This is a genomic window from Gemmatimonadota bacterium, from assembly GCA_016714015.1.
In the GTDB taxonomy this organism is placed as follows: Bacteria; Gemmatimonadota; Gemmatimonadetes; order Gemmatimonadales; family Gemmatimonadaceae; genus Pseudogemmatithrix.
In genome coordinates this window covers 1-115343 of record JADJNZ010000006.1, presented here as the reverse complement: position 1 = coordinate 115343, position 115343 = coordinate 1, and the positions used below count along the sequence as shown (strand labels likewise).

Below are 115343 nucleotides of genomic sequence, written 5' to 3'. Positions count from 1 at the left end.
GGACGTGAAGACGGTGCGCAACCTGCCGGGCCGGCGGTACGAGTCGTGGGAGCAGAACATGGCCGGCGGCATGGGGCTCGTGGCGATCGAGGTCACGAGCGCGAATCCCGGCGTGAGCATGACGACGAACATCATCACGACCTCGGAGGAAGGGAACGCCGACCAGCAGTGGGGCGGCACCTGGACCTACCGGATCTCGAACACCGCCTCGGGCACGCGCGTGCAGATCAAGGAGGAGGGCTGGGTGGACTCGCCGTTCTTCCGCATCGTGATGAAGCTGCGCGGCCGCTACCGGACGGTGGACAGCTACCTGTCATCGCTCGCGGCGCATTTCGGCGAGGTCGCCTCGCCGCGTCACGCCGGGAACTGAGATGACGGCCGCTGCCGTCGGGGCCGCCGACGCTGCGATCGGCGAGTTCCTCACGCACCTCGAGAAGGAACGGGACGTCTCGCCCCGGACGATCGAGGCGTACACGTACGACCTCGAGGGATTCGAGTCGTTCCTCCGGCAGCATCTGGGGGTGGAGGCAGTCGCGTGGGACAAGGTCGACCGCCTCATGATGCGGTCGTGGCTCGCGCATCTCGCCAAGCGCGGGCTCTCGCGGCGGTCGAGCGCGCGCGCGCTCTCGGCGGTCCGGAGCTTCTTCCGGTTCCTGCTGCGGGCCGATCGTGTCGAGACCAATCCGGCGCGCGCGGTGGGCGCGCCCAAGTTCGAGAAGCATCTCCCGGGGCACCTCGACCGCGCGCAGGTGGAGACATTGCTCACCGCCGCCGGGACGCGCGCCCTGTCGGGGTCATTCAACGACGTGCGCGACGCAGCGATCCTCGAGCTCTTCTACTCGGCCGGGCTCCGCTTCTCCGAGTTGCGCGGGATCAACCGCAGCGACCTCGACCTCCTCGGCGGGTCGGTGAAGGTGCGCGGCAAGGGGCGCAAGGAGCGCATCGTGCCCGTGGGCGGCCCGGCGCAGCGCGCCCTCCGTGAGTACGAGCGCGTGCGCGACGCGCGCATCGCGCAGGTGGGGGCCAAGGCGGACCGGGTGGCCTTCTTCCTGAGCCTGCGCGGGGCGCGCATGAGCGCGAGGACGTTGCACGTCGCGGTGGTCACGCGGCTGCGCGAGGTGGACGAGGGCGCGGGGCTCAGCGCTCACTCGCTGCGGCACACCTTCGCGACGCACCTGCTGGATCAGGGGGCGGACCTGCGCGCGGTGCAGGAGCTGCTGGGGCACGCGAGCATCAGTACGACGCAGATCTACACGCACACCAGCGTGGAGCGGCTCAAGCAGGTCCATCGCGCGGCGCACCCGCGCGCCTGAGGTCGGCCGGCCGCCCCGCGGTCCGGTCGGCGCGTCAGCGGGACCAGGTGAGCGGCACCCACCAGGTGGCGGGGAGTCGCGTGCCCATCTCGCGCGGCGCGCCGAGGGTCGCACCGGCGCGGCTCACCGGCTCCAGCGCGGCCCCGGTGCCCTCGCGCAGGAGGATCGCCGCTGGGGCGTGCGTGGCGTCGCAGTCGCCGAGATCGAGCACGGTGAGCGGCAACTCGAGACGCAACGCGTGGTAGCGGAGCGGGAGCGCCACGAACGACTCGGCGGTGCAGATGGTCCGCGGGCCTCCGGCGACGATCGCGCGCGCGACGTGCGACCATGCCGTCTTCCGCGGACGCGTGCGCTCGGCGTGGATGCCCGCGAGGCCTGCCCAGGTCAGCATCGCGGCGAGCGCCATCTCCTTCGATGCCCCGGGCGCGCGATCGACCAGGCGCGCGAGCAGGAGCCACCATCCGGGCAACGACACGATCAGGTAGCGCGCGACCCAGAGTTCCTTTCCGCTGATCGCGCCGGCCGCGGCGGCAAGGAGCAGCGGGAGGACCGCGAGTGACACCGCGAACGGCACCGCGCCGGGGATGCCGTCCGGACGGGCGGGCGCCGGCGCGACCGCGGACACGAATGCCCACGCGAGCACGGCGGTGACGAGGACCGCACCGAGCGTGGTGCCGAACGTGCCGACGACCTGCGACGCGAACGATGGCACGTCGTGCCAGGAGAAGGCGTCGATCCAGGCGGCATTGCCACCGACGTCCTCGGGGCCTGCGGCGGCCAGGACGAGCAGGATCCAGGCACCGAGAACGAGCGCGGCCGGAAGTCCGAGCCGCAGCGCCCCTCGGAGACGCTGCGACCATGGCGCGTCCGGCGCGTCGAGGAGGCGCGCCGCCGCGAGGGCCGCGACGACGAAGGCCCCGAAGTAGTGGAGCAGGACGAGGCCGACGCCGGCGACGGCCGCGATGCGATCTCGGCGCGTGAGCGTGAGCGCGAGGGCGAGCGTCGTGAGGAGGGCGAGCGGCGCGTAGGCCCGCAGCTCACTGCTCATCGCGAGCAGGAGCGGGCTCACGGCGGCGAGACTCGCCGCGACGAGCGCACCGGTCCAGCTCAGGCGGGCGGCGCGCGCCGCGAGGGCCATCGCGGGGACCGTGAGGGTGCCCGCCAGTGCGGGCAACAGGCGCATCCACGAGAGCTCGAAGCCGCCCAGGCGGGTCCAGCCCCAGAGCAGCAGATAGAACCCGGGCGGACTGGTCTGGTCGGCGACGGCCCGTCGCCACAGTTCCGGCAGTTCTTGTGACGCGAGGACGACGGAGAAGACCTCATCGAACCACGGCTCCTCGGCCGTCAGTCCCGGGAGGCGCAGCGCGGCCGCCGCCACGGTGATGGCGACGAGGGCCCAGCGCGCCCAGGCGGGGCTGGTGGATGGCTCTCGGGGGGTCTCCACGGCCCTTATATTACGCAAATGACGCTCCCGACCTTCCACGCCACCACCATCCTCTGCGTCCGCAAGGACGGCCGCGTCGCCATCGGCGGCGACGGACAGGTCTCGGTCGGCGACACCGTGATGAAATCCGGTGCCGTGAAGGTGCGGGCGCTCAAGGGGGGGAAGGTGCTCGCCGGGTTCGCAGGGGCGGCGGCCGATGCCCTGACCCTGTTCGAGAAGTTCGAGGAGAAGCTCGAGCGGCATCCGGGGAACCTCGCGCGGGCGGCGGTGGAGCTGGCGAAGGAGTGGCGCTCCGACCGGGCACTGCGTCGGCTCGAGGCGCTGCTGATCGTCGCCGACCGGGACAACGGGTTCATGGTCTCGGGGAACGGCGAGCTCATCGAGCCGGATGACGGCATCCTCGCGATCGGGTCGGGTGGCTCGTACGCGCTCGCGGCGGCACGCGCACTCTCGCGGTCGACGCCGCTCTCGGCGAAGGAGATCGTGCAGCAGGCGATGACCATCGCGGGCGAGATCTGCATCTACACGAACACGCAGATCACCGTCGTCGAGCCCTCGGCCTGATGGCATCCCCTCGCACGGAACAGGCGCTCGCGCGCCTCGCCGACCTGTCGCCGCGGAAGATCGTCGCGGAACTCGACCGGTACATCGTCGGGCAGGCGGAGGCGAAGAAGGCGGTGGCGATCGCGCTCCGGAACCGGTGGCGCCGCCAGCGCGCCCCCGAGGGGATCCGCGACGAGATCGCGCCGAACAACATCATCCTCATCGGCCCGACGGGCGTGGGGAAGACGGAGATCGCGCGGCGGCTCGCGAAGCTCACCGGGGCCCCGTTCATCAAGGTGGAGGCGTCGAAGTTCACCGAGGTGGGCTACGTGGGGCGCGACGTCGAGGGGATGGTGCGCGACCTGGTGGAGAGCGCGATCGACATGATGCGGTCGGAGCGCGAGCAGGAGGTGGAGGACCTCGCGAACGACCGCGTGGACGAGCGGCTGCTCGACCTGCTGCTCCCGGCCCCGGCGGAATCGCCGGCGCCGGCGCCGAACGATCCGCAGCGGGTGTTCGTCGCCGGCCCCGAGGGGCAGGTGACGCAGGAGCAGGAACTCGCGAAGGAGCGCCACAAGCGCACGCGCGAGAAGCTCAAGCAGCTCCTTCGCGACGGGCAGCTCGAGCAGCGCGAGGTGGAGGTGGAGGTCGCGCAGCAGTCGCCGATGATGGACGCGATGGGCCAACAGGGCGCGCCGGAGGGGATGAGCAACTTCGCCGAGATGCTGTCGGACCTCATGCCCAAGAAGACGAAGAAGCGCACCGTGCCGGTGAGCGAGGCGCGTCGCATCCTGCTTGACCAGGAGTTCGACAAGCTGATCAACCTCGATGACGTGGTGGCCGACGCGCTCGAGCGCGTGGAGTCGCTGGGGATCATCTTCCTCGACGAGATCGACAAGATCGCGGGAGGGAAGGGGGAGATGGGCGGTCCCGACGTCTCGCGCGAAGGGGTGCAGCGCGACCTGCTGCCGATCGTCGAGGGGTCGAACGTCCAGACGAAGTACGGGATGGTGAAGACCGACCACGTGCTCTTCGTGGCGGCCGGCGCGTTCCATGTGAGCAAGCCGAGCGACCTGATCCCCGAGCTGCAGGGGCGGTTCCCGATCCGCGTGGAGCTCAAGCCGCTCACCGAGGCGGACTTCGTGCGCATCATGACGGAGCCGGAGAACGCGCTCACCAAGCAGTATGCGGCGCTGGTGGCGGCCGAGGGGGCGGAGCTCAAGTTCACCGACGACGGGATCGCCGAGGTGGCGAAGATCGCCGCGCGGGTGAACTCGCGGATGGAGAACATCGGCGCGCGGCGGCTCCACACCGTGATGACGACGTTGCTCGAGGAGCTGCTCTACGAGCTCCCCGAGCGTGGGACGGCCCCGGAGACGGTCGACGCGACGATGGTGCGCGCGCGGCTGAGTGCGATCTCCGAGGACGAGGACCTCCGGAAGTACATCCTCTAGGCAGAGGGCGGATCGCATGGTGGTCGGGCGAGAGCGGGTGCATGGCGGCGGATGGTGGGGATGGCGGCGATCGCGTCGATCCTGTCTCTGCCTGCTGGCCGCAGGATCGCTGGCCTGCGGCGACCGTCGCGATGCGGCGGACCTCGCGGTGGGAGTGCAGCCTTTCGAGCAGCTGCGCGGGATGAACGTCACCCCGCTGCGCTCGGGGATGGTGCGCGCGATGCGCGCGAGCGCGACGCCGGCCCCGCTCGAAGGATTGCGGGAGTCGATCGGCACGTTCGACGTCTTGTACGGCCTCACTGGGTACGACGGCACCGACGGGGCATGGCCCGACGAGGAGGCGCTGGTCCTCTTCATCGAAGGCACGCGCGAGTGGCCGTCCGACTCGGCCGCCGCCGGCGCTTGGCGCAGCGCGATGCGCGAGATCCAGGCAGGCATGGGGACCGCGCCGACTTGCCTCGTCGTGCGTGGTCCGGGCTTCGCGATCCGCGTCGCGGAGTGGACGCACCGCGATGGCTGGGCGGTGACGACGACCTTCGCGGCGGGCGACAGCGCCGCCGTCCCCGCGCAGACGCCCCGGCACAGCATCGCCATCCGGCGGCAGGCGTTCACGGCCACGTTGCCGGGCGCCGACGCCGAGGATCCGGCCGCGCTCCCCACCTGGGAGCGCACCTCCTGCACCCCCGCCGATACGGCCACCGATGCGTCCGCCGAGGGCGCCGCACCGAAATCGACCTCCCGGACCACGCCATGAGCGGTGAACGCGACTTCCTCGCCATCCCGGATCTCTCCGAGGGTGAGCTGCACGGCCTGTTCCGCCTCGCCGATCGCATGCGGCGGGGCGAGTACGCGGCGCGTCCGTTGGCCGGGAAGGCGTTCGCGATGTTGTTCATGAAGTCGTCGACGCGCACGCGCGTGTCGTTCGAAGTGGGGGCGTGGCAACTCGGGGCGCACCCGCTCTTCCTCACGCCGCGCGATGTGCAGCTCGGACGCGGCGAGGCCGTGATGGACACGGCGCGCGTGCTCGACCGCATGGTGGACGGCATGATGATCCGCACCTTCGCGCACGCCGACGTCGAGGAGTTCGCGCGCTACTCGGCCGTGCCGGTGATCAACGGCCTCACCGACCTGCAGCATCCCTGCCAGATCCTCGCCGACCTGCTCACGGTGCAGCAGCATCTCGGCACGTTCGCCGGGAAGACGATTGCCTGGATCGGCGACGGGAACAACATGGCGAACAGCTGGTGCGACGCGGCCTTCCGCCTTGGCTTCGAACTCCGGCTCGCCTGTCCGGCGGGCTACGATCCGGATCCGGCCATCCTCGCGCGCGCGCAGGCGTCGGGGAAGGTCACGCTGGTGCGCGACCCGCAGGTGGCGGTGGAGGGGGCGCACGTGGTGACGACCGATGTCTGGGCATCGATGGGCCAGGAGGAGGAGCAGGCCGTGCGCGAGGTGGCGTTCAAGGACTTCCAGGTGAATGCGGCGCTCATGGCACGCGCGCAGCGGGACGCGATCTTCCTCCATTGCCTGCCGGCGCACCGCGGCGAGGAGGTCACGGCCGAGGTGATCGACGGCGCGCAGAGCCGCGTGTGGGACGAGGCGGAGAACCGCCTCCACGTGCAGAAGGCCATCATGGCCGCGCTGATCGGCGGCGAGCCGCTGGCCTGATGCGATGATCGCCGTGATCGGCGCGGGACCCATGGGACTCGCGGCGGCGCGGACGCTGCAGAAGCACGGGCTCGCCTTCACCGGCTTCGAGTCGCACACCGATGTCGGCGGGCTCTGGGACATCGCGAACCCCCAGAGCACGGTGTACGAGAGCGCGCACCTGATCTCGTCCAAGCGGATGACGGAGTTCGCCGAGTTCCCGATGCGGGACGAGGTGGCGCCGTACCCGCGTCACGACGCCCTCAAGCGCTACTTCGGCGACTTCGCCGACCACTTCGGCCTGCGCCGTCACTTCGAGTTCGCGACCCGCGTGATGCGGGTGGCGCGCGCCCCCGCGGGCGAGGCGGGGTGGGACGTGACCACCGAGTGCGGGGGCGTCGCGCGCACGCGGCGCTTCGCGGCGGTGCTCATCGCGACGGGGACGCTGCACCATCCGCACCAGCCGGCGCTGCCCGGCGCATTCGACGGTCGCGTGATGCACTCGGGCGAGTACAAGTCGGCGGCGGTGTTCGCGGGTCAGCGTGTGCTCGTCGTGGGCTGCGGCAACTCGGGTGCGGACATCGCGGTCGACGCGGTGAAGCAGGCGGCCTCGGTCGACATCTCGCTGCGGCGCGGCTACTACTTCCTGCCCAAGTTCGTGCGCGGCAGGCCCATCGACGCGATCGGCGGCGTGGTGAAGCTGCCGCGGCGCCTCAAGCAGCTCGTCGACGCGACGATCGTGCGGATGGTGATCGGGCGGCCCAGCGACTACGGGTTGCCGGACCCGGACTACCGGATGTACGAGTCGCATCCGGTGATGAACTCGCTCATCCTGCATCACCTCGGGCACGGGGACATCCGCGCGCGGCGCGACGTGGCGGCGGTGGCGGGTCGCACGGTGCGCTTCGCCGACGGTGAGGAGGGGGAGTACGACCTGATCCTCCAGGCGACCGGATACGCGCTCCACTACCCGTTCATCGACCGGGCGGCGCTCGCCTGGCCCGCGGGGGCCGCGGCGCCGCGGCTCTGGCTGAACGCGATGCATCCGGAGGACGACTCGCTCTTCCTGCTCGGCATGGTCGAGGCGAGCGGGCTGGGATGGCAGGGGCGCTACGAACAGGCGGAACTCGTGGCCCTCTACCTCAAGCGGCTCGCCGAGCGGCATCCGGCGGCGCTCGCGCTGCAGCGCGAGAAGCGCGCGTGGGACGGCGCGCGCGTGGACGGCGGGTACGCGTACCTCGCGCTCGATCGCATGGCGTACTACGTGCACAAGGACTCGTACCTCGCGGCGCTGCGCCGCCACACCGGCGCCCTGCGCGGATGAACGACGCGCTGCCGCTGCGGTTCGATCCGTCGGGGCTCGTGGTGCTCAACGCGATCATCGCGTTCATGGTCTTCGGCGCGTCGCTCGACCTGCGCCTCGACGACCTCCGTCGCGTGGTGGCGAAGCCGGCCGGCGTCCTCGCGGGGCTCTCGGCGCAGGCGGTGCTGACGCCGGCGCTGACCTGCCTCATGACGGTCGTGCTGCGGGTCGACCCGGCCCTCGCGCTCGGCATGATGCTGGTGGCGGCCTGTCCGAGCGGGGCGCTGTCGAACGTACTGACGTGGCGCGCGCGCGGGAACGTCGCGCTCTCGGTGGGGTTGACCACCGTATCCAGTCTCGCGGCGACCGTGCTCACACCGTTCAACTTCGCACTGTACGGCTGGCTCAATCCCCGCACGCGAGAACTGCTGCAGGCGGTGGAGTTGCCGGTGGCGGGGATCCTGGGGCAGGTGGCCCTCGTGCTCGCGCTGCCGGTGCTCGCGGGGATGTTCATCGGGACGCGATTCCCGGCGCAGGCGAAGCGCGCGGAAGGACCGCTCCGCACGATCTCGCTCCTCGTCCTGCTCGCCTTCATCGCCGGCGCCTTCTGGGAGAACCGGGCGCTGTTCGTCGACCGGTTCGGCAGCTTCTTCTGGCTCGTGGTGGGGCAGAACGCGCTCGCGCTGGGCATCGGGCGGTTCGTCGGGCGCGTGGCGCGGCTGGGCGAGGCGGATCTCCGCGCCGTCACGATCGAGGTGGGGATCCACAACTCCGCGCTTGGCCTCGTGATCCTCTTCACCTTCTTCCCGCAGGCGGGCTCGATGATGCTCATCACCGCGTTCTGGGGCGTCTGGCACCTCGTGTCGGGTCTCGCGCTCTCGGCATGGTGGTCGCGGCGGCCCCTCGCGACCATGCCCGCATGAGCGGCGATCATCGCGTCCTCATCACGGGCGGCTCGGGGTACGTCGGCGGCCTGCTGGGCGCGCGGCTCGCGGCGGCCGGGATGTTCGTCGTCGGCACCGACCTGCGTGCGCGCACCGATGCGGGGTTCCCGGTCCGGACGCTCGATGTGCGCGATCGCGCACTCGAGGCCTTGCTGCACGAGCACCGTATCACGCACGTGGTGCATCTCGCGGCCGTGCTCGAGGGAGGGCGGGACCGTGCACGCGACTACGACATCGACGTCAACGGCACGCGCAACGTCGTCGAGTGCGCGCTGGCGGCGGGCGTGCGGCACCTCACCGTCTCGAGCTCCGGCGCGGCGTACGGGTACCATGCGGACAATCCCGAATGGATCGACGAGCGTGACCCGCTGCGCGCCAGCGACCGGTTCGCGTACGCGCACCACAAGCGCGCGGTGGAGGAGTTGCTCGCGGGCTATCGCGCTTCGCATCCGCGCCTCGGGCAGCTCGTGCTGCGCATCGGGACGGTGCTCGGCGCGACGACGGCCAACCAGATCACCGCGCTGTTCGCGCGCTCCCGCCTGCTGGCGGTGCGCGGCAGCGACTCCCCGTTCGCGTTCATCTGGGACGAGGACGTGGTGGGCGCGATCCAGCATGGCGTCCTGGGCGACCGCACGGGGATCTACAACGTTGCCGGGGACGGGAAGCTGACGATCCACGAGCTGGCGGCGATCCTCGGGAAGCCGGTGCTCATGATCCCCGCCGCGGTGCTCGAGGGTGCGCTGACCGTGGCACGGGCGTTCGGCGTCGGGCGTTATGGTCCGGAGCAGGTCGACTTCCTCCGTTTCCGTCCGGTGCTCTCGAACCGCCGGCTCAAGGAGGAGTTCGGCTACGTCCCGGCGAAGACCAGCGCCGAGGCATTCCGGTTCTATGTCGAACGCGCGCGGGCGCGGAGGGCGGTGTGAAGGTGGGAAGCAAGGCGCCGGGGTTCCGGCTGCAGGACACGACGGGCGCATGGGTCTCGCTCGATGACCTCCGGGGCCGGCGGGTGGTGCTCTTCTTCTTCCAGAAGGCGAGCACGCCGGGGTGCACGGTGGAAGCGTGCGAGTTCCGCGACGCGATGCCGCGGTTCAGCGAGAAGGACGTGACGGTGATCGGGATCTCGCCGGACACCTGGCGGCGCCACGCGAAGTTCCAGGCGGCGGAACGCCTCCCGTACGCGCTCCTCGCCGACAAGGACGCCGTGGCGTGCCAGGCGTACGCCGTCTGGCACCGCAAGCTCTTCTGGGGGCGCTACTACATGGGCGTGGTCCGGTCGACGTTCGTCATCGGGCCGGACGGCCGGCTGGAGCAGGCGTGGCGCGACGTGCACCATGAGGGGCACGCCGCCGAGGTGAGCGCCTGGTTGCACGGGGCGCCCGCGGCGCCGGCGCGGCGTCCTGCGGCCCGGAAGAAATAGGAGTAGCTTCTCCCCGATGGAACAGGACCTGATCACGCGGCTGCAGGCGGCGATCGGCGACGCTTACCAGATCGAGCGCGAGTTCGCATCAGGGGGCCAGAGCCGGCTCTTCCTCGCCAACGATGCGACCGCCACGCGGAAGGTCGTGATCAAGTTGCTGCCGCCGGAGATGGGCGGCGTCGTGGAAGCCGAGCGATTCAAGCGGGAGATCCGTGTCCTCGGGTCGCTGCAGCATCCCAACATCGTGCCGCTCCTGGGGACCGGGCATGCCGACGGCCTCCTCTGGTACGTGATGCCGTTCATTCGCGGCGACTCGCTCGCGGGGCGGCTGAAGGGGGGCGCGCTCGAGATCCCCGACGCGATGCGCACGCTCTGGGAGGTGGCCGACGCGCTCGCGCATGCGCACGAAGCGAGCGTCGTGCATCGCGACCTCAAGCCGGAGAACGTGCTCTTCCAGGCCGAACACGCGTTGCTGGCCGACTTCGGCGTGGCGCACGCGCGTTTGGAGGGGATCCGGCGCTCGAGCGGTGTGGGGTTGGGCGAGATGCGTCGCAGCATCGCGATGAGTGCCGGACGCCTCACGCAGCACGGCTTCGCGGTGGGGACGCCGGCGTACATGGCGCCGGAACAGTTCATCGGTGACGATCCGGCGGATGCGCGCGCCGACGTCTATTCACTGGCGATGCTCGGCTACGAGATGCTCACGGGCAAGGCGCCGTTCTCGGAGTACAAGGGGGCGCGGCTGATGGTCGCGCACTTCACCGAGCACGCCCCGCTCGCGAGCCACGTGCGCGGGGAGGTGCCGGTCGGGGTCGCGCAGGTGCTCGAGCAGGGAATGGCGAAGGAGCCGCCCGACCGCTATGCCAATGCGGCGGCCTTCCGCGACGCGCTCGGGCCCCGTTGGTGACGCAGCGAACGTCGCCGTTCGTGCGGGGCTCGTGGATCAGCTGACGTCGGCGGACGGATGCTGAGCCACGAGCGCACACCACTCGTCGGACGGATGCACGAACTGCACGCGCTGACCGACGCCCTCGACGCGGCGAAGCGCGGATCGGGGAGCATCCGGATCGTCGCCGGCGAGGGAGGCGTGGGAAAGACGCGGCTCGTGGAGGCGGTGCGCGAGCGCGCGGTCGAGCGAGGCTTCACCGTGCTGGTCGGTCGGGCATTCCCCGTCGAGACGGGGATCCCCTACGCGATCTTCGGCGACGGCTTCGTGCCGTACCTGCGCGAACTCGGGATGCCGGCGCTGCAGACGCTCTCGCGCGGGGCGGGCACGGAGCTCGCGCTGCTCTTCCCACTGCTCCGGACCGACCGCACCGCGGCTCGTGCGGGGGACCCCGCCGAGCTCAAGCCGCGGTTGTTCGACGCGTTCGGGCAGCTGCTCTTCGCGCTCGCCAAGAAGGCGCCGGTGCTCGTGGTGCTCGAGAACCTGCACTGGGCCGACCCGTCGTCGATGGATCTCCTCCACTTCGTCGCGCGCAGCGCATCCGCGCATCCGCTCCTGCTGCTCGCGACGTACAATGACGCGCACCGGGAGTCGCAGCGTGCGCTCCGTCTCCTCGAGCAGTCGCTGACGTCCCTCGGGGTCCTCTCCCGAACCGTCCTGCCGCCGCTCACCCGGGACGAGACGGCGCAGTTCATCGCGAAGGGGTTCGGTGAGCAGGCGGCGATCCTTGGCGACTTCCCCGATCGCGTCCATGCGCGGACGCGCGGGAACCCGTTCTTCATCGAGGAGACGCTCAAGGCGCTCGTCACGGCCGGGCGGTTGCGTCGCGAGGGCGATCGGTGGGTGGGGTGGGCGACCGAGCAACTCTCGCTCCCCGACTCCATCCGCGACGCGCTGCAGTTGCGGTACGACCGGCTCTCGGCGCCGGCGCAGGACGTGGTGCACCTGGCGGCGGTGGTCGGCGCGCAGGTGCCGCACGCGCTGCTCGAGCGCCTGACCGAGCTCGACGAGGCGACACTGCTCGCCGCGGTCGACGAGCTGCGGCGGGCGCGCATATTCGACGAGATCGACGGCGCGGTCGGTCCGGCCTACGTCTTCACGCACCCGCTGCTGCAGGAGATGCTGTACGCCGAGCTGGGCCGGGTGCGCGTGCGCGCGCTCCACGGCCGCATCGCCGACGCGCTCGAGCGCGCGTACGGGCCCGCGGCGCTCCAGCATGCGGAGGAGATCGCGATCCACTTCCGCCGCGCGGAGGCGCCGGCGCAATCGGCGCGGGCGGTCACCTACCTGATCGCGGCCGGGGAGATCGCCGTCGCGCGAGGGTCGCACCGCGAGGCGGCGGAGTCGCTCACCGTCGCGTTGCGGCTCGTGGAGGCGAGCGGCGACGCCACGGCGCTCGAGACGGTGCTCGAGTCGCTCGGGCGCGCGAAGCATCGGCTGGGGGACTACGCCGCGGCCACGTCGCTCTTCAAGCGCGCCGTGACGCTGGCCGAGGCGCGCGGCGATGATCGACGCGTGGCGGCGCTCGAGCGGCGCGCGGGACTGTCATGGCTGCGGCGCGGGGAGTTCCGCCTCGCGCTGTCGCACCACGATCGCGGACTGGCGGCGGCGTTGCGCGCCGGCGACCGGGCGGCGGAGGCGACGTTCCACCTCGCCCGCAGCGCGGGGATGATGGAGGTGGGGGATGGCGCGGCGGCGGAGGAGGCGGGGCGGTTGGCCCTGGCGATCGCCGAACCGTTGGGGGACGCGCGGTTGCTCGGGCGCGTGCATCAGGCGCTGCAGGCGTTGAACGTCTGGCGCGGCCCGAGCGCCGCGGCCGTGCTCCACGGGACCAAGGCGATCGAGCACGCGCGACGCGCGGACGACCTGCGCACGGCCTGGCAGGCCGAGTGGGTGTTCAGCGTGCACGCGGGACTCACGGGCGATTCCGCGGCCACGCTCCGCCACGTCACGCAGGCGTCGCAACTCGCCGACCAGCTCCGCTCGCCGGTGCTGCGTCTCTGGTCCGCCGAAGTGGCGATCGAGTACCGGTCGGGCATCGGCGAGTGGGACGAGGCGCTCGCGCTCGCCGATCGGACGATCGAGGAGGCGCGCGCATTCGGCCAGCACAACCTGCTGCCGCGATTGCTCGTCTGGTCGGGGCTGATGCTCTGCGGGCGCGGCGATCTCACGCGTGCGAAGGAGCGGCTGGACGAGGCCTGGGCGCGCTCCGGCGCGGACCGCGCGGATGAGGGTCTCCCGCTCAACGTGCATCAGGTCGTGCCGGCGCACGTCGGGATCGGCTATTACCACCTGTATCGACGGGACCATCGCACGGCGTTGGAGGTGGCGGAGCGCGGCCTCGCGATCGCCGACCGGACCGGCTACACGGTCTGGGCCGTCCATCGCCTGCTCCCGCTGGCGGCGGAGGCATCCCTCTGGCTCCGCGAATGGGAGAGTGCGGACGCGTATGGGCGTCGACTGCGGGCGGCGGCGGAGCAACTGGGACACCCGCTCGCGCATGCGTGGGCCGACGCGTGCGTGGCGCTGCAGCGGATGCTGCAGGGTGATCATGCGGGCGCGATCGCCCAGCTGCGGCAGGCCGCCGATGCGCTCGAGGCGATCCCCTTCGTGGAGCATGCGGCACGCCTGCGGCGCAAGCTCGCCGAGGCGCTGATCACCGCGGGGGACCTGCCGGCCGCCCGGGCGGAGCTCGAACGGTGCCATGAGGTCTTCCGCCGGATCGGGGCGGAGCTCGCACTCGACGAGGTGCGCGAACAGATGCGCGAGCACGGGTGGCGGCCGCGGCAGACGCGGCTGCCGCATCACGGTCGCTTGACCGCGACGGAGATGAAGGTGGCGAGTCTCGCCGCGCGCGGGATGACGAACCCGGAGATCGGCGAGGCGCTCCGGATCTCGCCGCGCACGGCCAGCACGCACATCTCCAACATCTTCCAGAAGCTCGAGGTGAAGTCCCGCCACGAGCTCACCGAGTACCTGCGCGAGCACGGGCTCGGCTGAGGGACTGGGCGCCGCGACGGCGCCTGGCGGCTGCCGCGCCTTACGCGGCGGCGACGTCCCGCGTGGTCTCGTCCGGCATCGCGGCGTCGGGCAGGGTGTCGTCCACGAGTCCGCGCACGACCGTCTCGATCGACCGGCGACGCCCGCCACCGAGGCCGAGATCGCGCAGTACGCCCCGTGGGTCGCCGGCGCCGGCGTGGTCGAGTGCCGCGAGGAGGGCGATCGCCTCCTCGGCCACGAGGGGGGCGGCGAAGAGGAAGCCCTGCACGGCGCAGCAGCCGAGCGCGCGCAACTGGGCGAGTTGCGCCTCCTGCTCCACGCCTTCGGCGACGACCTCCATGCCCAGGCTGCGCGCGAGCGTGATGATGGACCGCACGATCTCGAGACACTCGGGGCTCACGTCCATCCGTCCCACGAAGTAGCGGTCGATCTTGATCGTCCCGATCGGGAGCCGGTGGAGGTAGCTGAGCGAGGCATGCCCGGTCCCGAAGTCGTCCATGAGACTCTGGACGCCGCGCGCACGGAGCGTCTCGAGCATCTGGCGCGCGCCCTGCTCGTCGTGCAGGATCACGTTCTCCGTCACCTCGAGCTTGAGCCGTGACGCCTCGAGTCCGGTGGCGTGGAGGACGTTGTCGACGAGGCCGACGAGGTCGCGGTCCGCGAGTTGCCGCGCGGCGAGATTGACGCTCACCCACGGGGCGTGCGGCCCGTTCGGTGCGATGTCGGCGAGTTCGCGGCAGGCGCGATGCATCGCCCACGAGCCGAGTGCGACGATGAGGTCGCTCTCCTCGGCGATCGGCACGAAGTCGCCCGCACCGAGGAGGCCGCGACGCGGGTGCTGCCAGCGGAGCAGCGCTTCGAACCCGAGGAGCCGCTCGTGCCCGTCCGCGACGCTCCAGATGGGCTGATAGAGCATCGTGAACTCGTCGCGGTCGACGGCGCCGCGCAGGTCCTGCTCCACCGACACGCGACGGCGGACGCCGTCCCGCATGTCGGCGTTGAAGCAGATGTGGCGTGCGCGGCCGGCGCGCTTGGCCTCGTGCATCGCGAGCTCGGCGTCCCGAAGGTAGTCGGTCGGCTGGTCGATCTCCGGATCGTGCAGCACGATGCCGATGCTCGCCGAGACGGTGAGCGTGTGCGTGATGGCCGTGAGCGGCTCGGCGAGCACGAACTTCACGCGATCCGCCACGCTCTCCGCGTCGCCGAAATCGCTGATCTGGTCGAGCAGCAGTACGAACTCGTCGCCTCCGAGGCGGGCGATCACGTCGCCGGGTCGGACGGCGGTCGCGAGTCGCTGCGCGACCCCCTTGAGGAGCTCGTCACCCGCGCCGTGGCCGAGCGAGTCGTTGAGGAGGTTGAAGCGGTCGAGGTCGACGAGGAGGACCGCGAAGCGTCGCTCGCCCTGCCGGCGCGTCCGGTGGATCGCGCGGCGGAGCAGGTCGATCGTGAGCGCGCGGTTCGGCAAGCCGGTGAGCGCATCGTAGAGCGAGTCGCGCCGCTGCCGCTCTTCGGCGAGCCGGACCTGCGTGACGTCGCGCACCGACCCGGCCGCGCGCAGCGCGCGTCCGCCGGCGTCACGTTCGATCAAGCCGGACCACTGCAGATGGAGCCAGCGCCCGTCCTCGTGCCGCACCCGATGCTCGACGCTCAGCCGCGACGCCGATCCCGCGAGCTGCGCGGTGATGTCGACATGCAGCTGGGTCCGGTCCGACGGGTGCGCACGTCCCCACCACTCGTCGGTGGACCGCTCGACCGGCTCCGCGGGCAGACCGATCATCTCACGCCAGCGTGACGAGAGGCGCAGCGCATCGGTCCGGCAGTCCCAGTCCCAGAGACCGTCGATCGATGCGCTGGCCGCACGTGTCAGCCAGTCCTCGGGGGCCGGCGCCGGCGGCGCATCCACCCGCGGAGCGACGGGGCTCGTCCGGGCACGCCGGTCGCCCGTCGCGCGCGCGCGCCACATCGCCGCGACGGCGAGAGTCGCGGTGCAGGCACCACCGATCGCGAGGAGCGTGCTGGGCATCTCAGTCGTGCAGGGAGGGGGCTGTCACGGCGTCCGATGCAAGGACGCTCACCCCCTGGATGGCGTTTCGACGCTCATCTATAGACAAATCGAGAGGCGAAAAGGAACGCGACACCGTCGCAGGACGGAGCGCTCAGCCCCCGATGCGTCGGGTCATCCGGACCATCCGTAGCGCGACCCCGTCGGGGAGTGGCGCGGCCACGCGCTCGATCGCGGCGAACCCCATCGCGAGATACAGCGGCTCACCGGGCAGCGTGGCCATGAGTTCGAGCGCGGTGAACCCGTGCCGCGCGGCCTCGCCAGTGCAGTGCGCGAGGAGCGCGCGGCCGAGCCCGCGGCGCGCGTAACGCGGATCGACGAAGAAGGCGCGGATCCGCGCGGGCTGCACCGCCGGGTCGAGCAGAGGATCGTCGCCGCGCTTCGCTTGATCGCCCCCGTACAGCGTGTCGCGCCGACTCCAGCCTCCGGCAGCCGCGAGCGTCCCACGGTCGTCGAACACGAAGTACGTGCCGTCGGCGATGAGCCGCGTGTCGGGACCGAAGACGTGACGCAACCCGCTCTCGATCTCGGCGGCGGTGTAGACGTCGCGGCTGAGCTCGCGGACCGATGCATCGATCAGGCGGTGGAGCGCCGGCAGGTCGGCCGCCGTGGCGCACCGGAGCAGCGGGAGGGAGCGGGAACCGTGCATGGACTTCAATAGTACGCCCGTCCGGCGCTGGCGGAGACCCCGCGCCGCCGTCCAACTTTGGAGCATCCCGTTGGAGGGTACATGGACTTCGAGATCCTCGGATTGAACTTCGGCTACGCCATCATGGGCGTGGTCCTCATGTGGGCGAGCTATCGCATCTTCGACCACCTCACGCCGCAGGTGAACTTCCCCGAGGAGCTCAAGAAGGGGAACATCGCGGTGGCGATCTTCATCGGGTCGCTCTTCATCGCGATCGCGCTGGTCGTGGGGAACGCGCTGAACTGATGCGCACGCGGGGGTGGCTCCTCGCGGTGCCGCTGCTCCTCGCGGGGCAGGGGGACACCGCGCGCCGGCCCGCCACCCCGCCCGCCCCGGCGCCCACGACGACGCCCGCGTCGGCCACCCCGGTCAGCGCACTCGCGCGCACGCAGCAGCGGCGCGAGGCCGCCAAGGCCGACCATAAGTACGACGACACCTTCCGGCGGTACTCCAAGCGCTGGTTCGGCGCGGCGTTCGACTGGCGCTGGTTCAAGGCGCAGGGAATGGCCGAGAGCAACCTCGACTCGGCGGCGACGAGTTGGGTGGGCGCGCGCGGGGTGATGCAGTTGATGCCGGCGACCTACCGCGCGATCCAGAGCCGACGGCCCGAGTTCGGCGCGATCGACGACCCCGAGTGGAACATCGCCGCCGGGATCATGCACGACCGCTATCTCTGGCGGCTCTGGGACGGGAAGGTGAGCCAGGAGGAGCGCTTCGCGTTCATGTTCGCGAGCTACAACGCAGGTGAGGGCACCATCGGCCGCGCGGCGGACTCGGCGCGGGTCGTCGCCGGTGGCCCGCCGGCCTGGCTGCACGTGGAGCAGATCGCACCGAAGGTCCCGCGATGGCGTTATCGCGAGACCCTCGGCTACGTGCGGAAGATCGATACCAACTACACCAGGCTGAGACGGCAGCGCTGAGCGCCGCCGTTCACCGGATCCGTCAAGCGATCGTTCACATCGTCGAGTTGGCCCGCGCGAACTTCGCCTGCGCCTCCTGCAGTTCCTTGCGCAGCTGCACCAGGCGCTGCTTGGCGTCGTTGCCCACCGCCTGGTCCGCCCGCATCATCGCGCCGTAGAGGTACTGCACGTGCGCGGCGAGTCCCGGACGCCCGTAGCGCCACGGTTCCGAGTTGATCTGGTCCCGCACCTCGCCGATCCGCGCCTTCTTCTCGCCGGTCGCCGCCCGGTAGGCCTGCTCCACCTCGGCCGTGAACCGGTTCATGTCGCTCACGATCTCGCGCACGGACAGGTTGTGGTCGAGCTGCGCCTGCAGGACCGCGGTCGTCACGCCGTCCCGCTCGACGCGCGGGTCGGGCTTGATGCGCAGCGGCTTCGTTGCCGTCCAGGTGCCGCTCGTCAGGCGCACCGTGTAGCTCCCCGGCGGGACCATCGGGCCATTGCGGCCGCTGCGCCCCGGGTTCGGGTCCCAGGGACCGGCGAGGGTGTAGTCCCAGGTGAAACGGTTGTGCCCGGCGGCGGCCGGGAGCCGCGGCGTTCCGATCCGCTCCCACATCGGGCCGCGCATCGAGGGCTCGCTCGGCGCCACGCGCTGCTCACCGGCGGCGAGGCTCGAGAAGCGCCGGATCACCGCCCCCTTCGCGTCGAGGATCTCGAGCGTCACCTCGCCCGATGGCGCGCTCGCGAACCAGTAGTCCACCACGGCGCCCGCCGCAGGATACTCGGGATCGGCGTCGCTGTCGCGCGCGCTCTCGAGCCCGCCGAAGCCGGCGCGATAGCGCATGCGCACCGCGTCGCGCGGCGTGTAGAGATGCACCGTCTCGTTCGCCATCGCGTCGCTCACCTCGTGCAGCGGCGTGATGTTGTGCATGATCCAGAACGCGCGCCCCTGCGTCGAGATCACGATGTCCTGCTGGTGCACCTTCATGTCGGTGATCGGCGTGTTCGGCAGGTTGAGCTGCAGCGACTGCCAGACCTTGCCGTCATTGAACGAGACGTACGCGCCGAACTCGGTGCCGGCGTAGAGCAGCCCGGGCCGGCTGGGGTCCTCGCGCACCACGCGAACGGGCTCGTCGGCAGGGATGCCGTTGGTGCCGTCGGTGAGCAGCGCCCACGTCTTCCCGTAATCGTCGGTCTTGTAGATGTACGGCTTGTGGTCGCCGAGGAGGTAGCGGAGCACCGTGTAGTACGCCGAACCGCGGCGATGCGGCGACGGCTCGATGTTCTGCACGCGGCCGCCGAGCTCGAGCCCCGGGGGCGTGATCTTCTGCCAGGTGCGGCCGTTATCGCGGGTCACGTGGAACGGCCCGTCGTTCGCGCCGACCCAGATCACGCCGCGTTCGAGGGGCGACTCGCGGATGGCGTAGACGACCGAGTAGAACTCCTCGCCCGTGTTGTCGACCGTGATCGGGCCGCCCGAGTAGCTCGCCTGCGTGTGCGGCGGGTTCCACGTGAGGTCAGGGGAGATCACCTCCCACGTCACGCCCTCGTCGCGCGTGCGGTGCACGAACTGCGAGCCGTAGTACAGCGTGCCGTTGTCGTGCGGCGAGTACTCCATCGGCGAGACGCGCTGGAAGCGGAAGATCATGTCCTTCATCGCGTTGCCGTAGAGCGACTGCGCGCCGATCCAGTAGTGCTTCTCCTGCCCGGTGCGCATCGACATGCGCGAGTACTGCCCCTTGCACGAGCCGTAGACCGTATCGGGGTTGGTAGGATGCGGGAGGATCGGGCCGGTCTCGCAGCCGGGGCCCGTCTGCCACCCCTGGACGGGGTCGTCGAGGCCGCCGGACGTCACGGGAAGCGACGGCAGGATCAGCGTCGAGTTGTCCTGCTGCGCGCCGTAGATGCGGTACGGGACCTGGTTGTCCACGTACACCTGGTAGATCTCGGCCGTCGGCTGGTTGTACTGCGAGCTCCAGGTGCGGCCGCCGTTGAGCGAGACGTTGGCGCCGCCGTCATTGGACTGGATGAGGATCTGCCCGTTCGTGGGGTTCACCCACATGTCGTGGTTGTCGCCGTGCGGGGTGCGCATCCCGGCGAAGGTGCGGCCCCCGTCGGTGCTCTTGAAGTAGCCCTCGGCGCCGGCGTAGACCACATCGGCGTTGGTCGGGTCGGCGGTGATCGTCGTGTAGTAGAAGGAGCGCGTGCTGAGCTGCGGGTTGTTGCTCGCCAGCGCGAACGAGGTGCCGCCGTCGTCGGAGCGGTAGAGGCCCATGCCGGGCTTCGCTTCGATGAGCACGTACACGCGCTGCGGGTTCGCGCGCGAGACCGCGATGTTCGCCTTGCCGACCAGCCCGTTGGGGAGGCCATTCATGAGGCGCGCCCAGGTGGCGCCGCCATCCGTGCTCTTGTAGATGCCGCCTTCCATCGCGCCCGAGATGATCGTCCACGGCTTGCGCTCGGCGCGCCACATCGCGGCGTAGAGCACCGTCGGGTCGCCCGCGTTGAACTCGACGTCCACCGCGCCGGTCGAGTCGCTCACGTAGAGGGTGCGCTGCCAGGTCGCGCCGCCGTCGGTCGTGCGATAGATACCGCGCGCGTTCGTCGGGCGGAACGGGTCGCCGATCGCCGCGACGATCGCGACGTTCGGGTTCGTGGGGTGCACGCGCACCGCGCCGATGTTGCCGACGTCCTTGAGCCCGACGTGCTTCCACGTCTTCCCCGCATCGACCGACTTCCAGACGCCCTTGCCGATCGAGACGTTGGAGCGGAGCCCGTCCGACCCGGTGCCCGCGTAGATCACGTTGGGGTCGGAGTTGGCGACGTCGATGTCCCCCATCGACCCGACGGTGATCTGCCCGTCGGTGATGTTGCTCCAGTTCGCGCCGGCGTCGGTCGTCTTCCAGATGCCGCCACCGGTGGAGCCGAAGTAGAAGGTGTGCGGCTCCTGATCCACGCCGGTGACCGTCGTGACGCGGCCGCCGCGCGCCGGGCCGACCATGCGCCAGCGGAGCTGCGAGAAGGCGCTGGTCGCGGCGGTCGTCGCGACCGGCGGCGCCGGCGCCGGGCGGGCCGCGGCCGGTCGGGCCGGGGCGGCAGAACGCGTGGTCGCCTGCGCGAACAGGGCGGCAGACGGCACCGCACCCATCGCCGCGAGGGCGACGAGCGCGGGAACGAGCGCAGGGACGAGCGCGAGCGAACGACGGGTCGGACGCATGGGGCAGGGCTCCGGGTGGGGACGGGCGGCGCGCGGGGTACTCGCGCAATTGACCGTCCGGATACGCGCGGGTCCAGTCCCGCGTTCGCGAGACTGGACCCGTTCGCCCTGCGGCGCAGCGCGATCAGCGCACGACGATGCGACCGCTCATGCTCGATCCGTGGATCGCGCAGTCGTACAGATAGGTCCCGGTCGAACCGAACGTGAAGGTGTACGTCCCGCTGAGCCCGAACGTCCCGCTCGAGGGGAAGCTCGGTGCCCCCTGGGACTGCACCGTGTGCGATCCTCCGGTTCCCTCCCAGGTCACCGATCCCCCCACCGCGACCGTATCGATCGCTTCGTTCTGCGTGGAGTTGCGCTGACTGCGGAAGAAGAAGTTGCCCACCAGCACCGTCGCCGTCAGCGGCGCCACCGACTGCCCGCTCACCGTCAGCTGCGCCGAGTCGCTGCGCGTTCCGGCGGACATCACGATGAAGGTGGTGCCGTTCCCGGCGCCGGTCGCGGTCACCTGCGCGCCGGTCGTCGCGCTGACGCCGGCGATGGCACCACTCCGAGTCGCCCACGTGATGGGAAGGTTGGTGTTGATCGAGTCCTGCGCCGTGCCGAGGAAGATGACGGTCCCGAGCGCCGTGGTGATGGTGCCGCTCGGCGGCGTCAGCCCGAACGTCGAGGCGTACCGGCGCACGACGAGCGTCCGCTGCCCCGTGACGCTTCCGGCGGAGGCGATGATGTCCGCACTGCCATCGGCCACCGCGGTCGCGAGTCCGGTGCCGGCCCCCACCGTCGCGACGGCCGGCGCGCTGCTCGACCAGGTGAGGCTCGCACCCGCGATCGGATTGCCGAGCGAGTCGGCGGCGGCGGCGCTGTACTGCTTGCTGCGCGTCGTCGTGCGGAGCGTGTCCGCGGGCGTCGGGCTCACTGAGATCGACGCGATCACCTGCGTCACCGAGATCGGGATCCGGGCGGTCCGGCCGCCGGCCGTGGCCACCGCCGTGTCGGTCGCGCCGGCGGCGATCGCGGTCGCGAGGCCTCCCGCGCTCACGCTGGCCGTCGTGCCGGTGCCCTCGCGCGTCCACGTCACCGCTGGCGCCCCGGCGACGGGCGCGCCGGACGAATCGACGAGGGCGGCGGCGAGCTGCCGCGTGGAGCCGATCGCGCCGAAGGCGACCGAGGCCGGCGTGGGGGTCACGTTCGCGACGACCTGCGCCACGGTGACCGTGACGGCCGTCGAGGTCACGCCACTCGCGCTCGCAGTGATCTGCGTGCTGCCGTTGGCCACGGCGGTCACGAGGCCGGTCCCGCTGACCGTCGCGGCCGCCGGGTTGGACGAAAGCCAGCTGATGGTCGCACCCGCGACCGTGGCCGACGACGCGTCGCGCGCCACGGCGGAGAACTGCGCCGTGCGGGTCAGGGTCTGGAACGCCTGCGGGCCGGCCGGTGCCGTGATCGCGACCGAGGCCACGGTCTGGACGCCGGTCCCCCCGCCATCATCGCCGCCACCTCCGCCGCAACCGACCACGAGGAGCAGGGCGAATAACGAACGCATCGGTCCGGGGGTGCGAGCACTCAGGGACATGGCGGCCTCTCAACGGGTGGGGGTGGGATTCGTATGCACGAAATCCCGAAATGCTTTACCCGTTGAGCATGCAGGCTGTCACACCGTCCGTCCAGTCACTATCCGTCGTTCGCGGCGGGGTCACTCCCGAGGGGCGGCGTACCGCATCTTCTCGAGGATCCCGGGTGCACGGCGTCCCGCCACCGCGCCGTTCGGGCTCCATCGGATCGGGCTCGGCAGCACCGCGGCCAGCCGCGCCGCCTCCTCGCGCGACAGCGACTTGGCCGACTTCCGGAAGTGCGTCCGCGCCGCCATCTCCGCCCCGAAGACCCCGTCCCCCCACTCGGCCAGGTTCAGGTAGAGGTCGAGGATCCGGTCCTTCGGCAGGCAGATCTCGAGCACGAGCGTGAGGTACGCCTCGTAACCCTTCCGGACGTACGACCGGCCTTCCCAGAGGAAGAGGTTCTTCGCGACCTGCTGGGTGATGGTCGAGGCGCCGCGAAGCCGTCGCCCGCGCTTCGCGCGCTCGAGCGCGTTCTGGATCTCCTCGAGGTCGAACCCCCAATGGAGGTAGAAGCGGTCGTCCTCCGACGCGAGCACGGCGCGGCGCAGGTGCGGCGAGATCGCGTCGCGAGAGACGACATCGCGTCGGGGATAGCGCGGCGACCTCCCGTCGATGGTCCGCTGCACCGCGCGGCGCGGCATCACCATCGTCGTGAACGGCTGCACGAAGTTGAGCGGCAGGACCAGCACGAACGGCCCGACGACGAGCGCGAGGATCGCGAGGAGGATCCAGCGACGTGCGCGCCGCCAGAGCGAGGGCAGCGCCGCGCGGGCGCGGGCGAGGCGGGAGGGGGCAGGCATGCCGAGCGGAAACTACAGGGGGTGGGAAGCAGGCGCCCCCCAGCGGTGCCTGAGCACCCCTCTCGCGTCCGGCGGTCCCGGATGCCATGCTAGGGCATGCCGCTGCGCCGCCTGCTGCTCATCCTCCTGCTGATCCTGTCCGCGCGCGGCGCCGCCGCCCAGAGCGTGCGAGGCGTCATCGTCACGGGCGATTCGCTTCCCGTCGCCGGGGCGGTCGTCACGCTCCTCGACTCGCTCGGCGCCGTCGCGGCCACGGCGCTCTCCGACGAGGGCGGCTACTTCGACCTGCGGGCCCCACGTCGCGGGACCTGGCGGCTCCGCGCCGAGGCGGTGGGGTTCGCGCGCGTCACCTCCTTCCCGTTCGAACTCGCCACCGCGGAGGTGCTGCGCCGACGCGTGCAGCTGACCGACGCGACCTCGAGCCTTCGCAACATCGAGGTGCGCGAGGGCGCGCGATGCGACGTGCGCCCCGCCGAAGGGACGCAGGTCGCCCTGCTCTGGGACGAGGCGCGGAAGTCGCTCGCCGCGGCCGCGGCGTCGGCGAGCACCGCGCCGCCGCTCGCCTTCGACTACGACGAGATCGAGTACGACAGCACCTTCCTCCGCGTCCGCTCCGTCTCGCGGACGACCACGGTGGGGCGCGCCGAACGCGGCTACCGAAGTGATGCGCCGCGCGCGCTGCGCGAGTTGGGATACGCGCGTCGCATCGACACGACCGAGACCTACTTCGCCCCCGACGCGCGCGTGCTGCTCTCCGACGAGTTCGCCGCGACGCACTGCTTCTCGCTCGTGCCGGATGATCCCACGTCGATCCGGCGCGTGGGGATCGGCTTCACGCCCGTGGGGAATCGACCGGGGCGTCTGGACGTGGCCGGCGTGCTCTGGCTCGACCGGCAGACGTACGCGCTCGACCGCGTGGACTTCCGCTACGATCCGCTGCTGAGCGCGGACCTCCCCGATTCGACGTTCGGCGGCCGCGTGCGCTTCGCGCGGCTGCCCACCGGGCACGTCATCGTCACGCAGTGGGTGATGCGGCTCCCCATCTTCGCGGCCGCGGACGACGGTCGGCTCGCGCGGAGCGGCCAGACGTCGCAGATGCTCATCCGCGCCGAGCAGCGCGAGGTCGTCGCGGGCGTGAAGCTCGTGCGCGGTGCGGCGCGTGCGTTCGATGCGCCGCCCGAGCCATTGCCGACGGTGAATGCGGCACCGCGCCGTGCCGCCGGCGCGCCCTCGTGCAACGACGCGGGCCGCCCGGCCCCGGGAACGAATGGCATCGCGGGCGTCGTGGAGGACGCGCGCGGACGCGCGGTCGGCGGCGCGCGAGTACGCGCGAGCTGGCACCAACCGTTCGCCCTCGGCGGGCGCGTGGTGTTCCGCGAGCAGTGGGTCGAGTCCGGCGCGGACGCGTTGGGACGCTACGCACTCTGCCAGCTGCCGGTGGGCACGCGCGTGAGCCTGAGTGCGCGCACGCCGAACGCCGCGTCGGGACGCACGCGCCTCGACCTCGCGGCGGGCGCCGTCGGGCCGGTGCGTCTCGCGGTCGCGCCCTGGCCGCGGAGCGTTCCCCCCGCGGGTCCCGGCGAGGTGCAGGGTCGCCTCCTCGGTCGCGACGGGCGTCCGGTCGCTGGTGCGGAAGTGCGGGTCTTCCCCGGCTCCACGCGCCTCGCAACGGACTCGGCTGGCCGCTTTCGCATCCCGGACGCCGCGCCCGGCATGCGCGACCTCTTCGTGAAGCGCTTCGGCTATGTCCCCGTGATGATCGCCGTGGAGGTCACCGCCGGCGACACCGCGAGCGTGACGTTGCAGATGGAGGGGACGGCGCAGGCGCTCGCCCCGGTGGTGATCGAGGCGCGGGTGACGTCGATGAGCCTCGCGGGGTTCGAGCTCCGACGTGCGCAGGGCGTCGGGGCGGGGACGTTCATCACGCCCGAGCAGATCCGGGCGCGCGACAACGGCAGCCTGCAGTCGCTCCTGCGCAGCTTCACGCGCGTGCGGATCGAGGAGTCGGCCATGACCGGGGACATCCGCATGTACGGCCGCGGTGGCGACAATCCCGACGGCTCGTTCGTGCCGGACCGCTGCACGGTGAAGATCATGCTCGACGGTGCGCTGCTCCCCGATGCCTCGCCGATCACCGCGTTGCCTCCGCTGCGCGAGATCGCCGCCATCGAACTCTATGTGTCGATCGGCTCGGTGCCGCCGATGTACAGCTTCGCTCAGCCCGAATGCGGCCTCATGGTCGTCTGGACGCGCGACAGCGGCTCGCCCTGAGCCGCGCGATGGTCAGCGGCTCATGCCGTAGACGAGGTAGTTCGTCGCGAACTTGTAGGCGTCGTTGGTGAAGTCCACCGGGTACCACCCCGCCCCCGACCACTCCATGTAATCGCCGATGTCGTTGTTGTAGTTGACGACGACCATCAGCCGCTTGCGCGGATCGTTGTCCTCGAAGATGCCGAGGAACTCGGCGCGCATCGCGCGGCTCTGGGGGTGATGCATCCCCTCGAGGGTCCGGATGTCGAAGAACGAGTGGAAGACCGGGTGCGCGAGGTCGAGCGGCACCATCCGCCCCTCGGGAAGCACGGTGCCCATCACGCGCGCGAAGTTCTCCCACTGCCGGCCGTAGAAGTCGTCGACGATGAGGAACCCGCCCTTCAGCAGCCAGGTGCGGAGGCCCTGCACCTCCTCGCGCGAGGGGGCCCAGTACCCCGGCTCCGAGAGGTATGCGACCGCGTGGCGGAACAGCGCCGGGTCGTCCATGTCATGGATGTTGCTCTCGCGCACGTGCGGATGGATCGTCGTCAGGTCGTTGAGGACCGTCATGAAGTTCCGTTCCATCGCCGGGTAGTCGAACGCCCACCCGCCGCGCCCGCCCCCGTTGTAGCGGAGGCGCACGAAGCTGAAGCGTCCGTCGTACGGTGCATTCGGCTCCTCGCGCACGCGGCCGAACTGCGCCCACGCGAGCGGGGTGCCGGCGATCATCAGCAGCACGGCGATCCCCAGGGTGCGCAGCCGCGGTCGACGCGTCATGTCAACGCTCTCGCGGATGTACGACGCGCCGGTCCTCGGCTCGCCGGATCGCATCGAGTCGTGCCGCGATGGCCGCTTCGCGCGCGGCGAGATCCGTGCGTTCGCCCGGATCGGCCGCGAGATCGAAGAGGCGCAGCGTGTCGCGCATCCACACCGCCTTCCATCGGCCCTCGAGGACGGCGGACTGGTCGCGGTCGGGCGAGAACCAGACGTGGTGCGCCCGCGGGGTCCAGCGGCCGCGGCCGGTGAGTTCGGGCAGGAACGAACGGCCGTCGATCCCTGAAGGCGCCGGCCTGCCCGATGCCTCGACGAGCGTGGCATGCAGGTCCGCGAAGTCCACGCGCGCCGCCGAGGTGCTTCCCGCTCGCGTGCGACCCGGCCAGTAGGCGATGCCGGGGACGCGGAGGCCGCCGTCGTAGAGGTCACCCTTGAAGCCACGATAGTCGAGCGTGCCGTTGAACCAGCGGCCCACCACATCGGTGGCGCCATCGTTCGACTTGCGCAGGAAGGTCGCGCCGTTGTCGGAGAGGAAGATCACGAGCGTCCGCTCGGCGATCCCGAGCGAGTCGAGCAGCGCGCGGACCTCGCCGAGATGCGCGTCGAGGAGCGAGACCTGCGCAGCATAGCTGCGCTTCCCGAGCGGCCAGGCGCGATCGGCGTACGCCCCGAGCGCGGGGACCTCGTAGCCATCGTCGGGGGCACGGCTCCCTTCGTTGTTGATGTGCGGGAGGTTGGTGGCCCAGTAGAGGAAGAAGGGCCGGTCGCGGTTCGCGCGCACGAAATCGAGGGCGCGGCGCTTGATCAGCGCAGGTGCGTAGTCCTCGCGCACGGTCGCGCGGCCCGCGCCCTTCCGGTTCGCGTTGGGGACGGTGTTCCGGAGCCGCACGGAATCGGGGCCGTCGAGCAACCACTCCGGGTAGAAGTTGTGCGCGTGCACCTGGTCGCGGTATCCGAAGAAGGCGTCGAAGCCCTGCGCCTCCGGCCAGCTCTCGGGCTGGCCGTCCCAGCTGAGTCCCCATTTCCCGAAGAGACCCGTCGCGTATCCGGCCTCGTGCAGCCGTTCCGCCAGCGTGATGTCGGCCGTGCGGAGGTAGTCGTTGTCGTTGTCGTCGAGCCGGCAGGTCCCGTTGTGCTTGCCGAGCATGAGCGAGCAGCGCGCCGGGCCGCAGACGCCCGCGCTCGACCGGAACTCGGTGAATCGCAGGCCCTCGGCGGCGAGCCGGTCGATGTGGGGCGTCGCGATCTCGCGCTGTCCCCATGGACCCGTCTCGCCGATGCCGAGGTCGTCGGCGAGCAGCAGGACGATGTTGGGGGGCGGTGCAGGGGCTGGGGGCGCGGGGCGACCGGCAGGAGCGCACGCGACCGCAGCCAGCGCGAGGAGGGCGAGACGCATGCCCCAAAGGTGCGGCGCTCGCGGCCGAATGTCACGCGGCGCAGATTCCCGGGCATGCGACCGCTCCCCCGCGACTCGGCCGTCAACGGCATCGTGCTCTCGAACGCGATCACGCTCGCGCTCGCGTGGTGGGCGGGGGACGGGCTCCTCTTCCTGCTCTGGCCGTACTGGATCCAGAGCGTGGTGATCGGCTACTTCGCGCAGCGACGCATCCGCCGGCTGCGCGACTTCTCGGTGGAGGGGCTCAAGATCAACGGGCGCCCCGCGACGAACACGCCGTCCACCGCGAAGTGGAGCGCGAACTTCTTCGTCGTCCACTACGGGCTCTTCCACCTCGTGTACGCGATCTTCCTCACCACCTTCTCGGCCGCCCCGTACGCGCAGGGGGTGGTGCCGAGCTTCGATGACGCCACGGGGACGTTCGGTCGCGACCTGCTCGGGCGGATCAGCGTAGGGGAGTGGCCCTTCATCGCGCTCGCGGGTCTCTCCTTCGCCTGGTCGCACGCGGCGTCGCACCGGATGCACGTCGAGCACGACCTGCGCGGCAAGCCGAACCTCGGGGCGCTGATGTTCGTGCCCTACGTGCGCATCGTCCCCATGCATCTCACCATCATCCTCGGCACGGTGCTCGGCGGCGGCCTCTTCGGCATGCTGCTCTTCGCGTCGCTCAAGACGGTCGCGGACGTCGCGATGCACTACATCGAGCACCGGATGCTCCAGCGCACGCCGACCTGACCGCGCGCCGGAGCGGCCGGTCGCTGGTCAGGGCTTGTGGAACAACCAGCTGCGGGGGATGTCGCGCCAGGGACCGTTGCCGACGCGCATCCGCAGGCGGAGGTCCGCCCCGCCGCCGGCCTGGAAGTAGCGCAGGGTGAGCGGGTGTGCCCCGGTGCGCAGGGCGATCATCCCCGTCCGTTCCTGGCTCCCGTGCAGGCCGTCGTTGTCCACTACGAGCGTCTCGCCGATGTGCAGCGTGCTGCCGTCATCGGACGAGAGGCCGAACTCGTACATCTCGTTCGCCGGGACCTCGAGATAGCCGGTGAAGATGAGCGCGTACCCCTCGGCGCGCTCGTTCCCCGTGCGCTCCACCTCGTCGGCGATGCCGCGGCGCGCGGGCGTCAGCGTGTCGAGCCCCACGGTGGTGCGCGCGGTGGTCTCGTAGTAGGCGCGCTGCAGCCCGAGCGCGAGCGCGGCCGCCTGCACGCCGTCCGCCTCGCGGTAGTTCGTGCGACGATAGACCGCCACGCGCGGCGGGCTCGACCGGCCGTCCGCGGTGAACGCGCGCGCGGTCACCTTCACGCCGTCGAACGTGGTGGTGATCTCGAACGGCCGCGAGTACAGCGGGCTCCGCGCCGTCGGATCGGTGCCGTCGGTCGTGTAGCGGATCTCCGCGCCGGCGAACGAGGCACCGAGCGTCACGCGCGCCTTCGGCTCGAGCGTGAGCACGTCCCGGTCGAGGCCGCTCACGTGCGGCAACCGGTAGTTCACGTTGAGCCGGTCGAGCGACGTGAGCGCCTGCGGCAACCGCCGCTCGAAGCTCGCCCAGCTCCGCGCGCCCTTCGGCGACCAGGTCACCTCGGCGAGCGCGATCGCGCGCGGGAAGGCCATGAACTCCACCTGCGCCGGCGTCTTGAGGTACTCGGTCCAGATGTTCCCCTGCGCGCCGAGGATGTGCGTGGCCTGCGCCGGTGTGAGCACGTCGGGGATCGGCTCGTAGCCGTACACCTGCTCGAGCGTGACGAGACCGCCGATCGCCAGCGGCTCGAACCGCGCGTCGCCCTGGTAGTAGTCGAAGTACAGATGCGACGTCGGCGTCATGATCACGTCGCGGCCGAGCTTCGCCGCCTCGATGCCGCCGCCGATGCCGCGCCAGCTCATCACGGTCGCGCCGGGGGCGAGTCCGCCCTCGAGGATCTCGTCCCAGCCGACCAGGCGACGCCCACGCGCCGTGAGCCAGGCATCGATGCGCCGGATGAACCAGCTCTGCAGCTCGTGCTCGTCCTTCAATCGCTCGCGCTGGATGATCTCCTGCGCCAGCGGGCTCGCCTTCCACCGCACCTTGGGAGCCTCGTCACCCCCGATGTGGATCATCGTCGACGGGAAGATCGCGAGCACCTCGGTCAGCACGTCCTGCAGGAACGCGAACGTCCGCTCGCTCGGGCAGAAGATGTCGTCCGACACGCCCCAGATGCGCATGACCTGGAACGGGCCCGGGGTGCAGCCGAGCTCGGGGTAGGCCGTGAGGGCCGCGACCGCATGGCCGGGCATCTCGATCTCCGGCACCACCGTGATGTTCCGCGCCGCCGCGTATGCGACGACGTCCCGGACCTCGTCCTGCGTATAGAAGCCGCAGTGCCGGATGCCGTCGCCGCGGTACGGCTCGAAGTTCCGCTCGAGCATCGTCTCGTCGCGGCAGCTGCCGATCTCGGTGAGGCGCGGATACTGCTTGATCTCGAGGCGCCACCCCTGGTCGTCCGTGAGGTGCCAGTGGAAGGTGTTGAGCTTGTAGCGCGCCATGAGATCGATGTAGCGCTTCACGAACTCGACCGGCTGGAAGTGCCGGGCGACATCGAGGTGCATCCCGCGATACGCGAACCGCGGCGCGTCGGTGATCGTCACCGACCCGATCTGTGGTGCGGTCGCATTCGCGGCGCGGGCCGCGTCGACGAGCTGCTGCAGCGTCAGGAGCGCGTAGAAGCGGCCGCCCATCCTCGGGGCGGTGATGGTGACCGCACCCGGCGCGACCGTGAGCGTGTAGCTCTCCAGGCCGTTCACCGAGTCGGCGGGGACCATCCGCACGCGCACGCCGTACCCGCTCAGCGTCCGGTCGTCCTGATAGGCGACCTCGACCGGCAGGCCCTCGGGGATCGGCCAGGCCCCCTCGAAGGGGCGCGCGCTCGCGACGGCGGGGATCACCGGCAGCTCGGCCGCGGGTCGGACCTGCGCGCCGAGCGGCAACGTGAGGCCGGCGCCGATGACGGCGTACATGGCGAGGCGCGAGGAAGCCACGGGGACGCGGATCATCGGGTCGCTCCCGCAGCGTAACGCGCGTTGTGTTGCCAGACCGCGCGAGCCAGGTGCTTGTCCGCAGCGAACTGGATCGGGACGCTCAGCCCCAGGCTGGCGGCCCCGCCGAGCATGAGGGCGGTGCTCGTCTCGTCGAGGTCCTGCGTCGCCGCGCTCGCCGCGCCGGTCACGAGCAGCGCGAGGCCGAGGTCGGTGAGGAGCGCCCCCCAGCGGCGCGTGCGCACCGCCGCTTTCGCCGCGACCTGTCCCTCTCCCTCGAACGCCTCGCTGATGTCCCGCGTCCACAGGAAGCCGAGCGTCGCCACCGGAGCCTCCTCCGCCCCACGCGTCACCTTCAGCCCATGCAGGGCCGCGATGATGTTGTAGGCGCAGCTCCGGTAGTCGCACGCGGCCGGGAGTCGCGCGGGTTCCGCGCGCTGGGCGTGGGCGACGGTGGGCGTGCTGGCCACCACGACGGCCAGCACGACGACGAGGCGCGCGACGGACCGGGCGCGCGGGCGGGGCAGGGCGAGGTTCGGCATTCAGGGAACTTAAGGCGTGCGGCCCCGCCCGGAGGGCGTCAGGCGTCCATCCGCCCCCGCCGTCGCCCCTGCCACCACCGCACGACCAGCCACCCCAGTACGGCGACCGGGACGAGCACCCCGAGCGACGCGATCGCCGCCGCCACGAGTCCCACGAAGTTCTGCCACGCCCGCACGAACGCCTGGCCGATCACGCTCTGCCCGGGGTTCTCGCCGACGATCGGTGCGGGCTCGCTCACCGTCACGTTGATGGTGCTGGTCGCGACGCGCGCACCGATCCAGCGCATCCGGCCCTCGTTGCGCTCGATCTCCTCGCGCACGCGCGCCAGCTCCCGTTCCACGGCGAGCACGTCCTCGAGCTTCCCCGTCCGGGTCGCGAGCAGGTCGATCAACCGCGACTCCAGGCGCCGCGCGTTCGCGACCCGGGCGCGCACGTCGACGTACTCCTCCCCCACATCCTGCGCGTTCACCGCACTCTGCTCGACCTTCCCGATGGGGCGGAGCCCCGCCATCGCCGCATCGAACCGGGCGGCGGGGATCCGCAGCTCCAGGGTCGCACTGCGCACGGTGAAGTCGCCGGCGCTGATCGAGACGTTGCCCACCGTCCCGCCGAGCGAGGCCGCGAGCTGCTGCAGGCGTGCCATCGCGGGCTCGAGCGAATCGACGCGGACGGAGACATGCCCGGTGCGGATGAGCATCGTCGAGATGGCACTGTCGGCGCCGGGCTGGGCCGGGGCGGGCGGCGAGGCGGGTTCGCCCATCGCCGCCCGCGCGGCGAGGCCGCGCTCGAGCTCGGGCGACGCGACGACGTCCGCCGCGTAGCCGTTCGCCTTCGCCTCGCCCACGACCATCGTGGCCTCCGCCGGTGACTCGGCGGCCCCGCTGCACGCGACGGCGAGCGCGAGAGTGGCGAGGGCCACGGCAAAGCCGCGGCGATGGTCGGGGACGAGCGCGGGGACGAGCGAGGCGCGACGCATGGAGCACTCCGGTTCGGTGGCCCGCGCGCACGCGCCGGTCGGCGCGGGGCGGGGGCCTTCATGCAGGAGACGACCGCCGGGCGCCGACTTGCACAGGCGCGTCGCGCACCAGCGCCGCAGGGTCCGGCCCGAGCTTCTCCGGGGAACGCCTAGCGGAAACCCGCACACCATATGCGTATGTACGCTTATGGACGGCCTCAGCCTCCGCCCCGAGCTTATGGTCGTCGGCCGCGCGGGCGGCCCCCATCGGAGCAGTGGTCATGCGACACATCGTCATCCTTGGCGCCGGGACCGCGGGAACCGTGATGGCGAACCGGCTCGCGCGGCGGTACGACACCGAGATCCGCGAGGCGACGCTGGCCATCACCATCGTCGACCAGGACCCGGTGCACATCTACCAGCCCGGATTGCTCTTCATCCCGTTCGGGGAGTACACCGCCGACGATGTCGTGAAGGGACGGCAGGCGCAGCTCGCGAAGGGCGTGCGCTACATCCAGTCGGCCGTCGAGGAGCTCGATCCCGCGCACGACATCGTGCGCCTCGCCGACGGCCAGTCGCTCCGCTACACGCTCTGCATCCTCGCCACCGGGACACGGCTCGCGCCCGAGGAGACCGAGGGCCTCACGGGCCCCGGCTGGCAGGAGAAGGTCTTCGACTTCTACACGCTCGATGGCGCGACCAAGCTCGCCGAGGCGCTCGCGCGCTTCGAGCGGGGTCGCGTGGTGATCAACGTCGTGGAGATGCCGATCAAGTGCCCGGTGGCGCCGCTCGAGTTCGCGTTCCTCGCGGATGCGTACTTCGAGAAGCGCGGCATCCGCGACCAGGTGAGCATCACCTACGCGACGCCGCTCGACGGGGCGTTCACCAAGCCCGCCTGCTCGAAGTCGCTCACGCACCTCCTCACCGAGAAGGGGATCGCGCTCGAGACCGAGTTCAACACGGGGCGCGTCGATGGCGAGGCGGGTGCGCTCGTCTCGTGGGACGAACGCACCGTGCCGTTCGACCTCCTCGTGACGGTCCCGCTCCACCGCGGCGCCGCCTTCATCGAGGCGGTCCCGGGGCTCGGCAACGACCTCGGCTTCGTGCGCACCGATCCGCACACCCTGCAGTCCAAGCTCAAGGAGAACCTCTTCGCGATCGGCGACGCGACCGATGTCCCGGCATCGAAGGCCGGCTCGGTGGTGCACTTCGAGGCGGAGATCCTCGAGGAGAACGTGCGCCGCTTCCTCGCCGGCGAGCCCCTCGATCCCGCGTTCGACGGGCACGCGAACTGCTTCATCGAGACGGGGCACGAGAAGGCGCTGCTCATCGACTTCAACTACGAGGTCGAGCCCCTCCCCGGGAACTTCCCGTTCGCCTGGGGCCCCATGCCGTTGCTCAAGGAGAGCCGGCTCAATCACCTCGGCAAGCTCGCCTTCCGGCACGTCTACTGGAACGCGCTCCTGCCGGGCTACGACTTCCCGGGGATCCCGGCGCGGATGAAGCGCACGGGCAAGCAGTTCCCGGCGCCCGCTGCCGTCTGACCCGAACACCAGAGGACTCCCCCATGCCTGCCCTGACCGCCGTCGCCCGCACCGCCGAAGGATTCCTCGAGCGCGTCGAGGACTGGGATCGCGCGCTCGCCGTCGAACTCGCTGCCGAAGCGGGGATCGCCGAGCTCACGCCGCGCCACTGGCTCGTGATCGACTACATGCGCGACACCTATCTCGCGCGCGGCGATGCGCCGACCATCCGGACACTCGGCAAGGAATCGGGCGTCACGGTGAAGGAACTCTACCTGCTCTTCCCGAAGGGACCGGCGAAGCTCGCCGCGAAGATCGGGGGCATCCCCAAGCCGCACGGCTGCATCTGACCCGCGCATACGAGGCACACATGTCCACCAGCACCGACACCGCAGGCGCGCCGGGCACCAGCGTCGCCGACCAGCCCATCACCAAGGTCTCGATCATCGTCTCCAAGGGCTCGCTCGAGGGGATCTATCCCGCGCTGATCCTCGCGAACGGCGCGCGCATGGAGGGGATCGAGGCGAACGTCTTCTTCACCTTCTTCGGGATGGACGCCATCAACAAGGCGCGGCACGACCACATCAAGGTCGCGACCGTCGGCAATCCCGGCCTGCACATCGCCACCTGGCTCGGCGGCGTCCCCGGCATGTCGGCGCTCGTCACGCAGCAGATGATGAAGTCGATGGAGAAGCTCGACATCCCGCCGATCCCCGAGTTCATCGAGCTCATCGCCGACTCGGGCGCCAAGCTCTACGCCTGCAAGGCGAGCGTCGACATGTTCGGGCTCTCGCGCGCCGACTTCATCGACCAGGTCGACTCGATCATCACGGTCGGCGATTTCTACCAGATGGCGGGGGGCGGTCAGATCATCTTCACCTGACCGCGTTCACCAGGGACAGGCGAGGACCTCGGGGGAGATCCGTTCGCCGCGGACCTGGTAGTGACCGAGCGCCTCGACGGTGATGCTGCCGGCGAGGTGCATCGGTGCGCCCGGCACCTGCGTGGCCCGGAGCGCGCGGTTCGGCGTCCATGCGACGTTCTCCGTCGGTGTGCCGGCCGCCTGCGCTGCCCGCACCGCGGCGAAGCGCGCGTCCATCAGCGCGCGCGCGCGGGCGCGCCAGGTTCGCACCGAGTCCGCCGGAAGGAGCGCCTCGAAGAGCCGCGAATCGAACCCGACCGCCCATGCGCCGTTCCCGTCCGGGGGCATCGGCGGATGCCAGTCGAGATCGATGTACGCGACCAACGCGCTCCCATCCACCGTGCAGCGCGGGGCGAGCGTCTCGAGGCTCCGGGCGACCGCTGCGGCGGCGAAATACCCACGGGGCGTCGGCGGGACGAGCGGCTCGCGGCCGGCCCCGCGTCCATGATCGAGCGACGTGACCCCCGCCGCGACGCGCAGGAAGAGCGTGTCGATCGGCCCACCGTCACGCGAGAACTCGAGCCGGAAGGTCCCCGCGACCGGCACCTTCACCGCATCCTCGCGCGCGCGTTCGAAGTCCGTGCGGAGGCTCCAGAGGAGCTCGCTCACGGGATAGCGCGTCGCGCGTACCGAGTCGGCGGCGAGACGACGCATCGCCGCGAGCGCTGCGACCGAATCGGCCACCCCTGCATGCGGCGGCATCACGTCATAGAACCGCAGCAGCTCCTCGGGGCTCATCCGCTCGATCCGCGGCGGGACGAGCTCACCGCGTCGCCGCGCCGCCTCGCCGTCCACGGTATAGGGGAGGAACGCCGTGCCCGACACGTCGAACGTCGGGAGCGAATCCACCCAGTGCTCCCGCGCGCGCAGACGCGCACGGAACAGCCCGCTCGTGCCCTCGGCGAGCCATCGGGCGCTGCGTCCCCAGGCCACGCGGCGGCATCCGGCGTCGTAGTCCCACGGCACGATCACCACCTCGGCCGCACCCGCCGGGAAGACCCGTCGCGCGTGCGCACCCAGCTGGTCGAGCCGGAACCGCTGTCCGTACGCCTGGCGGGCGGCGCCGGCGCCGTAGTGCCCCAGACCGGCCACCGGCGCGTAGCCACCGTCGCCGGCGGGGACGGTGTCCGGCAACGACGTGGCCATGAACGCGACCAGCGCGGTGTCGCGGAGCGCCCACGGTGGCGCGAGCGAGCAAGCACTGGCCGCCCGCGTCGCAGCGAAGGTGAGCGCGATGGCGCCGAACAGCGCGCGCCGCAGGGGCACAGCGTTGGTGACCATGGTCACCAACATGCGCGGCCGCCGGCCCGCTGGCCACTATCAGGTGACTCCTTTCTGGCGCCGCCTCGTACTCCCGTCATATAGTAAGTCGTACGACTCCACCCCGACCTTCGCTCCCGGGACCACCATGCGTTCCTCGCGTCTCTTCGTCGTCGCGGCGGCCATCGCCGCACTGCTCCTGCCGGCCCCCGTGCGCGCGCAGTCCGATCGCGCGCTCGACATCACCGAGGCCATCCTCGACCGCTTCTTCACCGCGCACGCCAAGGAGAAGAGCGAGCGCGAGACCGTCGCACCGCAGGTGGACGACGCCGAGGCGAAGATCCGGAAGTACGAGGAGTGCAAGCGCGACTTCGAGGCCGCGGGTTCGGCGACCGGCAGCCGGCTCGGTGGACTCGCCGCGCGCATCGCGATCAAGGCCAAGTGCGGCGACGCCGATGCCGACGCGCTCCGCAAGCAGCGGCAGCGGATCCTCGACGGTCCGGAGACAGCGGCCGCGACGGCGGGCGGATTCCAGCTTCCCGAGTACCGGCGCCTGCGCGATCGCATCCGCGGCTGGCTCGAGGGCGACAACTCCGGCTTCACGACGGCGGGGCTCGCCGTGCTGCGGGCGCGCGAATCGCAGCTGCGCGGGAGCTTCGGCGTGGTCGCGTCGGGTGGCGGCGGCCGTAGCGCCGGCCGCGGCATGCGGGGACCGGCAGTCTGGAACACCGATTTCGCCTGGGTCTGGATCTCGCAGCTCTTCGCCGTCCAGTACCTCTCCGGCGCCACGATGTTCGAGGGGGACTACGCGCCCGGCGCGTGGACCCGCTGGAAGGTGACCACCGATGAGGATGGCGACGTGCAGGAGACCGAGCGCGCCTTCCTCGCGCGCACGGCCGACGGCGCCGAGTGGTGGCGCATGAAGACGATCACCAAGCACGACGACGGCGCCGACACGGTCGTGCTCGAGGCGCTCTTCAAGCCCGAGGGCAGCGACCAGTACGTGCAGCGTCTCGTGCGGATGCGCGCCAAGCTCCCGGGCAACGCCGAGCCGCAGGAGATGATGGTCCCCGAGCAGTGGACGACCTGGAACATGCGCGGGTCGTTCACCGGGCGTCCCACCAAGGAATCGCTCGACGGCGCGACCGTCGGGACCGAGTCCATCACCACCCCGGCCGGGACCTTCTCCGCGCGCCATGTCCGCTTCGGGCAGGGGGGCGGCACGCTCGACTGGTGGCTCGACGAGTCGACGACCGGTGGATGGGTGAAGTTCAGCGCCATCGACAACGAGAAGAAGCCGATGTACACGATGGAACTCATCGGCAAGGGCACCGGCGCCAAGTCGGAGCTCGGGGTCCGGATCGAGCCGTGAACACGGGGGGCGCGCCGGATTGAGTCGGCCGCGCCCCGGGTCGAGACTGGGATGACAGGGGTGTGGGCCGCGCGTGCGCGGCCCACGCTCCGTGCGTGCCCTTTCTCCCTTCGACGTGACCGCTCCCCTCCCGACCCGTTGGAGTCGCCTCCCATGGGGGAGCGGCTTCCCCCGCCGACCCGATGACCGCGTCATCGTCGGGGTCCTCGGGGCGTACGCCGCGATCGCCGCGGGGCTGGCCGCCACCGGAGGGGACGGCTTCGCCTGGGATGGCGTCGACTGGGGACTGTACTCCGTCCTCGCGATCGCGACCGTCTGGCAACTCGGCCGGCTCGCCCGCGGCGCGTGGCACGACGGCGAGCGGATCGGCTGGCTCCTGCTCGCGCTCAGTGCCCTCGCGCGGTTCACCTACGGCACCGTCTGGAACGCGCTCGACGCGCCGATGGCCGGCGATCCGCGGCCGGCCTGGCTCGTGGCGCTCAAGGTCGCCTACCTCGGCCTCAGCCTGCCGGCGCTCGTGCTCTTCCCGGTGGCGCGGTGGCGGGGCCGCGACGGCGAGCGGGCCCGCATCGACGGACTCACGGTCATCATCGGCAGCGCGCTCGTCGGCTGGTACTTCGCGATCGGACCGCTCCTGCGGTCGCCGGAGGCGCTCACCGCGGCCGTCGATGACGTCGTGCTCGTGTTCGGCGACGCCCTGGCGGTGCTCCTCGTCGCGCGGCTGCACCTGCGCGCGGCGCGCGCCTCCACGCGGGCGGCCGCACGCTGGATGCTCATCGGGCTCGCGCTGCGGATCGCGCCGGACATCCTCATCTGGCGGGAGGCCGGCGCCGCCGACTTCACCGCCTTCGGCGCGATCGACGCCGCCTGGTTCTTCGTCTGGGTCCTGATGTGGGCCGGCGCGCGCGCCGCCGAGACCCTGCGCCCGCGCGACCTCCGGCCCGACGAGGCGGTCGAGCAGCCGTACGTGAGCGGACTCGTGCCGCACGCCTTCCTCCTCGCCTCCGTCGCCGCGCTCCTCGGCCAGACGCTCCTCGGCGATGGGCGCGACAGCGTGCTCTCTGCCGTCGTGAGCGCGGTGCTCGCGCTGCTGCTCGTCACGCGTCAAGGGCTCGAACTGGACGAGCGCGACCAGCTCGCCCATCGTCTCGAGCGCGAAGGGGCGCGCTACGAGGCGCTGCTGCAGTACGCGTACGATGCCGTGGTGATGTTCGACCGGCGCGGGATCCTGCGTTATGCGAGTCCCGCGACGGTGCGCACCTTCGGGCCCGCGATCCAGAGCGGCGAGGACACGACACTCTGGGGGATCATCCATCCCGATGATCACGAGGCGTTGCGCGCGGCGATCGGCGCCGAGCCCTCCGGCGCAGGAGGCGGCGCGGTGCGGGAGCTCCGGCTGCGGGCCCGCGACCGCCTCGGCCGTTGGCGCACCTTCGAGGGGCAGTTCCACGACCATCGTGGTGACCCGCTCATCGATGCGATCGTGCTCCACGGCATCGACCGCACGCGCGAGGCGCGCCTCGCCGAGGGGCTCGCCGAGGCGCAACCGCTCGAGGCGCTCGGTGTGCTCGCCGGCGGTCTCGCGCACGACCTCAACAACATCCTCACGGTCGTCGCGTCGCACGCCGAGCTGCTCGATGCCGACGCCGACCTCGACGTGCGCGGGCGCGAGGACGTGCAGGCGATCCGCGCCGCGAGCGATCGCGCCCAGTCGCTCACGCGCGGCCTGCTCACCCTTAGCCGCCGCAAGCAGGGTCCGGTGGCGGCGATCGCCGTCGCCGACGCGCTGCACGAGGCGGTGGCCGCTGTGCCAGGCGCCGTCGTGCAGGTCGCCCCTGGCGCGGCGATCACCGTTCTCGCCGATCGCGCGGCGGTCACGCAGGTGATCGACGGACTGCTCGACGCCGCGCGTGCCGATGCCCGGGCCGAGGGCTTGCAGCTCACGCTCGCCGAGCGCGCGATCGAGGACCCCGAGGCCACCGCGATGGGGATCGAGCCGCGCCTCTACGTCGAGCTGAGCGCTGGCGACGCGCTGGAGGCGGGCGTGCCGGTGGCGCGCGAGGAGGCCGTGCGGATGGAGGCGGGGCATGAGTGGGACCTCGCGCCGGGCGACCTCGCGCTGCTCATCGCGCTCGCCGCCTGTCGCGAACTGGGCGGCACCGTGCTGCGCGAGCGGCAAGGCGACCGGGCGCGCTACGCCGCGCTGCTGCCGGCGGTGCACCAATGAGCGGCCATCCGGACGCGTTCGCGCGGCTGCGGGGCGGCGTCGCGGTCTACATCCTCGCCTGGTATGCGGGGCTCGCGTTCCTCATGCCATTGGGCGGATGGATCGTCGCGGTCGTGAACCTCGCGTACTTCGCGCTCGGGGTGATCACCAGCGCGGTGCTCTGGCGCACCGGCACGGCGAGCGGCGATCCCCGGCTCCGTCGGGCGCTCCGCCTCATGGCGGTCGCGCACGCGCTCGTCACCGCCAACGGATTCGTCTGGACCTATTGGCAGCAGGCGGTGGGCGTCCCCTTCTCGGACTCGGTCAACCGACTCACCGACCTCGCCTACGTCCCGTTCCTCTGCGCGTCGTTCCTGAGCTTCCCCGTCGACCCGGGCGTGCGCTGGCGCGATGCGCGCGTGCGGGTGGACGGTGCGCTCTTCGCGGTCGGCGCGCTCGCGCTCTCCTGGCACTTCGCCGTCGCGCCGATGCTCGCCGGCGGCGACGAGCTGTCGGACGCCCTCGTGCAAGGGATCGAGTGGCTCGCGACCATCGCGGCGTCGGTCGCGCTGCTGCGCGCCCGCGACCGTCACATCCGCCGGATCATCGGCGTCGCGCTCGCCGCGCACATCCTCTACATCATCACCGACTTCTTCTGGGTGCGCGTGGTGCTCGACTACGCGCCCGGGCATTGGGTGGACGCGCTCTGGTTCGGCGCCTGGGTGCTGCGGTGGGGCGCAGCGTTGCGGGCCATCGAGGCCGTGCAGGCGCGACCGACACCGCACCGCGCATCGAGCGGCAGCCTCGCGCCGTCGCTCTTCGTCGCCGCCGCGTACGCGCTGCTCCTCCTCGCCTTCGCCGTGGAGGGCGGGCGCTCGACGCTCGACGTCGTCGTGGCCGCGGCGCTCATGACGGTGCTGCTGATCGTCCGGCAGTGGATCACCCTGCACGAGAACGCGGGGCTCGCGGAGGAGACGGCGCGACAGGCTGCCGTGTTCCGCACGCTCGTCGCGAGCGCCAGCGACCTCGTGCTGCTCGTGCGCGACGATCGCCGGATCGCCTACGCGAGCCCGTCGGCCGAACGCGTCCTCGGTCCGGTGGACGGGCTCGCCTTCGGCGCGCTGCTGCACCCCGCCGACCGCGCCGGCGCGCTCGAGTGGCTCGAGGAACGCGCGACGAGCCTCGGCGTGCGCGCGTACCGGTGCCGCCTGCGCGCGACCGAGGGCTCGTGGCGCGACATCGAGCTGCGCGCGCAGGATCGCCGCGACGACCCGGCCGTCGAGGGCTTCGTCCTCAACGCGCGCGACGTCTCGCAGGAGACCGCGCTCGAGCAGGCGCTCGGCCACTCGCGCAAGCTCGTCATGCTCTCGGAGATGGCCGGGCGCATCGCGCATTCGTTCAACAACACGCTCGCCGCGCTGCAGGTGCACGCCGAGGTGCTCGCGCGCGACCTCCCCGAGGGGGCGCTCGCGCGCGAGGACGCGCGGGCGATCGGCGCCGCGGCCGAACGCGGGGCCGGCATCACGCGACAGCTCCTCGGGTTCAGCGGCCGGCACGTGATCCGGCCGGTGCCGGTGGAACCCGCGCAGGTCCTCGAGGCGCTCCGGCCGACGTTCACGCAGCTGCTCGGTCCCCTGCGCACCTGCGTCCTGCGTGTGGACGCCCCGAGCGCCACCGTCCTGCTCGACCGTGCGCAGCTCGAACAGGTGCTCGTGAACCTCGTCGCCAACGCGCGCGACGCGATCCCCGTCTCCGGGACCGTGACCCTGCGCGTCGCGGCCGAGTCGCCCGCGGGTGGGGACGGCGCGCAGGTGCTGATCGAGGTGACGGATGATGGGACCGGGATCGCACCGGAGCACCTCGCGCGCGTGTTCGAGCCCTTCTTCTCGACCAAGTCGCCGGGGCGGGGGACCGGCCTCGGGCTCGCGATGGTCGCCTCGATCGTGCGGCGCGCGGGCGGCACGGTGGAGATGTGCAGCACGGTCGGCACCGGCACCACCGCGCGGATCCGGCTGCCGGCCCATCGGCGCATCTCGTCCCCCGTCCTGGTCGTCGATGCCGTCGAGGCCGCGCCCGCCTCCACCGCGCGCATCCTCCTCGTCGATGACGACGCGCTCGTCCGCCGGGCGAGCACGCGGATGCTCACCCGGTCGGGCTTCGCGGTGGTCGACGCCGAGGACGGCGCGCGCGCGCTCGCGATCGCCGAGGATCCCGCCGAGCGGATCGACCTGCTGATCACCGACCTCATGATGCCCGGCCTCTCCGGGCGCGAGGTCGTCGCGCGCTTCCGCGTGCTCCGGCCCGGTACGCCCATCATCTGCGTGACCGGCTACGCGACCGAACGCGAGGACGACCAGTCACTCGCGCAGCAGGTGAATGCCATCATCGCGAAGCCGTTCACGACGACGGCACTCACCCAGGCGATCGCCGCGGCGCTCCGCGGGGACAGCGACGAGCGCTAGCGGGGCGACGCGCCCGGACGATACTCGCGGGTGATGTGCCCCTCGAGCTGCGCGCGCGTGAAGTGCACCGCGCGCAACTCGCCGCGCGCGTAGCGCTCCGCCTGGTCGTTGAAGTGCGCCGACCCGGGGACGCTGTTGAGCCCGCCCGCCGTGACCGCGCGCGCGGTCACGGAGTCGCCGAACTCGACCACCGCGACGAAGCTGTTCCCGCTCGTGCCGTAGATCCGCTTGGTGCCCGGATACGGGCGCGCCTGGAAGGCCGCGAGCGATCCCCAGCGCGACGAGGTGAACCCGACCGGCGTGCTCGCGCCCGAGTCGGCGAAGGGCTGCACGATGTCGCCCGTGAGGCGCTGGAAGCGGTTCACCTCGCCCCACTGCACCTTCCACGAGCCGAAGTCGGCGGTGAGGCGGGCGACGGCGGCCTCGAGCGACTCGAGGCGATCCGCGCCCGGGGCGCGCGTCGCCATGAAGGTCACGAGCGACGACCCTTCCGCTTCGGGGTCGGCCTGCGACCGCTGCCAGAGGTCCTCGCCCCAGTACACCGCGAGCGTCGTGGCCTCGGAGGCGACGCCCGAACGGCGGTCCCAGGCGCGGAGCAGCGCGACCGGCTCGGCGAGCGCCGCCCGACGGTCGCCGGCGGGGAGGGCACTCCAGTCGCGCACGAGCGCCGGGATGAGCGCATCGAAGGCGGTGAGGTGCGGGTCGTACGCCGCGGCGATGAGCTTGTCGAGGTCGAACCGCGACTCGCGCGTGAGCACCTCGATCGCGTGCACGCCGCGCGCGTTCTCCCCTTCGCCGTCCTCGAAGTACTTCGCGTAGTCGCGCGCGCGCGGACTGGCCGCGCCGGCCGCCGAGTAGGGATGGTTGTTGGTGTTCTGGATCCAGCCCGTCGCGGGATTGATCACGTTCGGCGACTCGTCCACCGCGTGGATCCCCTGCCACTCGGTCGCCGGGTCGTTGCCGTCCACCGGGCGCGCGTAGTCGAGGCGCGTGTCGCGCCGCGGGACGAAGTTCGCGTGGAAGTACGCGATGTTCCCCTCGGCGTCGGCGAAGACGGTGTTGTTGGAGGAGTTCGTGTGCAGCTCCATCGTCGCGCGGAACTCGGCGAGGTTCCGCGCCTTGGTCCGCGTGTACGACTGCGTGAGCGCCTTGAGCGGCTCCTGCATGAGCCGCACCGCGATCCACTTGCCGTCCGCGGCGCGCACCACCGGCCCATGATGGGTCGCATGCACCGTGAAGTCCCGCGTGCGCATCCCCTCCGCCGTGCGGTACGCGAGCGTCACCGTCCGCGAGCGCACCCGCCGCGTCTCCGCGCCGAACGCGTAGCTGTGACCGGAGTCGCCGGGCGTGACCGCCACCGCGAACTCGTCGATCGCGTCGTTGTTGCTCGACGTGTGCATCCAGCCCGCGGTGGCGTTGAAGCCCTGGTACACGAAGAACTGCCCCCACGTCACCGCCCCGTACGCGTTCAGCCCGGAGTCGGAGGTGACCTGCAGCTCCTCGCGGAAGAAGAACGACGTGTGCGGGTTGATCAGCAGCAGCGCCTTCCCCGACGCGCTGCGGGACGGGGCGATCGCGAAGCCGTTCGACCCCGATGGCGCGCGCGGCGGGCGCGGCGCGTCGGCGATCGTCGTCGTGCCGCCGTAGAACTTCTCCAGTTCGGCGAGCGAGACGGTCTCGATGTCCCCGCCGATGCTCCCTTCGCTGAACGCGAGCGCCATCCACGGCTCGAAATGCGTCAGCACGCGCGGCGTCACGGCCGGATTCACGTGCAGGTAGTAGTTGAGGCCGTCCGCCCACGCATCCATGAGCGCGCGCAGCCATTCCGGGCTCGACGCGTAGGTCGCCCGCAACGAATCCGGCTCGATGAAGAGCCGCATGCGCAGGTCGCTCCAGAGCGCCGCCTCGCCCTCCGCCTCGGCGAGCCGCCCGAGCGCGTTCAGGTAGTTCACCTCGATCCGGTTGAAGTCGTCCTCGGCCTGCGCGTAGATCATCCCGAAGACCGCGTCGGCGTCGCTCGTGCCCTTCACGTGCGGGATGCCCCACTCGTCGCGCGCGATCGTCACGCGTGAGGCCCGGTCCTCCCAGCGCGCGACGTCGGCGGCGGCGGGACCGGCTTGGTCGCCGCAGGCGGCGAGGACGAGGAGCGCGACGACAACGAGGCGGCGGGACATGGGGGAGTGGGGGCGGGGAGGAGGACTACGCGCGCGCGAGGCGCTCGGCGCGGTCGGGGAGGCGGAGCCAGGCGATGTAGTCGGTCGAGGGCGGCTGGTCGCCCAGCTGGCGGATCCGCATCGCGACCTGACCGCGATGGTAGGTGCTGTGGTTGACGACGTGGCGGATCAGCTCGGCGATGGGATTCGCCGCCTCCGCGCCGTTGAAGGTGCGATAGGCGATCGGCGCCGCGAGCTCGGCCGGCGACAGCGCGTCGAGGTGGGCGCGTCGCCCCTGCTCGATCGACGCGAGATGCCCGAGCAGTTCGTCGAAGCTCGCCTCGCCGACCCAGGCGGGCGGCGTCGCCGGACTCCGGCCCTGCCACCGTTCGAGCCAGATCCACTCGGCGGCGACGAGGTGGGAGAAGGTGCCGTGCAACGAGCCGAACGCGCTGTCGTCGCGCCGCCGACGGGCGGCGTCCGGGAGCTTGCGGAGCGCGTCGACGAGTCGGGCCGTGGCCCACTCGGAGTAGGCGACGAGGTCGCGGAGGTCGGGGGGCAGCACGCCTGAACTTGACCGCTTCCGGGCACCGCCGGAAGGCGTCGGATCGGGCGATCAGCGCAGCGCCGTCAGGTCCGACAGCACGGTGAAGCGCATCCGCAGCGGCACGCGATGGTCGCGTTCGATGAGGCACGAACTCAAGCCGTCCGCGATCGGCGCGCACCCGCGGCGCGTGTTCTCGGCGCGGATTCCCAGCATCGTGGACTCGATGTCCACCGCCAGCAGACCCGGCTGCGGCGTGTGGAACGTCACGCCGTTGTAGATCGAGCTCAGCGGGAGCCACGCCTGGAAGCGCCAGTTCGGTGAGGCGATCCCCGTGGGCAGGTTCCACGGCACGGCGTGCACGAAGTGCTCCTGCAGGTCCTGGATCGTCGCGTGCTCGTCGAGCGGACAGCGGAACGCGAGCTCGATGTCGCCGCGGCGCGTGACGAGGCGCAGCGAGACATAGCCGTTGGAGGCCGGGTCGGTGCACGCCGGCGTCCAGGCGGGGCGGGTCGGCGCCACCCGCGTCTCCGCGGCGGCCGCCCACTGCGCGGGATTGGCCGCGACCCAGGCCGAGATGGCCTGCTCCGCCGCCTCGACGTCACTCCCCGGCGAGAGCGGCTGCTCCGCGCAGCTCGCGACGAGCGCGACGTTCGCGACGCACGCGACCGCCAGCAGCGCGCGCCCGAGGACCCTCGGATATCCCATGCGGGGTACTACCTCCCCAGTGCGACCCACGTCACCGCGGTTGCCGACCAGCGTACCGTACCGTAATCTGGCTCGAAGCCCGCCCGCGCGCCTCGCCAACCCCCGCCCCTCCGCCGCATGCTTGTCCGCCGCCATCTCCGCGCGCTCCTCGCCGTCTGCGCGCTCGTCCTCGTGGGCGTCTCCTGCTCCAGCCCGAGCGAACCCGCCGAGCCGAGCAGCATCACGCTGAGCGCCGCGAGTTCGCCGCTCGATGCGATCGGTGCCACGCGCGCCATCGTCGCGATCGTGCGCGACCAGCGCGACAAGGTGATGGCGAACGTGACCGGCGTCGTCTGGTCCTCGAACGCGGTCGCGGTCGCCACCGTGTCGCCGACCGGACTCGTCACGGCGGCGGGCGTCGGGACCGCGACCATCACGGCGCGATCGACGGCCTCACCGCGACGGTGGACGTCACGGTCACGCAGGTCGCCGTCGCGCCGGTCGTGGTGAGCGGCAACTTCCAGTCGGCCCCCGTCTCGGGGACGCTCGGCCAGCCCATCATCGTCCGCATCACCGACCGGCTCGGCGGCGCCATGGCCGGTCAGGACGTGACCTTCGCCGTCCTCTCCGGCGGCGGCAGCCTGAGCGCCACGTCCGTCGCGAGCGACGCGGCCGGCCTCGCCCAGACCATCTGGACCCTCGGCGCCGGCACGGTCGCGCCCCAGCGCGTCACCGCGGCGGTGAGCGGCGTCCCGAACATCACGCTCTTCTCCGCGACCGCCCTTGCCGGTCCCCCCACGCAGATGCTCGTCGCGCCGGGCAACACCGCCGACGGGCAGATCGGCACCATGGGACACGGCCGTGGGCACCCTGCCGGCCGTCGAGGTGCGTGACGTCCTCGGCAACCCGGTCGCGGGTGCGACGGTCACCTTCGCGGTCACGGCGGGCGGCGGGTCGCTCACCGGCGGCACGGCCGTCACCGACGGCGCGGGAATCGCGACCGTCGGGTCGTGGACCCTCGGTGCGGGGGCCGGCGCCAACACCCTCACCGCCTCGCTCGGCGCACTCACCCCCGTGGTCTTCACCGCCAACGGCGTCGCCGACCGCTGCGCGGCCGAGGGCGCCCAGCCCATCACCATCGGTGTCACGGTCGCGAGCAACCTTGGCGCGACCGACTGCCAGGCGACCTTCACCGAAGGCACGGTCCGTTACGAGTTCTATCGCCTGACCCTCGCCTCCACCACACCGCTCGTGCTCGACATGGAGTCGTCGGCGTTCGACACCTGGCTGTCGATCTACGACTTCAACACGCTCGCGCTCATCGCCGAGAACGACGACATCATCCGCGCGACCAACACGAACTCGCGCGTCGCCGTCACGCTCAACGCCGGCACGTATCTCCTCCGGGCGCGCGGCTTCGACGGCACGCAGGTCGGCAACTTCACGCTCCTCGCCCGCGCGGCGCAGGTGGGCGTCGCCACGCGCGCCATCCCCACCACGCCCAACGGCCAGGTGGCCGCACCGGGTGCCACCACCGGCGTCGCGCCGGCGCTCACCGTCGTCGATGACCTCGGCGACCCGGTCGCCGGTGTCACGGTGAACTTCGCGACCATCGGCGGCATCGGGACGATCGGCACCACCTCGGCCGTCACCAACGCGAGCGGCATCGCGACCGCCGGCAGCTGGACGCTCGCCGCCGGCGCCAACGTCGTGGTGGCCACCGTCGTCACGCCCGGCGTGGTGACGAACAGCCCCACCATCTACTCGGCCAAGGGCAAGGCCTCGAGCGCGGGCTTCGACATCAACCTGCGCTTCGCCTCCGTCCCCACCGCGTCGCAACTCGCCGCCTTCAGCACCGCCGCGGCGCGCTGGGAGACGATCATCACGGGTGACATCGCGTCGCAGGCCTTGCAGCTGGAGGTCGGTGACTGCGGCTCCAGCTTCGCGATCAACGAGACGATCGACGACCTCGCCATCGTCGTCCTCCTCGATTCCGATCGACGGCGTCAACAACATCCTCGGCTCCGCCGGGCCCTGCGTCTCGCGCGCGGCCCCGGTCTCGTTCGCCGCGCTCGGCACCATGCAGTTCGACACCGCCGACCTCGACAACCTCCAGGCGGGCGGCGGGCTCGGCGACGTCATCCTCCACGAGATGGGCCATGTGCTCGGGATCGGCACCATCTGGGCGACCAAGGGCTTCCTCGTGAACCCCTCGCCGCTCACCGGCACCGGCAACGACACGCACTTCAGCGGCGCCAACGCCGTGGCCGCGTTCAATGCCACGGGCGGCTCCACCTACACGGGTGGCGGCAAGGTCCCGGTGGAGAACAACCAGGGCGGCGCCGGCACGCGCAACTCGCACTGGCGCGAGGGCGTGCTCGACCGCGAGCTCATGACCGGCTTCTACGACGGCGGCGTGGCGAATCCGCTCAGCATCATCACCGTGCAGTCGCTCCGCGACCTCGGCTACACCGTCGACAACGCCGGGGCCGACTCGTTCGCCTTCACGTCGAGCCTCATGGCGGAGGGGAGTCGCGAGCAGTTCACCGGGAAGATCTTCCTCGGCAACGACGTGCGGCAGATCCCGCCGATCATCGTCGATCGCCGCGGCCGTCCCATCGGAGCGCCGCCGCTCCGCCCCAAGGCGGCCAAGCCGGTGCGATAGCACCGCACGACCGTCGGCGCGCCGTTGACCGGTGCGCCGATCAGCGGCGCGCCGGCTGCAGGTCGAAGGTGAAGGTCGGCAGCACGCGCGGGCCGTGCGCGCCGATCACCTGCAGTTCGATCCGGACCGGGCGCCAGTTGCCCGGCTCCTGGTCGGCGGCGAGCGTGACCATCGGCTCGCCGGCGGTCAGTGGGCGCCAGGTGCCGGTCTCGTCCTTCACGCGCTGTTGCGTGACACCGGTCGCGTCGGCCGGCACCGCGTGCAGCGTCCAGGCGAGATTCGCCGCGACCTCCACCTGCATCGCATAGGTGGCGGTGTCCCCCTCCTGGCCGATCCGCTCCTGGTTCGTGACGCGGAAGCGGAGCCGGGGCGGGATCACCAGCCCCACGCGCACCGTGCTGCTCACGGTCCCGCGGCCGGCCTGCACCAGCGTCTGGGCGGGGAGGGCGGCGGTGAAGGCCGCGCTGGCGAGGGTCGCGCTGGCGGCGAGGGCGAGGAGTTCGAGGCGCGCTTTCATGGGGACACGTTGGGATGCGTTCCGCGCGGCTCCCATACGTCGGTCCCGTCGTGACGGCGTACTCACAGTGTGGTACGCGGCGCCGGGTGTCACGTCGTGTGAGCGAGGGCGGGAACGGGGGAGCAAGCCGGAGCCTCTCCCTGTAGTGTCGGCCGCGCGCGGCGCGCGAGCGCGCCTGAGCGCGCCTGAGCGCGCCTGAGCGCGCCGGAGCGCGCCCTGCGTTCGCCTACGGTCGCGGCGAGGGCTTCGCCTCGAGCGGCACGAACGTGCCGTCGTCCACCACGCCGTCCGTCAGGCGGTACACCGTCACGCCGCTCGGGAACGTGAACGGGCCGGCCGGCGAGTTCGACACCGTCGCCGCCCCCTGATGGAAGCGCATCACGCGGTCCCCCAGCTCGAACGCGATCCGCTCGCCGATGTGCACATGCCCCGCGAGGGCGATCGCGTACGGACGGGTCCCCACCGCGCGCATCACGTCGGCGACGTTGTTCACCGTGTGCCGGTAGGTCGTGCGCCCGTTCACCGTGATGAGCGTCGGCGCCGGCGGCGCCTCGGTGTAGCCGTTCAGTTGCTCGGCCACCGAGTAGAACGGGATGTGGTTGAACGTGATGACCGGCACGCCGGCGGGGACCATCGCGAGGTCGCGCGCGAGCCAGGCCACCTGCGCGCTGTCCACATGCCCGTGATACCACTGGTCATCGACGTCGATGGTGTTGAGCGCGACGAAATGCGCGCCCCCCGCGTCGAACGAGTAGTAGTCGGGGCCGCGGTAGGCGCGGTACATCGCACGGCCGTAGAGCGGGTGCGTGGCCTCCACGCCGGAGCGCGTGCGCTCCACGCCGAAGATCTCGTGGTTCCCCGGCACGGTGTGCACCGGCGCGCCGAACTGCGCCGCCTCGCGCGCGAAGAGCGCATAGTAGCCCGAGGCCTCCGCCTCGCCCACGCGGAGCGCGTCGCGCACGAGGTCGCCGGTGATCAGCGTGAACGCGGGCGCGAGGGAATCGACCAGCGCGCGCAGGCGCCGCGTGCGCGCGACCGAGCCGTCCTGGATGTGCGTGTCCGACGCGTGCACGAAGGTGAGCGTGCGCGGCTCGGGGGCCGGCGCGAGCGCGAACGCGAGCGTGCCCGCGTCGGCGCGCATCCACCAGGCGGACGTCGCGCGATGCGCGCGCGGCACCACCACGAACACCGCGCCGTAGCCGCCGCGCGGGAGCGTGAAGCGCCCGTCGGCGCCGGTGCGCACCACCTGCTCCTGGTTCGACACCACCACGCCGCCCAACCCGCGCTCGCCCGCGTCGCGCATGCCGTCGGCGTCGAGGTCCTCGAACACCACGCCGCTCGACGCGGTGGGCACGAGTGGTGCCGGCGACGGCGCACCCGACGCCTGCGCGGCGAGGACGCGGGCCGCGAGCGACGCAGCCGCAACGGCCGATGCCAGCGATCTCGCGAGCGAACGGGCGCGGACGGACATCGAAGCCTCAGGGCGGCAGGTTGGCCAGCAGGAAGCGGATCGCGTTCTCGCCCATCACCGCGCGGATCTCCGCCTCGGTGAAGCCGGCGTCGAGCAGGGCCTGCGTGAGCTGCGCCGCCGAGTCGCCGGCGATCGTCACCGTCGTCGCGCCATCCCAGTCGGAGCCGAGCGCGACGTGCGCGAGCCCGGCGACATCGACCGCGTGCCGCATCGCCTTCGCCACGTCGCGCGGCGAGCTGCTGCAGATGGCGCCGTCCCAGAACCCGATGCCGATGAGCGCGCCGTTCGCCGCCAGCGCGCGCAGCTGGTCGTCGGTGAGGTTGCGCGGACCGGGGCAGGTCGCCTGCACACCCACATGGCTCACCACCACCGGCTTGGTGGCCAGCGCGAGCGCCTCGCCGAACGCGGCCGGGGACGCATGCGCGAGATCGACGAGCATGCCGAGCGACTGCATCCGCGCGACGACGGTGCGGCCGAGCGGGGTGAGCCCGCCCTTCGCCTCACCGTGCGCCGAGCCGGCGACCTCGTTGTCGAAGAAGTGCGCGAGCCCGGCCATGCGGAAGCCGTGGGCGAAGAGCGTGTCGACGTTCGCGAGCTCCCCTTCGATGGCGTGCAGCCCTTCGGTGTTGAGGAAGCCGATCACCGGCCGCGCGTCGGCGTCGCCGCGCCACTCGGTGCGGAGCTGCAGCGCGGTGCGCAGGTCGGCCGCCGTGCGCACGAGCAACAGGCGGTCCGGCGCGATCGCCGCCGTCCGCTCGAGCTTCCCCGCCTGGTGCAGCGCGCGCGCCAGCAGCGACCCGTACGTCCGCGGCGGCCAGCGCGACGCCACCGCGAGCAACGTGATGTTGTCGGTCGCGGCGCTGTTGCGCTCGTAGTTCTGCGCCTTGGGCGTCTTGGTGACGGTGCTGAACACCTGCAGCGCGACATTGCCGCGCGCGAGTCGCGTGAGATCCGTGTGGCCCCGCGCGTGCGGGCCCGGGAGCCCGCGATCCCAGAGCAGGAGGTCGTTGTGCAGGTCCACGACGGTGAGCGTCGCGTGCAACTGCGCGGCGCGCGCCGTCACCGGGATGGCCGGCCCGTCGTCGACGCGGTTCATGTCGCCGTCCACGTACGCCGGCACGGCGAAGAAGAAGCTCGCGAGCAGCGCGAGCACGATCCCGACGGGAACGGGGAAGGCGCGGAGGAGCCGGATCATCGGACGGGGAAGGAGCGGACCCACTGCAACATCGGCTCGGCCGCGGCGGGCGCGACGCCCGCGCGCTGGAACGCGGCCTCGAGCCAGGGGAGCCGCTCGCGCGGCATCGCCCCGCGCGCCGCGGCCTCGTACGCCGCGAGGTACCCGAGCATGAGCGCCGGCGAGAAGGCGGCCGAGACGCGGACCGGGCTGCGGTCCTGCGCCGACACGAACGGCCCCGAGAGGTCGGTCGCGTCGGCCAGTCGGTACGCCGCGGCCACCGCGGCGGTGTCGAGCGTCGCCGTCGACGCGCCGATCACCCAGTGCGGCCCCGAGAGCATCGGCGTGCCCGCGCCCGCGGTCGCGTACTCGATGCCCATCGAATGCAGCACGACGAGCGGCCGGTCGAGCCGCCCCGCCGCCGCTTCCGTCCGCCAGAAGGCGATGATCCGGTCGGCGTTGAAGTCGAGCGTGTCGCGCGGGACGTCGCCCGAGAGATCGGGCGGGAGCGCGAGGCCGTACCGCCGCACGAGGTGCTCCACCACGTAGCCGATGTTGAGCATCGACGTGTTGACGAGGGCGACGTCGGGGCGGAGCCCTTCGGCGCTCTGCACCACGGCCGGCGGATAGGTGTCGATGTCACCCGCGGCGAGCACGATCGCGCGCGGCGGGAGCGTGCGCAGCACCCAGCGCCCATGCGCGAGCCACGACGGCGTGAGGATCCCCGACGTCCGCAGGCCCTCGAGCGCGCGACGCTCGGCCGCGCCGTCCTCGTGCCGCAGCGACTGCACCCAGAGTGACATCCACGCCGAGCCGTTGCGCGCGTCGCAGCGCACCGCCTGCTCCAGGTGCGTCACCGTCGAGTCGTCCGACTGCAGCGCCATGTGCGCGAACTGCGGGTTGTAGAGGCTGGCGACCACCTCGTGCGCGAAGCTGTGGCACGGGTCGAGCCGCAGCGCCTCGCGCGCCTCGCGCAGCGCCGTCGTCGCGTCCGTCGTGCGCCGCGCGGCATCGGCGAGCCAGGCGCGGCGCTCGGCGTCCTGCGGCCGCGCGCGCACCGCGGCATCGAGCAGCGAGGTCGCGCTCGCGAGGTCGTTCGAGAGGAACGCCTCCTTGGCGAGCGCGAACAGGTCCGGCGCGGTGGGCCCCGGCTGCGCCGAGCGTGCCGACTGCGCGGATTGCGCCGCCAGCAGCGGGGCGGCGATGAGGAGCAGCAGCGACGCGCGGGCGGCGAGCCGCAGCGGCGCGCGGAGGACGGGCGCGCTCACGGCGTGGGCGGTCCCTGCGGATGCTTCGCGCAGGCCGGCGGCTGCTCCACGCTCCACGCGAAGGTCGCGATCCGCCAGCGCCCGCCCACCTGGTACAGGGTGAGCGCGTCGACGCCGCAGTGCGACCACGCGCCGTTGACGTAGAGGTCGTACGGCATCCACACCACCGCGAGCGGTCCCGAGACGAGCGCCGTGGCACCGAAGCCCCGCTCGATGACGCCCGAGATGCTCGCCGCCCGCTGCTCGTCCCGCGTGCGCGTCGCGTAGCGCCACTCGCCCTCGCGCATCCGGGACGAGAAGGTGCGCGCCTCGGGGAGCATCAGGTCGGTGAGCGCGATGGCGTCGCCGCGGGTGATGGCCGCCAGCGCCGAATCCGCGACCGCGATCGCGGCGAGCGAGTCGGCCGCGCCGGTCGACTGCGCACGGAGCGCCACGGGCGCGAGCGCCACCGGAGCGAGCGCCAGCGCGAGCGCGAGGTGCGGGGCGAACGGGATCATCTCGGGGTTCTCCGCTGTGAGGCGATCCGCAGTCCGGCCGCCGAGTCGGCGAGGAGCGTGGCGAACCGTTTGGCGCGGGTCTCGGGGCGCTTGGCGCTCGACACCCAGTGGGCCGCGACCCGGCGATAGCCGGCGGGCTGCGCCTCCCAGAATTTCCACGCCTTGGACCGCTTTCGGAAGGCGGACAGTTCGTCAGCCGAGAGCGTGGCCGCCTTGCGCTCGAAGGCATAGACCTCCGACCGCTCCGGCGTGCGCGCCTCCCAGGCCCGCATCCCCGCCGGCGTCATCCGCCCTGCGGCGAGGAGCGCCTCGACCTTCCGGATGTTCACCGCGCTCCAGATGCTCGTCCGCTTCCGCGGCGTGAAGCGGATCACGTACGACTCCGGCGTGTGCGACTTCCGGAGGCCGTCGATCCACCCGTAGCGGAGCGCCTCGTCCACCGACTCCGGCCAGGTCATGCTCGGCGTGCCCGTGCCGACCTTGTGGTAGCCCACCCAGAGTTCGGTCGCGCTCGCATGGTGCGTCGCGAGCCAGCGCCCGAACGCGGCCGCCGTGGCGAAGAAGGTCGGATTCACGGCGCGATCCGCTCCCGCACGGCGGGGGGCACCCACGAGCCCAGCCACTCCCGCGCCACGCGCCAGGCGCGCCCCGCCGCGAAGCCCGCCACCGACGCCAGCTCCTCCACGCTCGGCTCCACCTCCTCGCCTAGCGACCGCAGGATCCGGCTCCGCATCCGCATCACCACCGGCGTCCCGATCTCCACCGCGTTGAAGTACGCGTCGTAGCGCGTCCCCACGCCCTCGATGAGCGCCGCCGTGCGCGCGAAGTAGACGAGGTCGCGCGGCAGGATCACCGGGAAGTCGTAGAGCGACTGCATCACGCGGTCGGCGAGCATCGTCTCGATCCGCTGCTGCGTGGTGCTGCGCGTGCTCGCCATCGCCACGAGCAGTTCGGCCAGCCGCGCGATCTCCGTCGGGTCGGCGCCGGGCGCGATGAGCCCGAGCGCGTAGAAGCCCTCCATCACCGCGGCCGGGTCGCGCCGGATGCTCGCGAAGACCGTGCGGATGAGCTTGAGCCGCAGCTCCGGCGGCACCCGCACCATCATCCCGAAGTCGAGCAGCACGAGCCGCCCGTCGGGGGAGAGCAGCAGGTTCCCCGGGTGCGGGTCGGCGTGGAAGAGCCCGTCCACGAGCATCATCTGCACGTAGACCTCCATCACGAGCCCCGCGAGCCGTCCCGCGTTCACGCTCCCCGGCACCAGCTTGTCCACGCGCTGCCCTTCGATGAACTCGAGCACGAGCACCCGCTGCCGCGTGAGCTCGTGCATGATCTCCGGGATGACCACGCGCGGGTTGGAGACGAAGTTCGCGCGCACCTCGCTCGCGTACTCGCCCTCGAGCCGGAAGTCCATCTCCTCGCTGATCCGCGCCGCGAACTCCTCCACGAGCGACTGGAAGCCGAGGATGTGCGGGCTCGGCCACCGCCGCGCCGCCCAGGCCGTGATCGCGCGCGCCGAGACGAGGTCGCGCGCGACCATCTGCTCGATCCCCGGCCGCAGCACCTTCACCGCGACGTCGCGCCCCTGCCACCGCGCGCGGTGCACCTGGCCGAGCGAGGCCGCGGCCACCGGCACCGGGTCGATCGACTCGAACACGCGCTCCGGCTCCATGTGGTACGCCGCGACGATCTGCGCGCGGATGGCGTCCCACGACACCGGCGGCACCTGGTCGGTGAGCTTGCCGAGCGTGGAGAGGTACGGCTCCGGGATGAGGTCCGCGCGCGACGCGAAGACCTGCGCGAGCTTCACGAACGTCGGTCCGAGGTGCGCGATCCGCGACACCAGCGCCTCCGCCCGCGCCCGGTGGAACGCCGGCGTGCGCGGCAGCGGACCGCCCCACCAGAGCCAGCGGCGCCGGTCGCGGAGCAGGGAGATGACGAAGGGCCCGAGGGCGAGGACGATCCGGAGGGTGTGCACCTGCACTGAACGTTACAGCCCCCCGGTTCGAGCCAGTACCCCGGGTCCTGCCGTTTCGGCATATTTCACTGGCAGGACCCTACTTCAATACCAAGGACCGCCCCCTCATGTCCGACGCCTCGACCGGCCCGCTCAAGCGGACCCCCTTCTTCGACCTCCACGTCGCCGCGGGCGCCAAGATGGTCGCCTTCGCCGGCTTCGAGATGCCCATCCAGTACCCGGGCGGCATCACCGCCGAGCACAACATCGTCCGCAATGGCTGCGGCGTGTTCGACGTGAGCCACATGGGCGAGTTCATCATCAAGGGGAAGCAGGCGATCGACTTCGTCACCTACGTGACGACCAACGACGTCGCCGCCCTCGCCGACGGGCAGGTCCACTACTCCGGCATCCTCACCGAGCAGGGCACCTTCGTGGACGACTGCCTCGTCTACCGCTACGCCGCCGACCACCTGATGATGGTCGTGAACGGCTCCAACAAGGACAAGGACCTCAAGCACATCCAGCAGTACGTCGGCCGCTTCGATTGCGTCCTCACCGACGTGAGCGACGACATCGGCCTCCTCGCCGTGCAGGGCCCGAAGGCGCAGGAGATCCTGCAGGCGATGACGCCCAAGGCGCTCGACGAGATCAAGTACTACTGGTTCACCGAGACCACCGTCGCCGGCATCCCGATGACCCTCTCGCGCACCGGCTACACCGGCGAGGACGGCTTCGAGCTCTACCACGACGTGAAGCACTCGGCGCAGCTCTGGAAGGCGCTCATGGACACCGGCCGCATCCAGCCCGTCGCCCTCGGCTGCCGCGACTCGCTGCGCCTGGAGATGGGGATGGCGCTCTACGGCAACGACATCGACGACACCTACACCCCGCTCGACGCCGGACTCGGCTGGCTCGTGAAGATGAAGAAGGGCGACTTCGTCGGCCGCGCCGCGCTCGAAGCGCAGAAGGCCGCCGGCGTCCCCCGCAAGCTCGTCGGCTTCACCTTCACCGAGAAGGCGATCCCGCGGCACGGCTACCCGGTGTTCGTGAACGGCGCGCAGAGCGGCGTGGTGATGAGCGGCATCATGTCGCCGAGCGTCGGCTGCGGACTCGGCACCGCGTACGTGCCGGCGGCGCATGCGAAGGAAGGGAACACCCTCGAGGTGGAGATCCGCGGCAAGCGGGTGGTGGGGACGATCACGGGGTTCCCGTTCTGGAAGCGCGGGACCGTGAAGAGATGAAGGTGGAAGGTTGAAGGATGAAAGTGGGACGCCCCCCGCATCCGTCCCCCGCATCCCGCACCAGAGCACTTTCCACCTTCATCCTTCAGCTTTCATCCACTCAGCTCAATGACCGTCCTCATCACGCTGACCGACGTCGAACCCGCCGTCCGCCTCAATGCGCTCCTCGAGGCCGACGGGGTCAAGACGTTCGTCGTGAGCCCGATGGACGACCTGCCACGCGAGATCAAGCGCGCCAAGCCGGACGTGATCGTCTTCACCGGCGCGCTGCTCGACCCGCAGACCCTCGGCCTCGTGCGCGACCAGCTCTGGGGCGGGGCGAGCGTGATCGGCCTGGCCGACGTCGGCGACCCCGCCGTCGAGCAGCGCCTGCGCTCGCTCGGCTTCGCCGAGGTGCTCAACAAGCCGGTGAGCCCTGACGCGCTGCGCGCGAGCGTGCACGCGCTCCTCGAGCGGCAGCGGATCACGCGCGAGACCGGGCTCTGGGGCGAGAGCGAGGCGGTGCGCCAGGTGCTCGTGCAGGTGGCGCAGATGGCGCCGGTGTCGAGCACCGTGCTCATCGAGGGCGAGAGCGGCACCGGCAAGGAACTCGTCGCGCGCGCGATCGCGCGGATGAGCCCGCGCCGCAACAAGCCGTTCATCGCCGTGAACGTCGGCGCGCTCCCCGAGACGCTGCTCGAGAGCGAGCTCTTCGGGCACGAGAAGGGCGCGTTCACCGGCGCCGCCGAGCGACGGATCGGCCGCTTCGAGCTCGCGACCGGCGGGACGCTGTTCCTCGACGAGATCGGCGAGATCCCGTCGAGCACGCAGGTGAAGCTCCTGCGCGTGCTCGAGGAGCGCGAGGTGACGCGGGTGGGCGGGACGCAGAGCATCCCCGTCGATGTGCGGGTGGTGGCGGCGACCAACCGTCCGCTGCAGGAGAGCGTGGAGCGGGGGCAGTTCCGCGCCGACCTCTTCTACCGGCTCAACGTGCTGCGGATCTACCTCCCGCCGCTCCGCGAACGCCGCGGCGACATCCCGCTGCTCGTCCGCCGCTTCGTGCAGGAGTTCTCCGAGGAGCACGACCGCGAGTTCCACGGCATCTCGGCCGAGGCGATGCAGGCGCTGGTGAGCTATGCCTGGCCGGGGAACGTGCGCGAGCTGCGCAACCTGATCGAGAGCATGGTCGTGCTGGCGACCGGCCGCGAGATCGGGATCGCCGACATCCCCGCGCAGATCCGGGAGACCGGGGCCGACCGATTGCTTCCCGTGCCGATCGGTCCGATCGTGCGCGAGGAGGGTCGGGCCGAGGGTCGGGAGCTGGAGTTCATCGTCCGGAGCCTGGTGGAGATGAAGCTCCAGCTCGAGGAGCTGCGGCGCCGGGTGGACGAGGACCGGGTGGTGATCGCGCAGGTGGCCGGGGGGATGTCGGCCGGCTCGGCGCAGGGGTTCGGCCCCGGGCGGGAGGTGCTGGGGGGCGGGATGGTGGCGGTGCCCGGGTGGGGAGCGCCGGCCGGCGGGGTGGAGCCGATGGGGCTTTCGACCCTCCCAACACGGTGACCATCACCCCTGGCATGACGATGGTGGAGGTCGAGAAGGCGGTGATCCTGGCCACGTTGCGCGAAACGCGGGGCAATCGTCGTAAAGCGGCCGAGATCCTGGACATCGGGGAGCGGACGCTGTACCGGAAGCTGAAGGAGTATCATGTCCCCGATCGCTTCGGGGAGTAGGGAGGGGTGTCTCCGGGCCCCGTGACGTATGGGGTTTCGGTTCGTATTCGAGATGAGACATTGGCGGACTGGCGCGCGGTGACCGGTCCGACGACATATGAGAGGCGGTCCGTCGGGTTCGGGCCGTGAGAGCGCAGTGCACCGATTCTCGCCAGTTCCCGACCGTCATCGCATTTCTGCAAGGACCCGTGACGCCGCAACCGCACCCCCAGTCGCCAGGAATGTCGGGCTCGCCGATCGCGGGTTCCGTCCTGCCGTTGCAGCGGGCGGAGGAGCTGATCGCGTCGCTGCAGGACGTGGTGAGCGTGCGGATCACGGCGACCGACAGCGGGTCGGTGGATGCGATCCACGTGTTGGTGACGGGGGACACGCCGCCGAAGAACGTGGTGCGCAATATTGAGAGCGCGCTGATGGCGCAGCTCGGTCTCCGGGTGGATCACCGGAAGATCTCGATCGCCGCGACGAGCAAGCGGAACACGCCGGTCGCGGCATTGCCAGTGGTGGAGGACGCGGTGAAGCTGGGTCGCCCGGTCTACTTCGAGGACGTGGAGGTCCGGGGCTCGCGCACGCGCGGCGTCACCTGCAAGGTGACGCTGCGGATCGGCGCGGAGCAGTTCGCCGGCGAGGCCGAGGAGTGGTTGCAGAGCGACCGGAGCCGGGTGGACACGGCGGCGCGGGCGGCGCTGATGGCGCTGGGGATGGCCGGTCCGATCAGCGGGTTGTTCTCGCTGGAGGGGGCGCGGGTGATCACGGCGTTCGAGCGCGAGTTCGTGTTCGCGGCGGTGATGGCGCGTCAGGGTCGCGAGCAGGTGCTGCTGACGGGGAGCTGCGAGATCCGGGACAGCGCGGAGACCGCGGCGGTGCTGGCGGTGCTGGACGCGACGAACCGGTGGATGGGTCCTGCGGCGGCGCAGATGCTGCAGGCGACGACGGGCCAGGCAGATGATCGACGCGGCGGAGGCCGCTGAGGGATAGGGAAGGGGAAGACGAGGTCAACGCGCGCGGCGTCGGGGTGAATCCCTGGCGCCGCGTCGGTGCCAGAAGGGGTAAGGAGTACGGGAAAGCAGGCAAGTGCTCGTGCGGGTGAAGGATTTCACCTGAACAGAGAGGAGCAAGGGAACCCCCCGTTCTCTCCATAGCGGAGAGAACCGAGCGGTACGCGTCACACGGGACGCATGAGCGGAGCCGAACTAAGTGGAATGGCCGACCGGAATATTCGGTCCATCTCTACGAAGGGAGGTGATTCTCAATGTCGATCATCACGTCGCTGGTTAGCGCGATCTGCGCGCTGGTGCTGGGCGATTCGATCGTCTGGAGTTGAGTAGTTGAAAGAGGACGGGGGGTCCTCGCTTCCCTTGAAATCACATGAGTGAGAAACGGCTAAGCACGATCGTAACGATGGTCGCAATCGGCGCCTTCTCGTCGGCGGTTGCGGTGCTTCTCTTGTCGGCTGCGCCCGATGCGCGCCACTGGGAAGCGGCCGGATTCTTCATCATGCTCGGCCTGCTCGCCTCGGCGCTGGGGTATCAGACCTCTGCTGCCACGACGGGGAACATCGGGTTCTTGCCGTATCTGAGCGTTGCTCTAGTGGCGCCGAACGCGGCAGCAGTCGCCACGGTGCTCGTCGGTGTGTCCGGAGCTGAGCTAATTGCTCGCCGCGCGCCGTTGAAGGCCATCTTCAACGTCTCACAGTTCGTCTTCGCCCAGGCAATTGCGATCGTCGCATACCTGTTGGTAGGAGGCGAGTCGGTGCTCGACGCGCGACCGTCGCTGGTCGCCCTGTCGGTGCTTGTCGGCTCATTCCTGAGTCTCAACAAGCTCGCCGTTAGCACGGTTATCGCTATCTCGGCTGGTCGCGACACGCGGTCGACCTGGTATCGACACATGCAGTCGTCGATCATCTACGATCTGCTTGCGTTCCCCCTGATCTACGTCTTTGCAGAGGTGTATGTGCGCGGCGGCGCACTCGTTGCTGCGGCGCTCGCTCTCCCGATGCTCGGTGTGCGACAGCTCTACAAGACAAATGTCGCGCTGGAGAAGATGAACGAGGAGCTGTTGCAGTTGATGGTCGCCGCAATCGAAGCGCGAGATCCGTACACGTCTGGGCACTCGCAACGAGTCTCGCGGTTCGCGCGTGTAATCGCTCGAGCGTCCGGAATGAGCGGAAAGCAAGTCGATCGGATCGCCATCGCTGCGCTGTTGCACGACGTCGGAAAGATTCACGAAGAGTTCGCGCCTATCCTTCGAAAGCCGGGACGCTTGACCGACGCCGAGTTCGAGATCATGAAATCTCACCCGGAGAAAGGGGCGCGGCTCATCGGAAAGGTCACGCACTTCCTCGACCTCGTACCACTCGTCGAAGCTCACCACGAATCGTGGCACGGTCGCGGCTATCCCAAGCGCCTGAAGGAAGACGAGATTCCCATCGGTGCGCGCATCATTGCGCTCGCGGACACCATTGACGCGATGAGCACCTCACGTCCTTATCGCGAGGCACTCGGTCCCGACATCGTGCGCGCGGAGATTGCCGCAGAGAGCGGGAGGCAGTTCGATCCTCAGCTGTGCGAAGCTATTCTCTTGCCTGTCGCATGGGCGGAAGTGGTGCGCGAGATTCGGATCGCGACAACCGAGTACCCGGTGGCGCCGTCGCGATCCGATGTCATTCAGATCACGGCAGCGTCGCGCAACTCATCTCGCGCCTGACCCGAATCGCGCGGTAGCCTAGCACGCGTGTCGGCGGAGTTCGAGGAAGGCGGACGCTATCGGACCTTGACGATTAGTGGTCCTGCGAACGAGATAGTCGGCGCGAAGAGCGTCCGCGCGGCCGTCGAACCCAAGCGCCCGCAGTGCCGCGACTACTGAGTCTGCTGCGGAGTCCAGTGCCCAGTGCGCTGCGGATTCCCGGACCCCTTTCTCCGCCGTCTCAAGTGCCCTGAGGGCCAGAGATCGGTTCCCCGATTGGGCAGCAGCCAGTGCAATGCAGGCTGACTCGACTGCACGCCTCTGACTCATGACGTCATCGAAGACGCTCTCGCACCGATCTGAGTAGAGACGAACTGCTTCGCTGCACTGCCCCACTGCAGTTAGGTACCGAGCGGCCGCGTGCCGGAGAGCTCGATCTCGTTCATCGCTCATCACGCCCTCGCTCCAGTGTTGCGCCCGATCGATCCAGTTCTTCGCTTCTTCGGGGACCCCGGCGTCGAGGTACCCGAATGCCAAGCCCAATGCCGCGCTGGCGGCGGCCGAGGGAACGCCTGCGTCGAGCGCCACCGCAACTGAACTGCGCGCGAGTTCAACCGCGCGCTCCACATCACCGACGATGCGCATGGCCACTGCAGCGTGTCGTAGGACCACCGCGCGATTGTGGCCGACCAATAGTGGAAGCTCCGGAGAACTCAGTCGGTCTACCAGAAGGCGTACGGCGATCGGTGTACCAAACTCCGCCTCGAAGATCAACTGTGTCCACAACTGAAGCCACTCAGTCGATTCGTCGACCGCTGCGTCGTGTGAGGAAGAGAGAAACTGTTTCGCGAGGGAGCGATCATGGTTGCACGCGATGCGGATGCCAACGTTGGCGCATCGGTGTCTCTGTTCAGCAGGAACCGCACGGTCATGGGAGAGCGCAAGAAGCTCGTCGATTTCTTCGAGAGCACCGTTGTGCGCTCGCCATTTTGCTTCTGCTAGGATTGCGATGGCTTCCGCGCGACGCGCGGCATAGTTCTCCGAGTGACGAGGCAAGGAGCGCAGTCCGGCTTGGCAAGACAGGACGGCGGCGGCTGACTGATCGGCGCCCAGTTGTGCTGCGGCGAGGTCAATGCTGATTCTTGCGACGTCGGATGGGTCGTTCGCAAGGTCAAGTGCCTTTGTGAATGCCTGTGCCCCGAGGGCTGGAAGTCCGATCGAAACGAGCCGTGCGCCGGAACCGCTGAAGCAGGCGATCGCCTCCGAGCGGCTGCCAGCGATTGAGAAGAGGTGGCCAAGATGCCACTCGCTCTGGGGGCCGACGGCATTGACAGGTGCGGTGGTGAGCTCGTGTGCGCATTCGTACGCAAGAGCGGCTCTGGTGGCCCGCGGCATCTCGTGGTCGACCGCTTCGCGCCAACATTCGTGAAGGCCGAGGATGCCTTCGGTGGAAAGCGACAGCAGGCCGTCGTTCTCGAGCGCCTCAACATCGGTGCTCACGGGCGCAGCGCCCGCTCGCGAAAGAGCGAATAGTCTCGGCGGCGTCGCAAAGGGTCCTAGGAGAAGAATGAGCCGAAGTAGGCGAACCTGGCTCTGGCTTAGTAGTGCGCAACGCTCCTCGATAAGGGATGTCAGCGTGAGTGTTCGCGCGCCCGTCTCGAGTGCGTCAGGTGTGTGCGCCGTGAGTTCCTTGATGAAGAGTGGGTTGCCGCCCCCAATGAGCGCGAGTCGCTCGCCGTCCTCAGCCGAGAGAGCCCGTGAAGTAGAGTTGGCAAAGGACGCCGCCAGCTCGCGTGACTCGTCGAGAGTCAGTGGGGGGATGTGGATGCGAGCCGCGGTCAGACGACCCGCACCGGAGTCGGAACTTTCGGCTATCCAGTGCGAGCGTGCAGTGCCAACAGCAACGAGAGGAGCTCGATGCCGCAGTGCAAGAAGGTGCTGGATCGCGACCAGGGAAGCGGGGTCTGCATTGTGAAGGTCGTCGAAGTGGACGAACACAGGGCCTTCCTCGGCGACTGAGAGCGCCACCGTCGCGAGAGCCCATGCGATCTGGTCCAGAGAGATGTTCGCGGCAGATCCAACGATGTCTGAGTTTGCTGAGGTGGCGTTCTCAACGAGGCGACGAACAAGAGCCATCGCGGCAGGATCGGCGGCGGCGGCGCCGGGTAGGTCATGGAACGCGGATGCTGTCGCGACTGCGAGTCCCAGGGGCAGGTCGGCGCGCGCGTCATCCGCTCGAACGGCGACTGCTCGGAACCCCTTGAGGATCGCGTAGTTGCTGATTTCCTCGCAGAGTCGCGACTTGCCGATGCCGGGGGCCCCGTGGAGTACCAAGGAGCCACCATTTCCCCCCACGGCCTGCTCGATCAATGCCGTGAGACGGCGCATCGGATGCGCCCGACCAACAAGTGGCACGTGCGATGCCGAGCGTGCGTTCCGGTCCACTACCCGATCCGTTATGCGCCGGCGCAGTACCATCGCAGGGAACGCAATGCGATTGGAGAGGTCGCCGAGCTCGTCGACATACCTGTCCAACAGTTCGACTGCAATGGCTTTCGATCCGGTCATCGCGATGCTCTCCGCCTTCGCAAGCGTCCCCTCCTCGTTGAGCGGATCGGATAGGAGCAGGAGGTCAGCCAAGCGCTCGACCTCGGGCCAACGCCCTTCGGAACGTGCCAAGGCGACCTTGCGCAGTGTTGCTGCGCGGAAGCGTGTCGCGACGGAGGCGCGTACTTGCTCAAGCCAGCGGGCGTACTCCCCCGCGAGCTGGGGATCGAAGTGCGGAAGGAAGGTCGCCGCTTGTTCCGAGTAGTCATCAACCGTCAGTGCGGGGTTCTTCTCTGCCAAACCTGTGAGGTCGCATCGCACCGAGCTGGCGGGAATGGAGATGAGGTCACCGTCCTCCAACGTCTCAATCCCCGCCTGCCGCAACCGATACAACATCTGCCGCAGATTGTGCCTCGCCTTGACCGGATCCGACCCCGGCCAGAACATCTCGCACAACGCATCCCGCGACGACGGCTCCCCCGCCCGCACGCACAGGTAGACCGCAAGCGCGAACAGCCCCTCCGTCTTCGGCGTCAGGCGCTTCCGCCCGACCACGATCTCTGCCGCCCCAAGCGTCCGAACCTCGATCACCTGGCTCCCTCCCCGGTAGCCGTCCGGTCCCATGTTGTTGTGCCGCCGTCATCGCACCGTCACCGACCCTGCCCGGGGGCAGAGAGTACCGTCACCGGCCGAGCACGGCAACCTTCCCACGAGACGGAAAAGGGGGGCGGGATGCGACCAGCGCATTCCGTCCCCCTCGAATCCCGCGTGAACGCGGCCTCAGCCCTTCCGGCCCCGTCCCCCGAGCGCGAGCACCTTCTCGATCCCCACTCCTTCCGCCTCCGCCTGGAAGTTCATCACCACGCGGTGTCGGAGCACGGAGAACGCGACGGCATCCACATCCTCGAGGTCGGGCACGCTGCGGCCGTCCATCGCCGCGCGGCTCTTGGCGCCCAACACAAGGTTCTGGCCGGCGCGCGGGCCGGCGCCGAACGAGACGTACTTCTTCACCAGCGCCGTCGCGCTCGGGTCGTCCGGACGCGTCGCGCGCGCCAGGCCCACCGCGTAGCTCACGAGCGACGGCGGCGCCGGGATGCGGCGCACCAGGCGCTGCATCTCGCGGATGGTCTCCGCCGGGAGCACCGGCTTCACGTCGCCCTTCATCACGCCCGTCGTCGAGGAGACGATCATCTCCTCCTCGTCCACGCTCGGATAGCCCATCCGCAGCTCGTACATGAAGCGGTCGAGCTGCGCCTCGGGGAGGTGGTACGTGCCTTCCTGCTCGATCGGGTTCTGCGTCGCGAGCACGAAGAACGGGTCGGGCGGGACGTACGTCTTGCCGGCCACCGTCACCGTCTTCTCCTGCATCGCCTGCAGCAGCGCGGCCTGCGTCTTCGGTGGGGCGCGGTTGATCTCGTCGGCGAGGACGATGTTCCCGAACACCGGACCCTTCGAGAAGATGAACGAGCGCTTGCCCGTCCCGTGGTCCTCCTCGAGCAGCTCGGTGCCGGTGATGTCGCTCGGCATGAGGTCGGGCGTGAACTGGATGCGCGAGAACTCCATGTCGAGCGCCTGCGCGATGGTCTGGATCAGCAGCGTCTTCGCCAACCCCGGCACGCCCACCAGCAGCACATGGCCGCCGCCGAGGATGGCCGAGATCATGTTGTCGACGATCTCGTGCTGCCCGACGATCCGCTGGCCGATCTGCGCCGCGATCTCGCCACGCGCCTTGGCGAGGCGGGCGAGCAGCTCGAGGTCACGCTGGTCTGTCTGGGTCTGCTGGGACACGGGACTCCGGTGCGGATGGTCGCTCATCCTACGGCGACGGGGAATCTAACGCTGGAATCCCGGGTCGGGGACGCCCGTGCCAAGGCCCTGCAGCGGAGCCCGATGATCCGCCGGCAGACCGCGTCAGCTCGCGCGGAGTCGAGGTACCGGGCCGTCGGGGAAGGCGGCCACCTTGGAGGTGAGCAGGCGGGCGGACTTGAGGTCGTCGATGCGGAAGCCGGCGCGGGTGAAGGCGCGGCGGAGATCCTCCATCGCCAGCCGGTAGTGCGTGTTGATCGTGCCGACGCTCAGGCCTAGGGCGACGGCGACGTCCTTGTAGCTGCGGCGCTCCTCATGGATGCGGCGTAGGACCTCCCGGCGCTGCCGCGGCATGACCGCGAGGGCAAGGTCGAGGACGTCGGCGGCCGTGTAGACGCGCGTCGGCTGCTCGGTGGCCGACATGGTCTGCGCGTCGATCTCCTCTTCGGCATCGGCCAGCGAGACTCTCGGGGCCTGAGCCTTGAGCGTGTCGACCACGACGTGGTGCACGACGCCGAAGATGTACTGGTCCGTCCGCTGCTCGGGTGTGAGCCTCGCCCACCGGGTCCAGAGGTCCGACATCGCCTCCCCGACGGCGTCCTCGGCGGCGTCGCGATCGAGGAAGCGCGCCGCGTAGTCCCGGAGACGTCCGTACAGCCGGTCGTACGCCTCGACGAAGCGCCGCTCCGCCTCAACCGGGGTCTCGGTCGGCGTCCCGGGGGGGTGTCGGTCCGGGTCTCGGCGAGCCCCCCTGGCGACGCGCCGCCGACCAACTGGATGGCGGCATTCCGTTCGGTCTTCTGGCGAGCCGGTCGCATGGGGGTCTGGGGAAAAGGTTGGAGCGAGTGCCTCTACTTGTATATCTGGCGGGAAGGCCAATTCGGATGAATGCCTGTTTGGCCGACAAAACTCGCCAAAATGGCATTCATAGAAATCGACCCTCAAAACAGATATACAAGTAGAGGGAACAGTCCGGCGATCACGTGAGTCCTCCGCTGATCTGGCCGGTGCCGCAGCGGCAAGCAGGGTAAGGACGCCGCCAGTTGCGTGGAAGGGACCGGAAACCGAGTCCGAACGACCGCCACGCGACATCCATGAGCTCCGGCGCGACCGCTCATGTGCTGCGAGGCGACTCCCACGAGCCACAAGGCAGCTCTCATGCGCTGCGAGGCGGCTCCCATCACCTGCGAGGCGACTCCCATGAACTGCGAATCGACTGCATCGAGCTGTGAAGCGACTGCACCGAGCTGCGAAGCGACTGCACCGAGCTGCGAAGCGACTGCACGGAGCTGTGAAGCGACTGCACGGAGCTGCGAAGCGACTGCACGGAGCTGCGAAGCGACTGTACCGAGCTGCGAAGCGACTGCACCGAGCTGCGAGGCGACTGCCACCGACTGCGAAGCGAGTCATCCGAGGTGCGAACCGACGGCTCTGAGCGGCGAGACGACGGCAATGAACCGCGAGGAGACTGCCATAAGCGCCGACGCGACTGAATTGCGGCGCGCTCCGACCCCGGCGAGAAGCAAAACGAGTGCCACGCGCTCCGAAGCGATTTCGGTGCGCTGGGAATCGACGCCGACGGACTCCGAGCCGACTGCTCATGCGCTGTACGGCGACTCGAATGCGCTGCGACGCGACTCCAATGAACCGCGACGCGACTCCAATGCGCGACAACGCGACTTCCAGGCACAGGAAGGCGAGCGCGAGCACGATCGCCGCAAGCGGTAGCGGGGAATCCGCCGCCCGTGGCGGACGCACGCGGGCGGAGGGCAGGTCCATTGCGTCCACTCACAACCATAGGGGGAGTAGATGATCGCGAAGCAGAAGCAGTTGCTCGAGACGTTCGTGCGGGTGCAGGCGTTCACGGTGGCGCACCCGGTCACGGGGCCGCTGAGTTACGGCACCGCGCCGGAGACGCTGAACGAGGTGGTGCCTCGCATCCGGGAACACGCCAGCATGCAGCTCACCGGCAGCGCGCGCAGCCGTGCGGAGCGGCACGTGATGGCGAAGCTGGTCAGGCAGTTGCTGGTGCGGCACATGCGCCCGATCGCGGCGATCGCGCGCGCGCAGTTCGGTTCGGACTCCAACGAGCGCATGCCGGTCGCGATCAAGATGCCGCCGGCCGGCCTCGGGGTGACGAGGGTCCTCCAGGCGTGCGGGAGCATGATCACCGCGGCTCGGCCCTTCGAGGCCGTGTTCATCGCCAACGGCCTGCCGGCGGACTTCCTCGCCCGGTGCACCGCCGTGCGCGACGAGCTCGAGGCGATGCTCAGCGAGCGGGCCGCGATGGTCGGCGCGCACGTGGGCGCTCGCGCGGGCCTGGCGGTGGAGATCCGTCGCGGCCGCAACGCGGTCGACCGGCTCGACGCCGTGGTGAAGGCGGCGTTCGACGGCGACGAGGAGACGCTCGCGAAGTGGCGCGCCGCGAAGCGCGTCCACCAGCTCACCGGCGGCGCCGCCGTGCGCGACTCGGAGGCGGCGCCGCTGCCGCAGGCGGCGTAGGGCCAGCACCACCCACCACCACCCATCACCAGGAGGAGGAGCGATGAAGCGAGGGGAAGGCGTCCACACCGTGCCTGCGGCGAACGGCGCGGGCTGGTGGAACAAGGTCAGCGGCCGCGTGGCGTCGAGGCACGGGCGCAAGGCAGAGGCGGTGGCCGCGGGCCGCGAGATCGCGCGCGGGCTGCGGGTGGAGCACACGATCCACCGCGAGGACGGGCAGATCGCGGAGAAGAACTCGTACGGGAACGATCCGTGCCCGCCCGGGGACGGACAGTAGGGACCCGCTGGAAAACTCAACCAACAGGGGCGGTCGAATGTCGGAGCCGAAGCGCAGGTCGGGGGACGTGACGGGCAAGCCGCGGGGAGTGCAGGCCCTCTTGGGCGCGCCGATCGCGATGGGAGGGGCGCTCGCGACGGTGCATCCGGCGAATGCGCTGCTGGCGGCGATGAGTGATCCGCCCGATGTGGGGCGGCAGAGGTAGCAGGACGGCGGGAGAACTACAGGGCGGTCAGCGGCGTGGGTGCCGCTGGCCGCCTTGGTGCTTCCGCGACGCGCGTCTACGCGGACGGGAATGTGCTGGGCCGTCGGTGGGAAGGCCGGGTAGCCGCATCGAACTCCCCGTGTGGAGTGGGAGAGCAGCCTCACTCGGGGCCGGCAAGTCATCCACAAGATCTTCGACTGCGCGAACACCGAGGAACTCTCGCGGACGCCCGCGTCGACGGGGCCTATCCGGTCTTCTCTGTGTGAAGCCATACTCACCCTGAGGATTGGAGATGGCCAAGGCAAAGGAGCCCCCCGGAGTTCGACCCCGCGGCGATGGATGCGGTGATCCGGAAGACCAAGACGCCGGAGGACCTCTCGGCGCCTTTCCGGTTCATGCAGAAACGGATCGCCGAGCGGATTCTCGCGGGCGAGCTGACCGGCTGATTGGGGTACGCCGCGGGGGAGGAGATGCCGGCGGGGCAGGCGAATCACCGGAACAGGGCGACCTCGAAGACGGTGCTGACCGAGTCCGGGGTGCTGCCGCTCGAGATCCCGCGGGACCGCGAGGGCACGTTCCGGCCGCAGCGGGTCCCGACGGGGGGCCGGCGGCTCCTTCAGTTCAACGCGAACGTGCTCTCGCTCTACGCGCGGGCGTCTCGGTGCGCGAGAGCCAGGCGCACCTGGAGCAGCTCGATCAGGTCGAGGTCTCCCCGAGCGTGATCAGCGCGGTGACGGCCGAGGTGATGGAGGAGGAGACCGCCTGGCAGCAGCGGCCGCTGGACCGCATCGACCCGGTCGTGATCTTCGACCTCCGAATCGGGCAGACCGAGGGGGCCGACTTCTTTCTCCGCGTGATGACCGAGCTCAAGAGCCGCGGGGTCGAGGACATCCTGATCGCCCTCGTCGATGGCCTGGTCGGCTTCCCGGACGCGATCACGACGGTCTTCCCGCAGGCGCAGGTGCACGACGGCGCCGTGCACCTGGTCCGGCAGCGCCTCAACTTGGGAGCTGGAAGGAGCGGAAGGCGGTCGCGGCGGCGCGGGACTCACGCTGGAGGGCCGTCATGCCGTATCTCGCCATGCTCTTCGGCAGTCGCTTCACGGATCACACCTGATCACCGACCGGCCTCAGACACAGGAATCCGCAGAGGCCCGGTCCCACCCTCACGTCGAGGGACGAACGGCCGCCTCGGTGGGACGACCATCATCAGCGCCAGACACGTATCGGGCGGCGACGCCGTACGTTGCGACATGACACTCCTGCTTCGCGCCATCGCGCTCACCGCCGTTGCGTTCCCCCTCACGGCGCAGGACGGACGCGCCGACCTGTGCATCACCGATGCCGCGGTGATCTCACCGGCGCCGGTACCAGCAGAGACCCGACCGCGCACGGCCACGGTCTGCGTGCGGGATGGCCGCATCCTTTCCGTCGAGCCGCAGCGGCCGGCGATGGCCGCACGCGAGACGATCGATGGGCGCGGTCGCTTCCTGATCCCGGGGCTGATCGACAGCCACGTGCACCTCTACCACGCCCCCGGCCTCGATCGCCGCTACACCGCGCGCCATGCCGAACTGATGGGCGCGTACCAGACGCAACTGCCCCGCAGCTTCCTGGCCTATGGTTTCACCAGCGTCGTCGAATTGAACTCGGTGTCGTCCGCGAATCGGCGCTTCGAGTCCGCGCCGCTGCATCCCGACCTGTTCCATTGCGGGCAGGGACTGGTGCTGTCGAACGACTTCATGGCGACGGACTTCGATGATCCGTCGGAGTTCCTGGTCGCGTTCTCGAACTTCCTGCACGATCGGTTCACCACGCCGGAGCTCCCACCGGGATTCGACCCCGCGGCGCACACCCCGGCCGCGACCGTCGGGCGGATCGCCGAGGAGGGCGGGCGCTGCGTGAAGCTCTACCACGAGGAGGCATTGTGGTGGCCGGGACCGGAGCGGCCGGACTTCCGCCTGCCGTCCCTCGAGATCGTGCGCGAGGTCGTCGCCGAGGCACATCGGCGCGGAATGCCCGTCGTGATGCATGCGACCACGCCCGCAGGTCAGCGTCTCGCGCTCGCGGGCGGTGTCGACGTCCTCGCACACGGCCTCTGGGAGTGGCCAGGCTCCTTTCGCGCCGGCGGTGAGGTGCCCAGCGACGTCACGGCGCTCACCGATTCGCTCGCGAGCAGCACGGTCTGCATCCAGCCGACCGCGATGACACTCCTCGGCACCGCCACCTTGTTCGATCCCGAGTTCCTCGAGCAGGGTGGCCTGCGTGAGGTCCTCTCCAGCAACTACCTCGACTACCTTCGGACGGAAGCGCAGGTGCAGCGTGCCCTGTTCCTCAGGCGCTTCGGATCGCAGATCAGCGCGACACCGATGTCCGTGGATGCGCTCGCGGTCGAGGCCACGCGGATCCTCGCGCACGTCAATGCGCGGTTCGCGCGAGAGGTCGCGCGTTGGGCGGCGAGTGGCGCCTGCCTCCTGCTCGGCTCCGATACCGCGGTCGGTGGATTCGGATGGAGCCAGCCACCCGGGCTCGCGGGATTCCTCGAGATGCAGACGTGGGCGCGCAATGGCATCCCGCTCGCGCAGATCCTCCACGCCGCCACGCGCGGGAACGCGCGCGCATTCCGCCTCGCGGATGAACTGGGCTCCATCGAGACCGGCAAACGCGCCAACCTGCTGCTGCTGCGCGACGACCCCCTGCGCTCGATCGAGGCGTACCGAGGCATCGACCTGGTGATCCTCGGTGGCCGCGTCCTTGAACGTGCCACGCTGCTGGCCCCCTGAGAGCCGGCGGCGATCACCGCCGCCGGTGCATGCGATAGATCGTGTTGGTCCTCCACGAACGCCCGCCGTCGACCGACGAGTCGTCGATCCATTCGATCCCGCCGTCCGGCTGCCTGGTGATCGTGATGCGGGAGTGCAATGGGCTGGTGAGCACGAGGCGGCCGTCGGCGTCGAAGTCTCCTTCATACACGTGGATGTATCCCGACTCACTGTCGAGGATCGCCGCGCGATAGCGGGACCCAGGACCGAAGTGCGAAAGGACGATGCGAAACTCCACGCCACTCGCCGCCCCACGGAGCTCGAGATACCGATCGCCGAGCCCGGCGGTGAAGTCGAGCGGGATCGGAGGACCCTTGGACAGGCGCCCATCGGCGCCGGCCTCCCAGGGTTCGGCGTCCCACGCACCGGAGAGAAAGCGCAGTCGATCGAAGCCATCCGCGCTCGAGGCCGCGGGTGCCACCTGGTATCGGTCCGTGACACGCCAGGTCTCACCGCGATCGGGCGAGTACGACCCGATCCACGCGAAGCCTCCGGTCGATACCGGCTGCAACGTGATCCGGAAGTACTGCGGGTTCGTCAGCACCAAGCGGCCAGCCGAATCGAAATCCCCCTCGTACACATCGAACACGCCGGATCGTTCGTCGAGGATCGCCAGTGCATAGCGGCGATCGCTCGTGGAGTAGGAGATGAGCAGCTCAAAGGCCGGCCCTCCCATCCTGCCCGTGAGGCGCAGATACTTCCCATTCAGGAACGGCTCGACCGCGAGCGGTGCCGTCGGCGCCATCCCGGCAGAGTCCGTAGCGGCGGCGGGACGCACGAGCGCCCACCTCCCCACGAGGAACTGCAATCGCTCCAGTCCGGCGCGATGGGCGACCGGCGGTGACGTCGGCGGCGACGCGCCGTCGGGCGCGAGCCGCGAGCTCGGCCTCTGCGCGCCGTGAGTGGAACAAGCGAGCGAGGCGAGGAGGGCCACCACCGTGGAGAGCCGGGTCAGGAGTGCACGTGACATCGAGCGCGATCCTCAGCGTGGGAGGTGCGCAAGATGTCGAACGCGACCGCGTCTCGGTCGCCGAAGTGACGGACGGTCGGATCGAGGGGTGCAATGCGGCTCCCGAGGCCGCGCGCGCACACACATGTCGGAGGGAGGGGAGCATGATCAGACTGGATGGCATCGACCATGTCGCACTTGCGGTGCGGGACATCGACGACTCGGTCGCGTGGTACCAGCGGGTTCTCGGCCTCGAGCGCTTGCACCAGGAGGTGTGGGGTGACTTTCCGGCCGTCGTTGGCATCGGATCTACCGCGCTTGCGCTGTTCCCCTTGCCGAGCGAGGAGGCCGACGTGAGGCCAGGGAAGCGCTCGCTGGCGATCCGGCATGTCGCCTTCCGGGCGAGTGCTCAGGCGTTCCTGGATGCGCAGCGTCACCTGAAGGACCTGGGCATCGAGTACCGACAGGAAGACCACCAGATCGCGCATTCCATCTATCTGCGCGACCCGAACGGCCACGAGCTCGAGATCACCACGTACGAGGTGGCTCCGCGAGAGGCATAGACGGACGTCGGTCACGGACGGGCGCCACCCCCTCCACGTGGTCCTCGCGAACGGATGCGGGACCCATCGCGGCGAAGCTGCCCGCGCGACGGAGCTCTGCCACCCATCGCGTGGACTCGAGCCAGTCGTCGAGGATCCGGCGTGCCTCGATCCCGCCCTCCTCGACGAAGGCGAGCACGAGCGCGTCCGTGCTGGAGCCCGTCGCCCGCGTCGCGTCGACATGCCGACGGAGGGCCCGGTCGAAGGCGGCCTCACCCAGGACCTCGTACAGGCGCGCGAACATGAGGCGACCGACCCCGTAGGAATGGTCGGTCATCCGTTCGGCGCCATAGCGTCGGAGCGGCACTTGTCCGCAGGGGACGTCGGCCGTGCACTCGGCGACCAGTCGCGTGGCGACGCGCTCCCAGGCTGCGGAGTCGTCGGCCCAACCGTCAAGCTCGCGCGCGAGACGATCCTGCAGGAACATCGCGAGGCCTTCGTCCCAGCGCGGACTCGGTGCGTCGAGGTCCCGCGCGTTCCATAGATGCGCGAGCTCGTGGTAGAGCGGCCCGAGCGCCGCCCCCGCGCGGAACGCGTCCGCCTCCTGGATGATCCCGCCGGTGAGGCTCGCCTGCGAGCCCCAGCCGTCGGGGATCTCCATGATGGACAGGGCGAGCGGCGCGTCGAGGGGGTCGAGGATCGTTCGGAGTCGCGCGGTGGCGCTGTGCGTGGCACGGAGCACGCGCGCGGCGCCGCTCGAGTCGGTGGGGAAGTGGTAGACGCGGACGCCGTCCGATTCGGCGACGCGGTAGGGAGCGATCGCGACGAGGAGGAAGGGCGCCGGTCCGCGGCTCCGATACCGCCAGGTGGAGGTGCTGCCGTCGGTGGTGCGCCCGACCATCTCGCCGCCGGACGCGACGGTCAGGTCCGACGACACCGTCAGCGCGATGTCGAACGCGAAGGGCCCCCGCGGAGCACCGCGGAGCGCCGTGAGCGACGGGACGCCGACCACGGGGAAGGCGAAGGCATCCTCGCGCAGGATGGTGAACTCGCGCGCGATGCGGTCCCGGACGTACTGCATCCCCACCTCGGTGTATCCGGCGACCGGGCCGTCGTAGTCCACGGTGAGGCGCACGGTGGCGCCGGGCGGCACCGCGCTCGGCAGATCGACCGTGACGGCGTTCACCTGGAAGATGCGCATCTCCTCGAAGCTCACGACCTGCTGGCGGACGGAGGCGGGTGCGCCGTCCGCGATCCGCGCGCCACGCACGTGCATCACCCGGTTGAGGAGGAGAGGGACCTGGCGGAGTGGCGTCGCCGATGCGTTGCGCAGGGTGAGCGTGACGGCGCCGTCGAGGGTCTCCGCATCATGATCGATGCGCGCGACGAGCGCGAGATGCGTGACCTGCGGCAGCGTCGCGCCGCGCGACGATGGTGCCTGGGCGCGGCCGGCTCGTCCGCCCGCGCAGGAGAACGCGACCGACAGGACCAGCATCCGTGCGACCATGGTGCGACTCCGGGCGGTGAGGGGGCGAGTGCTCGTTCGACATCACCGCGCGACGGAAGGATGCGTCGGGCCGGTCCAAGTGACGAGCGCCCGCCCAGCCGTGACGAATGACCGTTCAGGGTGCCCGCAGCGAGAAGCCCGCGGCGAGTCCGCTTCGTACAGTGAGCAGAAGCCGAACCCCCGTCCCGCACCGCCAGGTCCTCCATGAAGACGCTCCTGCACGACTTCCGACTCGCCGGCCGGCTGCTGGTGAAGTACCCACTCTTCACCACGATCGTGATCCTCACGATGGCCGTCGCCATCGGCCTCAACACGGCGGTCTTCTCGGCGGTGGAGGCGCTGCTGCTGCGGCCGTTGCCGGGCACCGCGGCGCCGGAGCGGATCGTGCAAGTCTTCCGCACCGCGCCGGGGATCCCGTTCGGCTCGAGTTCGGTGCCGCACTACCTCGACGTGCGCGAACGCACCGGCGACGTCCTCTCCGGCGTCGCGACCTGGTCCTTCGCCCCGTTCAACATCTCGTCGGGCGAGCGTCCGCAGCAGCTGATGGGGATGGTCGTCTCGGCCAACTACTTCGCCACGCTCGGGGCGCGACCAGCCCACGGGCGATTCTTCGTCGACGAGGAGGATGCCGGGCGCGGCGCGCACCCCGTGGTGGTGCTGAGTGCGACGGGCGCGCGGACGCTCTTCGGCGATGCGCGCGACGCGGTCGGCGAGGAGATCTTCCTCAACGGGCGCACGATGCAGGTGGTGGGCGTGGCGGCGCCGGAGTTCCGCGGCGTCCTCCCGGTCATCGATCCGGTGGGCTGGGTGCCTCTGATGCAGATGGAGGCGATCATGCCGGAGCGCGCGGGGGCGCTCGATCGCCGCGGCAACAACTTCATGAACGTGGTGGCGCGACTGCGGGACGGCGTGAGCCGCGAGCAGGCCGCCGCCCGCCTCACCGCCGTCAACGCCGAACTCGCCGCGCTCCATCCCGACGACTACGCCAAGAGCGGCATGCGCCTCGTGCTGCAGTCCGAGGCCGGCATCCATCCGTCGTTCCGGTCGGCACAGGTGGGGCTCTCAGCCGTGATCATGACGGTCGTGGGACTCCTCCTGCTGGTGGCCTGCGTGAACGTCTCCAATCTCTTCCTCGCGCGAGCGAACGACCGCGCCCGCGAGATGGCGATCCGCCTCGCGCTCGGCGCGTCGCGCGCGCAGCTCGTGCGGCAGCTGCTCGTGGAGAGCCTCGTGTTCTCGCTCCTCGCCGGGGCCGCGGGGTTGCTCGTGGCGTCGCTCGCGATCGGGTTCGCGAACCAGATCTCGCTCCCCATGGCCATCAGCTTCCGTCCCGACCTCCGACTCAACCCCACCGTGCTCGGCTTCACGTTCGGCGTGACGGTGATCGCCGGCGTGCTCTTCGGCCTCGCGCCGGCGCTGCAGGCCACGCGGCCGTCGCTCGTGCCCGCCCTCAAGGGAGAGGCCGCGGGGGGCGGCGGGCGGTCGCGGGTGCAGCGCGGGCTCATCGTCGCGCAGATGGCGCTCTCCATCATCCTGCTCACCTGCGCCGGCCTCTTCGTCTCCAATCTGCGTGCCGCCACCACGCTGGACGTTGGTTTCACACTCGCTGGGGCGGCGACGGCGACCGTCTCCCCGTCCCTGCAGGGGTACGACCGCGCCCGCACCGAGCGGTTCTACGCCTCGCTGTTCGAGCGGCTGCGCGCGGAGCCCGGGGTTCGCGCCGTCGGCATGATCGACGCGCTCCCGCTCGGCATCGGCAGCTCGGATCGCCTGGTGGAGATCCCGGGGTACGTCGCTGCCGAAGGGGAGGGGATGCACATCCACTATGGGCGCATCAGTCCCGACTACTTCGCGGCGATGGACACGCCGATCCGCCGCGGGCGCGCCTTCACCGCACAGGACGACAGCGCCGCCGTGCCGGTGGTGGTCGTCAACGAGCGCTTCGTCGAGCGGTTCTGGCCGGGAACGGAGCCGCTCGGCCGCACGGTGCGCACCGCCGGGCGCGACTTCACGGTGGTGGGGGTGGTGCCCACCGGGAAGTACATGTCGCTCGGCGAGGAGCCGCGGGCGTTCATGTTCTTCCCGCAGGCGCAGTACTGGACCTCCGCCATGCAGATGGTGGTGCGGGGCGACCGCGATCCGCAGGAGCTCGTGCGACTGCTCCGCGAAGGGGTCGCCGCCCTCGACCCACAGCTGCCGGTGGTGAGCCCGCAGCCGCTCGCCGCGCAGCTCGGCACCGCACTGCTTCCGGCGCGGCTCGCGGGGGGCGCGCTGGGACTCTTCGGCGCGCTCGGTCTCCTGCTGGCGGGGGTGGGCATCTACGGCGTGATGGCGCACTCGGTGGGGCAACGCACGCGTGAGATCGGCATCCGCATCGCACTCGGGGCGACGTCGCAGCGCGTGGTGCGTCTCGTGATGGGGCAGGGCCTGCGCCAGGTGCTGCTCGGCAGCGTGATCGGCATCGCCGGTGCCGCGGCCTCGTTCACGCTCATCCGCGGCGTGCTCTACGGCACCGGACCGACGACCGTCGCGACCTTCGTGGTCGCACCACTCGTGCTGCTCGCCGTGGCGACGCTGGCGCTCTTCGTGCCAGCGCGTCGGGCGGCGCGACTCGACCCGCAGGTCGCGCTGCGGCACGATTGACGGCGCGATGCCTGCGCGGGCGCCTTCGGCCCCGCCGCGGCATCGACGTCGCACGCGACCACCCCCACAAAGAACAAGGGCGACCCGCATCGCAGGCCGCCCGATCTCGCTTCCCCCTTCATCCTTCCACCTTCATCCTCCGTTCACCGCGCCGCCACCACGAACTCGGTCCGCTGCTCCGTCCGATAGTTCCGGCTCTCCAGCGTCGCCACCGCCGTGTACTTCCCCGGCATCGGCGCCTCCCACTCCTCGTCGAACCGCAGCGCATCACTCGCGCGCAGCACGCGGTTCTGCATCGCCTGCGTGAAGAACCGCCCTTCGCTCCAGCGCCACACCTCGCGACCGATCGAGTCGAGCACCACCACCTCGTGCGTGCGACCGTCGGCGAAATCCACCTCGAGCTTCTTCTTCCCTTCGTTCACCACCGCGAAGTCGAAGTGCACCTCCTCCTCGACGCGCACCGCGAGCGTCGCCACCAACGGCTTCGACGGATCCACGCGCGTCGAGCGCTGCATCTCATCACGCGCGATCGACTCGTTGCGCGCACGCGGCCCGCACGCGAACGCGAGCACGGCAGAGGCGAGCAGAGTGAAGGGGACCTTGGCGATCATCGCGGCGGCGTCTCGATCGGCGTTCTGGACATACAGATGCGGGCGACATCCGCTGTCCAACATTGCGACTCGAACTTATCAACACCATGACGATTCGTCAAATCGGAGGTAACGGCTAAGTGGCTCTGGAATCGCCACTTGGACTCCGGTCACGAATCTGACGCCCTCCCACGGCTGCGGTGTGGATACCGCTGTTCGGGGTGTGTTCGGGATTTCGGGTGCTGCGACGGACGCGCATCGCCCGGCAACGTGAACGTCGCCACCATCGCCCGCGTCATCGACGTCTGCCCATGCAACTCCTCCGCCGCCGCCGCGGTCTCCTCGGCGTGCGCGGCGGTGTCCTGGCCCGCGGCACTGAACCGGTCCACGCCATCGCTCAGCGACTCGAGCCCACGCGCCTGGTCGTCGCTCGCCCGCGCGATCCCCGCCACCAGCCCCTCCAGCACGGTCACCTGCTCGCCGATCGCGCTGAACCGCTCCACCGCCTCGCGCGTGTTCGCCGCCCCGGCGCTCGCGCGGTCCACGCTCTCCTGGATCAGGTCCCCCGTCTGCCGCGCCGCCTGCGCCGCGCGCATGGCGAGCGCGCGCACCTCGTCCGCCACCACCGCGAAGCCGCGGCCGGCATCGCCCGCCCGCGCGGCCTCCACCGCCGCATTCAGCGCCAGCAGGTTGGTCTGGAACGCGATCGCGTCGATGTCCTTCACGATCCGCGCCGAGGCGAGCGCCGAGCGCTCGATCTCGGCGACCGCCGCGGCGAGGCGCGTGATGGAGGCTTCGCCCGCCTCACGCCCTGCGGTGGCGAGCGCGGTCGCCTGGTGGGCGCGTCCCGCCTGTTCGGCGACGCCGTTGGCCGCCGCCGACGACACATGGATGCTCGACGTCATCTCCTCCACGCTCGCCGCCTGCTCGCTGGCGGTGCGCGCGAGCAGCTGGCTCGCCTCGGCGATCTGCTCGGCGGCGGTGGAGACCTGGTCGGTCGCCTGCTGCACCTCGGTGAGGGCGCCGCTCAGGGCGTCGGCGGCGGCGTTGACGGCGTCGCGGATGCGGCCGTGGTCGCCGGCGAACTCGCCGGTGACGCGGGCGGTGAGGTCGCGGGCGGCGATGCGCTCGAGCACGGCGGTGGCCTGCTGCACGGGCAGCACCACGGCGTCGAGCGTCGCGTTGAGGCCCTCGACCATGGCGGCGTAGCGTCCGTGGACACTGGCCGCATCGCCACGGGCGGCGAGGTCGCCCGCGCGTGCGGCGGCGGTGAGGCGCGTGGTGGTCGCGCAGACCTCGTCGATGGCGGCGCGCGCGCGATCGTAGCTCGCGACGGTCTCGGCGGTGCGGGCGATGATCGAGTTCACCGAGCGCGCGACCTCGGCGATCTCGTCGTCGCCGTCCACCGGCTCCTGCGCGACGCCGAGCGCGACGGCGCGGTCGGTGGCGCCATCGGCGAGGGCTTCCATGGCGGCGCCGAGGGCGTGCACGGCGCTCGACTCGAGCTGAGCGACGCGCACGGCGACGCGGTGCGCGGTGTCGGCGATGCGGCCGGCGAGCCAGAGGCCGAGGGCCAGGAGGACGATCGGCACCGCGAGGGCGACGGTGCCCATGATCCAGGAGAAGCGATCGAGCCGGGCGGCCGATTCCTGCTCGGTGCGGGTGGCGGTGGCGGCGATGAGGTCGCCGAGCTGCTCGAGCTGCTGCTCGAGGGCGGCGAAGTCCTGCAGGAAGCCGGGGAGGTCGCCGCTGCGGCCGGCGACGATGCCGTCGGCGGAGGCGAGGTAGCGGTCGAGCACCGGGGTCACGGCGGCGACGGCGGTGACGATGCCGGTGTCGGTGGTCGCCCGCATGCCGGTCACGGACTCGCGCATGCGCTCGGTGTGCTCGGCGAGTTCCGTCCGCGTTCCCTGAAGGGCGGTGGCGTCGGTGTCGCGGGTGGCGAGGATGGCGGCGAGGACGTCGGCGCGGATGGCGTCGTGCATCATGTCCACGTCCATCTGATGGCGCTGCAGCCGGGTGCCGGCGACGAGGGCGGCGGCGCTGCGCTGGCCCGCGCGGAGGCCGGTGAGTCCGGCGGCGGCGACGAGGAGGGTGCCGACGACACCGACGGCGGCGAGGCCGGAGAGCTTCCGGCGGAGGGTCCAGCGCATGGGGTGATCCGGTCCGGCGAAGGGTCGCCGAGTACGTCTTTCGACGCGGTGCCCGGAGGGACGATTCCGCGAGGGCACGAAGGGTGCCTTTCGCTAGTGTCGGGCCGGGGTCCGAGAAGGTGAGTTCCACCCCTAAGGACAGGGTGGGTGCGTCGCTTGCGCTTTTTTTCACAAGCTCCTAGAATTCGAGGCTGGAATGGCCGAATCCCCCCGCTCGTCCGAAGGGCCCGAACCGCGGCCCGAGGTGCCTCTGCCGGAAGCGCTGGCGAGGTTGGAGGGCGAGGGGTCGGCCCGCTCGATGGGGGCGGCCGGACGGTACGCCGGTCTGGGGATCCAGTTCGCGGCCTCCATCGTCGTCTTCCTCTACGCTGGGCAGTGGTTGGACCGGAGGTTGGGGACGGCGCCGATCTTCCTGTACGTGGGCGTCTTCACGGGCGCCGGGGCGGCTTTCTACTCGATGTACCGGAACCTCATGGCCGACCAGAAGCGCGACGAAGCGGCAGCGCGGGCCAAGCGGGAGAAGCAGCAGCAGTGAAGCGGGGCCTCCTGTTCGCCGGCCTCGCGGCAGTGGTCATCTTCGGCGGGGCCTGGGGCATCACTGCCCTGAAGCCCGGGACGGAGCTGGCCAAGGCGGTGTGGAGCAGCGCGGTCATCGCGTTCGGGGTGCAGCTCGTCTCGTACGCGGTCGCCAAGCCCTTCGTGAAGTCCAATCCGATCGCCGGATGGGGCTTGGGGTCGCTGATCCGCTTCGCGGTGGTGATGGTGCATGCCTTCGTCGGGATCCCGGCGCTGGGGTTGGCCTCCGGGCCGGCCCTCCTGAGCCTGGTCGGATTCCTGTTCGTCACGATGATCGTCGAGCCTCTCTTCCTGCAATCATGAAGACCGGATCGTTCCGCCTGCTGGCCCCTCTCGCCGCCGTCCTCCTCGCCGTCGCGCCCCTGCGCGCGCAGGAGACGCACGCGGCGCCCCAGACCACCGCCGTCGCGGACTCCGCGGCGCCGGACACCGCGCATGCCGCCCCGGCCGCCGAGGGCGATCATGCGGCGCCCGCCGGCGAGCACGAGGCCGGCCCGGTGGACATCATCACGCCGCACATCACCAACTCGGACCACATCGAGTTGCCGTACTGGAAGTTCCCGTTCTTCAAGGAGTACGCGCTGCCGCACTGGGCGCCGATCCATGTCGGGCCGCTGGAGATCGACCTCTCGCCGAGCAAGCATGTGGTGTTCCTGTGGATCGGCGCGGCGCTGCTCTTCGTGGTGATGTTCTCCGTGGGCCGGGCGCACAAGAAGGCCGCGCTCCGCAATGACCCGCCGAAGGGCTTCGCGAACGCGATCGAGTCGATGATCCTCTACATCCGCAACGAGGTCATCCTCCCGAACGTGGGGCACCATGGCGAGGGCTTCGTGCCCTACCTGCTCACGGCGTTCTTCTTCATCCTCACGCTCAACCTGCTGGGCCTGGTGCCCTACGGCGCCACCGCGACGGGCAACATCTCGGTGACGGCGATGCTCGCGATCATGACCTTCGTGACGGTCGAGATCGCCGGCATGCGCGCCAACGGCCTCGGCTACCTGAACACGATCTTCTACTGGAACAACGACCTGCCGATGGTGATGCGGCCGATGATGTTCCTCATCATGACGCCGGTCGAGATCATCGGGAAGCTGACCAAGCCGTTCGCGCTCGCGATCCGTCTCTTCGCGAACATGACCGCCGGTCACATCGTCGTGCTCGCGCTCATGGGGCTCATCTTCACGTTCGGGAACATCATCTCGGGCGCGCCGCTGCTGATGGCGGTGATGATCATGGTGCTCGAGCTGTTCGTGGCGTTCCTCCAGGCGTTCATCTTCACGCTGCTCAGCTCGGTGTTCATCGGGCAGATCCGGGAGGCGCATCACTGAGATGAAGGCTGAAGGTTGAAGGATGAAGGTGTTGGGCCGGAGACTGAGGTCGGGAGTGGTGAGCTTTCATCCTTCATCCTTCAGCCTCCATCCGTAGTTCGGCGCCCGCCGAACGAATCCCGCTGGGCGCGAGCCCGTTGGCGGGGAGTGACCACCCGGTCGCGCAGGTCAATCGCAGGACACACTCTCAAGGGTTCCTCCAATGGCGTTCTTCCCGTTCTTCCAGGCCGCGGCTGAGACCGTCGCCAACAACAACCAGGGTCTGTCGCTCATCGGTGCCGGTCTCGGCGCCGGCCTCGCCGTGATCGGCGCGGGCATGGGCATCGGTCGCATCGGCGGCCAGGCGGTCGAGGGCATGGCGCGTCAGCCCGAGGCGGCCGGCAAGATCCAGACGGCGGCGCTGATCCTCGCGGCGCTCATCGAAGGTGCGGCGCTGTTCGGCGTCGTGGTGGCGTTCCAGATCCAGGGCAAGTTCAACTAAGTGCTTGGCGTGACCGCGGCGGCTCTGCCGCCGCGGTCGCGCCTGCGCGATGCAGGCTGAAGGTCGAAGGATGAATGCGGGGTGGCCGCACAGCGCCTCGCTCACGACTCAATACCTCCTCTACACATGCGCTCTTCGCTGCTTGTTCTTGCCCTGCTCTCGCTGACCGCTGCTCCGGCCTTCGCGGCCGAGGCGGGCGCGAAGCCCGGGCTGCTCGATCCGCACCTCGGCCTGATGACGTGGACGATCATCGTCTTCGTCCTCCTCCTGGGCGGTCTCTGGAAGTTCGCGTGGGGCCCGATCCTCGAGGCCGTGAACGGTCGCGAGCAGGCGCTCCGTGACGCGATGGCCGCCGCCGAGCGCGATCGCGCCGAGGCCGCCAAGCTGGTCGCCGAGCAGAAGGCGGCGATCGAGGCCGCGCGCACCGAGGCGCAGCGCTACATCGCCGAAGGGCGTGCGACGGCCGAGGCGATGCGCGGCGAGATGCTGGAGGCCACGCGCACCCAGCAGGCCGAGCTCCTCGAGCGGGCCCGCAAGGAGATCGAGAGCGAGAAGTCGAAGGCGATCGACGAGCTCCGCAAGGAAGCCGTGGACCTCGCGCTCGCCGGCGCCGGCAAGCTCATCGGGCAGAAGCTCGATGGCGCGTCGGACCGCGCGCTCGTGGAGCAGTACCTCGGCTCGCTCGGGGCCAAGTGATGCGCGACACCTCGATCGCCCGCAACTACGCCGAGGCCCTGCTCGCCCTCGCCCGCAAGGCGAACGACACGGCCGGCTGGGGCGCGACGGTGAGCGCCCTCGGCGACGCGGTCGAGCGTGACGCCACGCTGCGGCACTTCCTCGAGGCGCCGCAGGTGAGCGCCACGCAGAAGACCGCCGTGCTCGGCAAGGCGCTCGCCGGTGCCGCGCCGCACTTCGTGCGGTTCGTGCAGAAGCTGGTGACCAATCGCCGGCAGATGCTCCTCCCCGAGATCGCGGTGGAGTACCACAATCTGCTCGACGAGGCCGAGGGGCGGGTGCATGCGCGCGTGACGGTGGCGCGCGAGTTCGACGCGGCCACGCGCGAGGCGATGACCGCCGCGCTCGGCAAGGCGCTCAAGAAGACGGTGGTGCCGCACGTGACGGTCGATCCGCGGATCCTCGGCGGGGTCGTGGTGCGCGTGGGGGACACCGTGATGGACGGCTCGGTGAAGCGTCGGCTGGGGCGGTTGCGGGATCGGTTGATCGCCGCGCGGTAACGGTCGCGGGATGTGGAGCGGGGCGCCCGACCCAGGGGGTCGGGCGCCCCTTCGTGTTCGAGGAGCTGTCGCGGTCGAGACCTGCTTCCGGCGCGTGGAGGCGTATCGCATCGGGAGGGCGAAACCCTCCGAGCCGAGAGGTCGCCTCTGCGGGGCTTGTGTCCCCGATCAAAGACTTGCACCCCACCCGGCGCCACCGGCTGTTGGGGGACGTGAGCCCCGAGCAGCTGGAAGAACTTCGTGCACAACAGCAGCACGGTGACTATCAGCCATCCGGATACGTTCCTCCGGAGCGTGAGGATGGCCTACGATGCGCGTGGCAAGCTGCTCCGCAGCAAGAACACCCTGGACATCCGGGATTCCATGGAGTTCAGCTACAGCGGGATCGGCCATCTGCGCACCAGCGCCTTCCACGACAGTGCCAACGCCTACATGTCCGGGCGCGTCGCGGTTTCGGCGCAGTCCCAGGAGTCCTTCGTCAACGACGCGCTCGGGAACCTCGTGAGCTCGACACTGCAGTACGCCGGGCTCGACGGCGTCGGCGTGCCGCCGACGGCGAACATCCAATCCTATGCGTACTTCGGTGATGGCACCGGGCGCCTGCGGCAGCGTGTCGATTCGAGCCGGCTCTATGACTCGCTCACCTACGACGCGGCCGGGAACCAGCGCTGCGAGTCGTGGTTCGCGCAGGGCAGCCGTGGCGCGGACGACCGCATGTCCTACTACGACGGGCTCGGTCGGCTCTACGCAGTTGATCGGCGGCAATCCGGCTTCTACGCGTCATTGCCGCTCACCGTTCCGCAGATGATGACGTTCGAGGAGTATCGGTATGATCCGTTGGGACGGCGCGTGCTCGTCCGGTCACGCCGCTGGTGCAACGACGACGCGAAGACCACGTACCTCGTCGACTGCTTCGTGAACGTCATGCGCCGGACGGTCTGGGACGGTGCGCAAGAGCTGTGGGAGATCCAGGTGCCCGGTGACGAGTCGGCCTCGGCGTCGGTGCTGGACAACGACATCGACACGGTAGCGGCGCAGCCGAGCCCCGGGAACGGATCCGGCTGGGACCAGAACCCGATGTGGGGCCGCGTAGGTTACACCTTCGGACTCGCGCTCGACCAGCCCCTCAGTCTGGTGCGCGTGGGGTACCGCATGCGCGAGCTCTCCAGCGTCTCCTTGAAGACCTGGGCACCCTTCGTGGTCGTCCCGCAGTGGAACGCCCGCGGGATGGCGGAGAACGGTAGCTTCGCGGACGGCGCGTACGAGAAGTGCGAGGTCGATGCCGGGGTGACGCGGTGCGTCGAGGTGCCCTGGCCCCACGGGTGGTTCAGCATGGGGCGTCGGAGCTATGTTCCTAAGGCGTGGCACGGCACGTTGATCGAAGGAAAGCGTGACCAATCAAGCTTGCTGTATCGGCGGAACCGGATGGTCGATCCGAATACGGGGCGGTTCACGCAGCAGGACCCGATCGGGCTCGCGGGTGGACTCAATTTGTACGGGTATGCGGGTGGGGACCCCATCAACTTCTCGGATGCCTTCGGGCTGTGTCCGGATTCTGTAAAGACCTCGAAGGGCGAGTGTCCTGGGGGCCTCACAACGAAGGAGTGGGACGCGGTCGAGGCCACCTACGCGTGCCAATCCGAGGCACACGCGACTCAGCTACGGACAATGCTGTTCGCCGGCAATATCCGACCCATCGACCTCAGCGCGTCCGAAGAAGGAGGGAAGCTGTGGGCTGCGGTGCCACCCGCCGCTGCGGATCGGATCTATGTGAATCGCGGCTACCGGCATGGCAACCTCTTCTTTGACTCGCGACTCGGATGGGCGCTCAGCCACGAGCTGGGACATATGGAGCTTTTCAGAGGAATGACGCCTGCGGCCGCGACCGCAGAGTACTTACGGTACAGAGGAACACACGAGTTGGGCGCAGATTTGATCGCAAACGCAAACTACAAGTGTACCCCGGCGACGAGGGAGCCATGAGACGCTCGCTGACTTCAGCCAGTCTCACGTTCGTCTTGATCCTGACCGGTTGCTCAATGGCGCGGGTGCCGCCGGAATCGCCACAGTTGCAGGAAGAGGTCCTGACCGACGCGCACAGAGAGCCCGGACCGCTCGCCCCTGATTCGCTGACTCGGCTCTCACTGTCGATGCTGGCGATTTCAGCCGCGACTTTCGCGGAGAGGCAGGGAGAGTTACCAAACTCGATGGAACAGGTGCTCCGGTCGTTGCCGATCAACTCGCATCCCACGTTCGGGCGGGATGCGTGGGGTAGGCCGTTCGTTGTTTCGCGCTCGATGAATGGGAGCACACTGCTCCTGCTCTCTCTCGGAGCTGATGGGCTTCTAGGGAATGGCGACGACGAATTCCGGCTTGTAGTGCGGACGAGATAGGTACAAGAGCCAACGACGCGTTGAGCCGCGGCCGCTCCACCGGGGCGGCCGTCGGCTTCAACGGCGGTCAGCTTCGGGAACGTGTCAGTCCACGCAGATGGACCCGATTGGCTTGGCGGGCGGACTGAATCTGTACGGGTACGGGAGTGGCGATCCGATCAACAACTCGGATCCGTTCAAGCTCTGTCCCCCGAAAAACTCCGAGCCATGCAACAAGAGGACAGGTGACAAGCACCTCGACGACGACTACATGCGACAGCAACTGGAAGACGCCTACAAGGAGGCACCGAACAGCGCCGAGTACCCAGGCTACCAGAATGAAGTAGCGGGCTGGTGCATAGTCGACGCGTGCTCGCTGTCGGCAGGCAATCTCGTCAGTAGCTCGGCTGGTGCGCGCCCCGCCGGCGCGCTCCTTCAGTATCACACCCACAACAGTGCAGGTCGCGACGACCCGCGCCCCGGGCGCCGCGACTTCTACTTCTTGGACGCTCCAAGCGGAGCCGATCGCAGAAATGCTTCTAGTCCACAACGACGGGGAGTCAGTTCTTACATCATTAGCGGTCAAAGCATTTATCGTCTGCGCATCGACAAGTCTGGTGCACTCCAGACGACTTGCTATCAGCGGTGGTCGAACTCAACAGCAGGGTGTTCACCGTGAAGCGACATTCGTGCATCGAACTGGTCGCCATCTGGATCGCTGCATCGACTGCCGTCACGTCGGCGGTGAGTTGCCAGAGGTACGGGCTCTCGTCGGCGCTCGATCCCCCAGGCTTTCTCGTGCTGGCCGAGACGGGGGCACGGGAGTTCGGAGTGTCCGATTCGGATACGCTCGTGGAGCGGGCCGTGCGTGACGTTCCGGGCTTGGTGCGCGCCAGCGCAGACAGCGTCAGCGCGCGACTGGGCTACGGAGCGGCTTGCACTCGATTCTTTGAACGCGAAGGCCTATACGTCGCACTGCTGATCACGACTTGCGATTCCGGACAGTTAGTCGAAGACGGCGAGGGCTTGGCCGCATTCCGGTATGACGGTGTGGGGGTCGGGCGAGTGTTCGGGTTTCCCACGGCCGACCACTACCACATCATCTTCCCTCCCTCGCGCGCTCGTCGAAGCGCCAGAGACCCTTAGCTCACGCCCTACACGACGAGCGATCCGCGAGAGGCGTATCGGCAGACTCGCCACTGCGAGCCGACGAGAGGCAGTCCACGCAGCAGGACCCGATTGGGCTCGCGGGTGGACTCAATCTGTACGGGTATGCGGGTGGGGATCCCATCAACTTGTCGGACCCGTTCGGATTGTGTCCGTGGGACGAAGGGGATTCAGGAAGCGAAGTGTCGGTTGGAACGAACTGCTATGATGGTGCCGCGGCGATTGGGATGGTGCTGTTCTCAGCGCTGGATGGGGCGCGAGGCGTCCTATCGAGAGCAGCGGCGGGAGTTCGACACTCCAGAGCAGTTAGCTTCGCCCGCCGCGCGAGTAGGTTCGCGGACGAAGCGCCAACGGCAGAGAACGCCGCGCTCAATGATGCAATTACGCATCTGTTTCGATCGGGGGACGAGATTCCGGGTGGCACCGCCGGTGCGCTGCGATACGAGATCCTGACTGGTGCACGAGTGGGGGGAAAGAGCCATCTGCAGAAGGCGGCCCAGCGCTTGGCGCAAGTGCGCAAGCTCCTCAAGCGTGAGAATCTCTCTGACGCCGATCGCACAACAGCTAATGCAATCGCAGACGACTTACAAGACGCAATCAACACCAAGCCACCGGAATGAGATCTCTCAGCTGGGATGAACTAGACAGCGATCTAGAACAGCGACTCGTGTCGCAGCGTGCGCGCTTGCGCGAGCTCCGCGAGTGGTGGGCGCCTGATGCGATCCCGCAGCACGTCTTGGCAGGAAGCGTGCTCGCTGAGTCGATTATCTCCGCGGTGAAGAGTCAATCCTCGGACGACTTGTACGCGTCGCTTCAGGTGCTCGAAGAGATGGCTGCGAGTTCAGATCCGCGACTTACGGAAGCTGCTGGAGTGTCAGTGCTTGAGCGCATTCGGGGTGAGCCGGAGGCCATCGCAGCAGTCGCCGACATGTTGGGGCCGAAGAGTCGCCGTCTCCTGGATGAGCAGTTGCGCTGGCATCAGGGTCGGTCCTGATAGCGATTTGTAGCCGAACGACGCGTTAAGCCGCGGCCGCCCCACCGGGGCGGCCGGCGGCTTCAACGGCGGTCAGCTTCGGGGACGTGTCAGTCCACGCAGCAGGACCCGATCGGGATCGCGGGTGGACTCAATCTGTACGGGTATGCGGGTGGGTATCCGATCAACTTCGGCGATCCGTTCGGACTTTCGGCTGACACGCTCAGGTACGACGGAAACGCACTCACTCTGATTGGTGATGATGGGACCGTGCTCTGGCGCGGGCGGGCCTACTCAGGACGCCCAGGAACAGCGGCCTCGCAGCAGAACGAGGCCTGGACCGGGCCGATCCCCGAGGGCGAGTACACGTTGAATCCCGAGGAGATCTCGCACGTGACGGGGGTCAAGGCGTGGGTCCGAAACAAGCTCGGCGATTGGGGTAACTTCCGCGTCCCGCTACACGCTAGTGATGGTACGAACACGCACGGCCGAGACCGCATCATGCTGCACGGAGGGCGGAAGCCCGGTTCAGCCGGGTGCATCGATGTCTGCTTCCGTGAGGAAATGCTGTTTCCTACCTGCAACAGCATCAGGGGCCGATCACAGTAGTTGTCAGGTATCCGTCTCCGACAACAGTTCCGACGCCGAAGCCGTGATGACACACTACTCTCAGCTTGGAGATGCCGTGGGCGCAGTTCAGCGACCGCTGGTCGTAGTGGGCGCGCTCTTGTATCTGCTGCTCGATCTCGGGTGGCTGGCCGCAGCGAATGATGCGTCGCTCAGCTCAGCTCTGCGACAGACAGCAAAGCTGCTTTGTCTCGGCGCTGCGACTGTCGTCTATATCAGTATTGCCGCAAGGGCGGCGACCCGGGCGCGCGTCCGCTGGGCGCTGTCGTCGGCCCTCACGTCAGGCCTCGCGGTGCTGGTGGCTGCACTTCTCGTGTTCGGGTCAAGCATCCTCATGCGCCGAGGGCAGTTCTTTCACGACGGAGCGTCACCTCACAGGATTGGAGGCTTACTGTTGATTGCGCTAGGCGCGAGCGCCGTATGTGCGCTCCTGGCTCCGGCCGTAGGCGCCGCGTTTCGACGGTACTCACAGAAGTAGATACACGAGTACTCGGCCACGCGGCGCGCGGCATAAGTGCAGGCGTAGCTGTGGTGCCTAACGACGCGTTGGACCGCGGTCGCCCCAACGTGGCGGCCGTCGGCTTCAACCGCGGCTAGAATCCAGCGCGGGTCAATCCACGCAGCAGGACCCGATCGGGATCGCGGGTGGACTCAATCTGTACGGGTATGCGGGTGGGGATCCCATCAACTTCTCGGACCCATTTGGGTTGTGTCCCGAGGCACAGCGAGATAGGAGTGGCAACTGCCCCGGCGGTCTCTCGGTTCCGCAATGGGAGGCAGTCGATCAGGCCGCGGGGTGGTTGCGCTCAGATGTCGCGTCGCTAGTTCGGGCGAAGCTGGCAGCGGGTGAGATTCATGCTGGCGAGGAGTCCGATGCGGGAATAATGGGCCGGGGCGATCCCGTATCAGGCGACATAACTCTGATGACCAACACCTTCTACGGCAGCGCCTTCGACCTAGGAGCGGCAGATCTCGCCAAGCTGGTCGCGCACGAGTACCGACACACGACTCAGCTTACGGGAGTGAGTGCGAGCACTGCGATGTCCATTCGTCGTTCAGAGGCTCGGATGCCTTGGAGACTACGACCGATGGAGATCGACGCAGAGGCGTTTGCGTGTGAGAGCATGTTGTCCAGCGCCCGAGGCAGCACCCGCGTTCCGAGCCAGCTTCCCTGCCGATGAGGTTCACGTCGATGATTCGTCGGACGAGCGTGATGATTGCCACGTCTCTGGGACTTCTCGTATCCACGGGTTCCTGCAGCCGGCAGCAGTCCTCTAGCGATTCGGTGGTCGACAGCGCAGCGGTGCTTCGCGGCGACACTGATGAGATGATCTTTGCTGACTCGACCGAGCTGACTGAGTTTCGTCTCCGTCAGTTGAACCGCCTGCTGGGTCAGTTCGTCGCGAAGAACGGTGCGCCGCCGCGCGCGCTTGGAGATGTCTTGCCGGAGTACCTGAGCGAAAGCGAGCGCGAATCGGCGCAGAGAGATGCGTGGGGCACCCCGATTCGCCTCGAAGGCACCGCATCGAGTCAACGATTGCTCCGCAGCGCAGGTCCTGACAGGCGCTGGGGCACGGAGGATGACATTGTAGCAGCGGTTCCTGAGGTGAATCTTGGCGGAGCCTAACGAAGCGTTAGGCCGCGGCCGCCCCACTGGGGCGGCCGGCGGCTTCAACGGCGGTTAGATTCGGGTTCGGGGTGTTTCACGCAGCAGGACCCGATCGGGATCGCGTGGTGGACTCAATTGTACGGGTATGCGGGTGGGGACCCCATCAACTTCTCGGATGCCTTCGGGCTGTGTCCGGATTCTGTAAAGACCTCGAAGGGCGAAGTGTCCTGGGGGCCTCACAACGAAGGAGTGGGACGCGGTCGAGGCCACCTACGCGTGCCAATCCGAGGCACACGCGACTCAGCTACGGACAATGCTGTTCGCCGGCAATATCCGACCCATCGACCTCAGCGCGTCCGAAGAAGGAGGGAAGATGTGGGCTGCGGTGCCACCCGCCGCTGCGATCGGATCTATGTGAATCGCGGCTACCGGCATGGCAACTTCTTCTTTGACTCGCGACTCGGATGGGCGCTCAGCCACGAGCTGGGACATATGGAGCTTTTCAGAGGAATGACGCCTGCGGCCGCGACCGCAGAGTACTTACGGTACAGAGGAACACACGAGTTGGGCGCAGATTTGATCGCAAACGCAAACTACAAGTGTACCCCCGGCGACGAGGGGAGCCATGAGACGCTCGCTGACTTCAGCCAGTCTCACGTTCGTCTTGATCCTGACCGGTTGCTCAATGGCGCAGGTGACGCCGGAATCGCCACAGTTGCAGGAAGAGGTCCTGACCGACGCGCACAGAGGCCCGGACCGCTCGCCCCTGATTCGCTGACTCGGCTCTCACTGTCGATGCTGGCGCTTTCAGCCGCGACTTTCGCGGAGGGCAGGAGAGTTACCAAACTCGATGGAACAGGTGCTCCGGTCGTTGCCGATCAACTCGCATCCCACGTTCGGGCGGGATGCGTGGGGTAAACCGTTCGTTGTTTCGCTCGATGAATGGGAGCACACTGCTCCTGCTCTCTCAGGCTGATGGGCTTCTGGGGAATGGCGACGACGAATTCCGCCTTGAGTGCGGACGAGATAGGTACAAGAGCCAACGACGCGTTGAGCCGCGGCCGCTCCACCGGGGCGGCCGTCGGCTTCAACGGCGGTCAGCTTCGGGAACGTGTCAGTCCACGCAGCAGGACCCGATCGGGATCGCGGGTGGACTCAATCTGTACGGGTATGCGGGTGGGGACCCCATCAACTTCGGGGATCCGTTCGGACTCTCGCCAGCCGATATCATTGTACGGGGCGACAACGCTCAGGCGACGGTGGACTACCTCCGACAGAACTCAAGCACATTCAGAGAATGGTACGACAAGGTGGACGCGGACCGCAGCGTGACATTGACGATTCGCGATGCGACTGAACAGGAGATGGAGTTCGGCGTACAAAACCATTTTGACGCGACGACGTCGACAATCATCTTCAATCCTCGGAACTTGAACCAAGGCAACTACGACCTTCAGAAGAATGGCGAGACACGCTTCTTCTTTACAGCGGCAAGCGTGATGGGTCACGAGATGTCACATGCTGCCGGGCACTTCGGTGTGATTGATAGGTCGTGCGGGGGCGCGCATCCCGCAAGCTCGCGATGCTCGCTGCGGTATGAGAACCTGATTCGTGGTCAGCTACCTTCCTCGGCACGAGGGGGCATTCGCCTGTTCTACGACGAAGCGAATGGAACCCGCACGCGCTCGCCGTGAACACAGGGAGACCACCACTATGACATGGTCAACGTGTCGTCGCGCAGGTCTACGGCTGGCGCTCGTGAGCGCGGCGATCGCGGCATGCGCGCGTGCAGATGGTGCTACCTTCTGGCAGAACGGCCAGACCTACGAGCTTGCGATGCACGTGGCGACGCGCAGTCCGTCGCTACAGGCGAAGCGCGACTCCGGAACCCTCAAAGACACTGTGTTCGCGAGTCTAGAGGTCGACAGTGTGGCTGGTGACTCGATCTTCGGCTCCTACTCAGCCGATTGGCGTGTGCTCGGGGTTTGGCTTGGTGCCATGCCACCAAGCCCGCAGCGCTTTGCGGGGAGAGTCAGCGGGAGCGAGTTTGGGTTCAACCTTGCGCCTCATGTGGTGGATGCCGGAGCGGGATTCCACGGCTTAGTTCGGGGCAGCGAGGCCCACGGCAGCTGGGGCGTCGACGGTGGAGCGGTGAGTGGCGAGTTTCAGTTAACGAGGAATCGTTCGTCGTCGGCAAACAGATAGCAGTGCCGCGACCGAGACGACGATGCGGTCGGGTATCTCCGGTCTCGGCTCTGCCTCGCCTATCTCGAACACGTGGGCGTCTAGCCGCTCTCCGCTGTGAGTGTTTCATGCAATCGCCTAGCGACGCGTTGGGCCGCGGCCGCTCCAGCGGGGCGGCCGGCGGCTTCAACCGCGGATAGAATCGGGCTCGGGGCGGTTCACGCAGATGGACCCGATTGGGCTCTCGGGGGGGCTGAATCTCTACGGGTATGCGGGCGGGGATCCGATCAACTTCGGCGACCCTTTCGGTCTGTGTCCCGACTCGCTCAAGAAGGGTGGCGAGTGCCCCGGCGGGCTCAAAGACGACGAATGGGACGCGGTTGAGGCGACGTACAGTTGTCTGTCGACGGAGTTCGCTAGCAGACTCCAGAGCATGCTTTACGCGGGAGACGTTCGCGCTTTCGACCTCGGTGCTTCGGAATTGGGCCGCAGGACAGAAGCTGGGGTGCCCTATCGTTCTGCCCCCGACCAGATCTTCGTGAACCGTGGGCATGCATCCGGGAACTTCTTCTTCAGTCCTCGTCTGGGTTTCGTGCTGAGCCACGAATTGGGGCACGTTGAGCTGTTCAAGGGCATGACGCCGGCGCAGGCGACGGCATCGTACGAGAAGAGTGCGGCGAGCCGGACTGTGCACGAAGCCGGCGCCGCACTCATCGGTCAGACTCACTACACCTGCTCCGCACCACCGAGGATGCCATGAGATGTCGAAGTAGTGTTGCGGTACTCGCCGCCGCTGGATTCTCGCTCGGATGTTCGTCGTCAAGAGCGCCTCAGATGAGGACAGCGCCCGTTACCGATCTCGGCACCGCGGTCGCACTTGTAGGTCCGGATTCGCTGACATCTCTCGGATTGTTCCTTCTGACCCGTGCATCAACAGCCATCGCGGAGTCAACGTCAGTGTTGCCGAGCTCGATGGAGCAGATCCTTCAGTCGACGCTGGGGCCTGTTCCTGCCAACGCAAGCTGGGCGAAAGACGGGTGGGGCAGGCCGATAGTCGTGTCACGATCGAAGAACGGGAAGGAGTTGCTCTTGCTCTCTCTAGGTGCCGACGGTGTTCTAGGAAACGGAGACGATGATTTCCGAGTCGTGCGCCGAGATTGATTGCACCCATGTAGCGTGCGCGAACAAGCTATCCTGGGCAACCTAACGATGCTTGAAGCCGCGGTCGCCCCACCGTGACCGCCGTCGGCTTCAACCGCGGCTAGAATCCAGCGCGGGTCAATCCACGCAGATGGACCCGATCGGGCTGGCGGGGGGACTGAATCTCTACGGCTTCGCCGGTGGAGATCCGGTGAATGTCTCAGATCCCTTTGGCCTCTGTCCCGAAGGTGTTCAGGCAGATTCTGCGCGGGGAACGGGCAGGCGCGAAACCACCATCTACTGCGCCGACGGATCCGCGGAGGTACGGAGGGGGGGAAGCGCCGCTTGGCGGCACAACAATCCTGGAAACCAGCGAGCGTCAAGGCTCGCCGTCGGTCGCGTCGGTGGATTCGCCGTCTTCAACACAGTCGCAGAAGGGAACGAAGCGCACTGGCGCAACTTGATGGGACCGGACTACCAGCCCCTTACGCTCCAGCAAATGGTGCATCGGTACGCGCCAGCGTCGGACGGGAATGACGAGGCAGCATACCTTCGCGTTCTCACCGACGCGACCGGTCTCCCAGCGAACACCGTGCTGTCGACACTCACCGAGACTACCATGTCCGCGCTGATTCGGGCGATGCAGCGGCATGAAGGCTGGAGGGCTGGAACCGTCTACATCGTCCCCGACTAGGGTGCTTATGTCTATTCGACTGCGTGATGTGGCGGTTGCCGGCGCTTTCCTCGCGGCGACACAGCTCGGCGCGTGCGATCAAGCATCTCGCGATGCGCGGTCGAATGAAGTGCAGTTGGAGGGTGAGACGCAGGTGCATAACACTCCGCTGTCGAGTCCTCCCGCGAACTCGACCGACACAGTGAAGACCGCTCGGGGCTGTGGCCCCCCGGATACCGTGCGCACCTCGATTCGAGGAGTCGCGAGACAAGAAGTATTTCCGGGTCCTCCGGGGTATGGAGAGACGCCATCTCTCGACTCTCCAGACACTGTGGTCGTGCTCACACTGCGGACCGCCATCCGATTCTGCGTCGAGGGACCCTATCGCAATGCTGCCTCGGAAGTCCAAACTCTTCGAAAGGTGCAACTCGCGTGGAATCCGCGGTTGCTCTCGGAGGTTGTGGGCGAGGAGGTGACCGTTTTTGGACGCCCGTTCGCAGCCGTCTTCGGCTGGCACCACACGCCAGTACTTATTCGTGTGGATAGCATCCAAGGTGGCCGAGGTCGCGCGGGACCAATCGCCTAACGTCGCGGCGAGCCGCCGCCGCCCGCCGGGGCGGCCGGCGTCGTCAACCGCGATTGGTTGTGAGATTGGGTCAGTCCACGCAGATGGACCCGATCGGGCTGGCGGGTGGGCTCAATCTGTATGGCTACGCGGGCGGGGATCCGATCAACTTTGGGGATCCGTTTGGGCTATGTAAGGTGCGAGTTGGCTGGACCGCAACGCCGGTCGGAATGGGAACGCGCCACGCGTTCATCGAGGTAACGCGACCCGACAATTCACGCGTATTCTTCCGAGGCGGGCCGACGGGAGCGAGCTCATCGGCGTCGAGCAAGAACAGCGCTGACGGATATCTGTCGAATGCGGATGCGACGAGCGCCGAGACAAAGAACGTCAGTCAGAACGGCCAGTCGGTGGCAGGTCCGATTCAGGCTGAATCACAATCGCCAAATGATCCGGGGAACGACTCACAGGGGCCCTCGGTTACGACGCGCCTCTGGTGGACAACGACGAGAGTTGCGCCAAGTATGAGCGCTCCTTCGCATCGTCGGTCAGCAGAATCAATGAAGCGCAGATTGGCTATGGATTGAATCGCAACAGCAACTCTGTGGTGAACACGCTGCTTCTGCGGGCAGGCCTCGGCTTCTTGCAGCCGGGAGGGCGGCGCGCACCGGGCGCGGGGTCCGTCCTGCCGATCTGGTGAACATGGGAGACATTCGGATGCGCTCTGCCACGAGAAGGATCCTGATCGGCGCCGTGCTCGCGCTGTTGATTCTAGGCGTAGTCGTTCCTCGCTATGTCTACAGCAATCGCGTCACGGAGACCGACGTACGGTCTCGGCTCGCCGCGGCGGGAATCGTGGGGCTTGGCCCCGGAGACGTGGCGACTCGACTCGCATCATTGCCGCCTTTCGCGGACTCGCGGATGGTGGTGGGCGAGTACGACCCGGCGACGCGAACACTGTTCGGCAGCATCGGCAACGCGCGACGGCTCGGCCCGTATTCGTGGCGTATCGTGGTCACGGTGCGGTTTGACAGTACTGGGTCCGCAACCTCGTTTGAGACCAAGTACTCTGCGGTGCGCCCACTCTAGTGATCCTTCTCGCGCCGCTCGCCGCGGTACCAGTGTGCAGTCGGGAGCATAGGTAATGGAAGCGTCCGGCAACATGGGTGACGGTCACCCCGCCGCTGCTCCAGTTCAAGGCTGACAACTGGGCCGGGCGAAGGTCTGGGCGAACTCGAACGGGGTCAGAGGGTGACACGCCCCATGTCACACATGTGGCCGAACACGAGTGTTGCCCATGCCGTCCGGCTCTAGCGTACGGGATTTCCCCACCGTGCTTGCCGCGACGACCCGGGTCACCGAAGACGGCCCGTGAGCCGGCGCACCGCACCCCGCACCCTGGTCAGGTCGTCCGCGCCACTCCCGGCCGATCACTCGGGTTCGATCGACGCGGCGCCGCACTCGGCAGGATGCGTGCGGGCATGCACCTCCATCAGCCGCTGCATCGACACGCGCGTGTAGAGCTGCGTGCTCGTGAGGAGCGCGTGGCCGAGCAGCGCCTGCAGGTCCCGGATGTCCGCGCCGGCGTCGTGCATGAGTGTCGCCATCGAGTGCCGGAAGATGTGACAGCTCCCCGCCTTGCCGATGCCCGCGGTGCGAAGACACTGGCGCATCCGGCCCGTCACCATCTTCGGGGTGATCCGCCGCCCACGTCCCGTGAGAAAGAGCGCGGGCTCGTGTGCCGACTCCGCGTGGCGGATGCGCACCGTCTCCACGTAGCGGGCCACCCAGTACTGTGCGCGGCGACCCAGCGGGACGAGCCGTTTGGTCCCACCCTTGCCGCGGCGCACGCGGCGCACGCGGAGCACGCCGCGCGACTCGTCGAGGTCGTGCAGATCGAGCCCGACGAGCTCGACACGGCGGATGCCGGTGGAGTACAGGACCTCGAGCATCGCGCGATCGCGCAGGCCGGCGGTGGTCCGCACGCGCGTCGCGTCGAGGATCGCCTCGACCTCGTCGGCCGGAGAGGACCTGCGGTGGAGTGACGGCCGTGCGGCGGAGCGGGAGGGAGTCCTTCGCGCAGGTCGCGCGTGACGAGTCCCGCCCGGAACGCCCAGGCGAGGAACTGGCGTGCCGCCGAAAGCACGCGGATAATCGCGTTGCGGGATCGGGGAGGCCCAGGAGCACCGAAGATCCTCGAAACCGGCGTGCTCGTCTCGCGCGACAGCAGGGAGCGCTGGAAGGCTTCGAGCGTCTCCACGGTCAGCGCACCGATGGAGTCGACCTCCTGCGCGAGGCAAACCATTCGGAGGAGGTCGAGCGCTCGCATGTGCTGACGGATCGCGTCGGACGGGCGGCCCGCAGCCTCGAGGTGCGCAAGATGGGCGTCGAGCGCGCTGACCAGACTGCCCGTGCGGCCGGCCCACGGCGCGACGGGTCGAACGACACGCGAGCGCCCCGAGGGCGACCGGACCGCTGTTGCCGGCGTCGGCCGGCGTCGATCGCTGAGCAGCGCCTCGATCGCCGGTTCGCCGTGGAGCCGCCGCAGGTCCCGAACGGAGCAGCCCGCCGGTAGGTAGATGATCCGGATCGGTCGGTCCCGCGACGCCGCCGCCAGCAGTTCGACTACCAACGCACGGCCGTCCCGCGTTCCGGCCGCGATGACTCGGAGGGGGCCGGATGACACGGTGAGGAGATGGTCGATGAGACGCGCGCGCCCGTGCGCGTCCGGCACCCTCGCGCACGACGCCACCCAATCGGCGCCATGGCCGCACAGCATCAACGCATCGATCGGGTCGAGCGTGCAGACCAGCTCACGGGCGTGAGCCGCCGCTGGCGGGGTGAAGAGCAGAGCGTCCGGGGCGCCCGAGGGCGCGACGAGTTCCCAGATCGGGTGCCCGGTGCGGGATCCTGAGCGGGCACCGATCGCGGTTGACGTACCAGGCAACGGCACCACGAGGCAACCACGGAGGCGTTCGCGCCCATTGGGCAACAGGAAGCCCTCCGCGATCCACGCCGTGCGCATGACCGCCGCATCGCGTGGCGACCGAGGCAGCAGCGCCCGCTGGACGGTACGGTCGACGAACCCGAGCAGGTGCTCGATGATCGTCGCTCGTGTCGCGAGCCCGTGGCGCTCCAACTGCGCGCACAGCGTTGGGTTGGCCAGCAGGCGCGAATGATAGTGCGCGAGCAGGCGGATGACGGGTCCCGACTCGGCCGCGGCGTCCATGCCCAGTGGACACGCGCGATCGGGTCAGGGTTGCGCGAAGGAGGTGAGCCTTGGGGCTCGCAAGCCGACTGACGCGACCGCCAGGATCAATCGTGCGCTCACGGTCCGGTTGGCACGACGCGGGATCGGGACGTGGCTCCAACCGCACAGAGTATGGGGCCTCCGACGATCCCGGGGCGATTCAGCATCCATCAATCGATGCCACGCGCCACACAATGCCAGCTAGATACTACGGTGACACCCCAGGTTCTTGGATGATCCCGAGTGAATCGACCGTGAATGTGGTCCTTCCCGTCCCGGAAATGACCACAGAGTAGCAACCCGTGGTCAAGGATTGAGCGGGTCCCTTCGTGGCAAAACCCTGCGGCACCACGCCGTAGCGGATCTCACTCATCGGCACAGTTCCGGACGTCGGCCACACGACCCAGTGCGCGGCGGATGCCGGGCTCGATGACGCGCATCGCTCCACTCGCACGACTCCAACATCTACGAGCTCCTTCTCACCCTTCGCCGCGCCGAAATCGAATACTAGCTCCCCTGCGGTTGATCCGCTCCGCACCCACACGGAGGTCTTCTGCGGGCAGGCCGCAAGAAGCAGCGCCAACACAGGCAGTAGAATCGTGCGCAGATGTCTCGTCATAGTCAGCTCCTCGTGACTGCGTGAACTTATGGTATCCGGGCAACCCAACACGCGGCGGTATTGCCTCTCAAGCAGTCTTCGACAATCTGGCCCTGTTGCTCCATCCCATACTGTTCACGCCTACGGCCGTTGAATGAGTACGAGTACGGATTCTGACCTCGCATCTCGGCAATCCGTTCTCGCGCCCCTCGCCTGAGGTACTCAGCGGCTCCCCACTTGTCGTACTGAACTATGTGTTGCACCTCGTGAGCGAGCACCGCGAAGTCGCCGACATTGCCATCGCCCAAGAAGATGTGGTGGCCAAACGTGAAGGACCTCCCGCTGCTGATTCCGAGGATATCCCTCCGTAGCTGATTCATGGCCTTGTCGTCGTTCCCTCGATGCACTTGCACCTTGGAGCAATCAATCTGGTTACAAAAGTCGCCCAGATGCTCTCGCTCGTACGTGGTGAGCGTGTCGGGGGAAAGCCCGAAGGGATCGCTCCAGTTGACGGGATCCCCGCCCGCGTAGCCATAGAGATTGAGCCCGCCAGCCAAGCCGATCGGGTCCTCCTGCGTGAAGGGGACGAAAACCCGCCCCCGCCCCCCCCCCCCCGGCCCTGGGGGGGGGGGGGGGGGGCCGGGGGGGGCATGGGGCGGGGGGGGGGGGGCGGGCGGGGGGGGGGGGGGGGGGGGCGCGCCGCGCGGGGGTGCCGCGCTCGGCGCCGCCCGGGCGCCTCTTCCCGTTCCCGACACCGGCGGCCCTGGGCAGGCACTCCTTCCCGTTCTTCGGCGCGCACGCCCGCGGCCCGCCCCCCCGTCTTTCGCCCCGCGGCGTTGTGGGCGGCCCCGCGCCCCGGGGGTCCCCCGCGGAAAGGCGGCCCCGGGCGGTGCTCCACGCCGGCGTGGGCCCGGGTCGGGGGACACCCCGGGGGCCGGCCCGCGCCCTCCAGTGCGCCGCCGCCGGGGGCGGCGCGGGCGCGGGCCTCTCTGGGGCGCTCTTGACCGCCGACTCCCCGCGGAGCCCCCGGCGGCGCGCCGCCCCCCACTTCGCCCCGCTGGCGCCTCGGTGGTGCGGGCGTGTGTGGTCTGCCCCGCGGGTGCGGCCTTCGCTTCGTGCCGGCGGCTCGCCGCCTCTTCTCGCCGTACCGCCGCCCGCCTTCCACGTCGCCGCCCCTTGCCGCTTCCACGGGCCCCCGGTCGCTGGCTCCGCCCCGAACCCCCGCGGGCCGGGGTTCCCGCCGCCGCCCCGGTCCCCCTCTGGTCGGGGCGGACGCCGGGCCCCCGCTTCTGTCCCGCGGGTGGGGCGGCCCCGCCCGGCCCCGGGGCGGCGCGCGCCCCCCGCGCCGCCGCTCCGCCTGCCCGCGACTCCCCCGGCCCCCACTGTTCGTCTCTTGCCTCCACCTACGCCCCCCGCGGCGGCTTTTGCGCCCGCCGGGGCCTCGCCCCCCTTCTTGGGCGGGTCGGGCGCGCGCCCCCCGGGTCGCCGCCGTTGCCCCCCCCCCGCCCGCCTGCCGCCGGTTCCCCCCCCCGGCCGATCGGGATAGCGGCCCCGGCCCGCCCCCCCCCCCCCCGCGGGGGGGGGGGGGGGGGGGGCCCCCGCCCCGGGGGGGGGGGCGGCGGCCCCCCCCGGGGGGGGGGGGGGGGGGGGCCGCCCCCCCCCGCCCCCCGGGGAACCACCCCCGGGGGGAGGGGGGGGGGGGGGGGGGGGGGGGGGGGGGGGGGGGAAGAACGGCCCCCCCCCCCCCCCCCCCCCCCCCCCCGGGGGGCCCGGGGGGCGCCGCGGGGGGGGCCCCCCGGGGGGGGGGGGGGGGGGGGGGGGGGGGGGGGGGCCCCCCGGGGGCGCGTGGTGGGGGGGGGGGGGGGGGGGCCGGGGTGGTGGGGGGGGGGGGGGCGGCGGGGGGGGGGGCCCCCCCCCCCCCCCCCCCCCCCCCCCCCCCCCCCCCCCCCCCCCCCCCCCCCCCGCGCCGGGGGGGCCCCCCCCCCCCCCCCCCCCCCCCCCCCCCCCCCCCCCCCCCCCCCCCCAACCGCCCCTATTCAGCATGCAAGACCCTCTAGCCCCAAGGCCCAGCCCCGTCGGTCCCTTGTCCACCGGCCTGCCGCTGCCGAAAGCTTGCCGTCGACCTGCTGCTCCGAAAGACCCAGGCGAAGGTGGACGGGCCGCCCGCGAACGGCGCGGAACGTCCGATCCCAGTCGTCGGCCGTCCAAGCCCCCTTTGTCCTTTTCACCCCTTCACTCGTCAATTATCCGCGATGGCGCCTGACGACGGCGACCGGCTCGACCGGCGGGGGTTCTTCACGCAGGGACTGCAGCGCGCGCTCCGCGAAGCGGTGGACGCGCTGAGCGACCGCGTGGCGCCGGGCGTGCATGTCCGTCCGCCGGGGGCGTTGCCGGAGCCGGCGTTCGTGGCGGCGTGCACGCGGTGCGGGGAGTGCGCGACCGCGTGCCCGGTGCACGCGATCACGATGCTCCCGCCGTCGGCGGGGCTCGCGACGGGGACGCCGGTGCTCGACGTGGCCGCGACGGCCTGCATCATGTGCGAGGGGATGCCCTGCGCGACGGCCTGCCCGACGCCGGCGCTGGAGGTGCCGCCGTGGGGCTGGCGCGACGTGCGGATGGCGGAGGTGATGGTCGACCAGGGGCGCTGCATCACCTGGCGCGACGTGGAATGCGGGATCTGCGTGCGGGTCTGCCCGGTGGGCGAGGACGCACTCAGGCTGGATGAGCGTGGCCGCCCCGTGGTGGGTGCGGCCTGTACCGGGTGCGGGCAGTGCATCGCGGCGTGCGTCACGACGCCGTCGAGCCTCGCCGCCACCCCCAAGGGGACTTGAGATGACCGCGAAGGCCGGCTGGTTCGATGTGCGATTCGTGCAGAAGCCGTGGGGCCACGAGACGATCTGGGCCATCACCGAGGACTACGTGGGCAAGGTGCTCCACGTGAAGGCCGGGCACGCGCTCTCGCTCCAGTACCACAACATGAAGGACGAGACGATCCACCTCCTCCGCGGCGAGATGATCTACCGCATCAAGGAAGGCGACCGGCTGGTGGAGGTCCCCTTCAAGGCGGGGCAGAGCTACCGCAACACGCCGGGCACCGTCCACCAGATGGAAGCGGTGACCGACTGCGACATCCTCGAAGCCTCCACCCCGCACCTCGACGACGTGGTGCGCCTCACCGACCGCTACGGCCGCGAAGGGACCTCCAATCCATGAAAGTGATCATCCCGCTGGCCGGGAAGGGCACCCGCCTCCGCCCCCACACGCACACCGTGCCCAAGCCGATGCTCAAGGTGGCCGGCAAGCCGGTGATGGACTACGTGATGGAGGACGTCGCGCGCCTCAAGGGCGTGGAGCAGGTCGTCTACATCACCGGGCACCTGAAGGAGACCGTCGAGAAGCACGCCCGCGCGACGTACGCGATCCCGGGGGTCTACGTCGAGCAGAAGGTGCAGGACGGCACCGCCGGCGCGGTGGAACTCGCGCGCCCGTACGTGGACCAGCCGGTCCTCATCATCTTCGTGGACACGATCTTCGACGCCGACCTCTCGATCGTCGAGACGTCCACGGACGACGGCATCATCTGGACCAAGGAAGTGGAGGACTACCAGCGCTTCGGCGTGGTGGTGACCGACGCCAACGGCCACATGACGCAGATCGTCGAGAAGCCGAGCACGCCCATCTCCAAGCGGGCGAACATCGGGCTCTACTACATCAAGAACTGGCAGCTGCTGTACGAGGGCATCGCGCACGTGCTCAAGCAGCCGGCGAACAAGGGCGAGTTCTACCTCACCGACGCCTTCCAGTACATGATCGACAAGGGCGCGAAGATCCGCGTGGTCGATGTCGAGGGCTGGTACGACGCGGGGAAGCTCGACACGCTGCTCGAGACCAACCGCACGATGCTCGAGAAGGGGCGGGCGTCGATCCCCAATCGGGGTCTCAAGAACGTCGAGGTGGTGGACCCGGTCCGCATCGAGGACGGGGCGATCGTCACCGACTGCATCCTCGGTCCCAACGTGGTGATCGGGGCGGGGAGCACGGTCACCAACTGCACGCTGCGCGACGTGATCATCGGGGACCGGTCAGTCCTGGTCTCCTGCGTCCTGACCGACTCGATGATCGGGGACCAGGCGCATCTGGAGGGGATCACGGGGTCGGTGACGCTGGGAGACCACGCCGAGGTGCACGGACTCCGGGCGTGACGGGGTCGGGCGCGACATTCTGGCACCGTCACTACGTGAAAGAATGTGACACCGCCTCTTTTTCGACACTCGGAGAATGTGAGAATCCGAGTGTGAGCAATCCCCGCCACCGCCAGGGAGCCGCGGCCTGACCGCGCTCCCGTCGCTCCTCGATCGCTGGCTCCACCGGTTCGCGCGCCGACGCGCGACGGCGGTCGCGGCGTTCCTGGGCGTGCTGTCGATGGTGGGCGCGACGCGCGCCGCCGAGGCGCAGCTCTACGTCTATAGTATCAACCAGAACACGATCCGGGCGATCGGCCTCGCGACGGGGCTGCCGGTCACCGTCTACACCGGACTCGTGGGGGGCCAGAAGGCCTCGCTGGCGCAGCGGACCTCCGACGGCCTCATGGCGTTCATCGCCGGGACCGCGGGCAACGACTCCGTCTTCACCTGGAACCCGAACACGCCGGCGACGGCGCCGGTGTTCCTCGGGCGCACCGGCGCCGGCGTGCCATACCTCCCGCGCCTGACGTTCGACGCGGCGGGCACGCTGCACGCGATGAACACCGCCTCGACGCAGCGCTACACGATCTCGCTCGTGAACGGCGCGGCGACCACGGCGGGGGCGGCGATCACCGGGATCCCCAGCGGCGGCGGCGACATGGCGTTCGCGCCGAACGGCACGCTCTACGCCGTGATCGGGACGACGGTCTACACCATCCCGCTCGCAGGCGGCGCGGCCACGGGCTCGGCGATCACCGGCATGGCGGGCACGGCCACCGGCGCGGCGTTCGATCGGCAGGGGCGGCTCCTCGTCTCCAACTCGGCGACGAGCTCGATCATCTACTCGGTCCCGCTCGGCGGCGGCGCGGCGACGGCGCTGCTCACCACGGGCTTCGACATCGGCGACCTCGGCAGCGTGCTCGCGGTGGACCTGCGGATCACCAAGTCGCACGTCGGCAACTTCACGCAAGGGCAGACGAACGCGCAGTACACGGTGACCGTCCGCGACTCGGGCAACGTCGCGACGTCGGGCGTGGTGACGATGCTCGACACGCTCCCGGCCGGGCTCACGCCCACGGCGGCGACCGGGACAGGCTGGACCTGCGGCATCGTGGGCCAGGTGGTGACCTGCACGCGCTCCGATGCGCTCGCCTCGGGCGGGGCCTACCCTGCGGTCACCATCACCTCGACGGTGAGCGGGACCGCGGCGGCGACGGTCACCAACACGGCGCGCACGAGCGGCGGCACGCAACCGACGGGGCACGGCCTGCTCACGGGCAACGACCTCGCGTCGGACCCGACGACCGTCAACGCGCAGACCGACCTGATCATCGCGAAGTCCCACACGGGGAGCTTCACCGTCGGCGTGAACGGCGTGTACTCGCTCGTCGTGACGAACCAGGGTCGATTGGCGAGCGCCGGCACCGTGACGGTGCTCGACACCCTGCCGACGGGGCTGAGCTTCGTCTCGGGGACGGGCGGCGGCTTCGCCTGCGCGGCGGCGGGCCAGGTGGTCACCTGCACCTCGGCGACGGTGATCGCGGCGAACGGTGGCACCTCGACGATCACGCTCACCGTGGGCGTCGCGGCCGCGGCCGCGACGAGCGTGACCAACCGGGCGCGGGTGTCGGGCGGCGGCGAGCCGGCGACGCTCAACGGCAACAACGTGAGCGCGAACGACGTCACCGCGGTGATCCCCTCGGCGAACCTCGCGATCACCAAGACCGACGGCGTCACGGCGGTGAACCAGAACGGGACGCTCACGTACACGATCGTCGCGTCGAACGCGGGGCCGAGTGCGGTGACCGCGGCGACGGTGGCGGACAACTTCCCGGCGAGCGTGACGGGCGCGACCTGGACCTGCGCCGCGAGCGTGGGGTCGAGCTGCCCGGCGAGCGGGAGCGGGAACCTCGCGGCGAGCGTGAACCTGCTGAGCGGCGGCTCGGTCACCTTCACCGTGACGGCGACGGCGAGCGGCGCGGGGACGATCACCAACACGGCGACCGTGACGGTGCCGGTGGGCACGACCGACCCGACGCCGGCGAACAACACGGCGACGGACAACAACACCGTCATCACGCCGACGGCCGACCTGTCGATCAGCAAGAGCGACGGCGTGACGGGCGTCAATCAGAACGGCACGGTGACGTACACGATCGTCGCGTCGAACGCGGGGCCGAGCGCGGTGACGGCGGCGACGGTGACGGACAACTTCCCGGCGTCGCTGACGGGCGCGACCTGGACGTGCACCGCGAGCGCGGGATCGAGCTGCCCGGCGAGCGGGTCGGGCAATCTCGCGGCGTCGGTGAACCTGCTGAGCGGCGGGACGGCGACGTTCACGGTGACGGCGACGGCGTCGGGCTCGGGGACGATCTCCAACACCGCGACGATCGCGGCGCCGGTGGGGACGAACGACCCGGCGGGGAACAACTCGGCGACCGACAACAACACCGTCATCACGCCGACGGCGGACCTGTCGATCACCAAGACCGACGGCGTGACGGGCGTCAATCAGAACGGCACGGTCACGTACACGATCGTCGCGTCGAACGCCGGCCCGAGCGCGGTGACCGCGGCGACGGTGACGGACAACTTCCCGGCGTCGGTCACGGGTGCCACGTGGACCTGTACGGCGAGCGCGGGATCGGTCTGCCCGGCGAGCGGGAGCGGCAACCTCGCCGCGTCGGTGAACCTGCTCTCCGGCGGGTCGGCGACCTTCACCGTGACCGCGACGGCGAGCGGGTCGGGGACGATCTCCAACACCGCGACCATCGCGGCGCCGGTGGGGACGAACGATCCCGCGGGGAACAACAGCGCGACGGACAACAACACGGTCATCACGCCGACGGCGGACCTGTCGATCAGCAAGACCGACGGCGTGACCGGGGTCAATCAGAACGGCACCGTCACCTACACGATCGTCGCGTCGAACGCGGGGCCGAGCGCGGTGACGGCGGCGACGGTGACCGACAACTTCCCGGCGGCGCTGACGGGGGCGACCTGGACGTGTACGGCGAGCGCCGGCTCGGTCTGTCCGGCGAGCGGGTCTGGGAATCTCGCCGCGTCGGTGAACCTGCTGAGCGGCGGCACGGCGACCTTCACGGTGACGGCGACGGCGAGCGGGTCGGGGACGATCTCGAACACCGCGACGATCGCGGCGCCGGTGGGCGTGAACGATCCGGCGGGCAACAACAGCGCGACCGACAACAACACGGTCATCACGCCGACGGCGAACCTCGCGATCACGAAGACCGACGGCGTGACCGGGGTGAACCAGAACGGCACGGTCACCTACACGATCGTCGCGTCGAACGCAGGCCCGAGCGCGGTGACGGCGGCGACGGTGACCGACAACTTCCCGGCATCGGTCACGGGTGCGACGTGGACCTGCACGGCGAGTGCCGGGTCGAGCTGCCCGGCGAGCGGGAGCGGGAATCTCGCGGCGTCGGTGAACCTGCTGAGCGGCGGCACGGCGACCTTCACCGTGACGGCGACGGCGAGCGGGTCGGGGACGATCTCCAACACCGCGACGATCACCGCGCCGGTGGGCGTGAACGATCCGGCCGGCAACAACTCGGCGACCGACAACAACACGGTCATCACGCCGACGGCCGACCTGTCGATCACGAAGACCGACGGCGTGACGGGCGTCAACCAGAACGGCACGGTCACCTACACGATCGTGGCGTCGAACGCCGGCCCGAGTGCGGTGACGGCGGCGACGGTGACCGACAACTTCCCGGCGTCGCTGACGAGTGCGACGTGGACCTGCACCGCGAGCGCCGGGTCGGTGTGCCCGGCGAGCGGGAGCGGCAACCTCGCGGCGTCGGTGAACCTGCTCTCCGGCGGCACGGCGACCTTCACCGTGACGGCGACGGCGAGCGGGTCGGGGACGATCTCGAACACCGCGACGATCACGGCGCCGGGTGGCGTGAACGATCCCGCCGGCAACAACAGCGCGACCGACGCGAACACGGTCATCACGCCGACCGCGGATCTGGCGATCACGAAGACCGACGGCGTGACGGGCGTCAATCAGGGTGGGACCGTCACCTACACCATCGTCGCGTCGAACGCGGGGCCGAGTGCGGTGACGGCGGCGACGGTGACGGACAACTTCCCGGCGTCGCTGACGGCCGCCACGTGGACCTGCACGGCGAGTGCCGGCTCGGTCTGCCCGGCGAGCGGCAGCGGCAACCTCGCCGCGTCGGTGAACCTGCTGAGTGGTGGCACGGCGACCTTCACCGTGACGGCGACGGCGAGCGGGTCGGGCACCATCTCGAACACCGCGACGATCGCCGCGCCGGTGGGCGTCAACGACCCGGCGGGCAACAACAGCGCGACCGACAACAACACGGTCATCACGCCGACGGCGGACCTGTCGATCACGAAGACCGACGGCGTGACGGGCGTGAACCAGAACGGCACCGTCACCTACACGATCGTCGCGTCCAACGCGGGCCCGAGCGCGGTGACGGCGGCGACGGTGACGGACAACTTCCCGGCCAGCGTGACGAGCGCGACCTGGACCTGCGCCGCGACCGCGGGCTCGAGCTGCGCGGCGAGCGGGTCGGGCAATCTCGCCACGTCGGTGAACCTGCTCTCCGGCGGGTCGGCGACCTTCACCGTGACGGCGACGGCGAGCGGGTCGGGGACCATCTCCAACACCGCGACGATCACCGCGCCGGTGGGCGTGAACGACGCGCCGGGGAACAACAGCGCGACCGACGCGAACACGGTCATCACGCCGACGGCGGATCTGTCGATCACCAAGACCGACGGCGTGACGGGCGTGAACCAGAACGGCACGGTGACGTACACGATCGTCGCGTCGAACGCCGGCCCGTCCACGGCGACCGGCGCGACGGTGACGGACAACTTCCCGGCGGCACTCACCGGCGCGACGTGGACCTGCACCGCGAGCGCGGGGTCGAGCTGCCCGGCGAGCGGGAGCGGCAACATCAGCGCGAGCGTCACGCTGCTCTCGGGCGGCACCGCGACGTTCACGGTGACGGCGACGGCGAGCGGCTCGGGGACGATCTCCAACACCGCGACGATCGCGGCCCCGGTGGGCGTGAACGATCCCGCCGGCAACAACTCGGCGACCGACGCCAACACGGTCATCACGCCGACGGCGGATCTGAGCATCACCAAGACCGACGGCGTGACGGGCGTGAACCAGGGTGGCACGGTCACCTACACCATCGTCGCGTCCAATGCGGGGCCGTCGACGGCGACCGGCGCGACGGTGACCGACAACTTCCCGGCGGCGCTCACCGGCGCGACCTGGACCTGCACCGCGAGCGCCGGCTCGAGCCTGCCCGGCGAGCGGGAGCGGGAACATCAGCGCGAGCGTCACGCTGCTCTCGGGCGGCACGGCGACCTTCACCGTCACGGCGACGGCGAGCGGCTCGGGGACGATCTCCAACACGGCGACGATCGCGGCGCCGGTGGGCGTGAACGACCCGGCGGGCAACAACACGGCGACGGACAACAACACCGTCATCACGCCGACGGCGAATCTCGCGATCACCAAGACCGACGGCGTGACCGGGGTGAACCAGGGCGGCACGGTCACGTACACGATCGTCGCGTCGAACGCGGGTCCCTCGGCGGTCACGGCCGCGACGGTCACGGACAACTTCCCGGCGAGCGTGAGCAGCGCGACGTGGACCTGCGCCGCCAGTGCCGGCTCGGTCTGCCCGGCGAGCGGGAGCGGCAATCTCGCGGCGTCGGTGAACCTGCTCTCGGGCGGCACCGCGACCTTCACGGTGACGGCGACCGCCAGCGGGTCGGGGACGATCTCGAACACGGCGACGATCGCGGCACCCGTTGGCGTGAACGACCCCGCCGGCAACAACTCGGCGACGGACAACAACACGGTCATCACGCCGACGGCCGACCTCTCGATCACCAAGACCGACGGCGTCACGGGCGTCAACCAGGGCGGCACGATCACCTACACGATCGTCGCCTCGAACGCCGGCCCGTCCACGGCGACGGGTGCGACGGTCACCGACAACTTCCCGGCCGCGCTCACGAGTGCGACCTGGACCTGCACCGCGAGCGCGGGGTCGAGCTGCCCGGCGAGCGGGAGCGGCAACATCAGCGCGAGCGTGACGCTGCTCTCGGGCGGCACGGCGACCTTCACCGTGACGGCGACGGCGAGCGGATCCGGGACGATCTCCAACACGGCGACGATCGCGGCCCCGGTGGGCCTGAACGACCCGGCCGGCAACAACTCGGCGACCGACGCGAACACGGTCATCACGCCGACGGCCGACCTGTCGATCACCAAGACCGACGGCGTGACGGGCGTGAACCAGGGCGGGACCGTCACCTACACGATCGTCGCGTCGAACGCGGGCCCCAGCGCGGTGACGGCAGCGACGGTGACCGACATCCTCCCGGCGCAGCTCACGAGCGCGACCTGGACCTGCACCGCGAGTGCGGGCTCGGTCTGCCCGGCGAGCGGGAGCGGCAACCTCGCGGCGTCGGTGAACCTGCTCTCCGGCGGCACGGCGACCTTCACCGTGACGGCGACGGCGAGCGGCGCGGGCACGATCTCGAACACCGCGACGATCACCGGCCCGGGCGGCACGAACGATCCCGCCGGCAACAACTCGGCGACCGACAACAACACCGTCATCACGCCGACCTCCGACCTCTACATCACGAAGGACGACGGCGTCACGAGCGTCAACCAGAACGGGACGCTCACCTATTCGATCGCCGCGGTGAACGCCGGGCCGAGCACCGCGACCGGTGCGACGGTGACGGACGTCTTCCCGGCGAACGTCACCGGCGTCACCTGGACCTGCACCGCGAGCGCGGGGTCGAGCTGCCCGGCGAGCGGGAGCGGCAACATCAATGCCTCGGTGACGCTCCTCTCCGGCGGCTCGGCGATCTTCACGGTCACCGCCACGGCGAGCGGCTCGGGCACGATCACCAACACGGCGACGGTGACGGCGCCGGTGGGCACGAACGACCCGGCCGGGAACAACACGGCGACGGACAACAACACCGTCATCACGCCGACGGCGGACCTGAGCATCACGAAGACCGACGGCGTGACGGGCGTGAACCAGAACGGCACGGTCACCTACACGATCGTGGCGTCGAACGCCGGGCCGTCCACGGCGACCGGCGCGACGGTCACCGACAACTTCCCGGCGGCGCTCACCGGCGCGACCTGGACCTGTTCGGCCAGCGCGGGGTCGAGTTGCCCGGCGAGCGGCAGCGGGAACATCAGCGCGAGCGTCACGCTGCTCTCCGGCGGGACGGCGACCTTCACGGTCACCGCGACGGCGAGCGGGTCGGGGACGATCTCCAACACGGCGACGATCGCGGCCCCGGTGGGCGTCAACGACCCGGCGGGCAACAACTCGGCGACCGACGCGAACACGGTCATCACGCCGACGGCGGACCTGTCGATCACCAAGACCGACGGCGTGACCGGCGTCAACCAGAACGGCACGGTCACCTACACCATCGTCGCGTCGAACGCCGGCCCGTCCACGGCGACCGGCGCGACGGTGACGGACAACTTCCCGGCGGCGCTCACCGGCGCGACCTGGACCTGCTCGGCGAGCGCGGGCTCGAGCTGCCCGGCGAGCGGGAGCGGCAACATCAGCGCGAGCGTGACGCTGCTCTCCGGCGGCACCGCGACCTTCACGGTGACGGCGACGGCGAGCGGCTCCGGCACGATCTCCAACACGGCGACGATCACCGCGCCGGTGGGCGTGAACGATCCGGCGGGCAACAACAGCGCGACCGACGCGAACACCGTCATCACGCCGACGGCGGACCTGAGCATCACGAAGACCGACGGCGTGACGGGCGTGAACCAGAACGGCACGGTCACCTACACGATCGTCGCGTCGAACGCCGGGCCGAGCGCGGTGACCGCAGCGACGGTGACCGACAACTTCCCGGCGTCGCTCACCGGCGCGACCTGGACCTGCACCGCGAGCGCCGGCTCGGTCTGCCCGGCGAGCGGCAGCGGCAACCTCGCGGCGTCAGTGAACCTGCTCTCGGGTGGCACGGCGACCTTCACGGTGACCGCGACGGCGAGCGGGTCGGGCACGATCTCGAACACCGCGACCATCGCAGCCCCGGTCGGCACGAACGACCCCGCCGGCAACAACTCGGCGACCGACGCGAACACCGTCATCACGCCGACGGCCGACCTGTCGATCACCAAGACGGACGGCGTGACCGGGGTGAACCAGGGCGGGACGGTCACCTACACGATCGTCGCGTCGAACGCCGGACCGTCCACGGCCACCGGTGCGACGGTCACGGACAACTTCCCGGCGTCGCTGACGAGTGCGACCTGGACCTGCACCGCGAGCGCGGGCTCGACCTGCCCGGCGAGCGGGAGCGGGAACATCAGTGCGAGCGTGACGCTGCTCTCGGGTGGCACGGCGACCTTCACGGTCACGGCGACGGCGAGCGGGTCGGGGACGATCAGCAACACGGCGACGATCGCCGCCCCGGGCGGCGTGAACGATCCGGCGGGCAACAACTCGGCGACCGACGCCAACACCGTCATCACGCCGACCGCGGACCTGAGCATCACCAAGACCGACGGCGTGACCGGCGTGAACCAGGGCGGCACCGTCACCTACACCATCGTCGCGTCGAACGCGGGCCCGTCGGCGGTCACGGGCGCGACGGTCACGGACATCTTCCCCGCCACCGTCACGAGCGCGAGCTGGACCTGCGCCGCGAGCGCCGGCTCGAGCTGCCCCGCGAGCGGCACCGGAAACGTCTCGGCGGGCGTGAACCTGCTCTCGGGCGGCACCGCGACCTTCACCGTCACGGCGACGGCGAGCGGGTCGGGGACGATCTCGAACACCGCGACGATCACCGCGCCCCGTCGGGACCAACGACCCGGCCGGCAACAACTCGGCGACGGACGCCAACACCGTCATCACGCCGACGGCCGACCTGTCGATCACCAAGGCGCTCAGCTCCGGCACGCCCGTGCCGGGGTCCGCGGCGACCTGGACCATCGCGGTGAGCAACGCCGGCCCGAGCGCGGTCACCGGCGCGACGGTCACCGACAACTTCCCGGCGATCGTCAGCGGCGTCACCTGGACGTGCACGGCCACCGCCGGCTCGGCCTGTCCGGCGGCGAGCGGCAGCGGGAACCTCGCCGCGAGCGTGAACGTGCTGAGCGGCGGCACGGTGACGTTCACGGCGACCGGCACGATCTCGGCGAGCGCGACCGGCACGCTGGCCAACACGGCGACCGTCGCGGCGCCGGTCGGCACGAACGACCCCGCGGGGAACAACAGCGCGACCGCGAGCGACGCGCTGGTGCCGTCCGCCGACGTGGCGATCACCGCGACCGGCTCGGCGTCGGTCGTGCCCGGCAACACCGTCACGTACACGCTGACCATCACCAACAACGGCCCGTCGGACGCGCTCGCGGTGAGCGTGGCGAACGCGACGCCGAGCGGGCTGACGTTCGTCTCGACGAGCGGCGACTGCACGACGGCGTTCCCCTGCGCGCTCGGCACGCTCGCGCCGGGCGACACGCGCACGATCGTCGTCACCTACACGGTGCCGGCGGGCTACACCACGCCGGCGCCGATCGTGAACACGGCGACGGTCTCGAGCACGACGGCGGATCCGGCGTCGGTCAACAACACGGCGAGCGTCTCGACCACGGTGAGCGCGCCGGTGGCGGACCTGACGATCACCAAGACCGACGGCGCCGCGAGCGCGGTGCCGGGCAACCCGATCACCTACACGATCACGGCGTCGAACGCCGGACCCAGCACGGCGCTCGGCTCGACCATCACCGACAACTTCCCGGCGTCGATCACCGGCGTGACCTGGACCTGCGTCGCCTCGGGCGGCGCGGTCTGCCCGGCCTCGGGCAGCGGCAACCTCGCGGCGAGCGTCGATCTCCCGCCGGGCGGGGCGGTCACGATCACGGCGACGGGCACGATCGATCCCGCGGCGACGGGGACGCTCTCGAACACGGCGACCGCGACGCCGCCGGTGGGCACGACCGACCCGACGCCGGCGACGAGCACCGACGCGAACACGCTGGCGCCGAGCGCGGACCTCGCGCTCTCGAAGACCGGGCCGCCCACGATCGTGCCGGGCACGAACATCAGCTACACGATCACCGTCACCAACAACGGTCCCTCGAGCGCGACGACGGTCTCGGTCGCCGACCCGACGCCGTCGGGCCTGACGTTCGTGAGCACGACGGGCGACTGCACGACCACGTTCCCCTGCGCGCTGGGCACGCTGGCGCCGGGCGCGACGCGGACGATCGTCGCGACCTATGCGGTGCCGTCGACGTACACGACGCCCGACCCGATCGAGAACACGGCGACGGTGTCGAGCGCGACGACGGATGCGGTGGCGGGGAACAACAGCGCGACGGCGAGCACCGCGGTGGTGGTGACGGCGGACCTGTCGATCACCAAGACCGACGGCGTGACCGGCGTGAACCAGAACGGCACCGTGACGTACACGATCGTCGCGTCGAACGCGGGGCCGAGCGCGGTGACGGGCGCGACGGTGACGGACAACTTCCCGGCTTCGCTCTCGAGCGCGAGCTGGACCTGCGTGGCGAGCGCCGGCTCGAGCTGCGCGGCGAGCGGCTCGGGGAACCTCGCCGAGAGCGTGGACCTGCTGAGCGGCGGCACTGCGACGTTCACGGTGACGGCGACGGCGAGCGGGTCGGGGACGATCTCGAACACCGCGACGATCGCGGCGCCGGTGGGCGTGACGGACGCGCCGGGGAACAACAGCGCGACGGATGCCAACACGGTCATCACGCCGACGGCCGACCTGTCGATCACGAAGACCGACGGCGTGACGAGCGTGAACCAGAATGGAACGGTCACGTACACGATCGTGGCGTCGAACGCGGGGCCGAGCGCGGTGACGGGGGCGACGGTCACCGACAACTTCCCGGCGGCGCTGAGCGGCGCGACGTGGACCTGCAGCGCGACCGCGGGCTCGGTCTGCCCGGCGAGCGGCTCGGGCAACCTCGCCGCGACGGTCGACCTGCTGTCCGGCGGTTCGGCGACCTTCACCGTGACGGCGACGGCGAGCGGGTCGGGGACGATCTCGAACACCGCGACGATCACCGCGCCGGTGGGCACGAACGACCCGGCCGGCAACAACTCGGCGACGGACGGCAACACCGTCATCACGCCGACGGCGGACCTGTCGATCACGAAGACCGACGGTGTCACCGCCGTCAATCAGAACGGGACCGTCACCTACACGATCGTCGCGTCGAACGCGGGGCCGTCGACGGCGACCGGCGCGACGGTGACGGACAACTTCCCGGCCGCACTCACCGGCGCGACCTGGACCTGCAGCGCGAGCGCCGGATCGAGCTGCCCGGCGAGCGGGAGCGGGAACATCAGCGCGAGCGTGACGCTGCTCTCGGGCGGCACGGCGACCTTCACGGTCACGGCGACGGCGAGCGGGTCGGGCACCATCTCCAACACGGCGACGATCGCCGCGCCGGTGGGCGTGAACGATCCCGCGGGCAACAACAGCGCGACCGACGCGAACACGGTCATCACGCCGACCGCGGACCTGAGCATCACCAAGACCGACGGCGTGACGAGCGTGAACCAGAACGGGACGCTCACCTACACCATCGTCGCGTCGAACGCGGGGCCGAGCGCGGTCACCGGGGCGACGGTCACCGACAACCTCCCGGCGGCGCTGAGCGGCGCGACCTGGACCTGCGTGGCGAGCGCGGGCTCGAGCTGCGCGGCGAGCGGCTCGGGGAACATCGCCGAGAGCGTGGACCTGCTGAGCGGCGGCACGGCGACCTTCACGGTCACCGTGACGGCGAGCGGGTCGGGGACGATCTCCAACACCGCGACGATCACCGCGCCGGTGGGCACGAACGATCCCGCCGGCAACAACTCGGCGACCGACGCGAACACCGTCATCACGCCGACCGCGGACCTGTCGATCACCAAGACCGACGGCGTCACCGCGGTGAACCAGAACGGCACGGTCACCTACACCATCGTCGCGTCGAACGCGGGTCCGAGCGCGGTGACGGGGGCGACGGTCACGGACAACTTCCCGGCCTCGCTCACGGGCGCGACCTGGACCTGCACGGCCAGCGGCGGCTCCGTCTGCCCGGCGAGCGGCTCGGGCAACCTCGCCGCGACGGTGGACCTGCTCTCCGGCGGCACGGCGACCTTCACGGTCACGGCCACCGCGAGCGGGTCGGGGACGATCTCGAACACGGCGACGATCGCCGCCCCGGTGGGCGTGAACGATCCCGCGGGGAACAACTCGGCGACCGACGGGAACACCGTCATCGCGCCGACGGCGGACCTGTCGATCACGAAGACCGACGGCGTGACGGGCGTGAACCAGGGTGGGACGCTCACCTACACGATCGTCGCGTCGAACGCCGGTCCGTCCGCCGTGACGGGCGCGACGGTCACGGACATCTTCCCGGCGAGCGTGACGAGCGCGAGCTGGACCTGCGTCGCGAGCGCCGGCTCGAGCTGCCCGGCGAGCGGCACCGGCAACGTCTCGGCGTCGGTGAGCCTCCTCTCCGGCGGCACGGCCACCTTCACCGTCACGGCCATCGCCTCGGGATCGGGGACGATCTCCAACACGGCGACGGTCACGGCGCCCGTGGGCACGAACGATCCCGCGGGGAACAACAGCGCGACCGACGGCAACACCGTCATCACGCCGACCGCTGACCTCTCGATCACCAAGACGCTCACCTCGGGGACGCCGGTCCCGGGCGCGAGCGCGACCTACACCATCGCGGTGAGCAATGCCGGCCCGAGCGCGGTCACCGGCGCGACGGTCACCGACAACTTCCCGGCGATCCTCACGAGCGTCACGTGGAGCTGCACGGCGACCGCCGGCTCCGCCTGTCCCGCCGCCACCGGCAGCGGTGACCTGAGCGCGAGCGTGAACGTGCTGAGCGGCGGCACCGTGACGTTCACCGCGACGGGGACCATCGCCGCGAGCGCGACCGGGAGTCTCGTCAACACGGCGACGGTCACCGCGCCGGTGGGGACGAACGATCCGGCGGGCAACAACTCCGCGACCGCGACCGATGCGCTCGTTCCGGAGGCCGATGTCGCGATCTCGGCCACCGGCTCGGCGTCGGTGGTGCCGGGGAACAACGTCACGTACACCTACACGATCACCAACAACGGGCCGTCGGACGCGCTCGCCGTGAGCGTCGCGAGTGCGACGCCGAGCGGGCTGACGTTCGTCTCGACGAGCGGGGACTGCACGACGGCGTTCCCCTGCGCGCTCGGCACGCTCGCGCCGG

General features: G+C 70.0%; 92 protein-coding genes and 11 pseudogenes (1 of these 103 running past the window's edge). 69 read left to right on the top strand and 34 right to left on the bottom strand.

Annotated features, from left to right (window positions below):
- Together IPJ78_12770 and IPJ78_12765 are read left to right on the top strand one after the other, a co-directional pair.
- Positions 1–370 carry the 3' portion of an SRPBCC family protein gene (locus IPJ78_12770; protein ID MBK7907415.1) on the top strand. 167 nt of this gene lie to the left of the window's left edge, so only the last 370 of its 537 coding nucleotides appear in the window; the start codon falls outside the window, past its left edge; it ends in the stop codon at positions 368–370.
- Between the two features lies 1 nt (position 371).
- Complete coding sequence (locus tag IPJ78_12765; GenBank protein MBK7907414.1) at positions 372–1313, top strand: tyrosine recombinase; 942 nt, start codon at positions 372–374, stop codon at positions 1311–1313.
- A 34-nt stretch (positions 1314–1347) separates the two neighbouring features.
- Here the strand turns inward: IPJ78_12765 and IPJ78_12760 are convergent, their stop codons facing one another.
- Complete coding sequence (locus IPJ78_12760) at positions 1348–2757, bottom strand: hypothetical protein (GenBank protein ID MBK7907413.1); 1410 nt, start codon at positions 2755–2757, stop codon at positions 1348–1350.
- Positions 2758–2775: 18 nt separating this feature from the next.
- On the opposite strand from IPJ78_12760, the gene hslV reads away from it, so the two are divergent.
- The 10 genes from hslV (at position 2776) to IPJ78_12710 (ending at position 14011) form a co-directional block, all read left to right on the top strand.
- A complete protein-coding gene (gene hslV, locus IPJ78_12755) occupies positions 2776–3321 on the top strand; it encodes an ATP-dependent protease subunit HslV (protein ID MBK7907412.1) in 546 nt (181 codons plus the stop codon).
- Positions 3321–4754 (top strand): ATP-dependent protease ATPase subunit HslU, encoded by a 1434-nt coding sequence (gene hslU / locus IPJ78_12750; protein MBK7907411.1) that lies wholly within the window; start codon positions 3321–3323, stop codon positions 4752–4754. The genes hslV and hslU overlap by 1 nt, the downstream gene beginning before the upstream one ends.
- A 148-nt stretch (positions 4755–4902) precedes the next feature.
- Positions 4903–5508, top strand: coding sequence for a hypothetical protein (locus tag IPJ78_12745; GenBank protein MBK7907410.1), 606 nt, complete (start codon positions 4903–4905; stop codon positions 5506–5508).
- Complete coding sequence (gene argF / locus IPJ78_12740) at positions 5505–6422, top strand: ornithine carbamoyltransferase (protein ID MBK7907409.1); 918 nt, start codon at positions 5505–5507, stop codon at positions 6420–6422. Before IPJ78_12745 ends, argF begins: the two co-directional genes overlap by 4 nt.
- Positions 6423–6426: 4 nt before the next feature.
- Positions 6427–7725, top strand: a complete 1299-nt coding sequence (locus IPJ78_12735; protein MBK7907408.1) for an NAD(P)-binding domain-containing protein — start codon at positions 6427–6429, stop codon at positions 7723–7725.
- Positions 7722–8627, top strand: a complete 906-nt coding sequence (locus tag IPJ78_12730; GenBank protein ID MBK7907407.1) for a bile acid:sodium symporter family protein — start codon at positions 7722–7724, stop codon at positions 8625–8627. The genes IPJ78_12735 and IPJ78_12730 overlap by 4 nt, the downstream gene beginning before the upstream one ends.
- Positions 8624–9571 (top strand): SDR family oxidoreductase, encoded by a 948-nt coding sequence (locus IPJ78_12725; protein ID MBK7907406.1) that lies wholly within the window; start codon positions 8624–8626, stop codon positions 9569–9571. The genes IPJ78_12730 and IPJ78_12725 overlap by 4 nt, the downstream gene beginning before the upstream one ends.
- Entirely contained in the window at positions 9568–10065 is a 498-nt protein-coding gene (bcp, locus tag IPJ78_12720) for a thioredoxin-dependent thiol peroxidase (protein MBK7907405.1), read from the top strand. The genes IPJ78_12725 and bcp overlap by 4 nt, the downstream gene beginning before the upstream one ends.
- 16 nt (positions 10066–10081) lie before the next feature.
- Positions 10082–10972 (top strand): serine/threonine protein kinase, encoded by an 891-nt coding sequence (locus IPJ78_12715; protein ID MBK7907404.1) that lies wholly within the window; start codon positions 10082–10084, stop codon positions 10970–10972.
- A 57-nt stretch (positions 10973–11029) separates the two neighbouring features.
- Positions 11030–14011, top strand: a complete 2982-nt coding sequence (locus IPJ78_12710; GenBank protein ID MBK7907403.1) for a DUF2791 family P-loop domain-containing protein — start codon at positions 11030–11032, stop codon at positions 14009–14011.
- 40 nt (positions 14012–14051) lie between these two features.
- Here the strand turns inward: IPJ78_12710 and IPJ78_12705 are convergent, their stop codons facing one another.
- Positions 14052–16034 carry a GGDEF and EAL domain-containing protein gene (locus tag IPJ78_12705; protein MBK7907402.1) on the bottom strand — a complete coding sequence of 661 codons (1983 nt, stop codon included), beginning with the start codon at positions 16032–16034 and terminating at the stop codon, positions 14052–14054.
- Positions 16035–16167: 133 nt separating this feature from the next.
- Positions 16168–16722 carry a GNAT family N-acetyltransferase gene (locus IPJ78_12700; protein MBK7907401.1) on the bottom strand — a complete coding sequence of 185 codons (555 nt, stop codon included), beginning with the start codon at positions 16720–16722 and terminating at the stop codon, positions 16168–16170.
- A gap of 81 nt (positions 16723–16803) precedes the next feature.
- Here IPJ78_12700 and IPJ78_12695 point away from each other — a divergent pair, with 81 nt between their 5' ends.
- The gene (locus IPJ78_12695) at positions 16804–17007 is read left to right on the top strand and encodes a DUF350 domain-containing protein (protein MBK7907400.1); all 204 of its coding nucleotides are present in this window, start codon (positions 16804–16806) and stop codon (positions 17005–17007) included.
- On the top strand, positions 17007–17681 hold the full coding sequence (locus IPJ78_12690; protein MBK7907399.1) for a transglycosylase SLT domain-containing protein: 675 nt from the start codon (positions 17007–17009) through the stop codon (positions 17679–17681). The genes IPJ78_12695 and IPJ78_12690 overlap by 1 nt, the downstream gene beginning before the upstream one ends.
- Positions 17682–17715: 34 nt before the next feature.
- Here IPJ78_12690 and IPJ78_12685 read toward each other — a convergent pair whose 3' ends face one another.
- The 3 genes from IPJ78_12685 to mtgA all read right to left on the bottom strand — a co-directional run bounded on the left by IPJ78_12685 (position 17716) and on the right by mtgA (position 23296).
- Positions 17716–20808, bottom strand: a complete 3093-nt coding sequence (locus tag IPJ78_12685) for a hypothetical protein (GenBank protein ID MBK7907398.1) — start codon at positions 20806–20808, stop codon at positions 17716–17718.
- Positions 20809–21001: 193 nt separating this feature from the next.
- Complete coding sequence (locus IPJ78_12680; protein ID MBK7907397.1) at positions 21002–22423, bottom strand: Ig-like domain-containing protein; 1422 nt, start codon at positions 22421–22423, stop codon at positions 21002–21004.
- 150 nt (positions 22424–22573) lie between these two features.
- The gene (mtgA, locus tag IPJ78_12675; protein MBK7907396.1) at positions 22574–23296 is read right to left on the bottom strand and encodes a monofunctional biosynthetic peptidoglycan transglycosylase; all 723 of its coding nucleotides are present in this window, start codon (positions 23294–23296) and stop codon (positions 22574–22576) included.
- A 96-nt stretch (positions 23297–23392) separates the two neighbouring features.
- Between mtgA and IPJ78_12670 the strand changes: the two genes are divergently transcribed.
- Positions 23393–25567, top strand: coding sequence for a carboxypeptidase regulatory-like domain-containing protein (locus IPJ78_12670; protein ID MBK7907395.1), 2175 nt, complete (start codon positions 23393–23395; stop codon positions 25565–25567).
- Positions 25568–25579: 12 nt separating this feature from the next.
- On the opposite strand, the gene IPJ78_12665 is transcribed toward IPJ78_12670, so the two are convergent.
- Positions 25580–26323, bottom strand: coding sequence for a DUF4159 domain-containing protein (locus tag IPJ78_12665; GenBank protein ID MBK7907394.1), 744 nt, complete (start codon positions 26321–26323; stop codon positions 25580–25582).
- Between the two features lies 1 nt (position 26324).
- On the bottom strand, positions 26325–27716 hold the full coding sequence (locus IPJ78_12660) for a sulfatase-like hydrolase/transferase (protein ID MBK7907393.1): 1392 nt from the start codon (positions 27714–27716) through the stop codon (positions 26325–26327).
- Positions 27717–27770: 54 nt separating this feature from the next.
- Between IPJ78_12660 and IPJ78_12655 the strand changes: the two genes are divergently transcribed.
- Positions 27771–28451 (top strand): hypothetical protein, encoded by a 681-nt coding sequence (locus IPJ78_12655; GenBank protein ID MBK7907392.1) that lies wholly within the window; start codon positions 27771–27773, stop codon positions 28449–28451.
- Between the two features lie 27 nt (positions 28452–28478).
- On the opposite strand, the gene IPJ78_12650 is transcribed toward IPJ78_12655, so the two are convergent.
- Genes IPJ78_12650 through IPJ78_12640 form a run of 3 tightly spaced genes read right to left on the bottom strand, consistent with a single transcriptional unit; the run spans position 28479 to position 32241 of the window.
- Positions 28479–30740 (bottom strand): family 20 glycosylhydrolase, encoded by a 2262-nt coding sequence (locus tag IPJ78_12650; GenBank protein MBK7907391.1) that lies wholly within the window; start codon positions 30738–30740, stop codon positions 28479–28481.
- Positions 30737–31264 carry a hypothetical protein gene (locus IPJ78_12645; GenBank protein MBK7907390.1) on the bottom strand — a complete coding sequence of 176 codons (528 nt, stop codon included), beginning with the start codon at positions 31262–31264 and terminating at the stop codon, positions 30737–30739. Before IPJ78_12645 ends, IPJ78_12650 begins: the two co-directional genes overlap by 4 nt.
- A 38-nt stretch (positions 31265–31302) precedes the next feature.
- The gene (locus tag IPJ78_12640) at positions 31303–32241 is read right to left on the bottom strand and encodes a DUF4349 domain-containing protein (protein MBK7907389.1); all 939 of its coding nucleotides are present in this window, start codon (positions 32239–32241) and stop codon (positions 31303–31305) included.
- Between the two features lie 260 nt (positions 32242–32501).
- Here IPJ78_12640 and IPJ78_12635 point away from each other — a divergent pair, with 260 nt between their 5' ends.
- From IPJ78_12635 to IPJ78_12625, 3 genes are read left to right on the top strand one after another with little or no spacing between them, the layout of a single operon-like run.
- A complete protein-coding gene (locus tag IPJ78_12635; GenBank protein ID MBK7907388.1) occupies positions 32502–33764 on the top strand; it encodes an NAD(P)/FAD-dependent oxidoreductase in 1263 nt (420 codons plus the stop codon).
- Positions 33765–33787: 23 nt separating this feature from the next.
- Positions 33788–34093: a TusE/DsrC/DsvC family sulfur relay protein gene (locus tag IPJ78_12630; GenBank protein ID MBK7907387.1), complete on the top strand. Its 306-nt coding sequence runs from the start codon at positions 33788–33790 to the stop codon at positions 34091–34093.
- Between the two features lie 20 nt (positions 34094–34113).
- On the top strand, positions 34114–34626 hold the full coding sequence (locus tag IPJ78_12625) for a DsrE/DsrF/DrsH-like family protein (protein MBK7907386.1): 513 nt from the start codon (positions 34114–34116) through the stop codon (positions 34624–34626).
- Positions 34627–34632: 6 nt separating this feature from the next.
- Here IPJ78_12625 and IPJ78_12620 read toward each other — a convergent pair whose 3' ends face one another.
- Positions 34633–35946 (bottom strand): hypothetical protein, encoded by a 1314-nt coding sequence (locus IPJ78_12620; protein ID MBK7907385.1) that lies wholly within the window; start codon positions 35944–35946, stop codon positions 34633–34635.
- Between the two features lie 127 nt (positions 35947–36073).
- Between IPJ78_12620 and IPJ78_12615 the strand changes: the two genes are divergently transcribed.
- The 3 genes from IPJ78_12615 to IPJ78_12605 all read left to right on the top strand — a co-directional run bounded on the left by IPJ78_12615 (position 36074) and on the right by IPJ78_12605 (position 41965).
- Positions 36074–37297, top strand: a complete 1224-nt coding sequence (locus tag IPJ78_12615) for a hypothetical protein (protein MBK7907384.1) — start codon at positions 36074–36076, stop codon at positions 37295–37297.
- A 115-nt stretch (positions 37298–37412) separates the two neighbouring features.
- Positions 37413–39524, top strand: coding sequence for a PAS domain S-box protein (locus tag IPJ78_12610; GenBank protein ID MBK7907383.1), 2112 nt, complete (start codon positions 37413–37415; stop codon positions 39522–39524).
- Positions 39521–41965, top strand: coding sequence for a response regulator (locus tag IPJ78_12605; protein MBK7907382.1), 2445 nt, complete (start codon positions 39521–39523; stop codon positions 41963–41965). The genes IPJ78_12610 and IPJ78_12605 overlap by 4 nt, the downstream gene beginning before the upstream one ends.
- Here the strand turns inward: IPJ78_12605 and IPJ78_12600 are convergent.
- The 3 genes from IPJ78_12600 to IPJ78_12590 are packed head-to-tail and all read right to left on the bottom strand — an operon-like array spanning position 41962 to position 45370.
- On the bottom strand, positions 41962–44139 hold the full coding sequence (locus IPJ78_12600) for a penicillin acylase family protein (protein MBK7907381.1): 2178 nt from the start codon (positions 44137–44139) through the stop codon (positions 41962–41964). The genes IPJ78_12605 and IPJ78_12600 overlap by 4 nt on opposite strands.
- Positions 44140–44164: 25 nt before the next feature.
- Positions 44165–44683: a DinB family protein gene (locus IPJ78_12595; GenBank protein ID MBK7907380.1), complete on the bottom strand. Its 519-nt coding sequence runs from the start codon at positions 44681–44683 to the stop codon at positions 44165–44167.
- Between the two features lie 51 nt (positions 44684–44734).
- Positions 44735–45370 (bottom strand): hypothetical protein, encoded by a 636-nt coding sequence (locus IPJ78_12590; GenBank protein MBK7907379.1) that lies wholly within the window; start codon positions 45368–45370, stop codon positions 44735–44737.
- 117 nt (positions 45371–45487) lie between these two features.
- Between IPJ78_12590 and IPJ78_12585 the strand changes: the two genes are divergently transcribed.
- Positions 45488–45859: an Ig-like domain-containing protein gene (locus IPJ78_12585; GenBank protein MBK7907378.1), complete on the top strand. Its 372-nt coding sequence runs from the start codon at positions 45488–45490 to the stop codon at positions 45857–45859.
- Positions 45814–46242 (top strand): hypothetical protein, encoded by a 429-nt coding sequence (locus IPJ78_12580; GenBank protein MBK7907377.1) that lies wholly within the window; start codon positions 45814–45816, stop codon positions 46240–46242. The genes IPJ78_12585 and IPJ78_12580 overlap by 46 nt, the downstream gene beginning before the upstream one ends.
- Positions 46243–46644: 402 nt before the next feature.
- Here IPJ78_12580 and IPJ78_12575 read toward each other — a convergent pair whose 3' ends face one another.
- Both IPJ78_12575 and IPJ78_12570 read right to left on the bottom strand, forming a co-directional pair.
- Positions 46645–47106 carry a hypothetical protein gene (locus tag IPJ78_12575; GenBank protein MBK7907376.1) on the bottom strand — a complete coding sequence of 154 codons (462 nt, stop codon included), beginning with the start codon at positions 47104–47106 and terminating at the stop codon, positions 46645–46647.
- A 3-nt stretch (positions 47107–47109) separates the two neighbouring features.
- On the bottom strand, positions 47110–47325 hold the full coding sequence (locus IPJ78_12570) for a hypothetical protein (GenBank protein MBK7907375.1): 216 nt from the start codon (positions 47323–47325) through the stop codon (positions 47110–47112).
- Positions 47326–47429: 104 nt separating this feature from the next.
- Here IPJ78_12570 and IPJ78_12565 point away from each other — a divergent pair, with 104 nt between their 5' ends.
- Complete coding sequence (locus IPJ78_12565; GenBank protein MBK7907374.1) at positions 47430–48014, top strand: hypothetical protein; 585 nt, start codon at positions 47430–47432, stop codon at positions 48012–48014.
- Between the two features lie 40 nt (positions 48015–48054).
- On the opposite strand, the gene IPJ78_12560 is transcribed toward IPJ78_12565, so the two are convergent.
- The 7 genes from IPJ78_12560 to IPJ78_12530 form a co-directional block, all read right to left on the bottom strand.
- Positions 48055–48531 (bottom strand): hypothetical protein, encoded by a 477-nt coding sequence (locus tag IPJ78_12560; protein MBK7907373.1) that lies wholly within the window; start codon positions 48529–48531, stop codon positions 48055–48057.
- A gap of 226 nt (positions 48532–48757) precedes the next feature.
- Positions 48758–50002: a metallophosphoesterase gene (locus IPJ78_12555; protein MBK7907372.1), complete on the bottom strand. Its 1245-nt coding sequence runs from the start codon at positions 50000–50002 to the stop codon at positions 48758–48760.
- Between the two features lie 7 nt (positions 50003–50009).
- Positions 50010–51197, bottom strand: a complete 1188-nt coding sequence (locus tag IPJ78_12550; GenBank protein MBK7907371.1) for a dipeptidase — start codon at positions 51195–51197, stop codon at positions 50010–50012.
- On the bottom strand, positions 51194–52444 hold the full coding sequence (locus IPJ78_12545; GenBank protein ID MBK7907370.1) for a hypothetical protein: 1251 nt from the start codon (positions 52442–52444) through the stop codon (positions 51194–51196). The genes IPJ78_12550 and IPJ78_12545 overlap by 4 nt, the downstream gene beginning before the upstream one ends.
- A complete protein-coding gene (locus IPJ78_12540; GenBank protein ID MBK7907369.1) occupies positions 52441–52941 on the bottom strand; it encodes a hypothetical protein in 501 nt (166 codons plus the stop codon). The genes IPJ78_12545 and IPJ78_12540 overlap by 4 nt, the downstream gene beginning before the upstream one ends.
- Complete coding sequence (locus IPJ78_12535) at positions 52938–53516, bottom strand: YdeI/OmpD-associated family protein (protein ID MBK7907368.1); 579 nt, start codon at positions 53514–53516, stop codon at positions 52938–52940. The genes IPJ78_12540 and IPJ78_12535 overlap by 4 nt, the downstream gene beginning before the upstream one ends.
- Positions 53513–54916 carry an AarF/ABC1/UbiB kinase family protein gene (locus IPJ78_12530; GenBank protein ID MBK7907367.1) on the bottom strand — a complete coding sequence of 468 codons (1404 nt, stop codon included), beginning with the start codon at positions 54914–54916 and terminating at the stop codon, positions 53513–53515. Before IPJ78_12530 ends, IPJ78_12535 begins: the two co-directional genes overlap by 4 nt.
- A 107-nt stretch (positions 54917–55023) precedes the next feature.
- Here IPJ78_12530 and gcvT point away from each other — a divergent pair, with 107 nt between their 5' ends.
- The 5 genes from gcvT to IPJ78_12505 all read left to right on the top strand — a co-directional run bounded on the left by gcvT (position 55024) and on the right by IPJ78_12505 (position 60551).
- Positions 55024–56139: a glycine cleavage system aminomethyltransferase GcvT gene (gene gcvT / locus IPJ78_12525; protein ID MBK7907366.1), complete on the top strand. Its 1116-nt coding sequence runs from the start codon at positions 55024–55026 to the stop codon at positions 56137–56139.
- Positions 56140–56247: 108 nt separating this feature from the next.
- Positions 56248–57678, top strand: coding sequence for a sigma-54-dependent Fis family transcriptional regulator (locus tag IPJ78_12520; GenBank protein ID MBK7907365.1), 1431 nt, complete (start codon positions 56248–56250; stop codon positions 57676–57678).
- A complete protein-coding gene (locus IPJ78_12515) occupies positions 57675–57848 on the top strand; it encodes a hypothetical protein (GenBank protein ID MBK7907364.1) in 174 nt (57 codons plus the stop codon). Before IPJ78_12520 ends, IPJ78_12515 begins: the two co-directional genes overlap by 4 nt.
- Before the next feature lie 221 nt (positions 57849–58069).
- Positions 58070–58816 carry a hypothetical protein gene (locus IPJ78_12510; protein ID MBK7907363.1) on the top strand — a complete coding sequence of 249 codons (747 nt, stop codon included), beginning with the start codon at positions 58070–58072 and terminating at the stop codon, positions 58814–58816.
- A 397-nt stretch (positions 58817–59213) separates the two neighbouring features.
- Complete coding sequence (locus IPJ78_12505) at positions 59214–60551, top strand: HD-GYP domain-containing protein (protein MBK7907362.1); 1338 nt, start codon at positions 59214–59216, stop codon at positions 60549–60551.
- Between the two features lie 18 nt (positions 60552–60569).
- Here the strand turns inward: IPJ78_12505 and IPJ78_12500 are convergent, their stop codons facing one another.
- From IPJ78_12500 to IPJ78_12490, 3 genes are all read right to left on the bottom strand, one after another.
- Entirely contained in the window at positions 60570–63668 is a 3099-nt protein-coding gene (locus tag IPJ78_12500) for an AAA family ATPase (protein ID MBK7907361.1), read from the bottom strand.
- Between the two features lie 189 nt (positions 63669–63857).
- Positions 63858–64892, bottom strand: coding sequence for a MoxR family ATPase (locus tag IPJ78_12495; GenBank protein ID MBK7907360.1), 1035 nt, complete (start codon positions 64890–64892; stop codon positions 63858–63860).
- A 96-nt stretch (positions 64893–64988) separates the two neighbouring features.
- Positions 64989–65762, bottom strand: a complete 774-nt coding sequence (locus IPJ78_12490; GenBank protein ID MBK7907359.1) for a sigma-70 family RNA polymerase sigma factor — start codon at positions 65760–65762, stop codon at positions 64989–64991.
- A 573-nt stretch (positions 65763–66335) separates the two neighbouring features.
- Between IPJ78_12490 and IPJ78_12485 the strand changes: the two genes are divergently transcribed.
- The 5 genes from IPJ78_12485 to IPJ78_12465 all read left to right on the top strand — a co-directional run bounded on the left by IPJ78_12485 (position 66336) and on the right by IPJ78_12465 (position 70649).
- Positions 66336–66611: a hypothetical protein gene (locus IPJ78_12485; protein ID MBK7907358.1), complete on the top strand. Its 276-nt coding sequence runs from the start codon at positions 66336–66338 to the stop codon at positions 66609–66611.
- A gap of 81 nt (positions 66612–66692) precedes the next feature.
- Positions 66693–67385 (top strand): hypothetical protein, encoded by a 693-nt coding sequence (locus IPJ78_12480; protein MBK7907357.1) that lies wholly within the window; start codon positions 66693–66695, stop codon positions 67383–67385.
- A 43-nt stretch (positions 67386–67428) separates the two neighbouring features.
- Positions 67429–67662: a DUF2188 domain-containing protein gene (locus tag IPJ78_12475; GenBank protein ID MBK7907356.1), complete on the top strand. Its 234-nt coding sequence runs from the start codon at positions 67429–67431 to the stop codon at positions 67660–67662.
- A 37-nt stretch (positions 67663–67699) separates the two neighbouring features.
- Positions 67700–67867 carry a hypothetical protein gene (locus IPJ78_12470; protein ID MBK7907355.1) on the top strand — a complete coding sequence of 56 codons (168 nt, stop codon included), beginning with the start codon at positions 67700–67702 and terminating at the stop codon, positions 67865–67867.
- 661 nt (positions 67868–68528) lie between these two features.
- The gene (locus tag IPJ78_12465; GenBank protein MBK7907354.1) at positions 68529–70649 is read left to right on the top strand and encodes a transposase; all 2121 of its coding nucleotides are present in this window, start codon (positions 68529–68531) and stop codon (positions 70647–70649) included.
- Positions 70650–70662: 13 nt separating this feature from the next.
- Here IPJ78_12465 and IPJ78_12460 read toward each other — a convergent pair whose 3' ends face one another.
- Positions 70663–71658 carry a hypothetical protein gene (locus IPJ78_12460; GenBank protein MBK7907353.1) on the bottom strand — a complete coding sequence of 332 codons (996 nt, stop codon included), beginning with the start codon at positions 71656–71658 and terminating at the stop codon, positions 70663–70665.
- Between IPJ78_12460 and IPJ78_12455 the strand changes: the two genes are divergently transcribed.
- Positions 71652–72200, top strand: a complete 549-nt coding sequence (locus tag IPJ78_12455; GenBank protein MBK7907352.1) for a VOC family protein — start codon at positions 71652–71654, stop codon at positions 72198–72200. The two genes, IPJ78_12460 and IPJ78_12455, sit on opposite strands and share 7 nt — an antisense overlap.
- Here the strand turns inward: IPJ78_12455 and IPJ78_12450 are convergent.
- A complete protein-coding gene (locus IPJ78_12450; protein MBK7907351.1) occupies positions 72166–73686 on the bottom strand; it encodes a hypothetical protein in 1521 nt (506 codons plus the stop codon). The two genes, IPJ78_12455 and IPJ78_12450, sit on opposite strands and share 35 nt — an antisense overlap.
- A gap of 204 nt (positions 73687–73890) precedes the next feature.
- Here IPJ78_12450 and IPJ78_12445 point away from each other — a divergent pair, with 204 nt between their 5' ends.
- Positions 73891–76329 carry an ABC transporter permease gene (locus IPJ78_12445; GenBank protein ID MBK7907350.1) on the top strand — a complete coding sequence of 813 codons (2439 nt, stop codon included), beginning with the start codon at positions 73891–73893 and terminating at the stop codon, positions 76327–76329.
- A gap of 143 nt (positions 76330–76472) precedes the next feature.
- On the opposite strand, the gene IPJ78_12440 is transcribed toward IPJ78_12445, so the two are convergent.
- Both IPJ78_12440 and IPJ78_12435 read right to left on the bottom strand, forming a co-directional pair.
- Entirely contained in the window at positions 76473–76940 is a 468-nt protein-coding gene (locus IPJ78_12440; GenBank protein ID MBK7907349.1) for a hypothetical protein, read from the bottom strand.
- A 149-nt stretch (positions 76941–77089) separates the two neighbouring features.
- Entirely contained in the window at positions 77090–79072 is a 1983-nt protein-coding gene (locus IPJ78_12435) for a methyl-accepting chemotaxis protein (protein ID MBK7907348.1), read from the bottom strand.
- A gap of 196 nt (positions 79073–79268) precedes the next feature.
- On the opposite strand from IPJ78_12435, the gene IPJ78_12430 reads away from it, so the two are divergent.
- The 17 genes from IPJ78_12430 to IPJ78_12350 all read left to right on the top strand — a co-directional run bounded on the left by IPJ78_12430 (position 79269) and on the right by IPJ78_12350 (position 94702).
- On the top strand, positions 79269–79607 hold the full coding sequence (locus tag IPJ78_12430; protein ID MBK7907347.1) for an AtpZ/AtpI family protein: 339 nt from the start codon (positions 79269–79271) through the stop codon (positions 79605–79607).
- The gene (locus IPJ78_12425) at positions 79604–79951 is read left to right on the top strand and encodes a hypothetical protein (protein MBK7907346.1); all 348 of its coding nucleotides are present in this window, start codon (positions 79604–79606) and stop codon (positions 79949–79951) included. The genes IPJ78_12430 and IPJ78_12425 overlap by 4 nt, the downstream gene beginning before the upstream one ends.
- On the top strand, positions 79948–80976 hold the full coding sequence (atpB, locus tag IPJ78_12420; protein ID MBK7907345.1) for a F0F1 ATP synthase subunit A: 1029 nt from the start codon (positions 79948–79950) through the stop codon (positions 80974–80976). The genes IPJ78_12425 and atpB overlap by 4 nt, the downstream gene beginning before the upstream one ends.
- Positions 80977–81178: 202 nt before the next feature.
- Positions 81179–81457, top strand: a complete 279-nt coding sequence (gene atpE / locus IPJ78_12415; protein ID MBK7907344.1) for an ATP synthase F0 subunit C — start codon at positions 81179–81181, stop codon at positions 81455–81457.
- A gap of 126 nt (positions 81458–81583) precedes the next feature.
- The gene (gene atpF, locus IPJ78_12410; protein ID MBK7907343.1) at positions 81584–82153 is read left to right on the top strand and encodes a F0F1 ATP synthase subunit B; all 570 of its coding nucleotides are present in this window, start codon (positions 81584–81586) and stop codon (positions 82151–82153) included.
- Positions 82153–82692: a F0F1 ATP synthase subunit delta gene (locus IPJ78_12405; GenBank protein ID MBK7907342.1), complete on the top strand. Its 540-nt coding sequence runs from the start codon at positions 82153–82155 to the stop codon at positions 82690–82692. The genes atpF and IPJ78_12405 overlap by 1 nt, the downstream gene beginning before the upstream one ends.
- Positions 82693–82992: 300 nt before the next feature.
- Complete coding sequence (locus IPJ78_12400; GenBank protein MBK7907341.1) at positions 82993–84675, top strand: RHS repeat-associated core domain-containing protein; 1683 nt, start codon at positions 82993–82995, stop codon at positions 84673–84675.
- Positions 84676–85709: 1034 nt separating this feature from the next.
- Positions 85710–86210: a hypothetical protein gene (locus IPJ78_12395; protein ID MBK7907340.1), complete on the top strand. Its 501-nt coding sequence runs from the start codon at positions 85710–85712 to the stop codon at positions 86208–86210.
- A gap of 53 nt (positions 86211–86263) precedes the next feature.
- Positions 86264–86851 (top strand): hypothetical protein, encoded by a 588-nt coding sequence (locus IPJ78_12390; GenBank protein ID MBK7907339.1) that lies wholly within the window; start codon positions 86264–86266, stop codon positions 86849–86851.
- 623 nt (positions 86852–87474) lie between these two features.
- On the top strand, positions 87475–87813 hold the full coding sequence (locus IPJ78_12385) for a DUF2778 domain-containing protein (GenBank protein MBK7907338.1): 339 nt from the start codon (positions 87475–87477) through the stop codon (positions 87811–87813).
- 650 nt (positions 87814–88463) lie between these two features.
- A complete protein-coding gene (locus IPJ78_12380; protein ID MBK7907337.1) occupies positions 88464–89012 on the top strand; it encodes a hypothetical protein in 549 nt (182 codons plus the stop codon).
- Positions 89009–89458 (top strand): hypothetical protein, encoded by a 450-nt coding sequence (locus tag IPJ78_12375; protein ID MBK7907336.1) that lies wholly within the window; start codon positions 89009–89011, stop codon positions 89456–89458. Before IPJ78_12380 ends, IPJ78_12375 begins: the two co-directional genes overlap by 4 nt.
- Positions 89459–90699: 1241 nt before the next feature.
- Positions 90700–91134, top strand: a complete 435-nt coding sequence (locus tag IPJ78_12370; GenBank protein MBK7907335.1) for a hypothetical protein — start codon at positions 90700–90702, stop codon at positions 91132–91134.
- Positions 91135–91850: 716 nt separating this feature from the next.
- Positions 91851–92384 carry a hypothetical protein gene (locus IPJ78_12365; protein ID MBK7907334.1) on the top strand — a complete coding sequence of 178 codons (534 nt, stop codon included), beginning with the start codon at positions 91851–91853 and terminating at the stop codon, positions 92382–92384.
- Between the two features lie 531 nt (positions 92385–92915).
- Positions 92916–93458 (top strand): hypothetical protein, encoded by a 543-nt coding sequence (locus tag IPJ78_12360; protein MBK7907333.1) that lies wholly within the window; start codon positions 92916–92918, stop codon positions 93456–93458.
- A 648-nt stretch (positions 93459–94106) separates the two neighbouring features.
- On the top strand, positions 94107–94589 hold the full coding sequence (locus IPJ78_12355; GenBank protein MBK7907332.1) for a hypothetical protein: 483 nt from the start codon (positions 94107–94109) through the stop codon (positions 94587–94589).
- Positions 94499–94702, top strand: coding sequence for a hypothetical protein (locus IPJ78_12350; GenBank protein MBK7907331.1), 204 nt, complete (start codon positions 94499–94501; stop codon positions 94700–94702). Before IPJ78_12355 ends, IPJ78_12350 begins: the two co-directional genes overlap by 91 nt.
- Positions 94703–95432: 730 nt before the next feature.
- Here IPJ78_12350 and IPJ78_12345 read toward each other — a convergent pair.
- Both IPJ78_12345 and IPJ78_12340 read right to left on the bottom strand, forming a co-directional pair.
- Positions 95433–95987 (bottom strand): tyrosine-type recombinase/integrase, encoded by a 555-nt coding sequence (locus tag IPJ78_12345; GenBank protein ID MBK7907330.1) that lies wholly within the window; start codon positions 95985–95987, stop codon positions 95433–95435.
- A gap of 1910 nt (positions 95988–97897) precedes the next feature.
- Entirely contained in the window at positions 97898–98407 is a 510-nt protein-coding gene (locus IPJ78_12340; protein MBK7907329.1) for a DUF4157 domain-containing protein, read from the bottom strand.
- A 1695-nt stretch (positions 98408–100102) separates the two neighbouring features.
- Between IPJ78_12340 and IPJ78_12335 the strand changes: the two genes are divergently transcribed.
- The 6 genes and pseudogenes from IPJ78_12335 to IPJ78_12310 all read left to right on the top strand — a co-directional run bounded on the left by IPJ78_12335 (position 100103) and on the right by IPJ78_12310 (position 104798).
- Complete coding sequence (locus tag IPJ78_12335; GenBank protein ID MBK7907328.1) at positions 100103–100681, top strand: 4Fe-4S dicluster domain-containing protein; 579 nt, start codon at positions 100103–100105, stop codon at positions 100679–100681.
- A gap of 1 nt (position 100682) precedes the next feature.
- The gene (locus IPJ78_12330; GenBank protein ID MBK7907327.1) at positions 100683–101063 is read left to right on the top strand and encodes a cupin domain-containing protein; all 381 of its coding nucleotides are present in this window, start codon (positions 100683–100685) and stop codon (positions 101061–101063) included.
- Positions 101060–102052: an NTP transferase domain-containing protein gene (locus IPJ78_12325; protein MBK7907326.1), complete on the top strand. Its 993-nt coding sequence runs from the start codon at positions 101060–101062 to the stop codon at positions 102050–102052. Before IPJ78_12330 ends, IPJ78_12325 begins: the two co-directional genes overlap by 4 nt.
- Positions 102053–102272: 220 nt before the next feature.
- Positions 102273–103655: pseudogene (locus IPJ78_12320) on the top strand (DUF11 domain-containing protein).
- Positions 103641–104036 (top strand): annotated as a pseudogene (locus IPJ78_12315) (DUF11 domain-containing protein). Before IPJ78_12320 ends, IPJ78_12315 begins: the two co-directional pseudogenes overlap by 15 nt.
- Positions 104037–104339: 303 nt before the next feature.
- Positions 104340–104798 (top strand): annotated as a pseudogene (locus IPJ78_12310) (DUF11 domain-containing protein).
- A gap of 146 nt (positions 104799–104944) precedes the next feature.
- Here the strand turns inward: IPJ78_12310 and IPJ78_12305 are convergent.
- A complete protein-coding gene (locus tag IPJ78_12305) occupies positions 104945–105325 on the bottom strand; it encodes a hypothetical protein (GenBank protein MBK7907325.1) in 381 nt (126 codons plus the stop codon).
- A 157-nt stretch (positions 105326–105482) separates the two neighbouring features.
- Between IPJ78_12305 and IPJ78_12300 the strand changes: the two are divergent.
- The 9 genes and pseudogenes from IPJ78_12300 to IPJ78_12260 all read left to right on the top strand — a co-directional run.
- Positions 105483–105941, top strand: a pseudogene (locus IPJ78_12300) (DUF11 domain-containing protein).
- A 303-nt stretch (positions 105942–106244) separates the two neighbouring features.
- Positions 106245–106703, top strand: a pseudogene (locus IPJ78_12295) (DUF11 domain-containing protein).
- Between the two features lie 291 nt (positions 106704–106994).
- Positions 106995–107339, top strand: a pseudogene (locus IPJ78_12290) (DUF11 domain-containing protein).
- A gap of 37 nt (positions 107340–107376) precedes the next feature.
- A pseudogene (locus tag IPJ78_12285) lies at positions 107377–107847 on the top strand (DUF11 domain-containing protein).
- 291 nt (positions 107848–108138) lie between these two features.
- Positions 108139–108609: pseudogene (locus IPJ78_12280) on the top strand (DUF11 domain-containing protein).
- 291 nt (positions 108610–108900) lie between these two features.
- Positions 108901–109371 (top strand): annotated as a pseudogene (locus IPJ78_12275) (DUF11 domain-containing protein).
- Between the two features lie 291 nt (positions 109372–109662).
- Positions 109663–110133, top strand: a pseudogene (locus tag IPJ78_12270) (DUF11 domain-containing protein).
- A 291-nt stretch (positions 110134–110424) separates the two neighbouring features.
- Positions 110425–110895 (top strand): annotated as a pseudogene (locus IPJ78_12265) (DUF11 domain-containing protein).
- 127 nt (positions 110896–111022) lie between these two features.
- On the top strand, positions 111023–115343 hold a 4321-nt coding region (locus tag IPJ78_12260; GenBank protein ID MBK7907324.1), incomplete at its 3' end, for a DUF11 domain-containing protein.

Coding starts and splice junctions, on each gene's coding strand:
- IPJ78_12510 (MBK7907363.1), top strand. CDS start 58,070: ATGTCGGGCTCGCCGATCGCGGGTTCCGTCCTGCCGTTGCAGCGGGCG.
- IPJ78_12360 (MBK7907333.1), top strand. CDS start 92,916: ATGGACCCGATCGGGCTGGCGGGGGGACTGAATCTCTACGGCTTCGCC.
- IPJ78_12635 (MBK7907388.1), top strand. CDS start 32,502: ATGCGACACATCGTCATCCTTGGCGCCGGGACCGCGGGAACCGTGATG.
- IPJ78_12655 (MBK7907392.1), top strand. CDS start 27,771: ATGCGACCGCTCCCCCGCGACTCGGCCGTCAACGGCATCGTGCTCTCG.
- IPJ78_12460 (MBK7907353.1), bottom strand. CDS start 71,658: ATGTCACGTGCACTCCTGACCCGGCTCTCCACGGTGGTGGCCCTCCTC.
- IPJ78_12680 (MBK7907397.1), bottom strand. CDS start 22,423: ATGCGTTCGTTATTCGCCCTGCTCCTCGTGGTCGGTTGCGGCGGAGGT.
- IPJ78_12625 (MBK7907386.1), top strand. CDS start 34,114: ATGTCCACCAGCACCGACACCGCAGGCGCGCCGGGCACCAGCGTCGCC.
- IPJ78_12640 (MBK7907389.1), bottom strand. CDS start 32,241: ATGCGTCGCGCCTCGCTCGTCCCCGCGCTCGTCCCCGACCATCGCCGC.
- IPJ78_12725 (MBK7907406.1), top strand. CDS start 8,624: ATGAGCGGCGATCATCGCGTCCTCATCACGGGCGGCTCGGGGTACGTC.
- IPJ78_12375 (MBK7907336.1), top strand. CDS start 89,009: ATGAGGTTCACGTCGATGATTCGTCGGACGAGCGTGATGATTGCCACG.
- IPJ78_12600 (MBK7907381.1), bottom strand. CDS start 44,139: ATGTCCCGCCGCCTCGTTGTCGTCGCGCTCCTCGTCCTCGCCGCCTGC.
- IPJ78_12365 (MBK7907334.1), top strand. CDS start 91,851: ATGGACCCGATTGGGCTCTCGGGGGGGCTGAATCTCTACGGGTATGCG.
- IPJ78_12540 (MBK7907369.1), bottom strand. CDS start 52,941: ATGATCCCGTTCGCCCCGCACCTCGCGCTCGCGCTGGCGCTCGCTCCG.
- IPJ78_12550 (MBK7907371.1), bottom strand. CDS start 51,197: ATGATCCGGCTCCTCCGCGCCTTCCCCGTTCCCGTCGGGATCGTGCTC.
- IPJ78_12405 (MBK7907342.1), top strand. CDS start 82,153: ATGCGCGACACCTCGATCGCCCGCAACTACGCCGAGGCCCTGCTCGCC.
- IPJ78_12670 (MBK7907395.1), top strand. CDS start 23,393: ATGCCGCTGCGCCGCCTGCTGCTCATCCTCCTGCTGATCCTGTCCGCG.
- IPJ78_12665 (MBK7907394.1), bottom strand. CDS start 26,323: ATGACGCGTCGACCGCGGCTGCGCACCCTGGGGATCGCCGTGCTGCTG.
- hslU (MBK7907411.1), top strand. CDS start 3,321: ATGGCATCCCCTCGCACGGAACAGGCGCTCGCGCGCCTCGCCGACCTG.
- atpE (MBK7907344.1), top strand. CDS start 81,179: ATGGCGTTCTTCCCGTTCTTCCAGGCCGCGGCTGAGACCGTCGCCAAC.
- IPJ78_12695 (MBK7907400.1), top strand. CDS start 16,804: ATGGACTTCGAGATCCTCGGATTGAACTTCGGCTACGCCATCATGGGC.
- IPJ78_12485 (MBK7907358.1), top strand. CDS start 66,336: ATGAACCGCGAGGAGACTGCCATAAGCGCCGACGCGACTGAATTGCGG.
- IPJ78_12520 (MBK7907365.1), top strand. CDS start 56,248: ATGACCGTCCTCATCACGCTGACCGACGTCGAACCCGCCGTCCGCCTC.
- IPJ78_12705 (MBK7907402.1), bottom strand. CDS start 16,034: ATGCCCAGCACGCTCCTCGCGATCGGTGGTGCCTGCACCGCGACTCTC.
- IPJ78_12715 (MBK7907404.1), top strand. CDS start 10,082: ATGGAACAGGACCTGATCACGCGGCTGCAGGCGGCGATCGGCGACGCT.
- mtgA (MBK7907396.1), bottom strand. CDS start 23,296: ATGCCTGCCCCCTCCCGCCTCGCCCGCGCCCGCGCGGCGCTGCCCTCG.
- IPJ78_12355 (MBK7907332.1), top strand. CDS start 94,107: ATGGACCCGATCGGGCTGGCGGGTGGGCTCAATCTGTATGGCTACGCG.
- IPJ78_12615 (MBK7907384.1), top strand. CDS start 36,074: ATGCGTTCCTCGCGTCTCTTCGTCGTCGCGGCGGCCATCGCCGCACTG.
- IPJ78_12645 (MBK7907390.1), bottom strand. CDS start 31,264: ATGCCGAACCTCGCCCTGCCCCGCCCGCGCGCCCGGTCCGTCGCGCGC.
- IPJ78_12450 (MBK7907351.1), bottom strand. CDS start 73,686: ATGGTCGCACGGATGCTGGTCCTGTCGGTCGCGTTCTCCTGCGCGGGC.
- IPJ78_12480 (MBK7907357.1), top strand. CDS start 66,693: ATGATCGCGAAGCAGAAGCAGTTGCTCGAGACGTTCGTGCGGGTGCAG.
- IPJ78_12585 (MBK7907378.1), top strand. CDS start 45,488: ATGCTTGTCCGCCGCCATCTCCGCGCGCTCCTCGCCGTCTGCGCGCTC.
- IPJ78_12565 (MBK7907374.1), top strand. CDS start 47,430: ATGCAGTTCGACACCGCCGACCTCGACAACCTCCAGGCGGGCGGCGGG.
- IPJ78_12505 (MBK7907362.1), top strand. CDS start 59,214: ATGAGTGAGAAACGGCTAAGCACGATCGTAACGATGGTCGCAATCGGC.
- IPJ78_12560 (MBK7907373.1), bottom strand. CDS start 48,531: ATGAAAGCGCGCCTCGAACTCCTCGCCCTCGCCGCCAGCGCGACCCTC.
- IPJ78_12325 (MBK7907326.1), top strand. CDS start 101,060: ATGAAAGTGATCATCCCGCTGGCCGGGAAGGGCACCCGCCTCCGCCCC.
- IPJ78_12730 (MBK7907407.1), top strand. CDS start 7,722: ATGAACGACGCGCTGCCGCTGCGGTTCGATCCGTCGGGGCTCGTGGTG.
- IPJ78_12430 (MBK7907347.1), top strand. CDS start 79,269: ATGGCCGAATCCCCCCGCTCGTCCGAAGGGCCCGAACCGCGGCCCGAG.
- IPJ78_12590 (MBK7907379.1), bottom strand. CDS start 45,370: ATGGGATATCCGAGGGTCCTCGGGCGCGCGCTGCTGGCGGTCGCGTGC.
- IPJ78_12660 (MBK7907393.1), bottom strand. CDS start 27,716: ATGCGTCTCGCCCTCCTCGCGCTGGCTGCGGTCGCGTGCGCTCCTGCC.
- atpF (MBK7907343.1), top strand. CDS start 81,584: ATGCGCTCTTCGCTGCTTGTTCTTGCCCTGCTCTCGCTGACCGCTGCT.
- IPJ78_12555 (MBK7907372.1), bottom strand. CDS start 50,002: ATGTCCGTCCGCGCCCGTTCGCTCGCGAGATCGCTGGCATCGGCCGTT.
- IPJ78_12765 (MBK7907414.1), top strand. CDS start 372: ATGACGGCCGCTGCCGTCGGGGCCGCCGACGCTGCGATCGGCGAGTTC.
- IPJ78_12650 (MBK7907391.1), bottom strand. CDS start 30,740: ATGATCCGCGTCCCCGTGGCTTCCTCGCGCCTCGCCATGTACGCCGTC.
- IPJ78_12495 (MBK7907360.1), bottom strand. CDS start 64,892: ATGAGCGACCATCCGCACCGGAGTCCCGTGTCCCAGCAGACCCAGACA.
- IPJ78_12440 (MBK7907349.1), bottom strand. CDS start 76,940: ATGATCGCCAAGGTCCCCTTCACTCTGCTCGCCTCTGCCGTGCTCGCG.
- IPJ78_12470 (MBK7907355.1), top strand. CDS start 67,700: ATGTCGGAGCCGAAGCGCAGGTCGGGGGACGTGACGGGCAAGCCGCGG.
- IPJ78_12435 (MBK7907348.1), bottom strand. CDS start 79,072: ATGCGCTGGACCCTCCGCCGGAAGCTCTCCGGCCTCGCCGCCGTCGGT.
- IPJ78_12630 (MBK7907387.1), top strand. CDS start 33,788: ATGCCTGCCCTGACCGCCGTCGCCCGCACCGCCGAAGGATTCCTCGAG.
- IPJ78_12445 (MBK7907350.1), top strand. CDS start 73,891: ATGAAGACGCTCCTGCACGACTTCCGACTCGCCGGCCGGCTGCTGGTG.
- argF (MBK7907409.1), top strand. CDS start 5,505: ATGAGCGGTGAACGCGACTTCCTCGCCATCCCGGATCTCTCCGAGGGT.
- atpB (MBK7907345.1), top strand. CDS start 79,948: ATGAAGACCGGATCGTTCCGCCTGCTGGCCCCTCTCGCCGCCGTCCTC.
- gcvT (MBK7907366.1), top strand. CDS start 55,024: ATGTCCGACGCCTCGACCGGCCCGCTCAAGCGGACCCCCTTCTTCGAC.
- IPJ78_12710 (MBK7907403.1), top strand. CDS start 11,030: ATGCTGAGCCACGAGCGCACACCACTCGTCGGACGGATGCACGAACTG.
- IPJ78_12700 (MBK7907401.1), bottom strand. CDS start 16,722: ATGCACGGTTCCCGCTCCCTCCCGCTGCTCCGGTGCGCCACGGCGGCC.
- IPJ78_12605 (MBK7907382.1), top strand. CDS start 39,521: ATGAGCGGCCATCCGGACGCGTTCGCGCGGCTGCGGGGCGGCGTCGCG.
- IPJ78_12735 (MBK7907408.1), top strand. CDS start 6,427: ATGATCGCCGTGATCGGCGCGGGACCCATGGGACTCGCGGCGGCGCGG.
- IPJ78_12685 (MBK7907398.1), bottom strand. CDS start 20,808: ATGGGTGCGGTGCCGTCTGCCGCCCTGTTCGCGCAGGCGACCACGCGT.
- IPJ78_12620 (MBK7907385.1), bottom strand. CDS start 35,946: ATGGTCACCAACGCTGTGCCCCTGCGGCGCGCGCTGTTCGGCGCCATC.
- IPJ78_12335 (MBK7907328.1), top strand. CDS start 100,103: ATGGCGCCTGACGACGGCGACCGGCTCGACCGGCGGGGGTTCTTCACG.
- IPJ78_12690 (MBK7907399.1), top strand. CDS start 17,007: ATGCGCACGCGGGGGTGGCTCCTCGCGGTGCCGCTGCTCCTCGCGGGG.
- IPJ78_12330 (MBK7907327.1), top strand. CDS start 100,683: ATGACCGCGAAGGCCGGCTGGTTCGATGTGCGATTCGTGCAGAAGCCG.
- IPJ78_12475 (MBK7907356.1), top strand. CDS start 67,429: ATGAAGCGAGGGGAAGGCGTCCACACCGTGCCTGCGGCGAACGGCGCG.
- hslV (MBK7907412.1), top strand. CDS start 2,776: ATGACGCTCCCGACCTTCCACGCCACCACCATCCTCTGCGTCCGCAAG.
- IPJ78_12400 (MBK7907341.1), top strand. CDS start 82,993: ATGGCCTACGATGCGCGTGGCAAGCTGCTCCGCAGCAAGAACACCCTG.
- IPJ78_12570 (MBK7907375.1), bottom strand. CDS start 47,325: ATGGCGAGGTCGTCGATCGTCTCGTTGATCGCGAAGCTGGAGCCGCAG.